Annotated in this window: 115 protein-coding genes and 2 pseudogenes (2 of these 117 running past the window's edge); 46 read left to right on the top strand and 71 right to left on the bottom strand. The window is 58.6% G+C overall.

All coding sequences use genetic code 11. The features are described from left to right. The 7 genes from ACR0ER_RS05165 to ACR0ER_RS05135 form a co-directional block, all read left to right on the top strand. Window positions 1-913, top strand: the 3' portion of a protein-coding gene (locus ACR0ER_RS05165) for a phosphoglycerate kinase (protein ID WP_480768024.1). Its footprint begins 278 nt before the window's first position; 913 of the gene's 1,191 nt are visible here — the last part of the coding sequence; the start codon falls outside the window, past its left edge; the stop codon is at window positions 911-913. A 66-nt stretch (window positions 914-979) separates the two neighbouring features. After that, window positions 980-1,324: a lysozyme inhibitor LprI family protein gene (locus tag ACR0ER_RS05160; protein WP_480768004.1), complete on the top strand. Its 345-nt coding sequence runs from the start codon at window positions 980-982 to the stop codon at window positions 1,322-1,324. A gap of 131 nt (window positions 1,325-1,455) precedes the next feature. Next, window positions 1,456-1,755 carry an FtsB family cell division protein gene (locus ACR0ER_RS05155; protein WP_170329203.1) on the top strand — a complete coding sequence of 100 codons (300 nt, stop codon included), beginning with the start codon at window positions 1,456-1,458 and terminating at the stop codon, window positions 1,753-1,755. 173 nt (window positions 1,756-1,928) lie between these two features. Next, entirely contained in the window at window positions 1,929-2,918 is a 990-nt protein-coding gene (gene pdhA, locus ACR0ER_RS05150; protein ID WP_170325277.1) for a pyruvate dehydrogenase (acetyl-transferring) E1 component subunit alpha, read from the top strand. 15 nt (window positions 2,919-2,933) lie between these two features. Further along, window positions 2,934-4,304, top strand: a complete 1,371-nt coding sequence (locus ACR0ER_RS05145) for a pyruvate dehydrogenase complex E1 component subunit beta (RefSeq protein ID WP_480768003.1) — start codon at window positions 2,934-2,936, stop codon at window positions 4,302-4,304. A gap of 3 nt (window positions 4,305-4,307) precedes the next feature. Further along, window positions 4,308-4,793, top strand: coding sequence for a hypothetical protein (locus ACR0ER_RS05140; protein ID WP_480768002.1), 486 nt, complete (start codon window positions 4,308-4,310; stop codon window positions 4,791-4,793). Between the two features lie 14 nt (window positions 4,794-4,807). Next, the gene (locus tag ACR0ER_RS05135; RefSeq protein ID WP_480768001.1) at window positions 4,808-6,112 is read left to right on the top strand and encodes a pyruvate dehydrogenase complex dihydrolipoamide acetyltransferase; all 1,305 of its coding nucleotides are present in this window, start codon (window positions 4,808-4,810) and stop codon (window positions 6,110-6,112) included. 65 nt (window positions 6,113-6,177) lie between these two features. Here the strand turns inward: ACR0ER_RS05135 and cysE are convergent, their stop codons facing one another. Continuing rightward, window positions 6,178-6,987, bottom strand: coding sequence for a serine O-acetyltransferase (gene cysE, locus ACR0ER_RS05130; protein WP_480768000.1), 810 nt, complete (start codon window positions 6,985-6,987; stop codon window positions 6,178-6,180). An 84-nt stretch (window positions 6,988-7,071) separates the two neighbouring features. Here cysE and ACR0ER_RS05125 point away from each other — a divergent pair, with 84 nt between their 5' ends. Then, on the top strand, window positions 7,072-7,410 hold the full coding sequence (locus ACR0ER_RS05125; protein WP_480767999.1) for a TraR/DksA family transcriptional regulator: 339 nt from the start codon (window positions 7,072-7,074) through the stop codon (window positions 7,408-7,410). Here the strand turns inward: ACR0ER_RS05125 and ACR0ER_RS05120 are convergent. From ACR0ER_RS05120 to ACR0ER_RS05035, 18 genes and pseudogenes are all read right to left on the bottom strand, one after another. Further along, complete coding sequence (locus ACR0ER_RS05120) at window positions 7,391-7,687, bottom strand: DUF7742 family protein (protein WP_480767998.1); 297 nt, start codon at window positions 7,685-7,687, stop codon at window positions 7,391-7,393. The two genes, ACR0ER_RS05125 and ACR0ER_RS05120, sit on opposite strands and share 20 nt — an antisense overlap. 8 nt (window positions 7,688-7,695) lie before the next feature. Next, window positions 7,696-11,667 carry a baseplate multidomain protein megatron gene (locus tag ACR0ER_RS05115; RefSeq protein ID WP_480767997.1) on the bottom strand — a complete coding sequence of 1,324 codons (3,972 nt, stop codon included), beginning with the start codon at window positions 11,665-11,667 and terminating at the stop codon, window positions 7,696-7,698. After that, window positions 11,668-12,114 (bottom strand): NlpC/P60 family protein, encoded by a 447-nt coding sequence (locus ACR0ER_RS05110; protein WP_480767996.1) that lies wholly within the window; start codon window positions 12,112-12,114, stop codon window positions 11,668-11,670. It lies immediately after the preceding gene. After that, window positions 12,111-12,998 carry a DUF2163 domain-containing protein gene (locus tag ACR0ER_RS05105; RefSeq protein WP_480767995.1) on the bottom strand — a complete coding sequence of 296 codons (888 nt, stop codon included), beginning with the start codon at window positions 12,996-12,998 and terminating at the stop codon, window positions 12,111-12,113. The genes ACR0ER_RS05110 and ACR0ER_RS05105 overlap by 4 nt, the downstream gene beginning before the upstream one ends. After that, window positions 12,998-13,630 carry a phage distal tail protein, Rcc01695 family gene (locus ACR0ER_RS05100; protein ID WP_480767994.1) on the bottom strand — a complete coding sequence of 211 codons (633 nt, stop codon included), beginning with the start codon at window positions 13,628-13,630 and terminating at the stop codon, window positions 12,998-13,000. Before ACR0ER_RS05100 ends, ACR0ER_RS05105 begins: the two co-directional genes overlap by 1 nt. 16 nt (window positions 13,631-13,646) lie before the next feature. Further along, window positions 13,647-14,309, bottom strand: coding sequence for a phage tail tape measure protein (locus tag ACR0ER_RS05095; protein ID WP_480767993.1), 663 nt, complete (start codon window positions 14,307-14,309; stop codon window positions 13,647-13,649). Then, the gene (locus ACR0ER_RS05090; protein WP_480767992.1) at window positions 14,296-14,505 is read right to left on the bottom strand and encodes a rcc01693 family protein; all 210 of its coding nucleotides are present in this window, start codon (window positions 14,503-14,505) and stop codon (window positions 14,296-14,298) included. The genes ACR0ER_RS05095 and ACR0ER_RS05090 overlap by 14 nt, the downstream gene beginning before the upstream one ends. Then, window positions 14,502-14,819 carry a gene transfer agent family protein gene (locus tag ACR0ER_RS05085; protein WP_480767991.1) on the bottom strand — a complete coding sequence of 106 codons (318 nt, stop codon included), beginning with the start codon at window positions 14,817-14,819 and terminating at the stop codon, window positions 14,502-14,504. The genes ACR0ER_RS05090 and ACR0ER_RS05085 overlap by 4 nt, the downstream gene beginning before the upstream one ends. A gap of 4 nt (window positions 14,820-14,823) precedes the next feature. Further along, on the bottom strand, window positions 14,824-15,237 hold the full coding sequence (locus tag ACR0ER_RS05080) for a phage major tail protein, TP901-1 family (protein ID WP_480767990.1): 414 nt from the start codon (window positions 15,235-15,237) through the stop codon (window positions 14,824-14,826). A gap of 20 nt (window positions 15,238-15,257) precedes the next feature. Further along, a pseudogene (locus tag ACR0ER_RS05075) lies at window positions 15,258-15,672 on the bottom strand (DUF3168 domain-containing protein). Then, window positions 15,669-16,007: a phage head closure protein gene (locus ACR0ER_RS05070; RefSeq protein WP_480767989.1), complete on the bottom strand. Its 339-nt coding sequence runs from the start codon at window positions 16,005-16,007 to the stop codon at window positions 15,669-15,671. The pseudogene ACR0ER_RS05075 and the gene ACR0ER_RS05070 overlap by 4 nt, the downstream one beginning before the upstream one ends. Continuing rightward, window positions 16,004-16,603 (bottom strand): annotated as a pseudogene (locus tag ACR0ER_RS05065) (head-tail connector protein). The gene ACR0ER_RS05070 and the pseudogene ACR0ER_RS05065 overlap by 4 nt, the downstream one beginning before the upstream one ends. Window positions 16,604-16,777: 174 nt before the next feature. Further along, window positions 16,778-17,956: a phage major capsid protein gene (locus ACR0ER_RS05060; RefSeq protein WP_480767988.1), complete on the bottom strand. Its 1,179-nt coding sequence runs from the start codon at window positions 17,954-17,956 to the stop codon at window positions 16,778-16,780. Window positions 17,957-17,991: 35 nt separating this feature from the next. After that, window positions 17,992-18,537, bottom strand: coding sequence for an HK97 family phage prohead protease (locus tag ACR0ER_RS05055; protein WP_480767987.1), 546 nt, complete (start codon window positions 18,535-18,537; stop codon window positions 17,992-17,994). A 26-nt stretch (window positions 18,538-18,563) separates the two neighbouring features. Next, on the bottom strand, window positions 18,564-18,782 hold the full coding sequence (locus tag ACR0ER_RS05050) for a GTA head formation protein, RCAP_rcc01685 family (RefSeq protein ID WP_480767986.1): 219 nt from the start codon (window positions 18,780-18,782) through the stop codon (window positions 18,564-18,566). Next, window positions 18,775-19,947: a phage portal protein gene (locus ACR0ER_RS05045; protein ID WP_480767985.1), complete on the bottom strand. Its 1,173-nt coding sequence runs from the start codon at window positions 19,945-19,947 to the stop codon at window positions 18,775-18,777. Before ACR0ER_RS05045 ends, ACR0ER_RS05050 begins: the two co-directional genes overlap by 8 nt. A gap of 172 nt (window positions 19,948-20,119) precedes the next feature. Beyond that, window positions 20,120-20,773: a hypothetical protein gene (locus tag ACR0ER_RS05040; RefSeq protein WP_480767984.1), complete on the bottom strand. Its 654-nt coding sequence runs from the start codon at window positions 20,771-20,773 to the stop codon at window positions 20,120-20,122. A gap of 100 nt (window positions 20,774-20,873) precedes the next feature. Next, window positions 20,874-22,244 (bottom strand): DNA-packaging protein, encoded by a 1,371-nt coding sequence (locus ACR0ER_RS05035; RefSeq protein ID WP_480768023.1) that lies wholly within the window; start codon window positions 22,242-22,244, stop codon window positions 20,874-20,876. Between the two features lie 995 nt (window positions 22,245-23,239). On the opposite strand from ACR0ER_RS05035, the gene ACR0ER_RS05030 reads away from it, so the two are divergent. Further along, window positions 23,240-24,496: a DEAD/DEAH box helicase gene (locus ACR0ER_RS05030; RefSeq protein WP_480767983.1), complete on the top strand. Its 1,257-nt coding sequence runs from the start codon at window positions 23,240-23,242 to the stop codon at window positions 24,494-24,496. A gap of 37 nt (window positions 24,497-24,533) precedes the next feature. Here the strand turns inward: ACR0ER_RS05030 and mltG are convergent, their stop codons facing one another. From mltG to fabD, 7 genes are all read right to left on the bottom strand, one after another. Beyond that, window positions 24,534-25,694 carry an endolytic transglycosylase MltG gene (mltG, locus tag ACR0ER_RS05025; protein WP_480767982.1) on the bottom strand — a complete coding sequence of 387 codons (1,161 nt, stop codon included), beginning with the start codon at window positions 25,692-25,694 and terminating at the stop codon, window positions 24,534-24,536. Then, on the bottom strand, window positions 25,695-26,960 hold the full coding sequence (gene fabF / locus ACR0ER_RS05020) for a beta-ketoacyl-ACP synthase II (RefSeq protein WP_480767981.1): 1,266 nt from the start codon (window positions 26,958-26,960) through the stop codon (window positions 25,695-25,697). A 205-nt stretch (window positions 26,961-27,165) separates the two neighbouring features. Next, entirely contained in the window at window positions 27,166-27,909 is a 744-nt protein-coding gene (locus ACR0ER_RS05015; protein ID WP_480767980.1) for a 1-(5-phosphoribosyl)-5-[(5-phosphoribosylamino)methylideneamino]imidazole-4-carboxamide isomerase, read from the bottom strand. Between the two features lie 120 nt (window positions 27,910-28,029). After that, on the bottom strand, window positions 28,030-28,569 hold the full coding sequence (locus ACR0ER_RS05010) for a GNAT family N-acetyltransferase (RefSeq protein ID WP_170329214.1): 540 nt from the start codon (window positions 28,567-28,569) through the stop codon (window positions 28,030-28,032). A 142-nt stretch (window positions 28,570-28,711) separates the two neighbouring features. Continuing rightward, on the bottom strand, window positions 28,712-28,945 hold the full coding sequence (locus ACR0ER_RS05005) for an acyl carrier protein (RefSeq protein ID WP_008756330.1): 234 nt from the start codon (window positions 28,943-28,945) through the stop codon (window positions 28,712-28,714). Window positions 28,946-29,154: 209 nt separating this feature from the next. Then, complete coding sequence (fabG, locus tag ACR0ER_RS05000; protein WP_480767979.1) at window positions 29,155-29,892, bottom strand: 3-oxoacyl-[acyl-carrier-protein] reductase; 738 nt, start codon at window positions 29,890-29,892, stop codon at window positions 29,155-29,157. Window positions 29,893-29,933: 41 nt separating this feature from the next. Further along, window positions 29,934-30,872 (bottom strand): ACP S-malonyltransferase, encoded by a 939-nt coding sequence (gene fabD / locus ACR0ER_RS04995; protein WP_480767978.1) that lies wholly within the window; start codon window positions 30,870-30,872, stop codon window positions 29,934-29,936. A 170-nt stretch (window positions 30,873-31,042) separates the two neighbouring features. On the opposite strand from fabD, the gene ACR0ER_RS04990 reads away from it, so the two are divergent. Further along, window positions 31,043-32,269 (top strand): cytochrome b/b6 domain-containing protein, encoded by a 1,227-nt coding sequence (locus tag ACR0ER_RS04990; protein WP_480767977.1) that lies wholly within the window; start codon window positions 31,043-31,045, stop codon window positions 32,267-32,269. Between the two features lie 54 nt (window positions 32,270-32,323). On the opposite strand, the gene ACR0ER_RS04985 is transcribed toward ACR0ER_RS04990, so the two are convergent. Further along, a complete protein-coding gene (locus ACR0ER_RS04985) occupies window positions 32,324-32,896 on the bottom strand; it encodes a YceI family protein (RefSeq protein ID WP_170329219.1) in 573 nt (190 codons plus the stop codon). 126 nt (window positions 32,897-33,022) lie between these two features. Next, complete coding sequence (locus tag ACR0ER_RS04980; RefSeq protein WP_480767976.1) at window positions 33,023-33,541, bottom strand: hypothetical protein; 519 nt, start codon at window positions 33,539-33,541, stop codon at window positions 33,023-33,025. A gap of 283 nt (window positions 33,542-33,824) precedes the next feature. On the opposite strand from ACR0ER_RS04980, the gene rpsF reads away from it, so the two are divergent. From rpsF to ACR0ER_RS04950, 6 genes are all read left to right on the top strand, one after another. After that, on the top strand, window positions 33,825-34,178 hold the full coding sequence (rpsF, locus tag ACR0ER_RS04975) for a 30S ribosomal protein S6 (RefSeq protein ID WP_170325294.1): 354 nt from the start codon (window positions 33,825-33,827) through the stop codon (window positions 34,176-34,178). 27 nt (window positions 34,179-34,205) lie between these two features. Then, window positions 34,206-34,433 (top strand): 30S ribosomal protein S18, encoded by a 228-nt coding sequence (gene rpsR / locus ACR0ER_RS04970; RefSeq protein WP_005608650.1) that lies wholly within the window; start codon window positions 34,206-34,208, stop codon window positions 34,431-34,433. 12 nt (window positions 34,434-34,445) lie between these two features. Then, window positions 34,446-35,066, top strand: a complete 621-nt coding sequence (gene rplI / locus ACR0ER_RS04965) for a 50S ribosomal protein L9 (RefSeq protein ID WP_480767975.1) — start codon at window positions 34,446-34,448, stop codon at window positions 35,064-35,066. A 153-nt stretch (window positions 35,067-35,219) separates the two neighbouring features. Beyond that, a complete protein-coding gene (locus ACR0ER_RS04960) occupies window positions 35,220-35,696 on the top strand; it encodes a transglycosylase SLT domain-containing protein (RefSeq protein ID WP_480767974.1) in 477 nt (158 codons plus the stop codon). Window positions 35,697-35,933: 237 nt separating this feature from the next. Next, window positions 35,934-36,635, top strand: a complete 702-nt coding sequence (locus tag ACR0ER_RS04955) for a helix-turn-helix transcriptional regulator (protein WP_170329223.1) — start codon at window positions 35,934-35,936, stop codon at window positions 36,633-36,635. 98 nt (window positions 36,636-36,733) lie between these two features. Next, window positions 36,734-37,582: an acyl-homoserine-lactone synthase gene (locus tag ACR0ER_RS04950; protein ID WP_480767973.1), complete on the top strand. Its 849-nt coding sequence runs from the start codon at window positions 36,734-36,736 to the stop codon at window positions 37,580-37,582. A gap of 97 nt (window positions 37,583-37,679) precedes the next feature. Here the strand turns inward: ACR0ER_RS04950 and tig are convergent, their stop codons facing one another. From tig to ACR0ER_RS04935, 3 genes are all read right to left on the bottom strand, one after another. Beyond that, window positions 37,680-39,011 (bottom strand): trigger factor, encoded by a 1,332-nt coding sequence (gene tig, locus ACR0ER_RS04945; protein ID WP_480767972.1) that lies wholly within the window; start codon window positions 39,009-39,011, stop codon window positions 37,680-37,682. A 182-nt stretch (window positions 39,012-39,193) separates the two neighbouring features. Then, complete coding sequence (locus tag ACR0ER_RS04940; RefSeq protein WP_480767971.1) at window positions 39,194-40,318, bottom strand: porin; 1,125 nt, start codon at window positions 40,316-40,318, stop codon at window positions 39,194-39,196. Window positions 40,319-40,621: 303 nt separating this feature from the next. Further along, window positions 40,622-42,166, bottom strand: a complete 1,545-nt coding sequence (locus tag ACR0ER_RS04935) for an NAD(P)H-hydrate dehydratase (protein ID WP_480768022.1) — start codon at window positions 42,164-42,166, stop codon at window positions 40,622-40,624. A gap of 169 nt (window positions 42,167-42,335) precedes the next feature. Between ACR0ER_RS04935 and ACR0ER_RS04930 the strand changes: the two genes are divergently transcribed. The 5 genes from ACR0ER_RS04930 to ACR0ER_RS04910 all read left to right on the top strand — a co-directional run bounded on the left by ACR0ER_RS04930 (window position 42,336) and on the right by ACR0ER_RS04910 (window position 46,825). Continuing rightward, window positions 42,336-42,674 carry a P-II family nitrogen regulator gene (locus tag ACR0ER_RS04930; protein WP_039529866.1) on the top strand — a complete coding sequence of 113 codons (339 nt, stop codon included), beginning with the start codon at window positions 42,336-42,338 and terminating at the stop codon, window positions 42,672-42,674. Window positions 42,675-42,704: 30 nt separating this feature from the next. Further along, window positions 42,705-44,111: a type I glutamate--ammonia ligase gene (glnA, locus tag ACR0ER_RS04925; protein WP_480767970.1), complete on the top strand. Its 1,407-nt coding sequence runs from the start codon at window positions 42,705-42,707 to the stop codon at window positions 44,109-44,111. Window positions 44,112-44,213: 102 nt separating this feature from the next. Next, on the top strand, window positions 44,214-44,858 hold the full coding sequence (locus tag ACR0ER_RS04920; protein ID WP_480767969.1) for an MSMEG_1061 family FMN-dependent PPOX-type flavoprotein: 645 nt from the start codon (window positions 44,214-44,216) through the stop codon (window positions 44,856-44,858). A 64-nt stretch (window positions 44,859-44,922) separates the two neighbouring features. Next, window positions 44,923-45,711: a lytic murein transglycosylase gene (locus tag ACR0ER_RS04915; protein WP_480767968.1), complete on the top strand. Its 789-nt coding sequence runs from the start codon at window positions 44,923-44,925 to the stop codon at window positions 45,709-45,711. A 199-nt stretch (window positions 45,712-45,910) separates the two neighbouring features. Next, the gene (locus ACR0ER_RS04910; RefSeq protein ID WP_480767967.1) at window positions 45,911-46,825 is read left to right on the top strand and encodes a hypothetical protein; all 915 of its coding nucleotides are present in this window, start codon (window positions 45,911-45,913) and stop codon (window positions 46,823-46,825) included. A 36-nt stretch (window positions 46,826-46,861) separates the two neighbouring features. On the opposite strand, the gene ACR0ER_RS04905 is transcribed toward ACR0ER_RS04910, so the two are convergent. After that, entirely contained in the window at window positions 46,862-47,602 is a 741-nt protein-coding gene (locus tag ACR0ER_RS04905) for a heme-dependent oxidative N-demethylase family protein (protein WP_480767966.1), read from the bottom strand. Between the two features lie 123 nt (window positions 47,603-47,725). On the opposite strand from ACR0ER_RS04905, the gene dddP reads away from it, so the two are divergent. Further along, on the top strand, window positions 47,726-49,069 hold the full coding sequence (gene dddP, locus ACR0ER_RS04900; protein WP_480767965.1) for a dimethylsulfonioproprionate lyase DddP: 1,344 nt from the start codon (window positions 47,726-47,728) through the stop codon (window positions 49,067-49,069). A 4-nt stretch (window positions 49,070-49,073) separates the two neighbouring features. Here dddP and ACR0ER_RS04895 read toward each other — a convergent pair whose 3' ends face one another. Then, window positions 49,074-49,262 (bottom strand): hypothetical protein, encoded by a 189-nt coding sequence (locus ACR0ER_RS04895; RefSeq protein ID WP_170329233.1) that lies wholly within the window; start codon window positions 49,260-49,262, stop codon window positions 49,074-49,076. 235 nt (window positions 49,263-49,497) lie between these two features. Here ACR0ER_RS04895 and ACR0ER_RS04890 point away from each other — a divergent pair, with 235 nt between their 5' ends. Genes ACR0ER_RS04890 through ACR0ER_RS04880 form a run of 3 tightly spaced genes read left to right on the top strand, consistent with a single transcriptional unit; the run spans window position 49,498 to window position 51,728 of the window. Further along, window positions 49,498-50,715: a bifunctional alpha/beta hydrolase/OsmC family protein gene (locus tag ACR0ER_RS04890; RefSeq protein ID WP_480767964.1), complete on the top strand. Its 1,218-nt coding sequence runs from the start codon at window positions 49,498-49,500 to the stop codon at window positions 50,713-50,715. A 50-nt stretch (window positions 50,716-50,765) separates the two neighbouring features. Next, on the top strand, window positions 50,766-51,575 hold the full coding sequence (locus ACR0ER_RS04885; RefSeq protein ID WP_480767963.1) for a glycosyl transferase: 810 nt from the start codon (window positions 50,766-50,768) through the stop codon (window positions 51,573-51,575). A gap of 18 nt (window positions 51,576-51,593) precedes the next feature. Next, window positions 51,594-51,728 (top strand): hypothetical protein, encoded by a 135-nt coding sequence (locus ACR0ER_RS04880; protein WP_480767962.1) that lies wholly within the window; start codon window positions 51,594-51,596, stop codon window positions 51,726-51,728. Between the two features lie 259 nt (window positions 51,729-51,987). On the opposite strand, the gene ACR0ER_RS04875 is transcribed toward ACR0ER_RS04880, so the two are convergent. The 3 genes from ACR0ER_RS04875 to ACR0ER_RS04865 all read right to left on the bottom strand — a co-directional run bounded on the left by ACR0ER_RS04875 (window position 51,988) and on the right by ACR0ER_RS04865 (window position 53,775). Beyond that, a complete protein-coding gene (locus ACR0ER_RS04875; protein WP_480767961.1) occupies window positions 51,988-52,548 on the bottom strand; it encodes a hypothetical protein in 561 nt (186 codons plus the stop codon). Window positions 52,549-52,688: 140 nt separating this feature from the next. Then, window positions 52,689-53,276, bottom strand: coding sequence for a biotin transporter BioY (locus ACR0ER_RS04870; protein ID WP_480767960.1), 588 nt, complete (start codon window positions 53,274-53,276; stop codon window positions 52,689-52,691). A gap of 76 nt (window positions 53,277-53,352) precedes the next feature. Then, complete coding sequence (locus tag ACR0ER_RS04865; protein WP_480767959.1) at window positions 53,353-53,775, bottom strand: DUF6314 family protein; 423 nt, start codon at window positions 53,773-53,775, stop codon at window positions 53,353-53,355. A 235-nt stretch (window positions 53,776-54,010) separates the two neighbouring features. Between ACR0ER_RS04865 and purB the strand changes: the two genes are divergently transcribed. The 4 genes from purB (at window position 54,011) to ACR0ER_RS04845 (ending at window position 58,412) form a co-directional block, all read left to right on the top strand. Beyond that, window positions 54,011-55,315, top strand: a complete 1,305-nt coding sequence (purB, locus tag ACR0ER_RS04860) for an adenylosuccinate lyase (RefSeq protein ID WP_480767958.1) — start codon at window positions 54,011-54,013, stop codon at window positions 55,313-55,315. 378 nt (window positions 55,316-55,693) lie between these two features. Beyond that, the gene (locus tag ACR0ER_RS04855; protein WP_480767957.1) at window positions 55,694-56,239 is read left to right on the top strand and encodes a tetratricopeptide repeat protein; all 546 of its coding nucleotides are present in this window, start codon (window positions 55,694-55,696) and stop codon (window positions 56,237-56,239) included. Window positions 56,240-56,307: 68 nt separating this feature from the next. After that, window positions 56,308-57,396, top strand: coding sequence for a flagellar motor switch protein FliG (locus ACR0ER_RS04850; RefSeq protein ID WP_480767956.1), 1,089 nt, complete (start codon window positions 56,308-56,310; stop codon window positions 57,394-57,396). 92 nt (window positions 57,397-57,488) lie between these two features. Continuing rightward, the gene (locus ACR0ER_RS04845) at window positions 57,489-58,412 is read left to right on the top strand and encodes a lysophospholipid acyltransferase family protein (protein WP_480767955.1); all 924 of its coding nucleotides are present in this window, start codon (window positions 57,489-57,491) and stop codon (window positions 58,410-58,412) included. On the opposite strand, the gene ACR0ER_RS04840 is transcribed toward ACR0ER_RS04845, so the two are convergent. Next, window positions 58,413-59,114, bottom strand: coding sequence for a DUF1223 domain-containing protein (locus ACR0ER_RS04840; protein ID WP_480767954.1), 702 nt, complete (start codon window positions 59,112-59,114; stop codon window positions 58,413-58,415). A 239-nt stretch (window positions 59,115-59,353) separates the two neighbouring features. On the opposite strand from ACR0ER_RS04840, the gene acnA reads away from it, so the two are divergent. After that, window positions 59,354-62,044 (top strand): aconitate hydratase AcnA, encoded by a 2,691-nt coding sequence (gene acnA, locus ACR0ER_RS04835; protein WP_480767953.1) that lies wholly within the window; start codon window positions 59,354-59,356, stop codon window positions 62,042-62,044. Between the two features lie 113 nt (window positions 62,045-62,157). Here the strand turns inward: acnA and ACR0ER_RS04830 are convergent, their stop codons facing one another. From ACR0ER_RS04830 to yajC, 10 genes are all read right to left on the bottom strand, one after another. Further along, the gene (locus tag ACR0ER_RS04830) at window positions 62,158-62,694 is read right to left on the bottom strand and encodes a DsbE family thiol:disulfide interchange protein (protein ID WP_170329245.1); all 537 of its coding nucleotides are present in this window, start codon (window positions 62,692-62,694) and stop codon (window positions 62,158-62,160) included. Beyond that, window positions 62,687-62,845, bottom strand: a complete 159-nt coding sequence (gene ccmD / locus ACR0ER_RS04825) for a heme exporter protein CcmD (RefSeq protein WP_480767952.1) — start codon at window positions 62,843-62,845, stop codon at window positions 62,687-62,689. The genes ACR0ER_RS04830 and ccmD overlap by 8 nt, the downstream gene beginning before the upstream one ends. After that, the gene (locus tag ACR0ER_RS04820) at window positions 62,842-63,615 is read right to left on the bottom strand and encodes a heme ABC transporter permease (RefSeq protein ID WP_170329247.1); all 774 of its coding nucleotides are present in this window, start codon (window positions 63,613-63,615) and stop codon (window positions 62,842-62,844) included. Before ACR0ER_RS04820 ends, ccmD begins: the two co-directional genes overlap by 4 nt. 61 nt (window positions 63,616-63,676) lie before the next feature. Then, window positions 63,677-64,333 (bottom strand): heme exporter protein CcmB, encoded by a 657-nt coding sequence (ccmB, locus tag ACR0ER_RS04815; protein WP_170382693.1) that lies wholly within the window; start codon window positions 64,331-64,333, stop codon window positions 63,677-63,679. Then, a complete protein-coding gene (gene ccmA, locus ACR0ER_RS04810; protein WP_480767951.1) occupies window positions 64,330-64,944 on the bottom strand; it encodes a heme ABC exporter ATP-binding protein CcmA in 615 nt (204 codons plus the stop codon). Before ccmA ends, ccmB begins: the two co-directional genes overlap by 4 nt. Before the next feature lie 66 nt (window positions 64,945-65,010). Next, on the bottom strand, window positions 65,011-65,364 hold the full coding sequence (locus ACR0ER_RS04805; protein WP_480767950.1) for an Mth938-like domain-containing protein: 354 nt from the start codon (window positions 65,362-65,364) through the stop codon (window positions 65,011-65,013). A gap of 9 nt (window positions 65,365-65,373) precedes the next feature. Further along, window positions 65,374-66,132: a sulfite exporter TauE/SafE family protein gene (locus ACR0ER_RS04800; protein ID WP_480767949.1), complete on the bottom strand. Its 759-nt coding sequence runs from the start codon at window positions 66,130-66,132 to the stop codon at window positions 65,374-65,376. Then, window positions 66,113-67,081 (bottom strand): protein translocase subunit SecF, encoded by a 969-nt coding sequence (secF, locus tag ACR0ER_RS04795; RefSeq protein ID WP_170329251.1) that lies wholly within the window; start codon window positions 67,079-67,081, stop codon window positions 66,113-66,115. The genes ACR0ER_RS04800 and secF overlap by 20 nt, the downstream gene beginning before the upstream one ends. Window position 67,082: 1 nt before the next feature. Further along, the gene (gene secD / locus ACR0ER_RS04790; RefSeq protein ID WP_480767948.1) at window positions 67,083-68,744 is read right to left on the bottom strand and encodes a protein translocase subunit SecD; all 1,662 of its coding nucleotides are present in this window, start codon (window positions 68,742-68,744) and stop codon (window positions 67,083-67,085) included. A 33-nt stretch (window positions 68,745-68,777) separates the two neighbouring features. After that, window positions 68,778-69,065: a preprotein translocase subunit YajC gene (yajC, locus tag ACR0ER_RS04785; RefSeq protein WP_170329253.1), complete on the bottom strand. Its 288-nt coding sequence runs from the start codon at window positions 69,063-69,065 to the stop codon at window positions 68,778-68,780. A gap of 222 nt (window positions 69,066-69,287) precedes the next feature. Between yajC and ACR0ER_RS04780 the strand changes: the two genes are divergently transcribed. Together ACR0ER_RS04780 and serS are read left to right on the top strand one after the other, a co-directional pair. Further along, window positions 69,288-70,949 carry a mechanosensitive ion channel family protein gene (locus ACR0ER_RS04780; RefSeq protein WP_480767947.1) on the top strand — a complete coding sequence of 554 codons (1,662 nt, stop codon included), beginning with the start codon at window positions 69,288-69,290 and terminating at the stop codon, window positions 70,947-70,949. Window positions 70,950-71,021: 72 nt separating this feature from the next. Continuing rightward, a complete protein-coding gene (serS, locus tag ACR0ER_RS04775; RefSeq protein ID WP_480767946.1) occupies window positions 71,022-72,314 on the top strand; it encodes a serine--tRNA ligase in 1,293 nt (430 codons plus the stop codon). 56 nt (window positions 72,315-72,370) lie between these two features. Here serS and ACR0ER_RS04770 read toward each other — a convergent pair whose 3' ends face one another. The 5 genes from ACR0ER_RS04770 to ACR0ER_RS04750 all read right to left on the bottom strand — a co-directional run bounded on the left by ACR0ER_RS04770 (window position 72,371) and on the right by ACR0ER_RS04750 (window position 77,862). Beyond that, window positions 72,371-73,072: a helix-hairpin-helix domain-containing protein gene (locus tag ACR0ER_RS04770; protein WP_480767945.1), complete on the bottom strand. Its 702-nt coding sequence runs from the start codon at window positions 73,070-73,072 to the stop codon at window positions 72,371-72,373. Window positions 73,073-73,164: 92 nt separating this feature from the next. After that, a complete protein-coding gene (locus ACR0ER_RS04765) occupies window positions 73,165-74,151 on the bottom strand; it encodes a fatty acid desaturase (RefSeq protein ID WP_480767944.1) in 987 nt (328 codons plus the stop codon). A 165-nt stretch (window positions 74,152-74,316) separates the two neighbouring features. Beyond that, on the bottom strand, window positions 74,317-75,780 hold the full coding sequence (der, locus tag ACR0ER_RS04760) for a ribosome biogenesis GTPase Der (RefSeq protein ID WP_480767943.1): 1,464 nt from the start codon (window positions 75,778-75,780) through the stop codon (window positions 74,317-74,319). A gap of 48 nt (window positions 75,781-75,828) precedes the next feature. Continuing rightward, window positions 75,829-77,151 (bottom strand): outer membrane protein assembly factor BamB family protein, encoded by a 1,323-nt coding sequence (locus ACR0ER_RS04755; RefSeq protein ID WP_480767942.1) that lies wholly within the window; start codon window positions 77,149-77,151, stop codon window positions 75,829-75,831. Window positions 77,152-77,190: 39 nt separating this feature from the next. Next, window positions 77,191-77,862 carry a hypothetical protein gene (locus tag ACR0ER_RS04750; protein ID WP_480767941.1) on the bottom strand — a complete coding sequence of 224 codons (672 nt, stop codon included), beginning with the start codon at window positions 77,860-77,862 and terminating at the stop codon, window positions 77,191-77,193. A gap of 224 nt (window positions 77,863-78,086) precedes the next feature. On the opposite strand from ACR0ER_RS04750, the gene ACR0ER_RS04745 reads away from it, so the two are divergent. Together ACR0ER_RS04745 and ACR0ER_RS04740 are read left to right on the top strand one after the other, a co-directional pair. Further along, window positions 78,087-79,319 (top strand): efflux RND transporter periplasmic adaptor subunit, encoded by a 1,233-nt coding sequence (locus ACR0ER_RS04745; protein WP_480767940.1) that lies wholly within the window; start codon window positions 78,087-78,089, stop codon window positions 79,317-79,319. Continuing rightward, window positions 79,316-83,101: an efflux RND transporter permease subunit gene (locus tag ACR0ER_RS04740; RefSeq protein WP_480767939.1), complete on the top strand. Its 3,786-nt coding sequence runs from the start codon at window positions 79,316-79,318 to the stop codon at window positions 83,099-83,101. The genes ACR0ER_RS04745 and ACR0ER_RS04740 overlap by 4 nt, the downstream gene beginning before the upstream one ends. 45 nt (window positions 83,102-83,146) lie before the next feature. On the opposite strand, the gene ACR0ER_RS04735 is transcribed toward ACR0ER_RS04740, so the two are convergent. The 4 genes from ACR0ER_RS04735 to ACR0ER_RS04720 form a co-directional block, all read right to left on the bottom strand. Beyond that, the gene (locus ACR0ER_RS04735) at window positions 83,147-83,470 is read right to left on the bottom strand and encodes a hypothetical protein (protein WP_480767938.1); all 324 of its coding nucleotides are present in this window, start codon (window positions 83,468-83,470) and stop codon (window positions 83,147-83,149) included. A gap of 144 nt (window positions 83,471-83,614) precedes the next feature. After that, window positions 83,615-84,019, bottom strand: coding sequence for a DUF2147 domain-containing protein (locus ACR0ER_RS04730; protein ID WP_480767937.1), 405 nt, complete (start codon window positions 84,017-84,019; stop codon window positions 83,615-83,617). 54 nt (window positions 84,020-84,073) lie between these two features. Continuing rightward, a complete protein-coding gene (locus ACR0ER_RS04725; protein ID WP_480768021.1) occupies window positions 84,074-85,879 on the bottom strand; it encodes an ABCB family ABC transporter ATP-binding protein/permease in 1,806 nt (601 codons plus the stop codon). A gap of 79 nt (window positions 85,880-85,958) precedes the next feature. Beyond that, the gene (locus tag ACR0ER_RS04720) at window positions 85,959-87,221 is read right to left on the bottom strand and encodes a LysM peptidoglycan-binding domain-containing protein (protein ID WP_480767936.1); all 1,263 of its coding nucleotides are present in this window, start codon (window positions 87,219-87,221) and stop codon (window positions 85,959-85,961) included. Between the two features lie 126 nt (window positions 87,222-87,347). Between ACR0ER_RS04720 and ACR0ER_RS04715 the strand changes: the two genes are divergently transcribed. Next, the gene (locus ACR0ER_RS04715; RefSeq protein WP_480767935.1) at window positions 87,348-87,899 is read left to right on the top strand and encodes an LOG family protein; all 552 of its coding nucleotides are present in this window, start codon (window positions 87,348-87,350) and stop codon (window positions 87,897-87,899) included. Between the two features lie 36 nt (window positions 87,900-87,935). Here ACR0ER_RS04715 and ACR0ER_RS04710 read toward each other — a convergent pair whose 3' ends face one another. The 3 genes from ACR0ER_RS04710 to ACR0ER_RS04700 all read right to left on the bottom strand — a co-directional run bounded on the left by ACR0ER_RS04710 (window position 87,936) and on the right by ACR0ER_RS04700 (window position 90,089). Further along, a complete protein-coding gene (locus ACR0ER_RS04710) occupies window positions 87,936-88,394 on the bottom strand; it encodes a host attachment family protein (RefSeq protein WP_480767934.1) in 459 nt (152 codons plus the stop codon). Between the two features lie 210 nt (window positions 88,395-88,604). Next, complete coding sequence (locus ACR0ER_RS04705; RefSeq protein WP_480767933.1) at window positions 88,605-89,486, bottom strand: metallophosphoesterase; 882 nt, start codon at window positions 89,484-89,486, stop codon at window positions 88,605-88,607. A 3-nt stretch (window positions 89,487-89,489) separates the two neighbouring features. Then, a complete protein-coding gene (locus ACR0ER_RS04700) occupies window positions 89,490-90,089 on the bottom strand; it encodes a superoxide dismutase (protein WP_170329270.1) in 600 nt (199 codons plus the stop codon). A gap of 100 nt (window positions 90,090-90,189) precedes the next feature. Between ACR0ER_RS04700 and ACR0ER_RS04695 the strand changes: the two genes are divergently transcribed. Further along, on the top strand, window positions 90,190-90,951 hold the full coding sequence (locus ACR0ER_RS04695) for an FkbM family methyltransferase (RefSeq protein ID WP_480767932.1): 762 nt from the start codon (window positions 90,190-90,192) through the stop codon (window positions 90,949-90,951). A gap of 91 nt (window positions 90,952-91,042) precedes the next feature. Next, window positions 91,043-91,285: a hypothetical protein gene (locus ACR0ER_RS04690; protein ID WP_480767931.1), complete on the top strand. Its 243-nt coding sequence runs from the start codon at window positions 91,043-91,045 to the stop codon at window positions 91,283-91,285. Window positions 91,286-91,497: 212 nt separating this feature from the next. On the opposite strand, the gene ACR0ER_RS04685 is transcribed toward ACR0ER_RS04690, so the two are convergent. The 4 genes from ACR0ER_RS04685 to ACR0ER_RS04670 form a co-directional block, all read right to left on the bottom strand. Further along, window positions 91,498-92,064, bottom strand: coding sequence for a sarcosine oxidase subunit gamma (locus ACR0ER_RS04685; RefSeq protein WP_480767930.1), 567 nt, complete (start codon window positions 92,062-92,064; stop codon window positions 91,498-91,500). Further along, window positions 92,057-95,086: a sarcosine oxidase subunit alpha family protein gene (locus tag ACR0ER_RS04680; RefSeq protein ID WP_480767929.1), complete on the bottom strand. Its 3,030-nt coding sequence runs from the start codon at window positions 95,084-95,086 to the stop codon at window positions 92,057-92,059. Before ACR0ER_RS04680 ends, ACR0ER_RS04685 begins: the two co-directional genes overlap by 8 nt. 67 nt (window positions 95,087-95,153) lie before the next feature. Continuing rightward, on the bottom strand, window positions 95,154-95,483 hold the full coding sequence (locus ACR0ER_RS04675; RefSeq protein WP_480767928.1) for a sarcosine oxidase subunit delta: 330 nt from the start codon (window positions 95,481-95,483) through the stop codon (window positions 95,154-95,156). A 77-nt stretch (window positions 95,484-95,560) separates the two neighbouring features. Then, entirely contained in the window at window positions 95,561-96,805 is a 1,245-nt protein-coding gene (locus tag ACR0ER_RS04670; RefSeq protein ID WP_480767927.1) for a sarcosine oxidase subunit beta family protein, read from the bottom strand. 195 nt (window positions 96,806-97,000) lie between these two features. Between ACR0ER_RS04670 and ccmI the strand changes: the two genes are divergently transcribed. From ccmI to ACR0ER_RS04655, 3 genes are read left to right on the top strand one after another with little or no spacing between them, the layout of a single operon-like run. Next, a complete protein-coding gene (gene ccmI / locus ACR0ER_RS04665) occupies window positions 97,001-98,227 on the top strand; it encodes a c-type cytochrome biogenesis protein CcmI (protein WP_480767926.1) in 1,227 nt (408 codons plus the stop codon). After that, window positions 98,224-98,688, top strand: coding sequence for a Holliday junction resolvase RuvX (ruvX, locus tag ACR0ER_RS04660; protein WP_170329277.1), 465 nt, complete (start codon window positions 98,224-98,226; stop codon window positions 98,686-98,688). Before ccmI ends, ruvX begins: the two co-directional genes overlap by 4 nt. A gap of 16 nt (window positions 98,689-98,704) precedes the next feature. After that, window positions 98,705-98,938: a DUF1289 domain-containing protein gene (locus tag ACR0ER_RS04655; protein ID WP_170329278.1), complete on the top strand. Its 234-nt coding sequence runs from the start codon at window positions 98,705-98,707 to the stop codon at window positions 98,936-98,938. A gap of 248 nt (window positions 98,939-99,186) precedes the next feature. On the opposite strand, the gene ACR0ER_RS04650 is transcribed toward ACR0ER_RS04655, so the two are convergent. Genes ACR0ER_RS04650 through dusA form a run of 4 tightly spaced genes read right to left on the bottom strand, consistent with a single transcriptional unit; the run spans window position 99,187 to window position 102,574 of the window. After that, complete coding sequence (locus ACR0ER_RS04650; protein WP_480767925.1) at window positions 99,187-99,915, bottom strand: SpoIIAA family protein; 729 nt, start codon at window positions 99,913-99,915, stop codon at window positions 99,187-99,189. Between the two features lie 36 nt (window positions 99,916-99,951). Next, entirely contained in the window at window positions 99,952-100,734 is a 783-nt protein-coding gene (locus tag ACR0ER_RS04645; protein ID WP_480767924.1) for a hypothetical protein, read from the bottom strand. Beyond that, a complete protein-coding gene (locus tag ACR0ER_RS04640; RefSeq protein WP_480767923.1) occupies window positions 100,731-101,555 on the bottom strand; it encodes a sulfite exporter TauE/SafE family protein in 825 nt (274 codons plus the stop codon). The genes ACR0ER_RS04645 and ACR0ER_RS04640 overlap by 4 nt, the downstream gene beginning before the upstream one ends. Window positions 101,556-101,578: 23 nt before the next feature. Next, window positions 101,579-102,574 (bottom strand): tRNA dihydrouridine(20/20a) synthase DusA, encoded by a 996-nt coding sequence (gene dusA / locus ACR0ER_RS04635; RefSeq protein WP_480767922.1) that lies wholly within the window; start codon window positions 102,572-102,574, stop codon window positions 101,579-101,581. Window positions 102,575-103,003: 429 nt separating this feature from the next. Between dusA and ACR0ER_RS04630 the strand changes: the two genes are divergently transcribed. The 6 genes from ACR0ER_RS04630 (at window position 103,004) to ACR0ER_RS04605 (ending at window position 109,248) form a co-directional block, all read left to right on the top strand. Next, the gene (locus ACR0ER_RS04630) at window positions 103,004-103,234 is read left to right on the top strand and encodes a phosphoribosyl-AMP cyclohydrolase (protein WP_480767921.1); all 231 of its coding nucleotides are present in this window, start codon (window positions 103,004-103,006) and stop codon (window positions 103,232-103,234) included. Further along, window positions 103,191-104,510: a glutamine synthetase family protein gene (locus ACR0ER_RS04625; RefSeq protein WP_480767920.1), complete on the top strand. Its 1,320-nt coding sequence runs from the start codon at window positions 103,191-103,193 to the stop codon at window positions 104,508-104,510. The genes ACR0ER_RS04630 and ACR0ER_RS04625 overlap by 44 nt, the downstream gene beginning before the upstream one ends. A 58-nt stretch (window positions 104,511-104,568) precedes the next feature. Further along, entirely contained in the window at window positions 104,569-105,249 is a 681-nt protein-coding gene (locus ACR0ER_RS04620; RefSeq protein ID WP_480767919.1) for a type 1 glutamine amidotransferase, read from the top strand. Further along, entirely contained in the window at window positions 105,249-106,607 is a 1,359-nt protein-coding gene (locus tag ACR0ER_RS04615; RefSeq protein WP_480767918.1) for a glutamine synthetase family protein, read from the top strand. The genes ACR0ER_RS04620 and ACR0ER_RS04615 overlap by 1 nt, the downstream gene beginning before the upstream one ends. An 8-nt stretch (window positions 106,608-106,615) precedes the next feature. Then, window positions 106,616-107,920, top strand: a complete 1,305-nt coding sequence (locus ACR0ER_RS04610; protein WP_480767917.1) for an NAD(P)/FAD-dependent oxidoreductase — start codon at window positions 106,616-106,618, stop codon at window positions 107,918-107,920. Window positions 107,921-108,033: 113 nt separating this feature from the next. Next, a complete protein-coding gene (locus ACR0ER_RS04605; RefSeq protein WP_480767916.1) occupies window positions 108,034-109,248 on the top strand; it encodes a DegT/DnrJ/EryC1/StrS family aminotransferase in 1,215 nt (404 codons plus the stop codon). 3 nt (window positions 109,249-109,251) lie between these two features. Here the strand turns inward: ACR0ER_RS04605 and ACR0ER_RS04600 are convergent, their stop codons facing one another. The 4 genes from ACR0ER_RS04600 to ACR0ER_RS04585 all read right to left on the bottom strand — a co-directional run. Then, on the bottom strand, window positions 109,252-110,013 hold the full coding sequence (locus ACR0ER_RS04600; RefSeq protein ID WP_480767915.1) for a trypsin-like serine peptidase: 762 nt from the start codon (window positions 110,011-110,013) through the stop codon (window positions 109,252-109,254). Window positions 110,014-110,023: 10 nt separating this feature from the next. After that, window positions 110,024-110,578, bottom strand: a complete 555-nt coding sequence (gene phaR / locus ACR0ER_RS04595; protein WP_480767914.1) for a polyhydroxyalkanoate synthesis repressor PhaR — start codon at window positions 110,576-110,578, stop codon at window positions 110,024-110,026. A 134-nt stretch (window positions 110,579-110,712) separates the two neighbouring features. Then, window positions 110,713-111,159 carry a phasin family protein gene (locus tag ACR0ER_RS04590; protein WP_170329304.1) on the bottom strand — a complete coding sequence of 149 codons (447 nt, stop codon included), beginning with the start codon at window positions 111,157-111,159 and terminating at the stop codon, window positions 110,713-110,715. Between the two features lie 130 nt (window positions 111,160-111,289). After that, window positions 111,290-111,399, bottom strand: partial view of a PHA/PHB synthase family protein gene (locus tag ACR0ER_RS04585; protein ID WP_480767913.1) — the end only. It continues 1,693 nt past the right edge of the window; 110 of the gene's 1,803 nt are visible here — the last part of the coding sequence; its start codon lies beyond the right edge, outside the window; it ends in the stop codon at window positions 111,290-111,292.

Raw genomic sequence — 111,399 nt, 5'->3', positions numbered from 1 at the left:
TTGCGTCGGTACCGAGGCCGAACTGGCCGCCGAGGCACTGCAACCGGGTCAGGTGTTGCTGCTTGAGAACACCCGCTTCCACGCGGCCGAAACCAAAAACGACGCTGATCTTGCCGCAGGCATGGCAAAACTGGGTGACGTTTACTGCAATGATGCGTTCTCTGCCGCCCACCGTGCACACAGTTCGACCGAGGCCATCGCCCGCCTGCTGCCAGCTTGTGCAGGCCGCCTGATGCAGGCCGAACTTGAGGCGCTGGAAGGTGCTCTGGGTGCACCCACGCGCCCGGTGACCGCCGTGGTGGGCGGTGCAAAGGTTTCGACCAAACTCGAGTTGCTGGGCAACCTGATCACCAAGGTGGACTATCTAGTGATCGGCGGCGGCATGGCGAACACTTTCCTCGTTGCCAAAGGTCTACACGTAGGCAAATCTCTGGCCGAGCGGATCATGAAAGACACCGCAGCCGAGATTCTCGCTAATGCCGAAGGCGCGGGCTGCACCATCGTTCTGCCCACCGACATCGTCGTTGCAGACAAATTCGAAGCGGACGCTCCACATCAGGTATTGCCCGCCGACCAATGCCCCGAGGACGGCATGATCCTGGACGCCGGACCCGAAAGCGTTGCCGCAATCACCGAGATCTTCGCCAAAAGCCAGACCCTGATCTGGAACGGCCCGCTGGGTGCGTTTGAGATCGAGCCTTTCGACGCAGCCACCAATGCCGCGGCGCTGAAAGCCGCCGCCATGACCCGCTCGGGCCAGTTGGTGTCGGTCGCCGGCGGTGGTGACACAGTCGCCGCACTGAACGCCTCGGGGGCGGCCAAGGACTTTTCGTACATCTCGACAGCCGGTGGCGCGTTCCTTGAGTGGATGGAAGGCAAAACCCTGCCCGGCGTTGCCGCGCTGGAAGGTTGAGCCGCGCGAATTGGGTGCTTGTTAAAACTCGTGGTAAACTCTCCCCTTTAAAGTGGAGAATTTGCCATGAGAGTTTTTGCCTGCCTGATCATTGCCCTGTTTCCCCTGCCCGCTATTGCCCAATCCAGCTGCGGCGGGCAGACCCAGTTGGATGCGAATTTCTGCGCCAAGGAGAAATGGGAAATCGCCGACCGTGAACTGAACCGGATCTGGAAAGAGGTCAAACCTCTGGCAGATGCGCGAGGAGACGGGCAAACCCTGCTGACCGAGCAGCGCGCCTGGTTGAAAGCCCGCGATGCCACTTGTGAGCCCGAATTGAAAAGCGACGGCAGTGCCGCGCCGATGTTCTACTGGGCCTGTATGGAAGAGCAGACCCTGACCCGCAATCAGGCGCTGAACGCATGGCGATGAAAACACTTCGCTAACAAATTTGGAAAATTGCGAATCAGGGGATTCACAACCCGAATCACCTGTGACATAGTGCGCTCAGATGCTCGAAAAGGGCACGTTATTGAGGCAGACTTCATACGGCGGTAAACAGAGTGTCCCGTTCCCATCGGCCCGGCTTGGGCTCAGTCGTTTTCTTCATGGTGGCGTTTATGCTGGGTGTGTATTTCACCTTTGCTGCCGTGCAGGGCGACTATGGCCTGTTCCGACGGGTTGAGATTGCGGCGGAACGGGACGCCCTGTCACGCGATCTGGACAAGCTCGAGGCTGAGATCGTCGAGATGGAAAACCTGACCCGCCGACTGTCGGATACCTATCTGGACCTCGATCTGCTGGATCAGCAGGCGCGCTCGGTTCTGGGTATGATCCGCTCGGACGAGATTGTCATTCGCTGATCCGGCCAAGTTTCTTCAAAAAATCTTACCGCACCAATACCTTGACCGTCGAAAAACGGCCTGTTTCCGCAGGATCGGACGCTGCGTCACATTTCCCCTCGCCAGAAAGCCGGAAATGCTTTATGAGATAGTTTAACGCTAAACTATCTGTCCGAAAGGGGGAGATCGCCACGATGGCTGCGCGAAAAACCACAAAGAAACCAAATGTTTCTGCGGAAGAGCTTAAAACCTATTACCGCGAAATGCTTCTGATCCGCCGATTCGAGGAAAAGGCGGGCCAGCTTTATGGCATGGGTCTGATCGGTGGGTTCTGCCACCTTTATATCGGACAGGAAGCCGTTGTTGTGGGCCTCGAGGCCGCAGCCAAGGAAGGCGACAAACGCATCACCTCATACCGTGACCACGGCCACATGCTCGCTTGCGGGATGGAGCCGGGCGGCGTGATGGCCGAATTGACCGGGCGCATCGGGGGCCTGTCCAAAGGTAAGGGCGGTTCGATGCACATGTTCTCGAAAGAGAAGCATTTCTACGGCGGCCACGGCATCGTCGGCGCGCAGGTTCCGCTGGGCGCGGGTCTGGCCTTTGCCGATAAGTACAAGGAAAACGGCGGCGTGACCTTCACTTATTTCGGTGACGGTGCGGCGAACCAGGGTCAGGTCTATGAAACCTTCAACATGGCCGCCCTCTGGGATCTGCCTGTGGTTTTCGTGATCGAGAACAACCAATACGCCATGGGCACTGCGCAGGCGCGCTCGACCTCGACCAAGGACATCTACCACCGTGGCGAAGCCTTCGGCATCCCCGGCGAGATCGTCAACGGCATGGACGTGCTGGCGGTTAAGGAAGCTGGCGAGAAAGCCGTCGCGCACTGCCGCGCGGGCAAAGGCCCCTACATCCTGGAAATCAAGACCTACCGCTATCGCGGCCACTCGATGTCCGACCCGGCCAAGTACCGCACCCGCGAAGAAGTTCAGAAAGTCCGCGAGCAAAGCGACCCGATCGAACATGTGCGCGAGCTGCTGCTGGCCGGCAAGCACGCAACCGAGGATGACCTGAAGGCGATCGACAAAGAGATCAAAGAGATCGTCAACCAAGCCGCCGAATTCTCGAAAGAAAGCCCCGAGCCTTCCGTCGAAGAGCTCTGGACCGACATTTACGCCTGAGAGGACGATTAAGACATGGCAACCGAAATTCTCATGCCCGCCCTTTCACCCACGATGGAAGAGGGCACGCTGGCCAAATGGCTGGTCAAGGAAGGCGACACTGTATCCTCGGGCGACATCCTGGCCGAGATCGAAACCGACAAGGCGACGATGGAGTTCGAAGCGGTCGATGAAGGCATCGTCGGCAAAATTCTGATCGCCGAGGGCACCGAAGGGGTCAAGGTCAACACCCCCATCGCGGTACTGGTCGAAGAAGGCGAAGACGCCTCTGCCCTGCCCGCGGCTGCCCCCGCAGCCGCAGTGGTGGCCGAGGCCGCCCCGGCGGCGGTTGAGGCCCCCGCTCCTGCCGCAGCCCCGGCCGCTCCGGTCGTAGACCTGTCGCCCGACTGGCCCGCAGACGCACCGATGGCACAGCAGACCGTCCGCGAAGCGTTGCGCGACGCTATGGCCGAAGAAATGCGCGGCGACGAAGACGTCTTCCTGATGGGCGAAGAAGTCGCCGAATATCAGGGCGCCTACAAAGTCTCCCAAGGCCTGCTGGACGAATTCGGTGGCAAGCGCGTGATCGACACCCCGATCACCGAACACGGTTTTGCCGGTATCGCGGTTGGATCGGCCTTTGGTGGACTGAAGCCAATTGTCGAGTTCATGACTTTCAACTTCGCCATGCAGGCGATCGACCAGATCATCAACTCGGCTGCCAAGACACTCTATATGTCCGGCGGTCAGATGGGTTGTCCGATCGTGTTCCGCGGCCCCAACGGCGCCGCTGCTCGCGTGGCCGCTCAGCACAGCCAAGACTACGCCGCATGGTACATGCAGGTGCCTGGTTTGAAAGTTGTAATGCCGTATTCGGCAGCCGATGCCAAAGGCCTGCTGAAATCAGCCATCCGCGACCCCAACCCGGTGGTCTTTCTGGAAAACGAAATCCTCTACGGCCGCTCGTTCGATGTGCCGCAAGTGGATGACCTGACCATCCCGCTGGGCAAGGCGCGCATCTGGCGCGAAGGTTCTGACGTCACCATCGTCAGCTTTGGGATCGGTATGCAGTTCGCTCTGGAAGCCGCCGACAAGCTAGCCGAGGAAGGCATCAGCGCCGAAGTGATCGACCTGCGCACCATCCGCCCGATGGACACCGGCGCGATCATCAACTCGGTGATGAAGACCAACCGTCTGGTGACCGTCGAAGAGGGCTGGCCGCAAGGCTCGGTCGGCAGCTACATCTCGTCCGTCGTGATGCAAGAGGCGTTCGACTACCTCGACGCCCCGGTCATCAACTGCACCGGCAAGGATGTTCCGATGCCCTACGCAGCGAACCTCGAAAAGCTGGCCCTGATCACTACCGATGAGGTGATCGCCGCCGTCAAGCAAGTGACCTATCGATAGGCAATGACCTCCGGGAGCGTACATAATCCTGCTGGCGTGGACTGGCTTTTCGAAAGCCTTGTCTCGGCACGCAAGGACAATAACCGCAACTTGCTTTATGTCTGTGCGGCGTTCCTGTTGGTTTCCTTTGTCAGCATTGCGTTTAACCTGGATGCCTTCGACCAGATTCAATTCGATCTGCTTTCAGTCGAAGGCAACCTGACAAGCGTTTGGCCCATCCGAACAATGTTGTGCGTCGCCTGCATCGTATCCTATGCCTCGGTCATTTACATCGTGCTCGAGCAGCAACGCCTGCAATTGGGTATGGAGTATCTGGCGGCCATTCAACACAGCGACGCAGCTGCACTTGGTCAGTTCACAGAATGGCTTGAAAAAAACCATCCGCGTGTTTCACAGGCGCGCTCGTTGGTCGTCGGGGTTTTTGTGACCTTCTGCGCGACCATTCTCCTAATCGATATCGCAACGCTGATCTACTCATTCTCGAAGTAAGAGGACATGAAAACATGCCCACCGAAATTCTGATGCCCGCCCTGTCACCGACCATGGAGGAAGGCACGCTCGCCAAATGGCTGGTCAAGGAAGGCGATACCGTCTCGTCCGGTGACCTTTTGGCCGAAATCGAAACCGACAAGGCCACGATGGAGTTCGAGGCCGTCGACGAAGGCACCATCGGCAAGATCCTGATCCCTGAAGGCACCGAAGGGGTCAAGGTCAACACTGCCATCGCGGTTCTGCTGGAAGATGGCGAAAGCGCCGATGATATCTCGACCGCGCCTGCCGCAGCCCCTGCGGCTGCCCCCGCAGCCGCCGCGGGCAACGAGGCCGCCGCGCCAGCGGCGTCCGAGGCGCCCGCCCCTGCACCGGCAGCTCCGGCCAAAGCTGATGGCGGTCGTATCTTTGCTTCGCCTCTGGCCCGAAGGATAGCCGCGCAGAAAGGCCTGGACCTGACGCAGATCACGGGCACTGGCCCGCATGGCCGCATCGTCAAAGCGGACGTGGAAAGCGCGTCGGCTGCTCCGGCTCCGGCTGCGGCGGCGCCAGCCCCGGCAGCAGCAGCACCCGCTGCTGCTCCGGCCGGTCCTTCGGCAGATGCCGTGGCTCGCATGTACGAAGGTCGCGAATACGAGGAAATCAAGCTCGACGGTATGCGCAAAACCATCGCCGCACGCCTCAGCGAAGCCAAGCAGACCATCCCGCATTTCTACCTGCGCCGCGACATCAAGCTGGACGCGCTGCTGAAATTCCGTGGCCAGTTGAACAAGCAGTTGGAAGGCCGGGGCGTCAAGCTCAGCGTCAACGATTTCATCATCAAGGCCGTCGCCAACGCGCTGCAACAAGTTCCCGCCTGCAACGCGGTTTGGGCCGGTGATCGGGTTCTGCAGCTGAAACCCTCGGACGTGGCGGTCGCCGTCGCGATTGAAGGTGGCCTGTTCACGCCGGTCCTGCAGGATGCTGACATGAAGTCACTGTCCGCGCTGTCGACCGAGATGAAAGACCTCGCCTCCCGCGCCCGCGAGCGCAAGCTGGCGCCGCATGAGTATCAGGGCGGTACATTTGCAATCTCGAACCTCGGCATGTTCGGCATCGACAATTTCGACGCCATCGTGAACCCGCCCCATGCCGGCATTCTGGCCGTGGGCTCCGGCGTCAAGAAACCGGTCGTGGGCGATGATGGAGAGCTGACCGTGGCCACCGTCATGTCGGTCACCATGTCTGTCGATCACCGTGTGATTGACGGCGCACTGGGCGCCGAGCTGCTGCAGGCCATCGTCGACAATCTGGAAAACCCGATGGTTATGCTGGCCTGATCCACCCCAAAAACAAAAAAGCCGCCTCAGACCCGAGACGGCTTTCTTCGTTTATAGGGTTCGACTTACTTGTCTTTGCCTAACATGTGATCCATCGAGATCGACGGCTGATCACACCCGGCCTCACCCACAATCTTGGCAGGGATACCGGCAACGGTCGTGCAGGCTGGAACCTCTTGCAGCACCACCGACCCTGCGGCGATGCGGCTGCAATGGCCAACCTCGATATTTCCCAGAACCTTAGCCCCGGCGCCGATGAGCACACCATCACCGATCGTGGGATGGCGCTGTTCTTCTTCCTTGCCGGTTCCGCCAAGGGTTACCGAATGCAGCATCGAGACGTTGTCGCCCACCACGGCCGTTTCACCGATCACGATGGAATGGGCATGGTCAATCATGATGCCCTTGCCGATACGCGCAGCGGGGTGAATATCGATCCCGAAAATCTCTGACGAACGCATCTGGAAGAAATACGCCAAATCATGGCGGCCTTTGCTCCACAGCCAATGTGCCACACGATAGGCCTGCATCGCCTGATACCCTTTGAAGTACAGGATCGGCTGCAACAGACGGTGGCACGCCGGGTCACGTTCATAGACAGCCATCAGGTCCGCGCGCGCTGCTTCGATCAGCGACGGGTCATCCGCATAGGCTTCGTCCACGATTTCACGCAACACCATCATCGACATCTCGTTCGAGCACAGCTTGGCCGACACTCGGTAAGACAGGGCGCGCTCAAGGCTGCGGTGGTGCAGGATACAGGCGTGCACCAGACCACCCATCAACGGCTCATTCTCGACGGCCGCCTGAGCTTCGGTGGTGATACGGGTCCAGACCGGGTCAACCGGTGTCACGTGACTGCGCTTTTCCAACATGGCTTTTGATCCTTTGCTGCGCCTAGAATGCCATTTAGTTGTAAAAACACCAAACGCAAACCCGTGATCTGCAGGGTAACGAAAATGAATGAAACCGAAATGGCAGGCTTTGCGGCAAGTATTCAGGCGCGATTGGCTGAGATAGCAGATCATTCAGCGTCGGAAAAAGATGCGCAGGCCATTGTCGAGTTGGACCAAAAAGCCGTTGGGCGTCTCAGCAGGATGGACGCGTTGCAGAATCAGGCCATGGCCAAGGCGCAGCAGGCCAATCGCGATACCGAGACACGGCGCTTGCGGGCCGCGCTGATCCGCATTCAGGACGGGGAATTCGGATATTGCGAGGATTGCGGCAACGAGATCCCCAAAGGTCGGCTGAACCTCGACCTCGCCGCCACCAAATGCGTCAGCTGTGCGTCCGGTTGATCTGAAACCGAACCAGATGACGCAGAACCATCTCAAAACACTGACAATATTGCGGGTCGTCAAACCCAGGCTCATCCGCCAGTTGCCTGTTGCGCGCCACCGCCATCAACGAGCCATTTCCGAACAATGGATGAAGCCGCCCGGTCTGGCCAACATGTTTGTCGGCCAGTTCCGCTTCGTGGATCATACGGGAGCAGAGGCGATTGCGGTCCACCGGCGACGCGGCCAGCAATGCCCGCGCCGCAGCACTTACATCTCCATGCAAGACAGGACGCATGTCGCGGCTTACCCAACTGTCAGGCTGGTGGGCAGGCCCGGCCCATAGCTGGCTGAGACCTGAGCCACCCTGACTTCATAGGCACCGCTTACCCCATCCGCCGCTTGTGCCGCGGTCGAATAGAACCAGTTCGGCTCGCTCACAACCTGTTCCCGGACCAACGTGCCGTTGACGCGAATTTGAACAAGGTAGGATTCGCTTTCCTCCGCCAGCGGCACGTTCAGACCAGCCCAATCATCCCCATCCAGCCGGGTGCGGCGTATCCATGTCACCTGGTCGCCTGTGCCATCTGAAACAGCCCTGAGATGCACGGGCGCGTAGGGGCGCAATCCGTTGCCGTCGAAGGCCTCAACAAGGTGGACGAAGGACGGATCGTCATAACCTCGTGTCGCCGGGCCGATGCGATAATGTTTGGACACTCGCCGCTCGGACCGCAGCAGGCTTGTTTGGTAAACCCGTTGATCCAGCAGGACGAACATTGACCCATCGGGCCAAACATCCGGCATCGCTGCGTCTGTCCCCAATTGGCCACGCAAACGCCCGGACAGGGTATAAATCCCGGTTTCCTGCAGCGTGGCGTCGGCGAACTGGAATACCTCCCAGTTTCCCGGTGTCCCGTCACCAATAGCCGCGAGGTTGGCACCGTTCAACAGCGCCTCACGCGGGCGGGATTCCAACAGCCCGTCGACCAAGTTTACCCGTAACGGCGCACCTTCGTCCCAGATACCGGCACTTGCCCGCCAGAGTGGCGTTTCAGTGAAACCGATAACTGCCTGCCCCGAAATAACCTCCTGCAGCGCATAGTCCTCGTCACTCGCCGCCGAATACACGGCAACGCTGCCGGGCCAGGGATTTGCCGAGGCGGCCAGATAGGGGGCATGTGGTGCTTCCGACCCGGTGATCAGCGGCAAATCCATGAACACGGGCAGGACAGGAACCGGCGCGATAAAGGGCTTCGCAGTCACCTCATCATCAGGCAAATCGGACGGAGCGTATACACCGGTTTCGATCCGCACCGCTTCGGCCAGTTGCAGATCTGCCTGTTCTAAGCGGTCGATACGGTACCGCGCACCCTGCCCGTCTTTGGCCAAAGTGACAACGTCCCCGGCACCGATTTGCAGCATCGACGGCGGCAGCGCAAACCGGGCCGTCTCGCGCGAGACGCGCGCTTCGCTTAACCAGCGTTCAGCGGTCTGGCGACCCTCGGCCCGTGTCATCGACAGAGGTACCTCATTCACCGACACCGAATGCGTCCGGGTATCCGGCAGGACGGCCTCTTCTGACACAAAATCATGGTCGGCATCCGACTGCACAAACCTCAACCGTACGCGGCCAGTCAACTCGGCCTCGGCCTCTCTCCGATACTCGACCCGACCTTCGATGTCAGAGCTTTCGGCCAGCAGATCGCTATCCAACTCAATCGCTCTGCGGCCATCACGCATCTGGAACAGCAAAACACCGTCGCGTTCAATTGCGTCAAAACCATAGCGCAGCATCAGCGGCTGCAACGCGGCGCGGGCAGTGGTCACATCCTCAATCGCGTATCCCCGCACAACGCCATGGAGGCGCGACACATCGATATGCGTTACCCCTGCCCCGTGGCAGATTTCCGTGACAACCGAGGCTAGAGTGCGCGACCCTGACCGCCCATTCAACCAATGGCCACGAGGGTAATTGACGCCATCGCTCCACTGGCTGCGCAGGTTTGGAAAAGTGGGAAACGGGCGTGCATCCCAGGCCCAGACATAGGCGTTTGCCATGTCCACCATCCGACCACCATACTCTTCCGATATCGGGTTTGTCTTCGGATCCGACCAATAGCCCAGCATCGCCTTTAGGTATTGCAGCTGCATGAAATCGTCACGCAGCCCGTTTGAGTACTTTGGCAGGCGGGATTCCGAGGATTTGGGATCCAGGAACTTGTTCGGCTGGTTAGTCCCTTTATCGATGGCCGCACAACCCAGTTCTGTGAACCAAATCGGCTTGGATCCGGGCACCCAATCTGTCGGGTTCGTCTGCCGAACACCCCCGATGCGCTCGTGATGCCGGTGCGACCACCAATTGCGCAAGTCTTTATACCGCCAAATCCACGGTTCATTGTGTTCACTGTCCGTAATTGGCGTGCGTATCTGGGCCTCAGCCTCTTCGGGGGAGGCATAGTACCAATCATATCCCTCGCCGCCTTCGATATTGCCGCGAAGATAGTCGAGATCATAGATCGCATCGACCCCGGCCTGAGCATCCAAGTGGTCCAAGCCGTCTCGCCAATCAGACAACGGCATATAGTTGTCGATACCGACGAAATCGATGTTTTTATCAGCCCAAAGCGGATCAAGATGGAAATACCGGTCCCCGGAACCATCATTGGGTTGATAGCCAAAGTATTCGCTCCAATCCGCCGCGTAACCGATCTTTGTGCCCGATCCTAAAATCTTACGCACCTCTGCGGCCAACGCTCGCAATTGCGATACGGCAGGGAAACCGGACGCCCCACGGATTTGTGTCAACCCGCGCATCTCTGACGAGATGCAGAAAGAGTCCACGCCACCGGCGGCTTTGCACAGGGCCGCGTAGTGCAGGATAAACCGTCGCAAGCTCCATTCCTGCGGGCCGGTATAGGACACATCGCCATTGCTGATGGCGAAATCACTGGCGCGGGCATTGCCAAAAAACGCATCCACCTGCGCATCCGCTGTTGCGGACTGATCCGGCGAGCCATTGCGCCCCGGAGCATCGCTTAATGTGATCCGACCGCGCCACGGCAAGTGCGGTTGAATTTTTGCGTCCGACCAAGGATCGGACAGCCCGTTGCCCTCTAACTGGTCCATCAGAATAAACGGATAGAACATCACCCGCTTGCGGATACTTTTCAGATGCCTAATCGCCTGCACCACCGACTGATCAGAAGGTGTTGCGCCATAAACAGGGCGACCTCCCTTGTGCCGAACGCGCTTGGCAGAGTCGCGGTCCACCCCAGCCACGCGCCAGGGCATGTTCTTACCTTCGATGTTCTTGTGCAGAACCTTCGGCTGGAGCTGGCAGGTTCCGCATCGCAGATCATCACCAAACCAAGACACAATCAATGAGGCCGCTTCGCAGGATTTCAGCTCTGTTCGCAGAGACCGGGTTGCAGTTACCAGATCCGGCTTCCCCGAGGATGAGTTGACATTCGCAGCCCAGCTCCTCCCCCTGCCTTTGGTATAGTTTATCTGCTCGCTAGCCAAAGCGTACTCACCGGTTCCAGGCATCAGCGCGACGCCACGGATCGTATTGGACAATGCGTCCGGAGTATCCGGCAAGCCCGATTGCTCCTGCCGCACAACTTCGAACGAAAACTGCGGTACGCGGTTTCCGAAAGACGCCAGTTGCAGATCCTCGATCACCACATAGGCTGTTCCTCGATACGCTGGGACATTGCCCGCACCCTCGATGGCCTCAATCAAAGGGTCAGGCAATTGGCGGTTGTCGCCGCGATAAAAACGCATGTTAAGACTTGCACGTTCAAGTTCTTCTCCGTCCGCCCAGATGCGGGGGATATCCGAAATCCGGCCAGAACCGACCGCGATGGCCAGAGAAATCGAGTAGCTATAGCTGTGCGTGGTGGTTGTAACCTCAGGCGCTTTGGGAGAGCCTTTACCCCCACCACCGCCACCGCCGGATTGCGTGGTCGTGCTTGTGCTTTTGGTTTCCAGAAAATCCGACGCCCAGATGACCTGACCACCCACGCGCATACGTCCGAAAACCGTGGCCACTGGGGCGCCTTCGCCAGTTTCCGTCAGGCGAAACCGGTTAAGACGCCCAGTTTCAACGACTTCGCTTCCGCCCCCCATGACCGATTGGCTCATCAGCCGCTGGTCGATGACCCGGCCCAGCGTTGCACCGATTGCGCGACCAATAACTGCCGTCGAAAGACCCGCAACGGTGCCACCTATCGCGCCGCCAATCGCGGCCCCTGCTGCGGACAGAACTATTGTTGCCATTCACTTGCCCTCCAGCGGGAATTCAAAACAGGCGACCACCCGGCGGTGCCAGGGGTCGCTTAGAGTGTTTTCGACAACGCCATACCCGGAATAGGCGTGAATGAACCGCGGTACGTCCCCAGTCGTACTGGCGATCCCGACATGCTTGGCAACTTGCCCATCCCGCATCCGGAACAGCAAAACATCACCCGCAGCCGCATCGCTGGGGTTCTTTTCGATCAGATGACGGCGGGCTGCGGCCCACATCCGTTCCTCTCCCTGAGGTTCGGACCAGTCCATGCTGTAGGTTGGAACCGCTTCTGGTTCATGCCCGAGCAGCGCACGCCACACACCTCGCAGCAAGCCCAGACAATCCGTGCCCGCCCCCTTGACCGAAGCCTGATGCACATACGGAGTCCCCAGCCAACTACGCGCCTCATCCACAATATCCTGTCTGCGCGCGCTCATCGTCTGCTTCCCCCCCTGTTCGGATTGCCTTGTTTGGGAGTGGCCATCATCCAGTCTTCGCCGGGAAGATCCGGAAAACCCTGAAAGTTCAGCAAATTATTAAATTTCCGGCGGCAAGTCGTCATGCGTTTGTCGCATCCAACCGTCAGCCTGACCCGGTCTCCAACTGCCAGACCTCCATTGATCCCAGACCACAGAGAAACACTGCGCCCGCCTGAGACCTGCTCGTCCAGCTTGATCGAATCCCAAAGCCCAACCGCCTGCCCAGACACTACATCCAGCCTGCCGCGTTTGAACCATCCCGTGTCCCAAGCGCCGGCACCTTTCAGCTGCAAGGTACTGCCACCCCTCATACTCACAACTTGGGCTTCAACACGGAAGCCCGAAGTGCCCAGGTTGAATTTGCAGTCACTATCGCCAAGAACTGCGGTACAGGGTTTCTGATAGATCCTACCTGTAGGCTGGTTCAGCAAATCCGTAAGACCGCGCAATTCGGCGTGAAACGCGCCACCCGCGCGGCGCATCTCTCCGATGGAGCCTCTGAATTGCAGCATGCGTTGCTCGGGTGCGGCCCAGTTGACCAGCCATGCAAGCACCTCCGCACCGTCAAACCGGCCAGCCTCAATATCCTCTTCCTTGACGGCTGCGTCGGACAAAGCGCCCATAGCCTCAGAGTTGTCTACGGACAACCCGGTGGCCTGTTCGATTGCAGCAGCCGTCAGTCCGGTGCTGGCCTTAAAGGTTACCCCGTCAAAGCTCAGTTCCATATCATGGTCGGTAAACCCATATTCCCGCCCGTCCGCGCGCCGGATCGCCCAACAGCGGCAGGTCGTTGTTAGCCCGCTTTGCAGGTGGACCTGCAACCCTTGCTTATCTCCATTCATCAGACGCGCACCTCAACCACTGGAACGTTGGGCACATCTCCGGCCTGAAAGCTGGCGACGCTGGTTTGAATCCTGTCGGTGTCGAAGCGGACCGGAACGTCGAATTCGAAACCTGCTGTGATTTCCACCTCCTCTGGCGGGGGAACCATAAAGCTGATTAGTCCGGTGTTCAGATTGACATCAAAGTCAACGCCTTCGCGCATTTGATCTTGCTCGACACCGACCTTGACCGTCCCAAGAACGGGTTTGACGATCGGACGAACGTAACTGAAACCACCAGAGCTGTAGGTCTTGACCAGTTGAAACTCGGTTGAAGTACCGTCGCCACGGGCAATGACCTGATCGTCCTGCGACACCTCTACGGTTGCCGCACCAGACTTGTAATCCGACCAGTCTTTCCAGCGAAAGCCGAACATCTGCCCTTGGCGCGCCTCGAAAAACGACACCAGTGTTTCGATTTCGTCCAGCGACCGCATGCCCAAACCGGCATCATACCGCCGCCGAGAATGCGCCCAGGGCGTGTTGCGTTCTTCGAACCCGTTGGCCAGCGTCACGATATCCGTGCGCCGTTCGGGGCCACCGACCGAGCCAAAACTCAGGCTGGCGGGAAATCTGACTTCGTGGAAATTCATGACCTGCTCCCTCGTGTTACCTGTTGCGATTGCCGCGACCCAAAGCGCGGTTCATCTGTGCAGCAATCTGGCCCTGACTGCGACGGAACCCCTGAACGTCGGGGGTTGTGATGTTCATCACCACGTTCACCGCGCGCCCACCGCCTGAGGTGCGCACGCCCAGCTTGCCATCCGGACCACGCGCCAGAGGCATGATCGCCTCGGGACCAGCCTCACCCATCAACCCGGTGCCGCCGCGCATCGGGAAGATGGTAGGGCCGTTGATCACGCCACCATTGGCGAAGGGCATCACCCGCCCCTGGGAAAAACTGCCGCCGTCAGCGAACGGCAATATGCCCTGCACCAGACCGCCGACCGTGTTGGCCAGCATTCCGCCAAAATGATCCGTCACCGGCCGGATCGCGGCCGAATAAGCCGTCCGGATCATCGAGTTCTTCAGAACGTCCAGCGCATCCGACAGGTTCATCCCGTCCAGCACCACACCGTCAAAGGCCTTGCGCAAACCGCCGGACATGCCGCGCTCCAACGTGGCGACATCCTTGCCGGTCTCTTCGAAGGCCGCGCTGATCCGTTTCATCTGGTTGTCGAAGGCCGCGGCCATCGACGCCGCATCCCCCAGCGAGTCGCCCAGCGCCTCGCCCCGTTCCTGCAGGTCGTCCAACCCGTCACGATCTGTCATCACGATCTCCTTGTTTCTTATCCGGGTAGGCCGCCAGCAAGGCATCCAGTCCCGCCCGGTTCATCGACGGCATCCCCGCGTCCTGCCCCAGCATCAGCCGCAGCTCGGCCGGGGTCAGACGCCAGAACTGTTCCGGCGTCAGGCGTAGGCCGATAAACCCGGCCCGCATCAGTGCAGGCCAGTCGAACCCGCTCACTGCTCCGGCACCATGAAGGCCCGCGCCAGCAGCTCGGCCGCTGCGCGCGCGCCCGCCATCGGACCGCCGTCGATCTCGGCGCGCAGCAGATCGGCACGGGCTACATCAGCCCCGCCGCCCCGCAGCCCCGCCACGATCAGCGCCAGCACATCGCCGCTGGAATACGCGCCGCCTTCGAACCGCTGCACCAGTTCCACCAGCGACCCGGTGCCCAGTTCTTGTTCCAATTCCGCCAAAGCGCCCAGCGTCAGCTTGAGCACCCGCCGCTTCCCATCGATGGTCAAAGCCACTTCGCCCGTCCACGGATTGGCCATCGGATTACAGCGCCGTAAAGGCCAGAGCACCGGCACTGGCCAGGCTCATCTCATAGGTCGCCTCGCCATTGTGCGAGCCCGCATACTCGATACCCGTCACCTGAAACGCGCCCTCGACGATGCCGAAGTCGGGAATGATCACCTGAAAATTCGGTGTCTCACCATCAAAAAACAGCTGGCGCGCACGTTCATCGGTGCCCGCGTCCTTGAACACGCCCGAGCCCGAAACCGCAGCGGATTTCACACCTGCCCCCGACAGCAGCTCGCGCCAGCCACCCTGGCTTTCAAGGCTGGTAACATCCACACTTTCCGCATTGAAACTGACCCGCGTGGCCCGCAGCCCCGCGATGGTCTCGAACAAGCCCGAGCCGTTCATATCCACTTTGACCAACAGGTCTTTTCCGTTCTGGGCAGCCAAATTCTCTCTCCGTTGATTGCTTAGTCGTCTTCCACGCGTGCGCGGAATCTCAGGTCGATCTGGCGGATTGCGCCGCCGGTTCCCGTACGCCGGGCTGAAGCACGCTCGAACCACAGCCCAACCAGTCGGCCCCGATCCAGCACCAGAGCCGCGCCATCCAACGCGTCACACACCGCGCCTGCCAGCGTCTTGGCCGCGCCGAAACCTGCGGACTCAGACACAACCGACACCGTGAACCGATGCGCCGCCCCGGCACCCGTCCGGTCCGAGGCATCGCGCACTTCTTCCGGACCCAGCGTCACGTAGGTCTGTGGCACCGAACCAGCAGGAACCGCGTCATAGATAGAGCCGCCGGATAGCGTGCTGACCTGAGCATCCCCTGTAAGCTGCTGAAAAGGACGCCGCCTGCAAAGCAGCTGAAACGCCGTAGCTCATGCCGCCACCTCTTCGTCTGCGAAACAGGTCAGGAATTTGCCGCGGGGGTCGCGTTCAGCGACCGCACGAATAACGAAACGCCGTGTGCCTTCCGCAAAACGCTGATCCGGCGAGGGCCGCATAGCCGATCCTTCCGGCGCGCCGCGAACCACGATGCGATATCCGACGCGTGAAACCGAAACGCCTGCGATCTGCCGCTCGGACCCGCTGCGCGCGGTAACCTCCGCCCAAACTGTCCCCAGCGCCTGCCAAGTCTCGGTGTAGCCGCCCGCGCCATCGGCGCTGCGCACCGGTGCCTCCAGCAACAGCTTTCGATTCAGTTGCGGCGCCTTCATTGCGCTACTCCTGCGCCGAAACGCACGGTACGGTAACGCTGAATCAGGCTGGTTACGCCAAAGGGCATACAACCTGCGCCCAGCGCTGTTTCATCACGATATTCGTAGTAATGCGCCGCCAGCAGTAGCACTGCCTGCCCCAGATCGGCGGGCAAACCGCCCCAATCGGAGGACATGCCGGCGGTGAAGGCGATCTTCACCGCGCCGCCCGTCGCGATCGCCGGCAGGCTCGAACCCACCGGGCGCAACCGGGCGCGCTGGCTGTCCTGTTCCAACCGGTACGCGCCCGCATCCACGACGTTTTCGCCTCCCGCCACATCCGTCACGGTCACCGCGTCAATCTACGCCACCGGAGCCACGGGAAGAACCTCGGCCGCCTGATCCCGCCAACTGCTCAGGCTCCACGAAAAACCGCGCTCAATCAGAACCTTGCCGGTGCGCGCTTCAATCGCCGCAATGGCGGCCCGTAAAAAGCCCATCAGCACTTCGTCCTGCACGCTGTCTTCGGTGAAACCCGTTCCCAGCCGCAGATGCGTCTTGAACTGATCCACCGGCAGCGCCGCATCCGCGATGGCGGTTTTTTCGATCAACATCATCCATTCACTCCGCAATCTCGACCCCCTCCGGGGGTCGTCACTTCAGGAATTGACGGGCGCGCACCGCCCCACGTTGCTCGGACGGAGGGGAGCAGCTAGACAACGCAGAGGATCTCACCCCGGCCCGCGCCCGTCGCCCCGGGGAACCGAAGCTCCCCGGAGATTCAACCCGCGTTAGGCGGTGCCGAATTTCACCAACTTGATCGCGGCAAAGTCGCTCACGTCGCCACCAACGCGCTTGGTTGCGTAGAACAGGACATGCGGCTTGGCGCTGAACGGGTCGCGCAGGACGCGCAGGTCGGGGCGTTCAGCGATGGTGTAACCAGCCTGGAAGTCACCGAATGCGATCGAGAAGCTGTCGGTACCTGCATCCGGCATATCCTCAGCGATCAGCACCGGATAGCCCATCAGACGCGCAGGCTCACCCGCGGCCAGTCCGTCCGACCACAGGAAGCGGCCATCGCTGTCCTTCAGTTTTCGGATCAGACCAGCAGTTTTTGAGTTCATCACGAAGGTGCCGTTAACGCGGTACTGGGCGCCCAACGCATAGACCACGTCGACAATCGCATCCGCCTCGACACCGCCGTCGATGCCGGTGGGCACGTAGCCGATATTGCCCAAGGCCCAGACATCATTGTCGACCGTGGTGTGATCCAGAATGCCTTTCGGCTTGTCGGCGCCATCGCCCGAGATGAACGCAGCTGCCTCGGCGCGGGCGAATTTGTCGGCGATGCGACCCGCCAGCCAGCCTTCGACGTCAAACGCGCTGTCATCCAGCAAACGCTGCGAGGCTTTAGGCAACGCGCTCAGTTCGTGCAGCGCAATCGAGATGCGGTCGATCGACGGAGTCGCGGTTTCGGTCGCAGCCGCAGTTTCATCGGCCCAACCTGCGCCTACATCAGTGTGGTCGATCAGCACGTCGAACGAATTCGCTTCTACGTTTACCACTGACGCGATCGAGCGGATCGAAGCGGTGGATTTCAGTACCGATTTGATGATCTCGGCGGTTTGTGGATCGACCAAATAACCACCATCGCTGTTGACGGCGCTGGACAGCGATTTCGACTCCATCTCAAGCCCGCGCAGGCCGTCATCTTCGCCCGAACGCACATAGGCGTCAAAAGCCTTCTGATGCGGTGCGCCGTCTTCGATCGAGGCCGCAAGGTGCGGACGCGCCGCGATGGTTGATTTACGATCCAGCATGGTCAGTCGCTCTTCTGTCTGTTGCAGTTTGGTATTAATTTCAGCCTTCAGACCCTTGAATTCATTCACGAAGCCAGCCATCGCCTGCTTCACCTCCTGAACCAGGGGCGCACCCTCTCCGTTCAAGGCCGGGGTTTCGGTCTTGCTCATCAGCACTTCCATTTCTTGGGTGGGTTTGAGGCGCGCTAGGGTCGCGCCAGCTCCTGCCGGGCGTCATTGAACACCTCGGCAATGCTGCGCAGGGTCTCGTCGGCTTCGGGGTCAAAACCCTTTGCCGCCACCCGCGCACTGGGCAGCATCGGGAAGGTCACCAGCGACACTTCCCACAGCTCCAGTTCGGTCAGGACCCGCTGGCCCTTGTCATTCTTCACGGCCCGCTTGGTGCGATAGCCAATCGACAGGCCATCCATCGCACCGGCACGGATCAGTTCCGCCGCCTCGCGGCCCTTTTGCGTGCTTTCCAGCAGGCGTCCTTTGACCCAAAGGCCCTTGTCGTCTTCGCGCACTTCGTCCCAGACCCCGATGGGTTGTGCCGGGTCGTGCTGCCACAGCATCTTGACCCGCTGACCCGCCTTTTCCAGCCCGGCCAGCGAACTACGATAGGCACCTTTCTGCACCACGTCGCTGCCCTGATCGGCCTGACCGAAAAAGCTGGCATAGCCTTCGATCACCGCATCCTCGGATACCGAAAGCCGGTCTCCGAACCGAGCAAACTTGCGTTCCAAGTCCATGAATATCTCCTCGTAAGCTTTTGATTTCACGGCGTGACCGCAAGGAACGATTGAAACACCTGCGCCAGGATCACCGCCGCGACGCCATAGACCGTCAGCCACAACCGTTTCTCCAGCCGCTCCATCATCTCTTCGATTTGATCCAACCTGCGGCACAGGTGTGCATGCTGGATCTCAGCCACCCTCTCATGCGCCGCCAGACGCAGGCCCGGCGCGCAGTCGAATGGCGGATACCCCTCAGCCATCCGCATCCTCCGCCAGCGCCGGAAGGCCCAGCAGAGACCGTTTCTCCGCATCGGTAAGAAACTCCGCCCGGCTGACCCGCGCCCACTGCGCATCCCGCTCAGCAGCCAGTGCGGGCACCTGATCCAGATCCGGTTTCAGCACCAGATCCTCGCCGGTATAGCCCGAGAGCCATTCCGACACCGCCGCCGCCACCCGCGTCACCAGAGGCAGCACGGTCAGGCGATAGAACGCCCGGTTAGCCTCCTGATAGTTCGAATAGGTCGCATCACCCTGGATCCCCAGCAACATCGGCGGGACCCCAAAGGCCAACGCGATCTCGCGGGCGGCGGCTTCCTTGGTCTTCTGAAACTCCATGTCCGATGGGGAAAAGCCCATCGGCTTCCAATCTAGCCCCCCTTCCAGAACCATCGGTCGACCGGCATTGCGTGCGCCGCGATAGTTCTGCTCTATCTCGTCCGATAGACGGCGGAACTGGTCCTCAGCCATCACGCTATGGCCGTCGCCACCCTTCCAGACCAGCGCCCCCGAGGGCCGCGCCGCATTGTCCAGCAGCGATTTCGACCACCGAGACGCGCTGTTATGCACATCAATCGCCATCGCCGCCGCCTGCATAGGCGAGAACCCGTAATGGTCGTCCTGCGGATGGAAGGACTTGATGTGGCAGATGGCATCGGCGGCAAAACGATGGGTCTTACCCCCGACTGTGTAGTCATACGCCTTGGGCCAGCCATCGGCCCCTGGCACCACGCTCATCCGGTCCGAGCGCAGGACATGCGGTTCTTCCGGAAACCCGCCTTCGGCCTGAACCGCCTCGATATAGGCGTTACCGGACAGCAGCAGCTGACCAAATACGGCCTCCATCAACTCAGCCCGGCCCTGAGCTGCGTTGGGACGGCGCATCAGCGTCAGAATGAGGTGCGCTTCATAACGTTGTTCACGGTCCTGCAGAACCAGAGGCAAAGCCGCTGCCGCCTCGGCAATCAGCTTGACCGAGCGGAACCCCACCGGATTTCCGGAAAACCCCGTCCGCGTCAGCGTCACCGTGTCCCGAGGGCTCCACGCCACACGCCCGCCCGTCTGCCAGGCTACCACCGGCCCCGCTGCGCTGGCCTTTGCTTCTGGTGCTTCCCCGGCCGCTCCACGACGCAAGAAATCGAATACCATGTCCAGATGCTCCTTTCTGTCGCCGCTGTTTCCGGCTTGTTGAAAGGAGTTATGACGGAAATGAGTTTATGCCTCGGGAATTGAGCGTACGGGGATTGGGCAACGGATCAACCCTGCGAGACTATGAGGCCATCCTAGGAGGGCGATGCCTGGTCGAAGACTCGGCCAGTCGCTATTGTGCGCTACTTGTTGTTACATCTCGCCCCGAGCAAGATTCTATCACCTCAAGCAATTGCTGGGCATTCTGTAGGTAGTCCAAAAAAATCGGCTCGATTCCACGGTCGAAGCGTATCGGATGCCCGGAATGAGAGAGACCGAAGCCAAACAATTGAACTTGTTCGTCTGAAAGCAGCGTTCCTACTCTAAGCGACGGAAAAGGTCGAGTGGGAAGCAGTTCATACGGAAACGTCGTCGAATGCTCGCATGAAACGACAAAAAGCCGAGTGCTAAATCTCCAATTTCGCCCATAGCGACAAATGACGACGCGTTTGTCTGTAATATAATAAATCAAATTGCCCAAAACAAACTGGCGTTGAGTTGCGAGATAGGCTGAGAACGAAAGCAAGGCTAGAGTCGCACTACCAAGTAGCCACATAGCTTCCGATCGACCGAAGCGGGCATCCGGATCAGTATTGATAAATGGAAACGTTGCCCAAAGAACTATAAGAGCGATCAAAACAAATATCTGCAATTTCCGTTCTTCGCCTACAGTCTGCAAAAGTTTCAAACCATAACCCGGGCGACCTGACCAAATCAGACGTTCTTTTGGGGTAAGGATTTCGTCTAATTCGAGGCTGCAAAGGGGTGTAACTGTAACGAGTGACATGTGCTTGGCCATACAACGCGTAAGACATTGAAACCAGATAAAAACGGCGTCAGAAACATCAACCCTTCTAATCCACTATGTTCCGTGGGAGGTCTGCGTTTCACAAAGCCCTTACCCTAGGCCGCCGATACGCCCCCGCAGGCCCCACAACCAACTCATGCAGCGCCCAGACCAGCGCGTCGACGCGGTCAGGTGAGCCCTGCCCTTCGAACCCCCGCGCGGTCATCTGGCACATCTGTTCCTCCAGCGCGTCCAGCCCGGCCACGTGAGACACGCGGCCCTGTTCGTACAACGCCGCTACAGGCTCAGCCCGCGCGACCTTGCCACGTGAGGCCCGCACAGCCCGGAACGGGACCAGAGGGTCCACCTGCCGCACGACCTCTTCCACCAGTTGCCCGCCCTGATTGACCTCAGCCACCAGCCTCTCGGCCCCGAATTCGTCCATGGCATCGATCGCTGCCTGCGCCCAACCTGCCGGACCGACGCCCTGCACCGTCCAGTCGGCCAGAACATAGGCGCGCCAGTCCTCGGGCGACCCCTGCAGCTGCGCGCCGACAACCACGATCCCGCAGGCATCCGCATCCGATCCCGCCGTCACCGCAGGATCCAGTGCCACCACGATACGGTCCAGTTCGGGCACCTTGTCGACCCGCGCCGCGTCCAGCATCGAGCCGGTCCACAACGCGCCCTCGGCATCCGATAGCAATACCCCGTCCAACTCCTGTCGTCCCAACCGGGTGCCCGCATAGCGCGCCCGTACCTCGGCCAGGAATGAGTCCGCCAGATTGGCCCGGTTCGCCTCGGTCGGCGCATGGGTCTGAACGGTCGAGGGTGACACCAGCAGCGCCTTCAGAACCCTCACATTCCGCGGAGTGGTCGTCACGCAGACCCGCGGCCGCTCACCCAGGCGCAACGCAAATTGCAGCATATCCCAAGTCTCTTCGGCCTTTTTCCACTTGGCCAATTCGTCCACCCAAGCGGCATCGAACTGAGGCCCCCTCAACCCCTCGGGATCATGCGCCGAGAACGCCTGCGCCTCGCCCCCGTTGGGCCAGATCAGCTTGCGTTCCGAAGCCTTCCACTGAGGTCGCCGGTCCGGTGGCGAACAGTGCAATATCCCGCTGTCGCCAAGAATCATCACATCGCGCACCTGATCGAAAGTCTCACCGACCAGCGCCACCCGACTGGCCTCTCCGCGATCCAACGGTTTCGACCCTTCGACCATCGACCGCACCCATTCGGCCCCCGCGCGCGTTTTACCGGCACCGCGCCCGCCCATGATCACCCAGGACCGCCAGTCGCCCTCAGGCGGCAATTGATGCGGCAGCGCCCAGAACTCGAACAGGAAAGGGAGGGCGCATAGCCCCCCCTCCCCGATCTCACTCAGAAACCTGTCCCGAACCGCAGCATCGGCGGAGGCGAGCCAACCTGCACCCGATTTCAAGTCGAGTGCGCTCAAGGTCGAGCGCATATCCCCCTTGGGCAATTCCGGCTTGTTTGTGATGTTGTTCGACAAAGCTTGTCTCCACTTTCTGACAACTTCGGATCAGCCCCTCTAACTGACCGAGTTGCTTGGCTGTTCCAGCCAGGTCTGCATCCTCCCCGGTTCCGATTTGCCTGCGCAGTTCTTCCGCTGCCTGGCGCAAACCGCGAATGGACGTCTCAAGCGACTGCAAAAGTTCTGCCGTCTGTGACATCCGCTCTTCCGGGGTAATCAAAGTCATGTTTGCCTGTGACCTCATGCGTGAGTTTTTCCGCACGAGAGAAACGAAAAACGGCCACCGGGTTCCCCCGGGGCCGTTGCCCACTTCTTCTAGCATGACACAACTTATACGAGAATAAGCGCACGAAGTCAATGATTTGCGCAACAGGGGCGCAACACCCAAAGAACGCACCGGGTTAAGAAAGCTTGAACGCCCCCACGCAAACCGTTTGGATTGCCAGCCCGTAAGGCCGCTGTTCTAGGTACGAAAACCGGGGGGCACGCCCTATTCATTGCGTTCCTTTGATGGGATTCGCGTATCGGGAAAGGCTGACGATGAGGCGGTGAGCCTCCCTTTCGAATGGAGAATGTGCGTGTCTTCGCCGTCTTAGTTAAATACTCCGCTGCAGGAACTTTTAACGCATTGAACACAATTGCGCTGGGATCAGGTAAAGTCGGGGATACGATCTTATCCTGTCTCGGCCCCATCGGTGCCCCACATCAAAGCTTGACAAATCTGCGCGCAGGCCGCATGTGCCGCAAACCAAGCGCTGACGCGTGAGCATCTGGCCGTAACGGCCCCCACAGCGCACGACACATCTCCTAGTTCCCCTTCACGCAGGGTTCTTGATGCGACGGCCGGACGTACAGGACTCGCCTGTATGCCCCGAGGCCTCGCAGAAACCCTGCCGGTTGCGCTGTTGGCGTGGCCTTTTGCTCTTGTCCGGTGCGGAAAACCGTTTCGGATCAAAAAGGAATGATACTTGTTCGACTTCGACATGCTGGGCCTTGCCCCGGCCCTGAATGACGCGCTGCAACGCGCGAACTTTACCCAACCCACGCCGATCCAGAACCAGGCGATCCCGCTGGCCCTGCAGGGCCACGACATCCTTGGTTTGGCCCAGACCGGCACCGGCAAAACGCTGGCGTTCGGCCTGCCGCTGATTGACCATCTTTTAGCGCAACCCGGCAAACCTGTCCCCAAATCGGTCAAGGCCCTAATCCTTGCGCCCACCCGCGAGTTGGTGAACCAGATCGCCGAAAGCCTGCGCAACCTGACCAAAAAGACGAAGCTGCGCGTGGCCACCGTGGTCGGCGGGCAATCCATCGGTAAACAGATCTCGTTCCTGTCGCGCGGCACCGACATTCTGGTCGCCACGCCCGGTCGCCTGATCGACCTGCTGGAACGTGGCGCCGTTGACCTCAGCACGGTCCGCCATCTGGTGCTGGACGAGGCCGACCAGATGCTGGACATGGGCTTTATCCACGCCCTGCGCAAAATCGAACCGGCATTGGGCACACCGCGCCAGACCATGCTGTTTTCGGCGACGATGCCGAAACTGATGGAAGAACTAAGCCAGTCCTATCTGACCAACCCTCAGAGGGTGCAGGTTTCGCCCCCGGGCAAGGCCGCAGACAAGATCACACAGTCGGTTCACTTCCTCGACCGGGCTGAAAAACCGCGGAAGCTGCGCCAAGTTCTGTCAGCAGACATGGATGCTCTGACGCTGGTCTTTGCCCGCACCAAGCACGGGGCTGAGAAACTGATGAAAGGCCTTGTGGCGGATGGGTTCAACGCCGCCTCGATCCATGGCAACAAAAGCCAAGGTCAGCGCGACCGCGCGATCAAGGCGTTCCGCGCCGGAGAGATCAACGTGCTGGTCGCCACCGACGTTGCCGCGCGCGGCATCGACATTCCGGGCGTAGCCTACGTGATCAACTACGACCTGCCCGAGGTGCCCGACAACTATGTCCATCGCATTGGTCGCACCGCCCGCGCCGGGCGCGAGGGCGAAGGCATCGCTTTTTGCGCACCGGATGAACTGGACCAGTTGCGCCAGATTCAAAAGCTGATGAAGATCGAAATTCCGGTCGCCAGCGGCACCATGCCCGAGTTCGCTGAACCCAAGAAACCGCGCAAGCGTGGCGGCTTCAGGGGCCGTAGACCGCACGGGGCAAATGAGGCGTCAAAACCCGCGCCGTCCAAACGTCGCCGTCCACACCGACGCCCTGCCGCATAACAAAGAAAAGGCCGCGTTTTTCAACGCGGCCTTTTTCTTAGTTGCTCGAGCTGTTTCGCTCGGCTTCGATCTCTCGCCATTTGGCAACGTTGCGGTTGTGCTCGTCCAGAGTTTCCGCAAAGGCGTGCCCGCCTGTACCATCCGCAACAAAGAAGACATAGTCAGTCTCTTCCGGCGCCACAGCAGCCTCGAGGCTTGCAAGCCCGGGATTAGCGATCGGTGTCGGCGGCAGACCATCGATTACGTAAGTATTCCATGGCGTTGCCCGGCGAAGCTCACTCCGCCGCAAGCCACGACCCAGCACGCCTTGGCCTTTGGTGACGCCGTAGATCACGGTCGGGTCCGTCTGCAGCTTCATGCCCTTTTCAAGCCGATTCACAAAGACGCTGGCCACTTGTCCCCGCTCATGAGGAACACCGGTTTCTTTCTCGATGATCGAGGCAAGGATCAACATCTCTTCGGGGCTGCTGATCGGCAAATCATCCTGCCGGTTTTCCCAGACCGCGTTGATCCGCAACTGTTGCTTCGCTTGCATGTCCTGCAGCAAAGCAGTCCGGTCATCGCCCGAAGCCAGCTCATAACTGTCGGGGGCCAGGAGACCCTCGGCCGGTATCTCGGACACCTCTCCGGTCAGCGCGTCGATACCCTTCAGCGCCTCAACCACCTGCCAGGAGGTCACACCCTCAGCAACCGAAACGCGATAGCGGGTGTCGGAATCCTGACGCTTTTCAGTGTATGTGGCAGGGGCTTCTTCTTCACCGGCCTCAAAGCTGGCGATTTCGACAAAGTCCAGCGTGGCCGGGTCCAGTTCGCGTACTCGGGTCTGAACCCGCGTGACGCCGATGCGATATTCGATCTCAGACCCGCAGGTGCTGGCGCCGCTGCTTGTGATCTCGTCGATGATCTGCTCCATCGACGCACCTTCACGCACCAGAAAGCTGCCTGCTTTCAGTTGCTGGGCCTTGTCGGTGTAGTCTGCACCCATCCGGAAAATCATGGCGCTGCTGATGGCGCCCTCATCCTCAAGCTGCTGGCTAACGCGAGTCATGTTGGATCCGCTTTTGACCTGCAGGCACATAGCGGTTTGCAGCGGGCCCTCGGACTTATATTGCGACTGCCCCCAAAGGATCAGACCGCCGATCAGAAACAGGCCGACCACCAGGATGGTCAGCGCGTTCGATGCCAAAGCCCGCCACATTTAGCTGACCTTTCCGAAGATCACGCTCGCGTTAGTGCCGCCAAAGCCGAACGAGTTCGACAGGGCCACGTTGATCTCACGCTCGCGTTTGGCGTTGGGTGCCAGATCAATCGGTGTTTCAACCGCCGGGTTGTCCAGATTTATCGTCGGCGGAGCAACCTGATCGCGGATCGCGAGGATCGAGAAGATCGCCTCAATCGCGCCAGCCGCACCCAGCAGGTGGCCGGTGGCCGATTTGGTTGAGGTCATGGTCGCGTTTGCTGCGTGGTCGCCCAGCAGACGTTCCACCGCACCCAGTTCGATCGTGTCCGCCATGGTCGAAGTGCCATGCGCGTTGATATAGTCCAGATCCTTCGGCTCCAGCCCGGCGCTGCGCAGCGCGGCTTTCATCGAACGCTCGGCTCCGTCTCCATCCTCGGACGGCGCGGTAATGTGATAGGCGTCACCCGACATGCCGTACCCCAGAACCTCGGCGTAAATCTTCGCGCCGCGCGCCTTGGCGTGCTCGTAGTCTTCCAGAACGACGATACCCGCGCCTTCGCCCATGACAAACCCGTCGCGGTCGACATCATAGGGGCGGCTCGCCTTTTTCGGATCGTCGGCATACTTGGTCGACAGCGCCTTGCACGCGTTAAAGCCCGCAATGCCGATTTCGCAGATACAGCCCTCACCTCCGCCCGCAACCATAACATCCGCGTCACCAGCGCGGATGATGCGGCTGGCGTCGCCAATCGCATGCGCACCGGTCGAACAAGCCGTCACGACAGAGTGGTTCGGCCCTTTAAACCCATGGCGGATCGACACCTGACCCGAGGCCAGGTTGATCAGTGCTCCGGGAATAAAGAAGGGCGACACGCGGCGCGGGCCCTTATCGCGGATCAAGTTGGCCGTGTTCGCGATGGACCCAAGCCCACCAATACCGGATCCGATCAGAACGCCTGTGCGCAGGCGCGCCTCTTCGTCCTCGGGCAACCAATCGGCGTCCTTGCAGGCCATCTCAGCTGCGGCAATCGAAAACAGAATAAAGTCTTCGATCTTCCGCTGCTCTTTCGGCGGCATCCAGTCGTCGGGGTTGAAGGTTCCGTTTGTCCCGTCTCCGCGCGGCACTTCGCAGGCATAGGTCGTGGTGACCCCGCTTGCCTCAGCGTCGAACTGAGTGATCGCACCCGCACCGGATTCTCCGTCCAGCAGCCGTGACCAAGTTTCCTCGACCCCGCTGGCCAAAGGAGTGACCAATCCCAGACCGGTTACAACGACTCTGCGCATGAAATGCCTCTTGCCTGCTTCCTGTTTGAGAACCGCTCATACCCCGGCCCGGGGGCCGGGGGCAAGAGCAACGGCATATTCCTTTCCGGCAGCATCCTGCCAAAACCGAAAAGAAACTCTGCTTGCAATCACAAGAACGGTTCAGAATTGAAAAAACCGCCTGTTGTCCAGAAGGGCAACAGACGGCTTATAGTTTGTCCGTCAGCTACTGGAACTGCGCGACCGGTTCATGTGCGGCTTGCGCCACTTCCAGCGCGTCGGCCAGATCAATCGACTTACGGAACAGCGCGCGGCCAACAATCGCGCCCGAAATATTCGGGATATAAGCCAAACGCGAAATATCATCCGAAGTCCGTACCACACCACTGGCGATGACCGGCGTACGGGACTTTTCTGCCAGACCGGAAATCAGGCCCAACTGTGCCTCGACATCTTCCATGTCGCTGTCGATATCCGTCACCAAAATGGCGGCAAACGGGGTATCGGCGAACGCCTCGATATAGGCTTCCGGGGTGAAAGCGCTTTGGCTGCGCCAACCTTCGGTCATCACCTGCCCTTGCCAGACATCCACAGCCAGAACGATCTGATCCGGATAAAGCCTAGCAAGTTCCTTGACTAGGATCGGATCCCAAGCAGCCAGCGTACCGATGACAATACGCCCTGCGCCCTTGTCGATCCAGTGCTCGACTTGCTCGCGGGTACGCATACCGCCAGCCAATTGCACCGACATCTCAGACGAGCGAATAATCTCTTCAACCAGTTCGACGTTTGTATCCCGTCCTTCGATCGCGTCGAAGTCGGTCAGTTGCATCCACCCCGCACCAGCGGCCGACCAACCACGCGCGGTTTCAACGGGGTCCACATGCCAAATCATTGCTTCATCCAGACGGCCTTTTTCCAGTGTCACACACCGGCCGTTCTGCAGTTCCATAGTGGGATAAATCCTCATGAGCACGCTCCTCCGCTCAATCGCATTGCAATTCACAGTATCATACAGACCGGAACAAACGCGAATATTACCAGTTTCGGCAAACTGAGGACATTTTGCGGCATCACACCCAAATTGAGACTACCTGCGTGCGGGTGGACCGTTCCGCCGCAGCAAAACGACCGGAGTACCGTTGTATTCGCATTCTCGCATCACGGAATAACCCAGCTTTTCGGCCAGTTTCTGCGAGACTGAATTCGCCGAATTTACCATTGCAACCAACGGCCCCGGCATGATGCGATCAAACCAGTCGTGGGCCGCCTGAGCGGCCTCAAATCCCAGCCCCTGCCCCTGAGCCTCTGGCACCAAAATCCATCCCGCTTCAGGGAAGCTGTCAAAATCTTCGCCCAGCGCTCGATTGCCATAGAAAAACCCGGCCTGACCGATCATTGCCCGATTCGATTGTTGCAGCACCGCCCATTGCCCAAATCCGGCCATCTGCCAATGCCCGGCGTTGCGCAGAAACGAGTCCCACGCCTCACCGCGCGATCGTGGCTTGCCACCGATATGTCGCACGATACAGGGGTTGCGCCATATCTCGGCGAACCGGTTGAAATCCTCGGGCCGCATGCCGCAAAGCATCAGGCGCGAAGTGTTTATCGTCGGGGTGGATCGCATCATGCCCTGCCCGCTTTGGATTATTGTGCCTCAAAGGCGATCGTTGCGAACGAAGCCTTATCCTGACAAGCCCGAAATCCACAACGCACAAAAAAACGGCGCCTCCGTTGCCCGGAAGCGCCGTTTTTTAAGGATTTCGAAGCGATCAGGATGCTTCGGAGATGAATTTGACGGCGTCGCCAAAAGTCTGGATGGTTTCGGCTGCGTCATCCGGGATTTCGATGCCGAACTCTTCTTCGAAGGCCATAACCAGTTCAACGGTGTCCAGGCTGTCTGCGCCCAGATCGTCGATGAACGAAGCGTTCTCGGCTACTTTGTCTTCTTCAACACCCAGGTGCTCAACAACAATCTTTTTAACGCGATCTGCGACGTCGCTCATGTCTATTCCTCATTCCATTTCAGGGCGTAAAGCCCGGTTCAGCCCTTGCCCGCTCAGGCTGGCTTTGATTTGCCCGGTTCGGGCGGTTTGGGTCCCCGAATTACCGGGAAAGTAGAAGGCCGACCGTTTGGTCGACCCCTGCATACATGCGCCGCCTATAGCACAGACAACGCCCGAGGCAAACGCTTTCGCGCCCGCCTCGCCTGCGATCACAACATGGCCATGCCGCCGTTCACATGCAAGGTCGTTCCTGTGACATAACCCGCTTCGGGGCTGGCAAGGTACAGAACTGCCGCAGCAATTTCCGACGGCTCGCCCATGCGACCGGCTGGAACCTGCGTCAAGATACCGGATTTCTGATCGTCAGTCAGCTTGTCGGTCATCGCAGTGGTGATGAACCCCGGAGCCACCGCGTTAGCAGTGATTCCGCGGCTTGCAACCTCGTAGGCCAGCGACTTGGTCATACCAACCATACCCGCCTTGGACGCGGCATAGTTGACCTGACCGGGGTTACCGGTCGCGCCTACCACCGAAGAGATGTTGATGATCCGGCCCCAGCGCGCCTTCATCATGCCGCGCAGAACGCCTTTGCACAGCTTGGCAGTGGCGGTCAGGTTTACGTCGATCACGCTCTGCCATTCATCATCCGACATACGCATGAACAGGTTGTCCCGCGTGATGCCCGCGTTGTTGACCAGAATGTCGACCGATCCCATCGCATCCGCCGCCTGCTTCGGCAGCGCCGCAACGGCTTCGGGATCACTCAGGTTGCAGGGAAGAACATGGGCGCGCTCGCCCAGCTCATCCGCCAGCGCCTGCAGAGGCTCGACCCGCGTACCAGACAGCCCGACAGTGGCCCCCGCTGCGTGCAGAGCGCGCGCGATATCGCCCCCGATACCACCCGAAGCGCCGGTGATCAGCGCATTCTTACCTGTCAAATCAAACATTCGGTTTCCCTCTTGGTGCGTCCTAACAGGACGTTTTCAACTTATGATTCGGCCTGAGTGACCTTTTGCACGTCTTCCGGCGTGCCAACGGCCTTGCCTGCGATGTCACGGTTGATCTTGCGGATCATACCCGACAGCGCCTTGCCTGCGCCGATCTCCCATGTTTCGGTCACGCCCTGCGCTGCCATGTACTGAACACTTTCACGCCAGCGGACCGATCCGGTGACCTGCTCAACCAGCAGCTGACGGATCAGATCCGGGTCGGTAACCGCTTCGGCGCGGACATTAGCCACCAGTGGCACGGCAGGTGCCTTGATTTCAACGGCGGCCAGCGCTTCGGCCATCACATCAGCCGCGGGCTGCATCAGCGCACAATGGAACGGAGCACTCACCGGCAGCATCACCGCGCGCTTGGCGCCCTTTTCCTTGGCGATTTCAGCCGCGCGTTCAACGGCGGCCTTGGCGCCCGAAACCACAACCTGCGTCGGGTCATTGTCATTTGCGGCCTGGCAAACCTCACCTTGCGCAGCCTCTTCGGCCACAGCGCGGACAGCATCCAGATCAAGGCCGAGAATTGCAGCCATTGCGCCGTCGCCCACCGGCACGGCGCTTTGCATCGCCTGACCGCGGGTGCGCAGCAGACGAGCCGTATCTGCAACCGACAAAGCACCAGCAGCGGCCAAAGCCGAATATTCGCCCAGCGAGTGACCAGCGACGAAGGCAGCATCTGTCACCGAAACGCCCTCGGCCTCCAGTGCGCGCATCGCAGCGATCGAGGTTGCCATCAGAGCCGGCTGCGCATTCTGCGTTAGAGTCAGGTCCGCGATTTCACCTTCCCAGATCAGGTTGCTCAGCTTTTCGCCCAGCGCCTCGTCGACCTCATCGAATACAGCCTGAGAAGCCGGGTAAGCCTCGGCCAGAGCCTTGCCCATCCCGATGGTTTGGGCACCCTGCCCCGGAAAAACGAATGCGCGTGTCATTGCGACCTCTTGGATGACGTTAGGTTGCGGGCGGGTGTAAACCGAGTGCGGACGCGGCACAAGCATTGCCTGACCTCTGCACTGTGGCACTTTTGATGTGCGCATCCCGCTATTGAGTCCTGATCCCATGGCTTTAGGTTGAGCCCAGTCATATCACCCCGGAGCAACCAATGCCCTCGACCAACACATTTTCCAGCTACGGCAGCGTGACAAAGACGTTCCACTGGCTGACCGCCCTGCTGATATTCACGGCGCTGCCGCTGGGATGGATCGCCAATGATCTGGCCCACGCGATCTATGACCCCTCGATCCCGACCACCGAGGACGATATCGCCCGGGCGACCCGCCTGTTCTCGTTGCACAAGACCGTAGGTATCACTGTTTTCTTTGTCGCCCTTGCTCGCATCCTGTGGGCGGTGACGCAGACCAAGCCGGGGTTACTGAACGCCGAGAACAAACCCGAAGCCTTCGCCGCCGAAACCGTTCACTGGATGCTCTATGCCTCGCTGGTTCTGGTGCCGCTGAGCGGTTGGCTGCATCACGCTGCCTCGGAAGGGTTCGCGCCGATCCTGTGGCCCTTTGGGCAAAACCTGCCCTTCGTACCCAAGTCGCCCTTTCTTTCCGAGGTCACGTCCGGCTTGCACTGGCTGTTCATCTGGGTTCTGGCTGGGTCGCTGGTCCTGCACATCGCCGGAGCCCTCAAGCACCACGTCGTCGACAAGGACAGCACCCTGCGCCGCATGTTGCCCGGTCAATCGGACGCGCCCGAGCCTCCTGCTCAGCATCATTCACTGATCCCTGCTGCCGCGGCAATGGCGGTCTGGGTTGCTGTTCTGGTCGGAGGTTGGTCCATCGGCATCTTCTCAGACCACTCCGCCGCGGCGACCGACACCGCCGAACTGACGGAGGTGCAGTCGGACTGGCAGGTGCAGGAAGGTGACTTGTCCATCACAATCACCCAGTTGGGCAGCCCGGTGACCGGCCAATTCGCAGACTGGACCGCCGCAATCGCCTTTGAAGACCCGGCAGAGCCGGGGCTGGCTGGAACGGTAGGCGTGACGATTGCTATCGCATCACTAAGTCTGGGCACCGTAACGGATCAAGCCATGGCCACCGATTTCTTTGACAGCGCCCAGTTCCCAACCGCCCAGTTCAAAGCCGACATCTTCAAGACAGACACCGGGTATGAAGCGCGAGGCCCACTGACTATCCGCGACAAATCGGTGGACGTCGTGCTGCCGTTTACCCTCGACCTGCAGGAGAAAACCGCCACGATGACCGGTGACCTGGAACTGAACCGTTTGGATTTCAGCGTTGGCACCTCTCAGCCGACCGAGGAATCATTAGGATATGGGGTCGTTGTCTCAGTCAATTTGACGGCCGAGCGACAGAGCTAAAAAAACCGCCGGGGCAACACCCCGGCGGCTTCATTTCAAAGGATCGAATCTGACTTATTCAGCTTTCTGCGCCTCGACCGAAATCCGGACTTCGACTTCGTCACTGACGAATGGTGCGAATTGGCCCAGATTGAATTCGCTGCGTACCAGCGTGGTTGTCGCATCGAAACCCGCCCAGGGCTTGTTCGCCATCGGGTGGTCAGCAACTTGATTGAGCTTGGCGTCCAGAACCACTGATTTAGTCACACCGTTCATGGTCAGATCGCCGGTGATGTTGGCGGTGCCCTCGCCGGTGACCTCGATACCGGTCGAAGTAAACGTGATCATGTCGCCTTCGGCCACACCAAAGAAATCCTCGGTCATGAAGTGATCTTCGCGCGGCTTCCAGCCGGTGAACATCTCGATGACGGGCATCGAAACGGAAACGCTGGATGCGGCGGGGTCTTCCTGATCGAACATGATTTCGCCTTCAAAGCCCGAGAACATGCCGGTTGTGGTTGAGAAACCAAGGTGGTTATAGCTGAAGACCACCTGGCTGTGGCTGGGGTCCAGAGTGTATTTCTCGGCGCTTGCAAACGCCGAGGTCGCCGAAACGGCCAGTGCAGCAGCAAGAAGGGTGGATTTCATAACAATCTCCGCAATTTTGTGGATGCAAACCATTTGGGTTGCTCGGTAACGAAAATGTGCTGCCCAAGGGCAGCACACAAGTCATATTCTCTCACAGTTTCTGTTCCTAGATGAACAGAATAAAAATCAAGCGAAGATTGTTACACTTCCGCTCAATTGGCCTTTGAGCGCCCGGCTGACATCCGCCGATTGCAGCGGCAGTTTCATCAGAAGGCTCCCATCGACGTCGAACAGCTCGACCTGATCGTCCGCAAAGCGCGCGCCACCCAGTGTGTCATAGCTGCGACGAAGAACAGTTTGCGGCCGTCCGTTTTCATTCTTTTGCAGCACCCGAACCTCGCGGCGGATTGGATCGAAATAGGCATCAGGGCGGGCATCGAGGGTCTGGATCGTTAGCAGGCTGACGCCAACCAACAGGAACAACAGCGACGCGGCCAGCTTGATTGGCCAGACCTCGGCAGCCAGCGCGGAACCAGGCATCAACCACATAGAAAACGCCATTACGACCAGAAAAGCGCCCACGAGGCGGGCAAGAACCATTCGAACCTTCCAGTTCGGCGAGAAAGCAATCAGAACGGGTACAGATTTCTCATAGATCGCGGCGTTTGGGGCCTGTTCAACTGAATTCGTATTGATCGCACTCATATCTATCACCCTGTTCTTCAGGTTAGTCTTGGGTCCCGTCTTTCCGGATAACCCTTGGTATGGAAAATAACTTCAAGCCGAAAAGCGTCAGGAATTAGGCGGCGCAATGGAATTAGCACGACTTCACAAAGGCATGTGCGGCGGGGCTTGCCCCTCACGCTCAAACGTGTATATCGGGCCATCCTTCGCTAATCACATGAATCGCGCAGCCTCTCGTGGCAGGGTCGCGAAGGACCAGATGGCCCCGCCTATGAAATGCGCCTTGATAGAAACAGGAGTGCACATGCCACTGTATGAGCATGTAATGATCGCGCGTCAGGACCTGTCCAACGCGCAGGCAGAAAGCCTCGTCGAACATTTCGGCACCGTTCTGGCTGACAACGGCGGCAACGTCGTCGAAAGCGAGTACTGGGGCGTCAAGACGATGGCCTACAAGATCAACAAAAACCGCAAAGGCCACTATGCCTTCCTGAAGACAGACGCCCCTGCTGGCGCCGTTCAGGAAATGGAGCGCCTGATGCGCCTGCACGAAGACGTCATGCGCGTTCTGACCATCAAGGTCGACGAGCATGCCGAGGGCCCCTCGGTCCAGATGCAGAAGCGCGATGAGCGCGAAGGCCGCCGCGAGCGCCGCTGATCAACGCCTGACGAAAGGACATAAACCATGGCCGCAAAACCATTTTTCCGCCGCCGCAAGGTCTGCCCGTTCTCGGGTGAGAACGCGCCGAAAATCGACTATAAAGACACCCGTCTGCTGCAGCGCTACATCTCTGAGCGCGGCAAGATCGTACCCTCGCGCATCACCGCCGTTTCGGCGAAAAAGCAGCGTGAACTGGCCCGTGCTATCAAACGCGCCCGCTTCCTCGCCCTGCTGCCCTACGCCGTGAAGTAAGGAGAGACTGACATGCAAGTTATCCTGCTGGAACGCGTTGCGAAACTGGGTCAGATGGGCGACGTCGTTGACGTCAAGCCCGGCTACGCCCGCAACTTCCTGCTGCCCCAAGGCAAAGCCCTGAGTGCATCGGACGCCAACATCGCGTCGTTCGAAGCCCAGAAAGCGCAGCTTGAGGCCCGCAACCTGGAAACCAAGAAAGAAGCTGAAGCACTGGCTGAAAAGCTGGACGGTCAGCAGTTCATCGTGATTCGCTCGGCATCGGATGCCGGTGCTCTGTACGGCTCGGTCACCCCGCGTGACGCCGCAGACGCTGCAACCGAAGCTGGTTTCACTGTCGACAAGAAACAGATCGCCCTGATCGCTCCGATCAAGGAACTGGGTCTGCACTCGCTGGAAGTCAAGCTGCACCCCGAGGTCGAAGTTGAGATCAAGATGAACGTCGCCCGTTCGGAAGAAGAAGCCGAACTGCAGGCGTCGGGCAAATCGATCCAGGAACTGGCCGCGGAAGAAGAAGCCGCTGCTGAATTCGAGATCGCCGAACTGTTCGACGACATCGGTTCCGCCGCTTCCGACGACGAAGACCTGGTTGCTGAAGAAGCTCCGGCTGAAGAAGACGAAGCCAAAGCCTGAAACGGCTGAAATAATAATTGGAAGGGCTGCGCGTTTTGCGCGGCCTTTTTTTATGCACACGCCCATCGGGCAAAATTCAGCCAGATGAAATACCTACTCTTGCGCAGCACGTCCCGTTTCATATCATCGTGCCCTAAATTTCGGAGTACACGGATGACATCTTTCTTGCACCGCAGCGTCTTAGCCATTTTGCTGATTGCCCCTTTCGCCGCCTGTGGCGGGCCAGACACGCCGACGCAGGACACGTTCGATCCCCCGCTCTACCCCAACGAAACGCCCGAGCTGCGCGCATCAATCAACCACTGGGCGGACCACTACGAGGTACCGCGCGAGTTGGTGCACAAGCTGGCGATCCGGGAAAGCACGCATCGGCCCTGGGCCGTGAACCGCCCCTACTACGGCTTGCTGCAGATCCTGCCGGCGACAGCGCGCTCAATGGGCTATTCTGGAAATGCACAGGGTTTGCTGGATGCGGATACCAATCTTGAATATGCCGGCAAGTACCTGCGCGGTGCGTGGTTGCTTTCGGACGGCGATCAGAAACGGGCGATTTTTCTGTATGCCAAGGGGTATTACCCAGAGGCTAAAGCGAGAGGTATGTTGGTTGAAACAGGACTTGTGCCCCAGTGACCCTCCGCGCAACTTCAGTTAAAAATATGGACATCCGACGCGAAATAGCGTCAAAATGGATCGTAGTTCGCCCTTTTGGGGCGGATTCGTAATATTCTGTTGCGCGAAGCACGCATTATGTTTGTTCGATATGAACTATTCCCTTGCGCCCGACGCGCCAATTGACGCAACGTATACTGGAGTAAAGACGGACTTGGCACTTTAGGGGATGAGGAGTGCCGAACAAAGGTTGGACAGGTGAAACTCATAGACTTGGCTGCGCTCGACCATCAAGAGAAGTCGACCGCTGACATTATTAACTCGGTCTGCGAGGAACTTGGCTTTGACTATGCGTCTTATGCCACCATGAATCCTGTGAAAGGTGACGTCCAAGGGTATGCAAATTACCCGGACGAGTGGAAGATTCACTACGGCAGCCACGGTTACCACCACTTCGATCCGACGATCTATCAGTCCGTTCTTAGCATCGCACCGGTCGATTGGAGCCGCTTTAATCACGATGAGAAATTCAACGCTGTTTTCCGCGACGCCCATGACTTTGGGATAACCCCACGAGGTTTGACGGTGCCCGTTCGCGGCCCCTACGGAGAATGCGGGATCCTCAGCGTGACGCGCGACTGCTCGGACCATGAGTGGGAAAACCTGAAGAAACGTGTGATGGGCGATCTGCAGATGGCAGCCGTTCAGGCGCATGACACAGTCATGCAATCCGGCGTCCTTGCCAAAGCCCTGTACCTTCCAGCCCTCTCCACGCGAGAAAAAGAAATCCTTCAGTGGGTGGCCGAAGGTAAGTCCCAACAGGATATCGGTGACATTCTGTCCATTTCTCATCGGACCGTAGAAGTTCACATGCGTTCGGGTCGCGAAAAACTGGGCGCATTAACCACCCCGCAGGCCATTGGCAGAGCCATTGGTTTAGGCCTAATTGCCCCTGGCTAGGCAAAAAAAATCAAAAAAATACGGGAAATCCCCAATAGTTTCTGGTCACAAGTTGGTTAACTGTTGAATCACGGTAACCAGACTGTAGGGGGATGGAAATGATCATCGTCATTGATGGTATCAACCAACACAAATTCAAAGACGTCTTGGACGAAATGTTCAAATTGCGGGCCCGCGTATTCGGGGACCGCTTGGGCTGGGAGGTCAACATCGTAGACGGTCGCGAGCGCGACATGTTCGATGACCTAAATCCTGCACACGTGGTCAGCATCAACGACGAGGGGGACGTTGTTGGATGTATGCGCCTGTTGCAGACCACAGGACCACACATGTTGGCGGACGTGTTCCATTCGATTCTGGACGGAGAACCGCCTCTGCGCAGCTCACAGGTTTGGGAAGCGACACGGTTCTGTGTCGACACCAAGAAACTTGGTCGCGGGCGTGGCAAAAACTCAGTTTCTTATGTCACCAGCGAAGTCATGATCGGCTCGTTCGAATACGCAAAGACCGCTGGTGTACTTGACTCAATCGCTGTGATCGATCCGGTTATGAACCGCGTACTCCAGCGTTCGGGTAACGCACCTTATGACTATCTCGGCAACGCCAAACCTATGGGTAAGGTGGTCGCGATGGCCGCGATGATGGATTGCTCAGATGAACGTATTTCGGGGATCCGTGACTATGCGGGCATCGAACATGATGTCTTTCTGACCGAGGAACAAGCGCTGGAGCTGTTTGCTCACAGCAAAACCCTACCCCCGGCGAATGTCGATCATCAGCCGCTGACCGAGCTTGAAAAGTACTTTGTCGAACAGATGCATTCGGCGAGAACGCAAGAAGAAGTCAACGCTATTCTGAAATTGATCGAGGCGCTATCGGACCGCTTCACGCCAGAGCAGAAGACAGCTCTGCTAAGTACCCCCCGTGCTTTTGCTCATGAGGCCTGACCCCCTCACCTCATAGTACAAAAGCCACCCACCGGAGCCGTCTGATAAACAGACGGCTCCGCTTTTTTTTGCCCACTTGAGGATGGGCGGAAGTGGATTACTCCTCTTCCAGTGCCTCAACGGCTTTCTGCAGGTCGTCTTTGCTGACTTCTTTGTCGGCAACCTGAGCCAGTTCGACAATGTAATCGATGACCTTGTCTTCGAAGATCGGCGCACGCAGCTGCTGTTGCATCTGAGCGTTCTGCTGCACGAACTCAAAGAACTGACGCTCTTGACCCGGGTACTGACGCGCCTGGTTCATGATCGCCTGGGTCATCTCGGCATCAGAGACTTCAACCTCGGCTTTCTGGCCCAGCTCGGCCAGCAACAGGCCCAGACGCACGCGGCGTTCAGCCAGCTTGTTGTGCTCGTCGGTGGGTTCGATCTCGGCGTGGTCGTGACCTTCCACTTCCGGGTTCTCCTCGTGCCAAAGCTGGTGTGCAATCTGCTTGGCTTCGGCTTTAACCAGCGACGGCGGCAGATCGAACGAAGTTTTCTCGTCCAACACGTCCAACAGACCACGCTTCATTACTGCGCGGGAGGCACCGGCATATTCGGCTTCCAGACGCTCGGCGATCTGGGCCTTAAGGCCAGCCAGATCCTCGGCACCAAATTTAGTTGCCAGCTCATCGTTGATCTCTGCAGCGACGGGCTCTTTCACCTCTTTCACGGTGCAAGTGAAGACGGCGTCTTTACCGGCCAGATGCTCTGCGCCGTATTCCTCGGGGAACTTGACGTTGACGTCTTTTTCTTCCTCGGCTTTCACGCCAACCAGCTGCTCTTCGAAGCCGGGGATGAAGCTGTTGGAGCCCAGTACCAGCGGGTAGTCTTCGGCGGAACCGCCTTCGAACTCTTCACCATCCACTTTACCGACGAAGTCGATCACAACCTGATCGCCATCTTTCGCTTTGGAACCCTTGCGGCGAGCTTTAAAGTCCTGCGCCGTTTCGGCCAGGTTGTTCAGCGCCTCTTCAACGGCCGCGTCATCCGCTTTGACAACCAGCTTTTCCAGCTCGATCGATTTCAGATCAACTTCTGGAATTGCAGGCAGCGCCTCGTAGGACATCTCGACGTGGACGTCGTCACCTTCTTTCCAGTCTTCGTTGGTCATCTTGACCTGCGGCTGCAACGCAGGACGGTCACCGCTGTCTTCGAAGTGCTGGTTCATGGCGCCATCGATGCTTTCCTGCATCGCTTCGCCCAGCAGGCGTTGGCCAAACTGCTTTTTCAGCAGTGCCATCGGCACCTTGCCTTTGCGGAAGCCCTTCATCTCGACTTCGGGCTGCGCTTCGGTCAGTTTTTCATTGACCTTATCGTCCAGCTCGGCTGCGGTCACAACGATGTTGTAGCCGCGTTTCAGACCTTCGTTCAGCGTCTCGGTAACCTGCATTATGGTAGTCCCCATAGGATTCGGGGCGCGCAAAACGGCGCGCCGGGCAAATTTGACGCCTTCTATTTGCCCAGCAGCCCACGCGCAAGGGGGCAAAGCTCGGATTGGTCTTGTTTTGCCGCTGATTTGAACAAAAAACGCCCCGGAAAGAACCGGGGCGCTTATTCATCAGGTGGGCCGGATCAGAACTTCCAGAGAGCGCCCAAAACCCACGCTTCGTTTTTGTCGAAATTGACCGTGTCGTCGAAATCATGGTTGCGGTATTTCAGGTAGGCATCGGTGTTGATGCTGTCGATCCGCTGAACCACCGCAATACCCCAGGATTTGGTGCTGGACCCTTGGTTTTCAAAATCCGAGCCGTCAAAGTAATCGATACCGACGCCGGTTTTACCCCAGGACACCCAGTCGCCTTCATAGGCCAGCTTGGTGTACCAGTAATCCGGATCGCTGGCCCCTGTGGACGTGTCGTCACGCGTACCCAAGGCAGCTGTAAAACTGAAACCGCTGGGCAGCAGAACCGAAGCGGACCCGATCGTGTCCTTACGCTCGCCCGAGGTATCGTCGAAATCGCGCACTGCATATGCAACGCTTGCCGCGAACTCTACCCCATTGGCGAATGTGTTGCCGTAGTTGAGAGCGATATCGTAGTAGTCATCGTCGTCGCTGCTGGACAGGATGTTCTGACCATAGGCAATGGCAGCCGAGAACCCGTTGAAATCGGGGGTGTCATAGCGGATGCGCCCGCGACGTGCGCCGTCAAAGTTGCTGGACGAGTCGCCCACGGTGATATCGCTCAGGACGCCATCAGCCCCTCGATAAAAGAAAGCACCGTTTTCATCGTTGGTGAAAGAGTACAGAGCTGTTCCAACATAAGACAGATCTACCTCGGCGGCCCCGTCCGAGGCCATGCTACCCTGACCGGCCGAGAATTTACCGTATCCACCCTTCAGCGAGAAATCGACATGCCGGATGTCTTCACGGCTCCAACCGCTGGTATTGGTGCCATCCTGGTTGGCCGTTCCGGTGCTCGGCAGACCCAGCCCGGTTTCAAAACGGAACATGAACTCGTTGCTTCCATAAGGCTGCATCAGCCGCAGGCCGACGCGGCTGTTGGACAGGTCGTTGTCCAGCAAACGGGTCTCTGTTTCTTCGCCGTCGTCAACCGACACGACCACCGGATCGAGTTGGCCGTACAGCAGCACATATCCACCACTGTTGTTTTCGTATTTCAATTCAGCCGCGGCAGGAATTGCCGTTGTCGCAGCCAGCACGGCAGCTATTGAGGACAGTTTTAGTTTCTGCGTCATTTCATTCACCTTGAAAATTCCGGCTCCCGATGTCCTTCATCGCGCAGTTTTTACTTACGTACCAGCGGCCAGCAGCGATACTTTTACAGTATTGCACGCCTGCCACTCAGATCGCGAAATCCGGATTTAATTCCCATTACATTCAAAATGTTAACTGCGACAACGCCGCAGCCGGAGACCCTCTCCAAGAGAATTTTGACGTTCGACCATGCGTCTGGCAAACACTCGCTTTGACCATGCCGCAACCCCATCGGCCAATTGCCGCCGAAGGCAGGGTGCATCGGCTAAATATCGCTCACGAAATCAAATATTCAGTTCTTTAAAAACCTTAGGCAGCTGCTCGGGCAGGTCTTCCGCGATCAACCCCGGACCAAATGTATGCGCGCATTCCACATGCAGCCAGGCCGCCGTTTCCGCCGCCTGCTTCGGATCGAACCCGCGCGCCAGTAGACCGGTGCTAAACCCCGCCAGCACATCGCCCGATCCGGCAGTTGCGAGCCAAGGGGCCGCGCGTTCGTAAAAGGCCGCGCTGATTGAACAACGCCCATTCGGCGCGGCGATCACAGTGTCCGGCCCTTTGAACAGCACCACGCAGCCTGCCCGTTTTGCGGCCTCACGGGTCGCATCCACCTTGGAATAGGCCGGGCCTTTGGTTGGTGTTTCCGCCAGCTTCTCGGCGATATCCGGGAACAGTCGCGAGAACTCTCCGCCATGAGGCGTCAAAACACAGCTTTCGTGGAGTTGAGAGAATAAAGCTGCCGGATCATCCGCAAACGCTGTCAGCGCATCGGCGTCCAGAACCGTCGCACGTTTGGCCTTTAAGGCAGCCGGCACCAACTCCTGCGCACGCTCTATGCCCAACCCTGGACCGAGACACAGAGCATTCAACCGCTCATCCTTCAGCACGTCGGTCAGGCCTTCTGCCCCCTCAACCCGCTGCAACATGATCGCGGTCACCTGCGCCGCAACCTCCATCTGAGCCGCCGGAGGCACCGCCAAAGTCACCAACCCCGCCCCTATGCGCAAAGCCCCGCGCGCCGCCAGCCTCGCGGCCCCGGTTTTGGCCGGCCCGCCGGAAAAGACCAGGGCGTGGCCGTGTGAATACTTGTGAGTCTGAGGTAGTTTTCGGAATCGTTTTGGCCCGCCCTCAACCAAACCTAAGATCGCGCCATCTGCCTTCTCATTCCAAACTTCGTTTATTCCAATTGACTTCACGACCAGCCGACCCGATTGATTTGGTCCGCGGTCTAAATAATGACCCCGCTTAGCCCGGTGAAACGCAACTGTCAGGTCAGCGACCGCGAACACACCAAGCGACTTGCCACTATCTGAACAAAGCCCAGACGGAGCATCGATGGCGACAACTTTGATCCCCTTTGCTTCAATTAGGTCATCAAACGACTGCAAAACTTGCGCAAGCTCTCCTTCAATACGGCGGGCCAGCCCGGTTCCAAAAACGGCGTCAATGAATAGGTCCGGTTCTACAGTTTTTGAAAGCGAACCTTTGGTTCGAAGATCGCCGACTGCACCCAACTCGCACCAGCGCTCATAGTTCGTATGCGCATCGACCGGCAGCTTCTCGGGGTCGCAATACAGAAGAACTTCCACCTCCCAGCCCTGCTCGCGCAACAGCCGCGCGACAACAAATCCGTCGCCGCCATTGTTCCCCGGCCCGCACAAAACCACTGCCCGACCAGAGTATTTTACCAGTTCCGGCCACTCTTCAAAAATCGCCTCGACAACGCCCCGCCCGGCCCGTTCCATCAACTCCAGTCCGGTCACCTCACCAGACTCAATCGCGGCCTGTTCGATGGCCCGCATTTGCGCGGCTGTCAGTAATTCAATCATCATCAATCCCTCGGCGATTCAATTCTGATTACTTTTTGTGCAAGTTGACCAAAATTTCACCCACCGCTTAATTTCTCACCACAAGGGCGCGGCCATTTTCGCAATCAGATTGCCGACTGATCATAGACGTGATCAGTGCCAACCTGACAAGTGTTATAGGGAGCCCGGGATGAAGAAGATCGAAGCGATCATCAAACCGTTCAAACTGGACGAAGTGAAAGAGGCGCTGCAGGACGTGGGTGTCCAGGGTCTCAGCGTGATCGAGGTCAAGGGTTTTGGCCGCCAGAAGGGTCACACCGAACTCTATCGCGGTGCGGAATACGTGGTCGACTTTCTGCCCAAGGTAAAGGTCGAGGTCGTACTGGACGACGATCAGGTCGACTCCGCCATCGAGGCAATCGTCTCGGCCGCCAAGACCGACAAGATTGGCGACGGCAAAATCTTTGTCTCGCCTGTTGAGCAAGCCATTCGCATCCGAACCGGTGAAACCGGCTCGGAAGCGCTGTAATCGAACACTCCAAGTAGAGGAATAGAGAGTATGAGCAAGGACGCAGTTCTTAAGCTGATCCAGGACGAAGGCGCTGATTACGTCGACATCCGCTTTACCGACCCACGCGGCAAGCTGCAGCATGTGACCATCATGGCCGATCAAGTTGACGAGGACTTCCTGGAAGAAGGCTTCATGTTCGACGGTTCGTCCATCGCGGGCTGGAAGTCGATCGAAGCATCGGACATGAAACTGATGCCCGACACCGAAAGCGCATATGTCGATCCGTTCTACGCGGAAAAAACCATTTGCATCCACTGCTCGATCGTTGAGCCCGACACCGGCGAAGCATACGAACGTGACCCGCGCGGCACCGCTCAGAAAGCTGAAGCGTACCTGAAATCCTCGGGTATCGGCGACGTTGCCTACATGGGCCCCGAAGCTGAATTCTTCCTGTTTGACGACGTCCGTTTCTCGAACAGCATCAACAAGGTATCCTACGAAGTTGATGCAACCGACGCGTCGTGGAACACCGACACCGAGTACGAGATGGGCAACATGGGCCACCGTCCGGGCGTTAAGGGCGGCTACTTCCCTGTGAACCCCGTTGACGAAGCGCAAGATCTGCGTTCGGAAATGCTGTCGACCATGAAGCGTCTGGGCATGAAAGTTGACAAGCACCACCACGAGGTTGCGTCCTGTCAGCACGAGCTGGGCCTGATCTTCGACAGCCTGACCAAACAGGCCGATGAGCTGCAGAAGTACAAGTACGTCATCCACAACGTCGCACACGCCTACGGTAAATCGGCCACGTTCATGCCGAAACCGATCGCAGGTGACAACGGCACCGGTATGCACGTGAACATGTCGATCTGGAAAGATGGCAAGCCTCTGTTCGCTGGCGACAAATACGCCGATCTTTCGGACGAAGCGCTGTACTTCATCGGTGGTATCCTGAAACACGCCAAGACCCTGAACGCCTTCACCAACCCGTCGACCAACAGCTACAAGCGTCTGATCCCGGGCTTCGAAGCACCTGTACTGCGCGCCTATTCGGCCCGCAACCGTTCGGGTTGTGTCCGTATTCCGTGGACCGAAAGCCCGAAAGCCAAGCGCGTCGAGGCTCGCTTCCCCGATCCGGCCGCAAACCCCTACCTGGCGTTTGCCGCTCTGCTGATGGCCGGTCTGGACGGCATCAAGAACAAGATCGATCCGGGCGAAGCCATGGACAAGAACCTGTACGATCTGCCTGCCGAAGAACTGGCCGATATCCCGACCGTCTGCGGCTCGCTCCGTGAAGCCCTGGAAGCTCTGGCATCCGATCACGACTTCCTGCTGCAGGGCGACGTGTTCACCAAAGACCAGATCGATGGCTACATCGCACTGAAGATGGAAGAGGTAGAAACCTACGAGCACACCCCGCACCCGGTAGAATACGGCATGTACTACAGCTGCTAATCCGGATTTGGGTTTACATCTGCAAGGGCGTCCAATCGGGCGCCCTTGTTTCGTTTGCCTTGTTCTTTCAAACTTGCGGTTACCCCGGTCAGGAGAGAACACATGTCAAACGATGATCCTTTCTCGCAATATTCGGACTTTGTGACTTCGACTGAGGAGTTAGAGGGCATCACCGGTGCCCCCCTGCCCCAGATCATCGCCAAGGAACTGACTGGGCTGGACCGGATGTGCCGAGACTTCATCGCGGCCTCGCCGTTTTGCCTGATTGCATCCGCGAATCCGGGAGGGCATTTGGATGTTTCCCCACGGGGTGACCCAGCATGTTTTGTTCAGGTGATTTCGGATACGCTGATGGCAATTCCTGACCGCCCCGGCAACAAGCGGGTGGACACGTTTCATAATGTTCTTCTAGACCCGCGCGTCAGCCTGATCTTCTTCGTCCCCGGCAAAATGGAAACACTGCGCATTCGCGGCACTGCCCGAATCTGCGCCGATTCTGAGTTGTTGAACGGAATGGTGGTGAATGACCACGCGCCCAAGCTGGCTCTGCTGATCCATGTAGAAACCGTGTTTGCCCATTGCCCCAAATGCGTCATCCGTTCGAACCTGTGGCAGCCGGAAAAATGGCCGGACTCGTCGAACCTGCCGAATATGAACGCGATGATGGTCAAGCACGCCAAAATCGACAAAACTCCTGACGAATGGTTTGAAACCCTAAAAAGCACCGGCGAGTTGGACTTGTATTAAACCCTTTGAGTATTGCGAATTGCCGCTTACGCTTAGTCTCAGCTTTCTTGACCGGATTTCACTGATGCTTCGATTAACTTTGATTTTTGCCCTGTCACTACCGACGCTTGCCACGGCCGCCCCCTGCGGTAACACCAGCAGCGGCTTTGAGGCCTGGAAACAAGATTTCGCGAAACAGGCCAAGCGCGCAGGTGTAAAAAAGAAGGGTCTGCAGGCTCTGGCACAAACCCAATATGCGACGCGCACCATTGCCGCAGACCGCAATCAGAAAAGCTTTAAATACTCGCTGGACAAATTCATGCGGGTTCGCGGCGCCGATACCATCGTAGCACAAGGGCGCAAACGAAAAGCGCGCAACCCGCAATTTTACGCCGCGCTGGAACGCCAATACGGTGTCCCCAGCGGTGTGCTGATTGCCATCCATGGAATGGAAACCGGATTTGGGAATTTCATGGGCGACAGTCAGGTTGTTTCCGCAATCACGACACTGGCGTATGATTGTCGCCGATCCGAGTTCTTCATCCCCCATGCCATAGGCGCGCTGAAACTGGTCGATCAAGGCAGCATTACGACCGGCACCAAAGGCGCGAAGCACGGCGAATTGGGGCACACTCAGTTCCTTCCCGGCAATGCGTTGGTCTATGGCGTAGATGCCACCGGCGACGGTCGGGTGGATTTCTACAATATGACCGACGCGCTTGCCTCAACTGCCAATTTCCTGCGTCAAAAAGGGTGGAAACCGGGGCGCGGCTATCAACCGGGCCAACCCAATTTCAGGGTGATTCAGGAATGGAATGCGGCCACGGTCTATCAGCAATCCATCGCGATCATGGCCGCCCGAATCGACGGTTAATACGCGCCACTTTTCAACGATTACCCACCTCAAAACGGCCACATTGTTGCCACAGACGTTTATCGGCCCCTAAAATGCCTAGGTTTCCAAAGAGTAATCAATCCTTCCGATTTTAGATTTTTTTCCATTTTCGCCCCAATCTGCCCCAACTCCGTTGTTAACCTGATTCCCAACACAGGGTACGACAAAGGAAAAAGTGGTGACTGCGAAGCACAACTATCACGGCGGCCTTCAATTCGACGGTGACACCGGCGGCGCGCTTGAACGCTTTGGCAGCATCGTGGCTACGACCCTGGAAGATTACGGACACTTGGTTGAGCGTAAAAGCATACTGGGTGAAACTGATGCCAGCATAGTATCCAGCCAGTATCTGGTTCGCCTTACCCTCGACACTCAAGTTGTCGGCGTTGATGACCGGTTCGAACGGCTTGATCGCGCGGCAGGGCTGAAAACGGCACGCAGACCGATCGTGACTCTACCGAAGAACAGGTTGACGATCACCGTTTCACCGGTGTCTCCCCTATTGGATGACAGCGAGATTTCTGAACTCATGCTGGTGGTCATTCTATACCGGATGGTCGATATCTGCGCGACGCAACGTGTCGAGTGGCTTTCACCCAATACCGTTCTGACCGTGGAACAATTCATGAGCGCGTTTGACACGTTGGCTCCCTCCAAATCACGAAACAGAAAACAAATTTTCGAGGCAGTGACAGGCCCGTTCGCAGGGCTGAACGTATCTGGCGAAGAAGTTCTGGATAAGCCGCAAAAAGAGGCGCTGGCACAAGCAGCCCGGCCAATCCAGCTGTCTGATGAACAGTTGCTTAGCATCGCTTTTCGGACGGAAACCATCGAGCAGTCTAATGATGGGAACAAGGACACGCCCCCCCTCGACCACGAAAAGCCCAGTGACATCCTTCGACTGACAAGTTGGGGATTGACCGGGGCTGTGGCCAGTGTGTCGGTACCCATCGCGGCCTCTGTGGCCGCAGTAAACCTGATCAAGGGCGAAGACTTTCGCCTGAACACTCAGGTTTTGGCTTACACTTTGGCAATCTCCGCTCTCAGCACAAGCGGTGCATTCGCTGGTGTAGCCAATGCGTTGGGCATGTAGAAAATAAACTAAATACCCTCCATGGAGGCCCCGCCGTCAGGCGGGGTTTTCCATTTTTTGCAGGTACGGAGCCTCCAGAACATAGGTATGGATCGAAAAGACCACCGCTCGTGTTTGCGGCAGGCGCAACAGTGTTTGGCGTTCGCTGCGCAAAAACCGTTCAGCCCCCAGCGTGCTAACCTCGCGTCGGTCATTGGCGCTGCGAGGTTGGTGCAGTTCGGCGTCCTCGTACCACAATGCGTTGAATCGCCAGAGTGGCCGCCCCGGCTGTATCCCGTCGAACAAGCGTTGCACCCGGCGGGCGATATTGGCGTCATAACCGGACACCGGGATGTGGATGTCTATCAAAGGTCGCATGAACTTTTCCGACAGGCACCAACTGGCGGGAAAACACAGAATGGCACCGGTCAGGACGTGTTCGTCCCCGTGTTTTTGCAGGATGCAGAAGTCTTCCTGCACAAGGCGGCACAGCGTATCCAGCGGGCGTGTGCGATCGATTTCAACGACCTGCCCGTCCGGCCGGGTGACCTGATCGGAACCGTCCGGATAGACGTGCTTCAGGACAAGATCCAAAAGTTCCTGCGCTGCAGGTTCAGCCTCGGGGTCCATTGCCAGAACGTCCGATCGCTGCTCCTGTAAAAGCGCCTCGCGCCGCTGCATCTGACCGGCAAACGCATCATCGCAATGCAGCCAGTCATCCATGCTTGCCGGTTGGATTCCCGGTAAAGGGCGTGGGGTTAGCGGGTCATAAGGGATTGAGGTCTGTAGGATCGTCATGACATCGACCTACCATCTGTGCCTCGGGTTGTCGGTCAAAAAGCGACGGGCATACGGTCGCAAATCTCCAAGACGTCGCAGAGATGTTTCCTCATGCTCAATAATCAGGCAGGGAGGCCCACCATGAACCAGCATTACCGCGACAGCCGCAAGATCGACCCGAGCAAGGGTGCAACCTTGGGTGATGGCACGCCAAACGATCTTGATCGGATCGAGATCGGCCCGACGCAACTGGCTTTTGCGGAATGGGAGGCTGCCGGCCTTGCCCTGCCCGATCTGGCGCGGATGCGGGAATTCCGGTGGAAACGTCTGACCAAAGCGATCGTTGACCGGGGTTATGGCGGGCTTTTGATGTTTGATCCGCTCAACATCCGTTACGCCACCGACAGCACCAACATGCAGCTGTGGAATACCCATAACCCGTTCCGCGCCGTGTTGCTGTGCGCCGATGGATACATGGTAATCTGGGACTATAAGAACTCACCCTTCCTGTCGAAATTCAACCCGCTGGTGCGCGAACAGAGATCCGGTGCCGATCTGTTTTATTTCGACCGTGGCGACAAGGTGGACGTGGCGGCGGATGTGTTCTCGAACGAGGTACGTCAGCTGATCGAAGAACATGGTGGCGGCAACAAACGTCTGGCCGTTGACAAGATCATGCTGCACGGGCTGCGCGCGTTGGAGGCGCAGGGATTCGAGATCATGGAGGGTGAAGAGGTCACCGAGAAGACCCGCGCTATCAAGGGTCCGGATGAGATTCTGGCCATGCGCTGCGCCAGCCATGCCTGCGAAACCGCCGTGGCCAAGATGGAGAAATTTGCACGCGCCAATGTGGGCGATGGCAAAACCTCGGAAGATGACATTTGGGCCATTCTACACGCCGAGAACATCCGGCGCGGCGGTGAATGGATCGAGACTCGCCTGCTGGCCTCGGGTCAGCGCACCAACCCGTGGTTTCAGGAATGCGGGCCACGGATTACGCAGCAAAACGAGATCATCGCCTTCGATACTGATCTGATCGGGTCGTATGGCATCTGCATCGACATCTCGCGCACGTGGTGGATCGGGGATCAGAAGCCCCGCCCTGACATGGTCTATGCCATGCAGCACGCGCATGAGCACATCGTGACCAATATGGAGATGCTGAAACCCGGCGTGATGATCCCCGAACTGACCGCCAATTCACATAAGCTGGACGACAAGTTTCAGGCGCAGAAATACGGCTGCCTGATGCATGGCGTTGGGCTTTGTGATGAATGGCCCCTGGTCGCCTATCCGGACAAGGCGGTTGCGGGCTCTTACGACTATCCGCTTGAGCCCGGAATGGTTCTGTGTGTCGAAGCCGCCGTCGGAGAAGTTGGCGGCGACTTCTCGATCAAGCTCGAAGATCAGGTTCTGATCACCGAGGACGGGTATGAGAACCTGACCACTTATCCATTTGACCCGCAGTTGATGGGACAGGTTTAAGGCCTCAATCCGGCCAGGTCGAACGCCGGACGTTGCCGTGCCAATCCTCGGACGGGATGACGGTTTCAGCTGTGGTCGATGCCGCTGGCCAGGTCTGACCCAGCGTGAATCCCAGCACTCCGGTCAGGGCGATGACGATCAGAAGATCGGGGCGGAAAACAACGCCACGCGGGGCGGATGCGGTATGGGACATGTGAGCCTCCTTGGCTTGCTGTGTTTGATAGCTGCAAGATGGGGGCATTCCTGAAATTATTAAAACGAATATTTAACAACCATCGCATCACAAATTTTGAACTGTATGGAAATCCGTCTGCCTTACCCGCAAGCGTACACTTTTCTCACCTTCCCGTGACGCTTCTTACAATGGGGTTGAGGCACCAGCCGCAAGCACACAGTATTGGATCCATCCCGACACGTAAGGATCTGCCATGCCCACCGAACGCATTACCTTTGCCGGTCACGACGGCAACCAGTTGGCTGCACGCTTTGATCTGCCGGACGGGCCGGTGCTGGCGACCGCGTTGTTTGCGCATTGCTTTACCTGCTCCAAGGACATCCCTGCCGCCCGTCGCATCTCCGCCCGTCTGGCCGCGATGGGCATCGCTGTTTTACGCTTTGATTTCACCGGGCTGGGTCATTCGGGCGGAGAGTTCGCCAACACTACCTTCACCTCGAATGTCAAGGACTTGATCGCCGCGGCGCACTATCTCGCAGGCCGCAACATGGCGCCGTCTTTGCTGATCGGACATTCCCTAGGCGGGGCTGCTGTATTGCGTGCCCGGGCTGGCATCCCCAGCGTCAAGGCGGTGGTCACGCTGGGCGCGCCCGCCGATCCCGGCCATGTCGCCCACCATTTCGAGGGTGCCCTACCCCAGATCGAACAGGACGGATCAGCCGAGGTAATGCTGGGTGGTCGCCCCTTCCGTATCGGCAAGGCCTTTGTCGATGACATTTCAGAAGCCGCGCTAACCCCGGCGATTACTGACCTGAAAGCGGCGCTGCTAATCCTGCACGCACCGCGTGATGAAACTGTCAGCATCGACAATGCCAGCACAATCTTTTTGGCCGCCAAACACCCCAAGAGCTTTGTCACGTTGGACGACGCCGATCACCTTATCACCCGCGCCTCGGACGCCGAATACGCCGCTGACGTGATTGCGGCCTGGGTGACGCGTTACATCCCTCTTCGCCCGCCCGCACCGCCCCCTGGCGCGCCCGAGGGCGTTGTGCGTGTGACCGAAGTTGACCCCTCGGGGTTCTTGCAGGACATCCAGTCTGGCCCCCGGCATCATGCTGTGGCAGATGAGCCTGAATCCTATGGGGGTTCCGACAAAGGCATGTCGCCTTACGGGTTTGTGTCCTCGGGCCTTGGGGCCTGCACCTCGATGACGATCCGCATGTATGCGCGACGCAAGCGGTGGCCGTTGACGGGTATCACCGTCGATGTCTGCCACAACAAGGTACACGCACAAGATGCCGGACTGGCCGGAGACGGCAAGATCGACGAGTTCCGCCGCAAGATCCGCCTGGAAGGTCCGCTGGATCAGGAGCAACGGGCCCGGTTGCTTGAAATAGCGGACAAATGCCCCGTTCACAGAACGCTGGAAGGTTCATCAGTGATTTCGACCATACTGATCGACCCTTGATCTGAATACCCGTCACAGAATTGTTGTGCGTGGTTGGTAGCCATGCGGGTATGGACAAACAGATCGTTTGCATAAACTGGGGCACGCGCTATGGCGCTCCCTATATCAACCGCCTGTATAGGATGGTATGCGCCAACACGACACCGCCGTTCAGGTTTGTGGCATTCACTGACAGTCTTGAAGGCATAGATCCCGGCGTCGAATGTTTCGACCTACCTGAGATGCCCGGGTTCATGCCTGCCCGTACGATTGGCCAATGGCCCAAATCAAGGTTGTGGGCTTCGGAACTCGCCGATTTGAAAGGGCCGTTCCTTTTTCTAGACCTGGATGTTGCCATTACCGGATCATTGGATTCGTTTTTTGAGTTCGGCAGCCCGGACGATGTCATTCTTGCGCGCAACGCGGCGAAACCACTAAGCAAGCTGGGACAAACATCGATCTACCGTATGCCAGTCGGCGCTCTTGCTCCTCTTCAAGAGATTTTTGCGATGGACCCGCAGGGTGTCGCTGACAAGTATCGGTTCGAACAGCATTTCGTCACTAAAAACGCGCCGGAAGGAGTGAAATTCTGGCCTTCGGACTGGGTCCGTCATTTCCGGATCGAATGCATACCCAAGTTTCCGCTGAACTACTTTCTGGATACGCGACCACCCAAAAACACGCGCGTTGTTATCTTTGCTGGGGCACTCAACCCACCGGACGCAATCAAAGGGCAGTATAACGCTCGAGTCCCACACCTGCCGCCGGACCAGCACATCAGGCGTGCACTGAAATCAAAAAACAAACTCCGATCTGTTCGCCAGTTCTTTAGGCCCGCAAACTGGGTAGAGCAAATCTGGGATATGGCAGAGCGCGGCTAGAACACGCCCTTACCTTCAATGTCACGAAACTGGTCGGTCCGGTTTGGAACGGGAACCCTTGGAGTCATCGACGCCGAGGTGCCGGGCGATGAATGGGCGGTCTGGCCGTCGGTGGACGCGCCACGGGCGGCCGTGGCCGAGCTGGCGGCTTAGCTACCGGCGGCTTTGGCCTTGCCGGAGGTTTACCAGCGGGCGGCCTGGGACGATTGGGCCGGTCTATGTCAATATCCACATCAACATCTCGCCGGTAGTAGTCGTTCCACAGCATCGAGTCGTAGAACGGGTCATAACCATACCCGTAGCCGACCCCGACTGATACGCCATCACAAGCCGACAGAGTGAAACTTGCCGCGCCGAGCCCCAAGGCAAGGAGCGCACGTTTGATGCTTTTGGTAATCATCTGCACCTCTCCTTACTGCAAAGCCCGGAACGACGCGAAAACGGCGTTCAGGTCATCCACATAGGCCAGATCGGCTCCGTTACGCAGGATCGCAACGACGACGGCCACGCGCCCATTCGGCAGGTCGATCACCGTAGCAGTGAAATTGATGCCACGTCCGTCGCGGGTACCGGTGCCTCGGATGACCCGTGCGGGCAAACCGCCGATACGAGTGTCGGAGGTACCGGAGATTGAAGGATCTTCAACGAGGAATTTGTCGATATCTTCGAGATACCGAAGCCCGCCCTCAATCGATGCGACACCTGCGGGCGAGACAAACCCCATCCAGACGTTGTCATCCGTCACAGGCCGTATAGCCATGACACGCGCAACAGCGCGCAGGTCCCCCAGCTCGGTGTCCTCAATCTCGCGCGGGCCACCCGTGCGTACGGCCCAGAAGTCGGGCACGGCAAAACTGAAAAGCGAACGCCCTGCATCGGAATATGTAATTGGGGTGTCCGCCAAAGATGGTGCCACAGCCCCAAGCCACAGGGCGGCGCAGGCAGCCAAGGCTGAACCAGATAGAATACGCATTTTTTAATAACCTGATGATTTCTTTGACATCAGATTGCCCCTGACCAACACAACTTGTCCAGCATCTCGTAATCAGGGCAACAAAAAACCCGCGCCGGGATCGCTCCGGGCGCGGGTTTGTTCACGAGAACTCTCAGAAATCAGGTGCGAGCGTCGCCAACCAGTTTCCACAGGCTCGGGATCAGCAGCGCAGCCAGCGCCAGTTTGATCGCATCGCCCAGCAGGAACGGTGTCAGACCCCATTCCAGGATCGGCTTGTCCCAACCATACAGCTGACCCAGCCACAGCAGGCCGGGCACGTAGATAAGCACGTTAGCCAGCACCAGCGCCAGAGCCATTTTGCCAACCGAACGATCCCAGCCACGCGCCGCCAGTGCGCCCAGAAGAACAGTCGCCATCAGGTAGCCAACCAGGTAACCACCTGTGCCGCCCATCATGTAGGTCAGACCGAATTTCTCGGCCGACGAGCCGGCAAAAACGTCAAAACCCAGCGCACCAACCAGCAGATAGCCCAGCATGGTCACCAGACCTAGACGTGCACCATAGGCAGTGCCGATAGTCAGAACGGCAAAGGTACCCATCGTGATCGGAACGGGCCACATCGGAATTTTGATCTTCGCGGCAATTGTAAGCGCCACGATACCCAGCGCCACCAGTGCCACCTGTTTGACACGCAGAGCGGTCCCCTCGTGCGGGCCGAAAGCTTCGGCCAGAACATTTGCAGTCATTTTCGTTTCTCCACGTTCGGATGGAAATTCAGACACATGAATGCCAATTTCACATCGATACTTCAAGATGATTGCGCTATCGAGGGCGGTACTCGGTTTTCATTTCATAGGCCTTGCGGGGCCCGGACACCGTCCAGTGCACGGACCAGTTCGGCCAGCCTGTGAATTCATAAACCGCATCATAGCTGTCTGGCGGACAATCATGGTGATCCCTAGACTGGGAATGCCCCAGCTTCAATGCGTGAAAATACCGTTCATCGTCGAAATGAACCGCAACCCGGTCCCCAGCATTCCGCCATAGATAACGCCGCGTGCCCTTCATCTCGGCCTGCCCCGGAATGCGCAGCGTGACCTCTTCGTCATAGATCAGACCATCCTCGGCGGGCCGAAGAATTGCCTCGCCTTCCGCCTTTACATCCTGCCCCGCCCGCGCGTCGTGAATGGTGCGGCGCAGACACCAGCGGCCTTCGAAATCAGACAGATTGCCCGGAACAGTCATGCGGCCATAGCCCCGTTGCTGATACCGCCATTGCGGAGAACGCAGCTGTTCAGAGTGATGCCACAAGAACAACTGAGCAGGCTAACGTTTGGGTTGTTAGTCAAAACACCCGGACAGAGGGTCAAAATCAGGGCAAACCGTCTCATCTGCACACTCGCACCTTGTTCCTGTGGCGGGTCGGGTTTAAACCCCGCGGCATCGCCTCCTGCCAAATCACAATAAGGTGCAGCTGCCAATGATTCCACGTTATTCCCGCCCCGAGATGGTCGCCATCTGGTCGCCCGAGACCAAGTTCCGCATCTGGTACGAGATCGAAGCCCATGCCTGCGACGCCATGGCCGATCTGGGCGTGATCCCACGTGAAAATGCCGAGGCCGTGTGGAAAGCCAAGGACGTTAAATTCGACGTCGCCCGCATCGATGAGATCGAGGCCGTCACCAAACACGACGTCATCGCCTTCCTGACGCACTTGGCCGAGCATGTGGGCAGTGAAGAGGCCCGTTTTGTTCATCAGGGCATGACGTCTTCGGATGTGCTGGACACCTGCCTCAACGTGCAGCTGACCCGCGCCGCCGACCTGCTGATCGCCGATCTGGAGGGTCTGCTTGCTGCCCTCAAGCGTCGCGCGATTGAACACAAGAACACCATCCGCATCGGCCGCAGCCACGGCATCCACGCCGAGCCCACCACCATGGGCCTGACCTTTGCCCGTTTCTACGCAGAGATGGACCGCAACCTGTCCCGGATGCGTGATGCACGTGCCGAGATTGCCACCGGTGCGATCAGCGGTGCAGTCGGCACCTTCGCCAACATCGATCCGCGCGTCGAGGAACATGTCTGCGATCAACTGGGTCTGGTGCCCGAGCCGATCAGCACGCAGGTCATCCCCCGCGACCGCCACGCGGCCTTCTTTGCGACGCTGGGCGTCATCGCCAGCAGCATCGAAAACATCGCCATCGAAATCCGCCACATGCAGCGGACCGAGGTGTTGGAAGGGGCCGAGTTCTTCTCGATGGGTCAAAAAGGCTCGTCGGCGATGCCGCACAAGAAAAACCCGGTACTGACCGAGAACCTGACTGGTCTGGCGCGCATGGTGCGCGCGGCTGTGATCCCGGCGATGGAGAACGTGGCGCTCTGGCACGAGCGTGATATTTCGCACTCCTCGGTCGAACGCATGATCGGGCCGGACGCCACGATCACGCTGGACTTCGCACTGGCGCGACTGACAGGCGTGATTGATAAAATGCTGATCTTCCCCGAGAACATGATCGAGAATATGAACAAGTTCCCCGGTCTGGTGATGAGTCAGCGGGTTCTCTTGGCGCTGACCCAAGCAGGGGTCAGCCGCGAAGATGCCTATGCCATGGTTCAGCGCAATGCGCTGAAGGTTTGGGAACACCGCACCGATTTCAAAGAGGAACTGCTGGCCGACCCCGATGTCACTGCCGCGCTGAGCCCTGAAGAAATCGAAGAGAAATTCGACCTCGGCTATCACACGAAGCATGTCGACACGATCTTCGCCCGCGTCTTCGGCGAATAAATCCTGACCGATCAAATGATTCAATAAGGCCCGGGACACGAAACGCGATCCGGGCCTTGTTCTTTTGCCAAAATGGGCAAAATCGGCTATGGTCGCGAGTATTTCCGAACGGGAGAAACAGCATGATCCGCACTGTTATCTGCGCATTAGCCCTTACGTGCTCAGCATCCGTGGCTCTGGCTTGCAACGGGCATTCCAAACAAACCCAGTCCTGCGCACCGGGTACTTATTGGGATACCGAGAGCCAAACCTGCGCAAAAATCGTCAACAGCTGAGAAATTCTTTCCTACCTGTGAATAAAAGCGAGCAGCCGATTGTTAGCTTTTTATCAGATCGCGCTATGCTTGATCAGAGCAGCCCAAAGAACGGAGTAGGAAAATGCGCCTCGTATTAGTTTCAGCTATTGCCCTTCAGGCCTTTGCTTTTGCACCGGCCCTTTATGCGGCCGGTGGTGGAGGTGCTACCACCCCGCCGAAACCGACGAATACAACTAAGAAATGCCTGTTCGGTCGTGTCTACGACAAGGACGCGGGGCGTTGTGTCAAACCGAACAAGACAAACTTCTCCCAAGATGAACTGTACGACGCCGTGCGCGAACTGGCCTATGATGGGCAGTTCGAAAGTGCGCAGAACATCCTGCGCATCATGGATCAGGAAGATGATCGCGTTCTGACTTATTGGGGCTTTACCTACCGCAAGATGGGCGAGCTTGAACTGGCCAACCTCTTCTACACCAACGCTATCAAAGCGAACCCCGATAACATCCTTGCCCGCAGCTATATGGGTCAGGGTTTTGTGACCGAAGGCAAAACCGATCTGGCCATTGAACAGTGGCGCGAGATCAAAGCACGTGGCGGTGAAGGCACCTGGGCCGAGGCGTCGCTGCGTGAGGCGATCCGAACCGGGCTGACCTATAACTACTAAGCTTCAGTCTTTCTTTACCCGACTCTTCGTACTCTGCCTTTGGAACACACCTTAGGCACCGCAGGCAGATGCAGGACACAAATACATTGGTACAGGTGGCACCGGGCGCGGCTCCGGTGTCCGAACAGAAAGACGATGCACCCCGTGTCGTTCCCCGCGCCCTCAGCAACCGACAGAAGGCCGCCGTCGTTGTGCGGTTATTGCTGAACGAAGGCGCTGACATCCCGCTGGAAGAACTTCCCGATGATCTGCAGGAGAAATTGACCCACCAATTGGGCGAAATGGGGCTTGTCGATCGCGTTACGTTGGATGCCGTGGCGCAGGAATTTGCCGAGGCGCTAGACAGCGTCGGTCTGTCCTTCCCGCATGGTTTGGCGGGTGCTCTGGACGCGGTGGATGGCAAGATTGGATCGGCGACGGCAGCCCGGCTGCGCAAGGTCGCCGGAGTGCGTCAGATCGGTGACCCGTGGCAGCGCTTGCGCGAAATCCCAACCGCGGACTTGGCCTCGATGGTGCAAGCGGAAAGCACCGAGATTGCCGCCGTGATGCTTTCAAAGCTAGAGACCGCAAAGGCCGCACAGCTATTGGGCCACCTGCCCGGCCCTGTCGCTCGCAGAATTACCTATGCGATCTCGAAAACTGCAAATGTTACCCCCGAAGCGGTTGAACGCATCGGCTGGTCGCTGGCTGCACAACTGGATCAGAAACCCTCTCAGGCCTTTGTCGATGGTCCGGGCACCCGGGTTGGTGCGATTTTAAACCAGTCCACGGCCTCCACCCGCGATGGTCTGTTGACCGCCTTGGACGAAGAGGATTCGGATTTCGCAAGCGTCGTGCGGCGTTCGATCTTTATTTTTGCGCATATTCCGACCCGAGTACTGCCGCGCGAAGTTCCCACGATTCTGCGCAGCGTGGACCAGGCCGATCTGCTCACCGCATTGGCGGGCGTGGTTGCGGAAGGCGACAAAACCGCGGCTGATTTCCTATTGTCCAACATGTCTACACGCATGGCGGACAACCTGCGTGAAGAGATTGCAGAACGCGGTAAGGTCAAACAATCAGATGCTGAAGACGCGATGACTCAGATCGTGAGTGCTATCCGTACTCTTGCGAGTGAAGGCGCGATAACGCTCATCGAAGAAGAAAGTGAAGACTAGGTGAGCAGCCCAAGCCTTTGGAACGCTTGTGATCAGAGAACGTGCCTTGTATGTCTGACCCGGCAAATTACAACAGCCGGTGAGACCAGATTATGCCCGTCGAAAAGTCGGAACTAAGCCGCGGGGCGCTTCGAAAGTACTATGTCACCGGCCTGTTTCTGAAGGGCGTGATCGGTGCAATGCGCCTGCTGCCTTATGGGCGACGTATCGCAACGATGGGGGTCATCGTACGTAGCCTTGCCCCACTGGTCGGGTATACCGAACGCGTGCGCAGAAACCTGAAACTGACCTGCCCCGAATTGTCCGACGCAGAGGTGAAGCGCATCTGTCGTGATGTTCCAGACAATGCTGGGCGCGCGATCATGGAGCATTTTTCTCCCGAAGATTTCACTGCACGTCAGAGCAAGGCCAAGATTTCCGGTCCGGGCGTCGCGGCCTTTGACAAAGCCGTAGCCGAGGGGCGACCGGTGATGATGATCACCGCCCATTTCGGCCATTATCTGGCAGCCCGAATTGCCTTGCAGACACGCAGTGGCCAGCCCATCGGGTGCCTGTATCGCCGCATGGCGAACCCGTATTTCAACGACGCCTATGTCGAGGCATTCTACAAAACCGGCGCACCCATGTTCGAGCAGGGCCGCCGTGGCATGGTTGAGATGGTGCGTTCACTCAAGAAGGGCGGCATCATCGCCATTGTTTCGGACCTTCATGCCCATGGCGGGGAAGAGTTGACCTTCTTCGGCAAACCGGCCGTCACATCGGTTCTGAACGCGGAACTGGCGATGAAGTACAAAGCCGAGTTGATCCCTTGTTATGCCATTCGTCAACCGAACGGCCTGGACTTTGAGATCGTACTACATGATCCGGTTCCGCATACTGACCCAAAGACCATGACCCAGTTCACCAATGATGATCTTGAGACCGTGGTTCGACAGCATATGGGGCAATGGTTCTGGATTCACCGGCGTTGGAAGGCCTGGAAAAGACTGGGCGTGCAACCCGAAGACATGCCCTGATCACTTGACCTTGGTTGCTGCAACGATTGGGCCGTGCCCGGCCCGCTGCACCAGAACAACCGCGGGAAGATCCGAGGTCAATTCGGCTGAAAACCGTTGCGGTGCAACCCCATCCCACTGTCCGGCCACCTGCCAGGACTCCACTACGTTCGCATAGTCCAACTCATGCCCCGCCAGTTCACCGCGGCGGATCGACGCGTGGCGCATCGGTGAATATTGCACCACCCGCACGTCAAAGGTCTCATCCTCTGGCAGCTCGACTGGGGTCACATCTACGGTCACATCATTCCCGGATCGTGTCGCCACAACTTCAGCCTCGGGTGCGGCTGACAGATGCGCGTCGATCAAACGCTCCAATTCGCGCGACTGGGCCCCGACCACATCATGCTGACCATTTATGACCATCTGCGGCGTGTAGATCATCGACCGACCGCCCTGACGCGCATAGGCGCGCTGACGTTGGGTGTGATTTGGGTCGGCATATTCATCCTCCCACCCGATATAGTCCCAATAATCCACATGCAGAGCCAGCCCGATTACATCATCGCGTTTGGCAAGATCATGCATCATTCGGTCGGCAGGTGGACAGGACGAACAGCCCTGCGACGTAAACAACTCGACGACCACTGGATCGCTTTCGGCCGCAAGCGGAGCCGCTAGAACAAGAGAAAGTGCGGTAGTTGCGATGGCGGATCTGAGCATATTTGACCTCGGGCTGATAACTTTTCTGTCTGGGACCGATAAGATGCCTGAATTGTTTAAACCCTTTGGAGATCACCCTCCAATCAAGGTTTCTTGAAACCAACCGGCTATCCGATGAAGTGCACGGCAGCAAGACAAGACCGTCTTTGTACGTCTTGGTCCTTGAACCACAGTAAAACGTGATAAACATAGGTGTTAGCGAACCCCGTTATCCAAGTCATTTGAGAGGGAGCCAACTCATGCCCATTAAAGTCGGACAGGACACCGCCAAAACACGCCGCAGCCTGAACGTGAATGGCAAATCCATTTCCTATTACTCGATTCCCGCCGCGCAAGAGGCTGGTCTGGGCGATTTTTCGAAACTCCCCGCCGCATTGAAAGTCGTTTTGGAAAACATGCTGCGGTTCGAGGATGAAGGCTTTTCCGTCTCGATCGATGACATCAAGGCCTTTGGCGAATGGGGCGCCAATGGCGGTAAAAACCCTCGCGAGATTGCTTATCGCCCTGCCCGCGTGTTGATGCAGGATTTCACCGGCGTTCCTGCCGTGGTCGATCTGGCCGCAATGCGGGACGGGATCAAAGGGTTGGGTGGTGACGCGCAAAAGATCAACCCGCTGAACCCGGTTGATCTGGTCATCGACCACTCGGTCATGATTGACGAGTTTGGCAACCCGCGCGCGTTCCAGATGAACGTGGATCGCGAATATGAGCGCAATATGGAACGCTACCAGTTCCTGAAATGGGGCCAGTCGGCCTTCAACAACTTTCGTGTTGTGCCCCCCGGCACCGGTATTTGTCACCAAGTGAACCTGGAATATCTGGCCCAGACCGTCTGGACCGACACCGATCAGAATGGGGAAGAGGTCGCCTATCCCGACACGCTGGTCGGCACCGACAGCCATACCACCATGGTCAACGGCATGGCCGTTCTGGGCTGGGGCGTCGGCGGGATTGAGGCCGAGGCGGCGATGCTGGGGCAGCCGATCTCAATGCTGATCCCCGAGGTCGTGGGATTTGAGCTGACTGGTGCGATGGTTGAAGGCACCACTGGCACGGACCTTGTTTTGAAAGTCGTGGAAATGCTGCGTGAAAAGGGCGTGGTTGGGAAATTCGTCGAATTCTACGGCGAGGGTCTGGATCGCCTGCCGCTGGCCGACCGCGCGACCATTGCCAACATGGCCCCCGAATACGGCGCGACCTGTGGCTTCTTCCCCATCGACGGCGAGACCCTGCGCTACATGCGCAATACCGGCCGTGACGAGGACCGATTGGCGCTAGTCGAGGCCTATGCCAAGGAAAACGGTTTCTGGCGGGATGAGGACTATGCGCCAATCTACACCGACACCCTGTCGCTGGATATGGGCACCATCGTTCCCGCGATCTCGGGTCCGAAACGTCCTCAGGATTATGTGGCGCTGACCGATGCCAAGGCCGCTTTCCTGAACGAGATGGAGAAGACATTTAAACGCCCGATGGGCAAAGAGGTCTTGGTCAAAGGTGAAAACTACGCGATGGAGTCAGGCAAGGTCGTGATCGCCTCAATCACCTCCTGCACCAATACGTCCAACCCCTACGTGATGATCGGCGCCGGTCTGGTGGCAAAAAAGGCGCATGAGCTGGGCCTGAACCGTCAGCCCTGGGTGAAGACCTCGCTGGCTCCCGGATCGCAGGTCGTGTCGGAATATCTCGAGGCCGCTGGTCTGCAAGAACATCTGGACGCCATCGGATTTAATCTTGTCGGTTATGGCTGCACCACTTGTATCGGTAACTCGGGTCCAATCCAGAGAGAGATTAGTGAAGCAATCGCCGAGGGCGATCTGGTCGCCACCTCGGTCCTGTCGGGCAACCGCAACTTCGAGGGTCGGATTTCCCCGGATGTACGTGCCAACTATCTGGCTTCGCCGCCGTTGGTGGTCGTCTACGCCCTGGCGGGCACCATGGATATCGACCTGACCACAGAACCGATTGGGAAGGACAAGGGCGGCAATGATGTCTTCATGAAAGACATCTGGCCAACCCAAAGCGAAATCGCCGAGCTGGTGCAGCAGACTGTCACCCGCGATGCGTTCCAGTCGAAATATGCCGATGTTTTCAAGGGAGACGAAAAATGGCGCGAGGTCGAGGTTCCACAGCAAGAAACCTATGACTGGCCACCCACTTCGACTTACATCCAGAATCCACCTTATTTCCAAGGGATGGGGCCTGAGCCGGGCACGATCTCGAATATCGAAGGCGCCAAGGTTCTGGCCATTCTGGGCGACATGGTCACCACCGACCACATCTCACCGGCCGGCTCCTTTGCAACCACCACGCCTGCAGGCAAGTACCTGATGGACCGTCAGGTGCAACCGCGCGAGTTCAACTCTTACGGCTCGCGCCGGGGCAACCACGAGGTCATGATGCGTGGCACTTTCGCCAATATCCGCATCAGGAACGAGATGCTGGACGGCGTTGAGGGCGGCTACACCAAGGGACCGGACGGCCAGCAGACCTCGATCTATGACGCGTCGATGGCCTATCAGGCGCAGGGTACGCCGCTGGTGGTCTTTGGCGGTGAGCAGTACGGCGCGGGATCATCCCGCGACTGGGCGGCCAAGGGCACCGCGTTGCTGGGTATCAAGGCCGTCATCGCCGAGAGCTTTGAGCGCATCCACCGCTCAAACCTTGTTGGCATGGGCGTGATCCCGTTCGAATTTACCGGCAACGATAACCGAAAGTCGCTGAGTTTGACAGGGGACGAAACCGTCTCGATCCATGGGTTGGACGCGGTTGAACCGCTGCAAGAGGTGCCCTGCACCATCACTTATGCCGACGGTGCCGAGACAACTATCCCTCTCAAATGTCGCATCGATACTGCACCCGAGATCGAATACATTGAGAACGGTGGCGTGCTGCAATACGTGCTGAGAAACTTGGCGAAAGCAGGCTGAAACACCAAAGCCCCGGACAACGTACCGGGGCTTTTTTATTTTTTGTCAATCGGTGTAGCCCATCAATAATAGAGCGCGTGCCGCAGGCACGCCCCGCTTGGCAAAGACTAACTTTACTGACTGGCTTTCTCCAGCGCGGGTCGGATGGTGCTTTCGATCACGCGTTGGGTAATCGGCCCGGCAAACCGCAGGAGGATCGTGCCTTCGCCGTCGATCACATAGGTCTCGGGCACACCATACAGGCCCCAGTCCAGCGCCATCCGTCCCTGTTCATCCCGTCCGATGGACTTGTAAGGGTCGCCCAGATCAGTCAGGAACGATTCGGCGTTGTCCAGTTTGTCTTTATAGTTAATGCCGTAGACCGGGATACCTTCCTTGGCCAAAGCTTCAAGGTTCGGGTGTTCAGCACGACAGGGCGCGCACCAGCTGGCCCAGTAGTTGACCAGCTTGACTTCGCCGTCGCGCAGTGTCTCATCGTCGAACATCGTCTTGCCCGGAAACTCGGTCAGAACAACCGGCGGCGCGGGCTGGCCCTGGCGGGCCGACGGCAGCGTGTCGTCCGAGCCATCTTGCAATTGCACCAAGGCCGCGACTGCAAACGCGCCGAAGATCAGCGGTGGCGCCAGCATCAGGGGCGAGATCTTAGCCATTGCGTGTCATCCTTTGTTCGACCTTCTCCATCTCAGTTCGAACCTTGCGCCCGCGTGCGATGCTGAACACGATCAGCAACACCAGCAGACCAATCGAGGCCGCATAGGACCACAGAACCGTATCGGCATATTTTCCAAGATCAGGGATCATCCGTTTACCCTTTCCCGCGCCAGCAGCGCCTTGATCCGCCGCGCCCGGATTTCCGTGCCAGTGCGATACAGGACCAGCGCAATGAACAGCAGCACGAACCCGATGATGCACAGCAATAACGGGTAGAAGTAGATGTTGCTGACCTTTTCTTCGGTATCCGCCCCGGTTACGGCCGCCGCGCGCATCACCGACGCGCCCTGATGCAAGCCCTGGTTCCAGAAGTTCACCGCATAACGGCTGAGCAGCGCGAAGACCGAGCCCACCAGACACAGGACCGAGGTCAGATCCGCCGCCGTATCTGGATCTTCAATCGCTTCCCACAGTGCAACATAGCCCAGATAGAACAGGAACAGGATCAGGAACGAGGTCAGGCGCGGATCCCAGGCCCACCACGTGCCCCACATCGGCTGCCCCCAAATCGCTCCGGTCGCCAGCGCGATCAGCGTCATCACGATGCCAATGGGGGCCGCCGCACGGGCAGCCAGCGCACTGACATGGTGACGCCGCACCAGCCAGACCAGCGAAGTTGCCAGCATCATCAGCCAGCAATTGATTGCCATCAGCGCCGCAGGCACATGCAGGTATATGATCTTGACGGTCGAGCCCTGCTTGTAATCGTCCGGCGTGAAAAAGAACCCCCAGACCAGTCCGACCACAATGCACGCAAGCGAGGTTACCCAGAAAAACGGCATCACCCGTTCACTGGTGGCAAGGAACTTGCGCGGGTTGGCGTATTCCCAGAGGGCGTTGGCTTTGGCTGCGATAGACATGGGCCTTATCTAGTCCGAGTCGGGTGCGTTCTCAATTGACATCGGTCAAAGTTTGAACGCGTCACCGAAGGTTGATGCGCAGAACCGCTGCGCTGGCAAAGGGCAGCAGTGCGATGGTGGCCGCTGTGATCCCCGCCAGCATCAGCAGCGGCGTTTGTGTCTCCATCCCCGTGGCGCCACGGCGCGCGACCTCGGCACCGAAGATCAGGGTCGGCACATATAGCGGCAGTACCAGCAGCGACAGCAGCAGCCCGCCACGTTTCAGGCCCACGGTCAGGGCCGCGCCGAAGGTGCCGATGACGCTCATGGCCGGGGTACCGATCAGCAGTGAAATCACCAGCCAGAAGAACCCCGGGACCGGCAGGTTCAGCAGCACGCCCAGAAACGGCGCAGCCAGAACCAGCGGCAGACCGGTGGTCAACCAATGCGCCAGCGCCTTGATCGAGACCACCGATTCCAGCGGCAATGGCGCGGTGGCCAGCAGATCGAGCGAGCCGTCCTCCCAATCCAGCGCCAACAGGCGGTCCAGCGACAGAAGGCACGCAAGCAGCGCGCCTAGCCACAGAACACCCGGTGCGATGGTCGACAACAGCGACGATTGCGGCCCCACCGAAAACGGCACCAGAACAGTGACGATCAGAAAAAACGCCAGACCAAGGCCAAAGCCCCCTCCGGCTCGGAAGGCCAGTTTCAGGTCACGCAGCAACAGGGCGATCACAGGAAGCCTCCGTCGAAATCGTCGATGGGTTTTGGTTTCGCCTTGTTGGGACCGACATCCAGAACCTCGCCATCTAGGCCAAGGTCGATATGGGTGGCAATCAGGGCCGAGCCGCCCTGCCCCAGATGGGCACGTACGGCGTCGGCGAACATCTGCACGGCGTTTTTGTCCAACGATACGGTGGGTTCGTCCAGCATCCAGATCGGCCGCCCGGTTACCAGCATCCGTGCCAAACCCAGACGTCGCTTTTGCCCCGCCGACAGGTTGCCCGCGTGACGATCCGACAACTCGTTCAGCGCAAAGGCGTTCAATGCGGTTTGGATGCCATTTGTGCCAAAAACCGACGCCCAGAAGGTCAGGTTTTCCACGACGGTTAAAGTCGGCTTTAACCCATCGGAATGTGAGGCATAGGCGATCTGATCCTCGGCTCCGTCAATCTGCCCGGTTAGGGGCGGCTGCAATCCCGCCAACGTACGCAGCAGCGTCGTCTTACCGATGCCGTTCGGCCCGCGCAGGATCAGCGCCTTGCCGGGGTGCAGCGCAAAGCTCAGCCCTTCAAGGACGGGAACGCCACCGCGGGCGATGGCCAGATCGGTCACAGTCAGTATCATGAGTTCCGCTTATCTGATTGCTGGCAGAGGCAAAAGGCGAGATTTGCCGCAGGCCCTGTGCCCGCCTCAGACCGGCAATAGCGCCAGTGCAACGCGGCGGCCTTCGGACAGCAACACATTGTAAGTGCGGCAAGCGGCCGGAGAATTCATGATCTCAACCCCAATTCCCGCATCCTCAAGCGCCGTGCGCAGGTCAGATGGGATATGGGTCAGAGCCTCTCCGGTGCCGATGAACAGAACGTCCACCGTTTCGGACAGCGCCAACAGCGATGCGTCATCGGGGTAACCGCCCCAGCCTACGGTGCCAGTGGGACCTGTCAAAACAGCCTCATGGTAAACCTGCCCGCCGATGCGGAAAAAGCCGGGGCCATAGCCATCGACTGGAACTGCGTTGTTGTAGGTGATCTCATTCAGGCGCATGGGCACCTTCTAGCCCCAAAGCGGCAGGCCCGACAAGGCTGCAACCGCAATCGCCAGATAGGCAGCGGCGCGGTAAAGCCGTTCGTATTCGGGCCGGAACAACCAGCCCCCCAGCCAGTTGCCCAGTAGGTTCGGCACCGACAACACCAATCCCAACGCTACAGCGGGCCAGGTGATCCGCCCCATGCCGGTCAGAAAACCGAGGATCAGGAAATCGAAGACAAACAGGAACAGCAGGATCGTCGCCCGGATCACCTCAACCGGCAAAGGCCGCGACATGTAGAACAGGATCACCGCCGGGCCGGGCAAGCCTGCCACGCCACCCAGAAACCCGGCAGCGCCACCGATCCCGGCGACCATCGTGCGCCCCACGCGCCCGTGATACCGCAGCCCGAGAATCAGCACAGCCAGCATGAAGATCGCCAACAGACTAACTGCATACCGGAACACCTCTGGCTCGACCCGCGTCAGCAGCCATAGTCCCACTGGCAATAACAATGCGCATCCGGTCGCCAGTCGGGCCAGATCACCCCGGTCCACAACACGCCAGGCCCGCCGCAGGTTCGGCAACGGCCCGAAGATGTCCATGATGGTCAGACCAATAATGGCTCCGAATGGGCCAAGAAATGGCGTGGCGATAGGGAGGAAGATCAGCGCAGTTCCAAACCCTGAAAACCCGCGCACGATGCCGCCAAGAAAGGCGGCAAAAAGGATAACGGCCAGCCCTGTTGGGGACTGGCCGAATATCTCAGGCGTCGATGTTGGCAAACTGATTGCCCGCCGTATTGGACGGCTTGGACCAGTCTCGCTTGACCCCCAACCACAGCAGGATGGTCGAGGCCACGAAGACCGACGAATAGGTTCCCACGATCACCCCCCAGATCATCGCAAAGACAAAGCCGCGGATCACGTCGCCGCCCAGCACATACAGCGAGATCAGTGCCAGCAATGTGGTCACCGAGGTCATCACAGTCCGGCTGAGCGTTTCGTTGATCGAGATGTTCAGAACCTCCTTCAAGTCCTTCTTCTTGTATTTCCGTAAGTTCTCACGCACCCGGTCGAACACAACCACGGTATCGTTCAGCGAGTAACCCACGATGGTAAGAAGCGCCGCGATGATCGCCAGATCGAACCGGATCTGCAGTTCCGAGAAGATACCGATGGTCAGGATCACATCATGCACCAATGCGGCCACGGCCCCCAGCGCAAACTGCCATTCAAAGCGTAGCCAGATGTAGACCAGAACCGCGCCGATGGCGAGCATCACCGCGATTACAGCAGTCTGGATCAACTCACCCGAGACCTTGGGACCAACGGATTCGACCGAGACAAATTCGATATCTGGCACGGAAACCTTCAACGCATCTTCCACCGCGGTGACAGTGGCGGCGGAAACCGCCTCGGCATCAGCCTGCGCCTGAATGCGGATCATGGCGACGTTTTCGTCCTCGCCAAAGGTCGGATCGAAAATCTCGGTGATGGTCACATCGCCCAGTTCCAGCGGAGCAATAGCGTCACGATAGGCGCCGATGTCGATCTCTTGCGTGGACTGAGTCCGGATCGTGGTCCCGCCGCGGAAATCGATGCCAAAGTTCAGCCCCTGCAGCATGAAGGACGTGAACGCCACAACCATCATCAGGGCCGAGATGCCCAGCCAGACCTTCCAGCGGCTGAAAAAATCGAACGAGGTGTTCTGGGGTACGAGTTTCAGTCTCATGTCAAACCTCGATCGTTTTCGGACGGCGGCGTTCGAACCACATCACGACAAACAGGCGCGTGACGAAGATCGCAGTGAAGGCCGAGGTCAGGATACCAAGACCCAGCGTGATCGCGAAACCACGCACCGGGCCGCTGCCCATAGCAAACAGGATCACGGCGGTGATGAAGGTGGTCACGTTGGCGTCGACAATAGCCGACAGCGCCTTTTCATAACCCAGTTCGATCGCACGTGCCGGGCCTCGGGCGGATTTCAGTTCTTCGCGGATACGTTCAAAGATTAGCACGTTGGCGTCGACCGCCATACCCACAGTCAGAACGATGCCCGCAATACCCGGCAGGGTCAGCGTGGCCCCAATCAGCGACAGCAGGCCAAAGATCAGCCCGACGTTGATGATCAGCGCGATATTGGCAAAAATCCCGAACAAACCATAGCTGAGCGCCATGAAGCTCAGCACCGCGACAAAGGCCACGATGGTTGCGGTTTTACCTGCGTCGATGCTGTCCTGACCCAGCTCGGGGCCGATAGTGCGTTCTTCCAAGAATTCCAACCCGGCGGGCAGAGCACCGGCGCGCAGAAGGACGGCCAGATTGGTGCTTTCTTCGACAGTGAAGTTGCCGGTGATGATACCCGACCCGCCCGGAATATGGCTTTGGATCACGGGGGCCGAGATCACCTCGTCATCCAGCACAATAGCAAAGGGTGCGCCGATATTGTCTCGGGTGTAGTCACCGAACTTGCGTGCACCAGACGTGTTGAACCGGAAACTTACCGCAGGTCGGCCGTTTTGATCGAATGAAGGCTGCGCGTCTACCAGTTCTTCACCGGTCACAACCGGAGCGGATTCGATTATGTAATAGACACCATCCTCATCAATGGAAGGGACGACCTCCTGACCGATACCCGGCACCGCATCCGGGTCGCTGCCGCGCCCAACCACGGGGTTAAACGTCAATTGCGCCGTGGTTCCAATGATATCTTTAAGCTCACCCGCGCTGCCGATACCCGGCACTTGAATAAGGATACGGTCCGCGCCCTGCCGCTGAATGGTGGGTTCACGGGTGCCGACCTCGTCGATCCGGCGGCGGATGATTTCCAGCGCCTGGCGCACGGTGCGGTCATCCGAGGCCAGCTTCTCGGCCTCTGAAAGCTGCACGACGATGGTATCGCCCTCGGCGCGGGCTTCGATATCAGTGGCGCCAACGCCGGTCAGCGTCTGCACCTGGCGGGCCAGACCGCGTACTACCTCCAGCGCGCGAGGCATACCCTCGGGCTGGCTGATGCGAACGCGAATCTCATCCGGGGCCGATTCCTGTTTACGGATCGTGCCCACGGTTGCGCGTTCATCCCGCAAGGCGTCGCGGATCTCGGGCCACATCGCCTCCATCCGGGATTCGTACACATCTTCGACCTTCACTTCGGCCAGCAGATGCGCCCCACCACGCAGGTCGAGGCCAAGATTGACCAGCGACGACGGCAGCCAGTTGGGCCACTGCGCCGCCTGCGCCTGCATTTCGGGGGTGTCGATGCCAAGCTCAATCGCAGTCTTGGCATCGTTAGATTGCTCAACGCGCGTGTAAAACGCATTCGGCAGGGCCATGAGCAAGCCGGTCACACAAACCAGCCAGATCAGAACCCGCTTCCAGGTATCAATTTGCAGCATTACCCTGCCTTTTCAAGGGATTGTCGCGCGAAGTTACTTCGCCGGTTCGGTCTTGTTCAGAACCTGAGCGATGGTTGACTTGACCACACGAACCTTGACGTTCTCGGCGATCTCGACCTCGATCTCGTTATCGCCTTCCTTGACCTTCGACACCTTGCCAATCAGACCACCCTGAGTGACCACCTGATCGCCCCGGCGCACGGCCTCGACCATAGCCTGATGTTCCTTCATCTTTTTCTGCTGCGGACGGATCAGCAGGAAATACATGATCGCGAAGATCAGGATCAGCGGGAGAAACTGGGCGATTGCGCCACCTTCCATGGGATATTCCTTTTGGTTTGGGCTTGCGGAAGGGCTCCGCAAATTTGGCGAGAACCTATTCTTTGAAATGCCTGTTTGCAAGGACAGGTGGCGCAAGAAGTTATTCTTTGGAAAACCCGTTTTAACGCGCAACGCAACAATTTGTCCGAGAATTCTCTCACCAACATAGTTCCCTCTAGGAACATCGCCCTTCTCGGATATAGTTGAGCAACGGGAGGGCGAATGACTCAACTAATACAAACCGTTGGCATGCTTACACGTATGCTGATCGCGACCTTGGTGATCGTTCTTTCACCTGTTGTTACTTCGGCTCAGGAAACTCCATCCGTCGACACAACTGATGAAGAACAGTCCGAAACGTTCAAAGCGCCGGTTATTGTCGACGGCGACTCATTGTTTTTCTTAAGGGGTTCCAGCGCCCTGCCTGCTTCTGAACGCGCTGAAACGGTTCAGGAAGCGATCATCGAGGTGGCGGAGTCTTCTGACAGTCTGGACGTTACCATCACATACGAGGATATTGACCTCGGCACGCGCATTCTGGTCGATGGGGTTTGGGTATCGGTCGTGACAGTCGCCGACGCCGAACTTGAACAGATCGAGCTGGATGTTCTCAGCTTTCTTCATGGTCAGGCCATTGAAGAAGCGATCATTGCTTACCGGTCCAACCGAACCGAACAGGCGCGGGTCTCAGGCGCCATCGAGGCAGCGGCATGGACACTTGGCTTTGTCGCGTTCGTCGTCGTCATCCTATGGCTGCACCGAAGAATCAGACGGCGCACTCTAAAATTCGTCAAACGCCACTTGAGGGATGTAGAAACCGCCACCGCCAAAAGCGTACAGGCCGAGGCGATTGCCGCGCTGGTTCGGTATGGCCTGAACTTTGCCCTGTTGGTGATCTTCTTTCTGGGCTTCTATTACTACCTGTCCTTCGTCCTTCTGGCATTCGCAGAAACCCGCTATTTCGCACACCTTCTGCTGACCTACCTGACGGAACCAGTCCTGCTGATTTTCAAGGGCATCCTCAGCTATATCCCTAATCTCATCATGCTGGTCCTGATCGCGTGGGTCACCATGTACATCATCAGGGGCATGCGGGTGTTTTTTGATGCGGTCGAGGCGGGCTCGTTCGATATGGGCGACTTCGAAAAACACTGGGTCAATCCAACGTTCAACATCGCGCGCGTGGTTGTCATCCTGATCGCACTGGTCTTTGCAGTGCCCTACATTCCCGGCTCGGATTCTGCAGCGTTTCAGGGACTGACCATTCTGGTTGGCGCCATGCTCTCGCTTGGCGCGAACTCGGTCGTATCGAACATGTTAGCCGGTCTGTTCGTGATCTATCGCCGCTCAACCTCAATCGGGGACCGTATTCAGATCGGGGATCACATTGGTGACGTGGTTCAGATCAAACTGATGGAAACGCACCTGAAATCCATCAAGAACGAACTGATTTCGATTCCGAATGCCCAGCTTATGAACTCGGATGTGGTTAATTTCTCGAAGAAAACGGATGGCAGCGGGCTGCTGCTGCACACCACCGTTGGCATCGGCTATGAGGAACCTCCGGAAAAGGTCGAAGCCATGCTGATCGAGGCCGCTCATCGAACCAAAGGGATCAAGAACAAGCCGGAACCCTTTGTTCTGTGGACCGCCTTGGCGGACTACGCGATCAACTATCAGATCAACGGGTACACCACGCGGGGCAGTATCATCCCGAAAATTCGGTCGGACCTGCATCGCAACATCGTGGCCGTCTTCAATGAGAACGGCGTGCAGATCATGACGCCCTCTTACATGGCCGATCCGCCTGAGCCAAAAATCCCGGTCGAAGAATGGGATGGTCATCTGGCGCATGAAACACACGAGGACGCTGATAAAGCGTAACCGGTGCTACACCCTGCCTTTCAGATGGTGCATAAGCGCTTTCAGTGATTCACGCATTTAAGGATCTGAACCATGCACGACATCCGCGCCATTCGCGAAAACCCAGCCGCCTTCGACGCCGCCCTTGCGCGCCGCGGGGACGCGCCGGTGTCGTCAGATGTGCTGAGGCTGGACGAAAGCCGCCGGGCCAAAATTCTTGCCGCCGAGACGGCGCAAGCCGAACAGAACAAAGCCAGCAAAGAAGTAGGCGCCGCCAAAGCACGCGGCGATGAAGCCGAGTTCGAACGCCTGCGCGCGCTGGTCGCAGAGAAAAAGGCCGAGGTCGCGCGCATGCAGACCGAGGCCAAGGATCTGGACGCTCTGCTGGCAGATCAGTTGATCCGCATCGCCAACTTGCCCGCCGAGGATGTTCCCGCAGGTACAGATGAAAAAGACAATGTCGAGGTCAACCGCTGGGGCACCCCGCGCGAACTGGACTTCGCACCCAAAGAGCATTTCGAGATCGAAGCCGTTCAAAACGGCATGGATTTTGAAACCGCCGCCAAGCTCTCGGGCTCGCGTTTTGTACTGCTATCCGGTGGCGTCGCGCGTATTCACCGCGCGCTGGCGCAGTTCATGCTGGACACGCATATCAACGAGAACGAACTGACCGAGGTCAACGGCCCGGTTCTGGTCCTGTCAGAGATGATGCAGGGCACCGGCCAGTTGCCGAAATTCGGCGAAGACAGCTATCAGACCCGCGAAGGCTGGTGGCTGATCCCGACATCCGAGGTTTCGCTGACCAATATCGTCAACGACACGATGATCGAAGAAAGCTATCTGCCCCGCCGTTACACTGCGCATTCGCTCTGCTTCCGCTCCGAGGCTGGCAGCGCGGGCAAAGACACTCGCGGGATGCTGCGCCAGCACCAGTTCGAAAAGGTCGAGATGGTATCTGTCACGCATCCGGACAAATCGGACGACGAACAGAAGCGTATGTTGCGCTGTGCCGAAGGCATTCTGGAAAAGCTGGGTATCCCCTATCGCACTGTGATCCTATGCACCGGCGATATGGGCTTTGGCGCACGCCGGACTTACGACATTGAGGCGTGGTTGCCCGGTCAGGACACCTATCGCGAGATCAGCTCGGTTTCGACCTGTGGCGACTTCCAGGCGCGTCGCATGAACGCGCGGTTCCGGCCCGAAGTTGGCGGAAAGCCGGAATACGTTCACACTCTGAACGGGTCGGGTCTGGCCGTCGGGCGTTGCCTGATTGCCGTGCTGGAAAATGGCCAGAACGCCGACGGCACCGTCACACTGCCCGAGGTGCTCGCTCCCTATCTGGGCGGCAAGCTGAACCTGCGTTTGGACGGCACGCTGGCCTAAAAAAAAACCGGCGCCGCAAACGGCACCGGTTCGACAATCCAAAAGGCGGAGAAGGCTTACTTCTTCGCCTTTTTCTTATCCTTTTTCTTATCCTTCTTCTTGTCCTTGCTTTTGTCTTTCTTCTTGTCGTCCTTCTTGGACTTTTTGTCCTTTTTGGACTTGGCTTTCACCTTGTCCTTGGCCTTCGAGAACACGGCCTCCATCTCTTGCAACTTTTTGGCTGCCTTTTCAGCTTTAGCTTTTGCCTTGGCCTTCTTGCGGGCTTTCGCTTCGGCGGCCTCGGCAGCAGCTTTCTCTGCGGCGGCCTTACGTGCAGCTTCTTCTGCAGCTTTGCGCGCGGCCTCTTCTGCGCGTTTTTCAGCGGCTGCGGCTGCGACAGTTTTGCGCGGCGCAGCACGGCGCGTGGCCGGTTTGCGCGCTGGAGAGCGGGTAGTTGTTTTCGCAGCGGCTTGCTTTGCCGTCGCGGGTTTTCTGGCGGTAGTTTTGGCAGCCGCAGGTTTTCTGGCTGCAGTTTTGGCAGCAGCTGGTTTGGTCGCTGCTGGCTTTCTGGCCGGAGTTTTGGCGGCAGCTGGTTTGGCAGCGATCGCTTCTTTCGCAGCAGCAATCAGAAGCGGGGCCCGCGCCGTCCCAATTCGGGGCACTTTAGTAAGGTCAGCGGGGCTGGCCTTGGCTATGGCTTCGGCGGTCGTGAAACCATTGGCGCTGAGCGCTTGCGCCATCGCCTCACCCACACCCTTAACTGCTGTCACTGCGGTCATTCTTTGTCCTTTCTTTCTCCCTGTGTGCAACCCTATATACACTGTATATACACATCAGCAAGCCAATGAACGGCCGAAGCCGCCTCAAGCTGTTAACTGCTGTGCGCCAGCGTACCGGTTGTGTCCTTTTTCGGAAATGGCACAAGGCGTTTGGCATCCTCGTCCCACAGTTTCAGGTTCAGTGCCGCAACGGCCTCGGGGAATTTGATCCGGCGCGGCGTGTATTCGGGCGGCAGGTTATAATGACACGCCCGCAACCGATAAGACGGAATGCGAGCGTTGAAATGATGAATGTCGTGCAGAGTAATGCAGGCCACCGCGTTGTCGAACCACCATCCGAAATCCAATGCTGACGAACCCTGCAACGCCGCCAATTGCGGATCCAGGTCGGGGCGGCGGTCCCAATAGGTGTCCTCGAAGTTGTGTTGTAGATAAACTAGGAACACGCCCAGCATCCCGCCCAACAGAGAGAACACCAGCCAGACCAGAATGCCCGTCGTACCGGCGATCAGGTAAAGCAGGCCCAGGAACACTACAATGGACAGGTTGTGCAGCACCACACCTTTGACGCCGAACCGAACCGTGTTTTTTGGCCAGCGATAGCGGATAAAATAAGTAAACAAAGCACCAACCGGAACCAGGATGAACGGGTTGCGGTAAAGCCGATAGAACAAACGGGTTTTCCAATCTGAGGCGTTCCACTCCCGCAGGGTCATCGTGTGGATCTCACCGGTTTCACGGTGTTCCAAGTTCCCGATGCCCGCATGGTGCAGGTTGTGGTTTTGCTTCATCACCTCAAACGGGGCGAAGGTGAACGGTGAGAGACCATGCCCGGCCCATTCATTCTGCTCGCGCGTTTCAAACAGAGAGTGGTGGCCGCAGTCGTGTTGCAGCACGTAAAGGCGCACGGCGGAAAAGGCGAAAACGATCCCCGCAGGGATCATTATATACCAGCGGTCAACGTAGATAATCGCCAGTGTCAGCGATGCGAAATAAACGGCAAACGTTCCAAAATAGCTCAGCGCAGCAAGGCGATTGTCCTGAACCGCAAATTGCCGCGTGTATTCCCGCAAATTCATTCAGCCTGTCCCCACGATTGGCCAAGTTAATATCACATCGAAACTATCTGTATCTTCCTCGTATTCAAGCAGCGCATACAAAAAACGCATGCGCACAGGCGAATGCTAGCCTGCGGCAACCGGGCTGTCACGCCCTTCTGCTAAAAATGCTGAAAATTGGCGCGGTTACGCGCGACCTTTGAGATGCTTGGCCAACGCGCCCGCGTTTTTCTTACGCCGCCCCTTATAGGGGTTCTTGTCGCCCTGCCCTCGCAATGTCAGGCGGATTGGCGTTCCTGGCATGTCGAAATCTTCGCGCAATCCGTTAACCAGATAGCGCGTATAGCTGTCCGGCATCTTGTCGGGATGCGAGCACATGACCACAAACCCCGGCGGACGGGTCTTGGCCTGTGTCATATAACGCAGCTTGATCCGACGGCCCTGCGGGGCTGGCGGCGGGTGCTGTTCCAGCATCGCGGTCAGCCAGCGGTTCAACGCCGCAGTGGGGACGCGGCGGTTCCAAACGTCATGGGCTCGCAGGATAGCCGCACGCAGACGCTCCAGCCCACGACCGGTTTTGGCAGACACGGTAATCAGAGGCGCACCACGCAGTTGCGGCAGCAGACGCTCGAACGACTCTTTCAGATCGCGCAGCTTTTCCTGCTTGTCCTCTTCAATGTCCCATTTGTTCACCGCGACGACAACGGCACGGCCTTCGCGTTCGGCCAGATCGGCAATACGCAGGTCCTGCTGCTCGAACGGAATCGCGGCATCCAGCAGAACCACCACGACCTCGGCGAATTTCACCGCGCGCAAACCATCAGAGACTGAAAGCTTTTCCAGCTTTTCCTGCACCTTAGCTTTCTTGCGCATCCCAGCGGTGTCGAAAATCCGCATCGGCGTGCTGTCGCCACCCGGATCAGCCCAGTCGATCCGCAGGCTGATGGCATCACGAGTGATTCCGGCCTCAGGGCCGGTCAGCAAGCGATCTTCACCAATGATCTTATTGATCAGAGTGGATTTTCCGGCATTTGGACGCCCAACGACAGCCACCTGCAACGGCTTGGCTGCAGTAATCAGAGGGGTTTCGCCCTCGCCATCCTCATCCAGTTCGATATCGGTTTCAGGTGCGTTTTCCTCGGCCTTTTCCTCCGCAGCGTCCGCCAGAGGCATCAGCTGCGTATAGAGGTCGGTCATCCCCTCGCCGTGCTCGCCCGACAGACGTACGGGTTCGCCAAGACCCAGGTTATAGGCCTCAAGCACACCGGCATCCGCTGCGTTGCCTTCGGCTTTGTTGGCCGCGAGGATCACGTGTTTCGACCGTTTCCGCAGAATCTCGGCGAACATCTCATCGGTCGGGGTCAGGCCAACACGCGCGTCGATCATGAAAAGGCAAACGTCAGCCATGTCCACCGCGCGCTCGGTCAGACGGCGCATCCGGCCCTGCAGGCTGTCATCGGTGGCATCCTCAAGACCTGCCGTGTCGATCACGGTAAAACGCAGATCGCCCAGACGCCCTTCGCCTTCGCGCAGGTCACGCGTTACGCCGGGCTGGTCGTCGACCAGAGCCAGACGTTTGCCCACAAGGCGGTTGAACAGTGTGGATTTGCCCACATTCGGGCGCCCCACGATGGCGAGGGTCAGCGACATGATACTCAACTTTCAAGACTCAGACGCGCCCTTTAACGCATCTTGTCGTCAACGGAAAGCGTGTAGATCACCTTTGGACGATACGACGTACAGCGTCTGCCCCGCCACGACGGGGGCCGTTGTGGCACCTCCGGGCACCTCGATCCTGTTTAGCAACGTACCGTCCACGGGGTTGAAGAGCCGCAGGTAACCGTCATTCGATGCAACGACAATACGCCCGCCAGCTAGGATCGGACCGTAATGGGCAACGATCGGGCCGCGGCGTCTTGGCTTGTCCTTGACGAAACCCGGCAGGTCTTGCGCCCAGACAATCGATCCATCGGCACGGTCCAACCGGACCAGTTGACTGCGGTCGCTGATCAGAAACAGGCTGTTGCCCGCAGGCCAGACTGTATCAACCGCACCTTCGTTCGCAGTCCAGATCCGCTCACCCGAACCAGAGTCAAACGCCACAGTTCGCCCCGAGTGGTTGCCGATATAAATCGCGTCGCCAACAACCATGGGTCCGCCGGTCACGTCTACGATTTGCGCTGCAGCACGCCCACGGCGTCCACCCGCGACCGACGCGTTCCAGCGCCTGATTCCGCCCTTGCGGAAAGTCGCGGCAATGTCACCCGAACCAAAGGCGAAAACCGAAAAATCAGACGCGATAACCGGAGCCGGAGCGCCAAGTACGTTCCCCACACTGGGAGTACCCTGAATTTGCCAGGCGATACGGCCATCCTTGGTGTTCACGGCCCAACCGGTTTCATCACCCGCGACCAGATACAGAATGCCGTCATTGACCAGAGGCGCGCCGCTACCAGTGGCGTTCAGGCGTTTTTGCCATTTGATCCCACCTGACTTGGCATCCAGCGCCGTTAGACGGCCAAAGCCCGACGAAACATAGAGAACACCATTGGCATAGGCCAACCCTCCCCCAGTCGCGTCCGAGTCACCGTCACTGGGCGGGATAAGGTTCGTACTCCAAGCCAGCTGCCCCTGCGGCGTAACCGCGGAAACGGTTGCACCGGCATCAAGCGTAAAGATCAGACCACCAGCCACAACGGGTTCGGCGGTAATGCGCCGCTTCCGCGAATCTCCGTCACCGATAGAGGTGGACCAGATGCGCTGTGGCGTTGTACGCAGCGCGGCATTGGTGGTGCGATAGGCTGGCGTCCCGGCGCTCTGAGACCAGTTGGCGTTCGCCTTCTGTGCTGGCAAGCTAATGGGTTTCGAGCCACGGGTTTCAATGGCTTCGTTGTTGGCGGTCGGACGGATATCCTCGCGGGGACCAGGCAGGATAACTTCGGGCTCTTCACAGGCGGCAAGCGCTGTCAGCGATAGCGCCGCAACCGACAATCCTACGCGGGAGAAAAGACTTGTCACCATACTACTCCGAACTCGCCTGTCATTTTATCCGCCGCCGGGTCAGCCCTGCCGGGCCACCAGCGGTTCTGGTTCGCCGCCAAGCGCGACAATCAATTGTGCAGCGCGCTGCTGAAGATCCACACCAATCTCTGCGTCCTGACGCATCGCTTGAAGCCGCTCGATCGCTGCGTCGGTGTTGCCCTCGGAAATGTCGATCAGAGCCAGCTGTTCTTCGGCCAACAACCGCAGGGGTGCGCCCGGTGCAGCCAGTGCTTCGAATTGCTGACGGCGGTCGGCGACCGGCAGGGTGTCGCTTTGCAGCAGCAGCGCCTTGAAGGCGGCAATGGCGCGATAAATCTCCGGCAGCTCGCCCTGCACTGCAACGGCGTTCAGGCTGTTCACGGCGTCATCCCGGGATCCGGCCTCAATCTGCGACGAGGACAGCAGCATGTTCAGAACGGCATCGCCACCGGGCGTGGCCGCGTCGATGCTTGCCAAGCTGGCCGCGCGTTCAGCCGAGTCATTTTGTGTCAGCGCGCTCAGAATCTCATCGCCCAGTTTTTCCGCAGCGCTGGTGGTACGAGCCTTGCGGATCTCATTGAAGGCGGCACCGCCTACGATCAGGATCACGGCCAGAACGCCTACCCACCCCCAACGGCGCAGCAGCAGGAACAGACGGTCGCGGCGGACCTCTTCGGTCACCTCATCAATGAAACTGTCGGTGTCGCTCATCCCTGCTCCCCGGGCTGTAACCTGTTGTATGGCGCCATGTCATACCCCGCCGTCTTTGCCAAGCCAAGGGCCGGATTTCGCGCATTTTCACCGCGACACGCTGTCCTTGCGTAAAAAAGTGATCCGAACTATCCAGTTTAGTGTAGAAATGATATGTGTCTGACCCCATTTTCAGACATACACGCCGAAGGACAATCGGCGAGGAATTCTAGGAGAGTCTCTTTATGCGTTTGATTTCATTCGCGAATGCGCTTTTGGTGATTGCTGCACTGTTCTTTCTGGTCTTTGAACGGGACGCGCTATTTGCTTTCGCCGGGCGCGGCGACTCTGAAGAGGACTCGGCGGCAAATACGGAAACCACAGATGGCTCGACGTCAGATCAGAAAGCCATCGGCGTGGTTGCCCTTAGGTCAACCGCAAGGGAAATCGACAGTGCCGTGTTGTTGCGCGGGCAAACCAAGGCCAATCGTCAGGTCGAGGTTTTGGCCGAGACCACCTCGACCGTGGTTTCGGAACCCAAGCGCAAGGGCACATTTGTCGAAGCAGGCGACCTGCTGTGCGAACTGGACCCCGGCACCCGCCCCGCCAGCCTGGCCGAGGCCGAAGCTGCGCGACTTGAAGCAGAAAGCCGTATCCCCGAGGCCGAAGCCCGCCTGGAAGAAGCTCATGCATTGGTTGCCGAGGCGCAGATCAACCTGACGGCCGCGCAGAAACTGTCGGAAACCGGGTTCGGATCGGAAACGCGCCGGATTTCCAGCGAGGCCGCAATGCGCTCGGCTGAAGCCGGTGTGAAAACCGCCGAAGCGGGTCTGGAAGCCACCCGCGCGGGGATTGAGGCTTCCATTGCCGAAGTGAAGGCCGCCCAGCGCGAGATTGATCGCCAGACAATTGAAGCGCCGTTCAAAGGGCTTCTGGAAAGCGATACCGCGGAACTAGGCAGCCTGATGCAGCCCGGCTCGCTATGTGCCACTGTCATTCAACTGGATCCGATCAAGCTGGTCGGTTTCGTTCCAGAGGTCGATGTGAACAAAGTCATTGTTGGCTCAGAAGCTTCAGCGCGGCTTGTTACAGGCCTTGAGGTCGCCGGCCGCGTCACGTTCCTGAGCCGATCAGCTGATGAGACGACACGTACCTTTGAAGTCGAGATCACTGTTCCGAACCAAGATCTGACCATTCGCGACGGTCAAACCGCCGATATTCGCATCGCAGCAGAGGGCGCAAAGGCACACCTGTTGCCGCAATCAGCCCTGACGCTAAACAACGAAGGTCAGGTTGGCGTCCGCACTGTTGGCGCTGGTAACATCGTCGGTTTCATGCCGATCCGATTGTTGCGCGACACAGCCGAAGGCGTCTGGATCGACGGGCTACCGGAAACTGCGGATGTCATCGTTGTGGGGCAGGAATATGTGACTCAGGGCGTCATGGTCAAGCCCACATATCGGGAAGCTGCGCAATGACGGGATTGGTAGGATGGGCCGCCGACAGGGCCCGAATGGTGTTGGCCTTCATCGCGATCTCGCTAATTGCCGGTGGGTTTGCTTATGTCGGCCTGCCAAAAGAAGGTGAGCCAGATATTGAAATCCCGGCTCTCTTCGTTTCGGTTCAATTCCCGGGCATTTCCGCCGAAGACTCCGAGAATCTGCTGATCAAGCCGATGGAAACCGAACTGGCGGATCTGGACGGCCTAAAGGAAATGACCGCCACTGCCGCCGAAGGCTATGCTGGCATCGCGCTAGAGTTTGAGTTCGGCTGGGACAAGACCGCGATCATGGCGGATGTGCGCGACGCAATGAACACCGCTCAGGCCGATTTCCCTGAAGGGGCCGAGCAGTATTCTCTGTACGAAATCAATTTTTCTGAATTCCCTATTGTCATTGTCAACCTGACCGGTGCCGTGCCCGAACGAACAATGGCCCGCATCGCCAAGGATTTGCAGGACGATCTGGAAGCGCTGGATTCAGTACTTGAGGCTGGGATCGCCGGTAACCGCGACGAATTGCTTGAGGTCATCATCGATCCTCTGCGGCTTGAGGCCTACAATGTATCGGCCGATGAATTGATCAACGTTGTACAAAACAATAACCAGTTGATCGCAGCCGGTGAGATTGAAACCGCACAGGGTGCATTCTCGGTCAAAATCCCGTCTTCATTCAAAACCGCCGAGGATGTCTACAGCCTGCCGGTTAAGGTTAACGGCGACCGCGTCGTGACCATGGGTGAGCTGGCGCAGATCAACTATACTTTCGAAGATCGCGAAGGAACCGCCCGGTTCGACAACGAATCCACAGTGGCCTTGCAGGTGGTCAAACGCAAAGGCTTCAACCTGATCGACACGGTGGCGCAGGTGAAGGAAACCCTCGCCGCCGCTCAGGAAAAATGGCCTGCCGAGCTGCGGGCGGCCGTCGATGTCGGTACTTCAAACGACCAGAGCCGCATTGTCGATTCGATGGTGCGCCAGCTTGAGGGGTCGGTCCTGACCGCCATTGCGCTGGTGATGATCGTGGTTCTGGCGGCGCTGGGGACGCGTGCGGCGCTGCTGGTGGGCTTTGCCATCCCGACCTCATTCCTTCTAAGCTTTGCGTTTCTGGCGATCATGGGGGTCAGCATCTCGAACATGGTGATGTTCGGGTTGATTCTGGCAGTGGGGATGCTGGTTGATGGTGCAATCGTCGTGGTGGAATACGCCGACAAGCGCATCAAAGAGGGCATCGGTCCGATGCACGCCTATGTCGAGGCAGCGCAGCGGATGTTCTGGCCCATCGTCTCGTCCACCGCGACAACGTTGTGCGCCTTCCTCCCGATGCTGTTCTGGCCCGGTGTGCCGGGCGAGTTCATGAAGATGCTGCCGATCACGCTTATCTTCGTACTGTCTTCGTCACTGATCGTGGCCCTGGTCTACCTGCCCGTCGTGGGTGGCGTTTCGGGTCGCCTCAGCCGAACCTTCGATCACACCTCAAACTGGTTGCGGAGCGTGGCCCCGTGGTGGGTGCGTGCCGTGCTGGTACCGCCGTCACTGTACATGATCTTTCTGGGCGCGATGCAGCTGATCAACCCGACATATCTGACTTCGGGTGGGGGCTTTTGGTCGGTCGCCCTGGGGGCTGCGCTGTTCGTTTTCGGCGGCTTTGCCGGATCGGTGACCCTGAGCGCAGCCAAGATCGAACGCCACCGCGAAGAACGTGTCCATACCGCGCGCGAGCACACTCCATTCGGCTACGTGGTCAAGTTCCTGGTTGGCAATCCGATTATGCCTGTCGTTTCGATCGCTGTCGTTGCCCTGTGTGTCATGAGTGTCATGACATATTTCATGAACAACAACCGTGGCGTCGAATTCTTCGTCGAAACCGAACCGGAGCAGGCCACGGCCTATGTCCGGGCACGGGGCAACCTGTCGCTACAGGAAAAAGACGCGATGGTTCTGGCCGCCGAAGAGGTGATCAGCGCGCATCCAGCTGTTACCAACGTGTTTGCCTTTGCTGGTGAAGGAGGGCTGAACCAAAACAACGGAGGCGCCGAGGCGCCAGCCGACACTGTGGGTCGGGTGCAATTCGAAATTACCCCTTGGGAAGATCGACCGAACGTTTCTGAGCCCATTTTCTTTGGCCTGTTTGAACGGCAGATCATCGATCCCGAGTATGATGGTGACTTCGTTCTGGATGAATTGAACGCAGAACTTGCCAAGCTCCCCGGTTTCATCGTGGAAATCTTGCCATTGGAACAGGGGCCGGCTTCGGCCAAGCCTGTACATTTGCGTATCAAGGGTGACGGCTGGGAAGAATTGACCCTCGCCGCCGAATCCGCGCGGGCTGTGTTCGACGAGACGCCGGGTCTGATCAAGATCGAAGACACCATGCCCCTGCCCGGCATCGACTGGCAGATCGACGTGGATGTCGCCAAAGCAGGCCGCTTTGGGGCTGACGTTGCGACCGTGGGTGCTATGGTCCAATTGGTCACGCGCGGTATTCTTTTGGGTGAGATGCGACCGGACAACACCGATGAAGAGGTCGAAATCCGCGTCCGTCTGCCCGAGGAAGACAGGGTGCTGTCAACGCTGGACTCGTTGAAAGTGCGTACCCCCGACGGCCTCGTACCTTTGTCCAACTTCGTCACTCGCCAGCCGGTGGCCAAACTGGCCGAGATCAACCGTATCGACCAACAGCGGTATTACGACGTGAAGGCGGATGTCGAACCGAGCCTGTCCAAGGTCGTTGTCGATGGTACAGACGGAACTGAACAACGTCTAGCCGTTGTGCGCGCTCTAGAAGAAGACGCCGAACCCAGCGGGGCAACTGTCACCAGCCCGGACGGCAGGGCTTACGAATTGTTCCAACTGACCGGGTCTGACAGCATCGATGACCTGCGCACTGCTATCGACAGCGGCGACGCGCGGTTTGCGTTGGTCAATCCAAATGAGCGAATTGCAGTGCTAACCGAATGGTTGGATACCGGGCCGTTTTCGAACGCAATCAGCTGGGAATGGACCGGTGATCAGGAAGATCAGGAGGAATCTGGGGCCTTCCTGATGAACGCGTTCATGGGCGCACTGGGGCTGATGTTTGTGATCCTGCTGGCGCAGTTCAACTCGCTGTATAACTCGGTGCTGGTTCTCCTGGCGGTCGTGCTGTCGACCACCGGGGTTTTGATCGGAATGATCGTCATGCAGCAGCCCTTCTCGATCATCATGACCGGGACGGGCATCGTGGCGCTGGCGGGAATTGTGGTGAACAACAACATCGTTCTGATCGACACCTACCAGGAATACAGCCGCTACATGCCCCGGATCGAAGCGATCGTTCGCACCGCCGAAGCGCGTATTCGCCCGGTTCTGCTGACCACCCTGACGACAATGGCCGGTCTGACACCGATGATGTTTGGGCTTTCGCTGGACTTCATCAATGGCGGCTACTCGATCAACAGCCCGACAGCTCTGTGGTGGAAGCAACTGGCCACGGCTGTTGTGTTCGGGCTGGGTATTGCGACGGTCCTGACACTGATCGTGACACCTTCGCTCCTGGCTCTGCGTGTGTGGGTCTCAACCTACGCAGTGTGGCTGGGCAAGGTTCTGGCGCGCGCCACTGCAGGCCGTTCCAGCCAGATTGCGCAGGACATGGCAATCGGAAAGGCGGCACGTCAGGCGCAGGCGACCGAGGTTGTCTGGGACGACGAAACGGAAGCTGCATCCACGGATACGAAAGAGCCGAAACATCCGCCGGGGGCACCGCTGAAAGCCGCTGAATAAAGAATGGCGAGCCCGAAGGCTCGCCATTTTCAGCTTAAAGCCGACTTAGTCGGTGAAAACGTACTCGCCCAGATCGCATAGATCCAAGCCAAATTCTTCGGCAGAGGATCCATCAGAAAATCCGCCACGAATATCATAAACACAGGTGTCCAAACCGTCAGCAATCAAAACATCCGCCTCATATCCCGGTGCAATATAATCACCGCCGAGCAAGTTCGATTCCCAATTGTCCGACGCGCTTGGGGAGACATTAAATTCGACCAGATCTACGCTGCTTTCATTGGCCAGCAGAAATACAAGATCCTCGGCAGATGCGGTCGACGCGAAAAGCGACGCCAGAACGAGCGGCGCAGCAAAAAATTTCTTCATTTGGTGTTTCCCTGATGTGTTTTCCAACACGAAACGGTTGGTGCCACTTGTGATAGCCGGAAGATGCCGTTGGGCAAACGAAAATCGTCCACGATCAGGCTGGTCACTGACGGAATTCACAATCCGGCAACCGCTTCCTTACTTTTACTTGGACAAACGGGCCCAGGTCTGGTGCCCGCATATCGCGTGGTCACAGCCACGTACGGACAGGCTATCGCCGCTCAGCGTCATCTGTGGCGCGACGTCCACATTGACCATGGGTATCCAAAAATCCCCGCCGCCGTATTTGCCACCCCCTTCACTGGCCACATCCCAGAACAGCTTTTTGCCGATATTCGGGGTCTGCACCTCTTTTCCTGACGCATCATAGGCCGACTGAATCTCGCCGCAGAACTTGTCTCCGCAGGCCGAAATCTTGATATGAGAGATCAGATTTTTCCGGTCTGGTTCGGTTTTCCAGACGCCGATGATGGGGTCAGCGGCCGCAAAGGCTGGCGTCAACACGGCGAGCGCGGCTGCAATAGTTGCAAGTCGAACGAGTTTTCGCATCACGCCACCTCCTCCTATACCCTGCTATCATAGCACATTCCCGCGCAACGTATGTCAGGCGGCCTGCGCGTCCGATTGTTGGCGGCTCCACAACTGCGCATAGCGGCCTTCGCGTTGCAGAAGCTCGTCATGGGTGCCCTGCTCAAGGATTTCTCCCTGTTCCAGCACGACGATGCGGTCGGCCTCGGCAATGGTGCTGAGCCGGTGCGCGATGGTCAGCACGGTGCGCCCTTCCCCGGCCCGGGCCAGCGCGTCCTTGATGTCCTGCTCGGTATCGGTATCCAGCGCCGAGGTCGCCTCGTCCAGCAACAGGATCGGCGGGTTCTTGAGCAGCGTGCGGGCGATTCCGACCCGCTGCTTTTCACCGCCGGACAGTTTCAGCCCCCGCTCACCTACCTTGGTGTCATAGCCTTCGGGCAACGTAACGATGAAGTCGTGAATCTGGGCGGCTTTGGCGGCGGCCTCGACATCCTCCTGCGAGGCGCCGTCGCGGCCATAGGCGATGTTATAGCGGATGGTGTCGTTGAACAGCACCGTGTCCTGCGGCACCACTCCGATGGCTGAATGCAGGCTGGTCTGCGACACGTCGCGCACGTCCTGCCCGTCGATTTTCAGCGCGCCACCGGTCACGTCATAGAACCGGAACAACAGCCGCCCGATGGTGGATTTGCCCGAACCCGTCGCCCCGACAATCGCCACGGTCTGACCCGCCGGCACGGTCAGCGACACGCCTTTCAGGATTTCCCGATCCGCGTCATAGCCGAAATGGACATTCTCCAGCGTGACCTCTCCGCCATTGACGACAAGGTCCGGCGCATCGGGTTTGTCGGTGACCTCGGCGGGTTGCTCCAGCAGATCGAACATCTGCCCCATATCGACCAGTGACTGGCGGATTTCCCGGTACACCGTACCCAGAAAGTTCAGCGGCACGGTGATCTGGATCATGTAAGCGTTGACCATGACGAAATCGCCCACCGTCAGCGAACCGTTCTGAACCCCAAGGGCGGCCAGAACCATCACACCGATCAGCCCGCAAGTGATCAGAAAAGACTGACCGAAATTCAGAAAGGCCAGCGAGTATGCCGTTTTCAACGCCGCCCCGGCATAGGCCTTCATCGACACGTCATAGCGTTCAGCTTCACGCTGTTCGGCATTGAAATATTTGACGGTTTCAAAATTCAGCAGACTGTCGATGGCACGCTGATTGGCCTCGGTGTCCTGATCGTTCATCTCGCGCCGCAGCTTCACGCGCCATTCGGTGACGGCGAAGGTGAACCAAATATAGAACCCGATGGTCACCGCCACGACGACCAGATACCAGACATCGAACAACCACATCAGGATGATCGCGACCAGCAGCAGTTCCAGGATCAGCGGGCCGATCGAGAACAGCAGAAACCGCAGCAGAAACTCAACCCCTTTCACGCCGCGCTCGATGATCCGGCTGAGGCCCCCGGTGCGGCGGGTTACGTGGTAGCGCATCGAGAGTTGGTGGATGTGCTGAAACGTCTCAAGCGCCAACGCCCGCAAGGCGCGCTGCCCGACCGGTGCAAAGGCCGCATCCCGCAACTGCTGAAACCCCACGGTCATCATCCGCGCCACGCCATAGGCAACGGTCAGCCCCACGGCCCCCAGTGCCAGCGGTGGCACACCCTCATTAGCCAGAGCGTCAACCGCGCCCTTGTACAGGATCGGCGTATAGACAGCGATCAGTTTGGCCAGCACCAACATCCCAAGTGCCAGAACCACGCGGCGTTTGACCCAGGGCTCATCCTCGGGCCAGAGATACGGCGCAACCTTTCGGATCGTGCGCCAGCCAGACTGGCGTTCGTCGGTTTTGGGCATGTCGTCGGAATGCATCGGGGCTGTTCGTCTCATCACGTACCTGATCTGCGGTCAGAGATAGCCCCTGCCCCGGAAAGGGCCAGAGGCAAAAGGTTTATTCGGGGATCGTAAAAATCTGACCCGGATAAATCAGGTCTGGATCGCGGATCGAATCCTTGTTGGCTTCGAACAGCCGTACATAGAGAACACCATCACCGAACCTTTCGCGCGAAATAGCCCAAAGCGTGTCGCCCTCCTGCACGGTCACCGAGCGGATCGGCGGCGTGCCAGCATCTGGTTCTGGTTCCTCCGAAGCTTCGACGGCGCGCAAAACCTCAATCGGTTCGCGTTTAAAGGGCGTTTCAAGTCGGCTGGCGACGGTCCCGTCTGCCCCAACCTCATCCACACGCAGGGTGTAGACGCCGGGTTCAACCCCATCCAGCTCGCTTCGCCATTTGCCGTCATCCCCTGGGGTCAAGTCATCCACCAGCCGGTTGTCCAGATACAAACGAACCACCGACCCGTCTGGCACCCTACCAGTCAATTCGACCTCACCCGTATCGGAATAGCCGATCGTGTCCAGCGCCACCTGTTCCGGCTCCTGCTGTTGCACTGTTGGTGCCTGGACCAGTTCAACCCCGTCTTCGCCTGATCGAAGGACGGCAACCCCTTGGGACTGCGTCTCCTCCCCCTCATCCTCAGGAGCTACTTGTGCTGTCTGCTCCTCCTCAGGCTCTGCCTCGGGCGTAGATGCATCGGTAGCCTCAGGCGTTTTGCCCTTCTCGGGATCGGCCTCGGCGACTTCCGTTTCTTCTGGGACTGCCTCAGCCGTTTGAGTGGGCGGCACATCTTCTTCCACGGGCTCCGGTTCGGGTAGTGGCGCAATGACATAGTCGTCCGAACGCACCGGCTGATCGCTCTGTGTTTCCAGCGTCAGGCCCTGCGCGGTGTCGGAAAACGGGATCAACACAAACTCGGCAAACTGCCCGCTGGGATCGACCGTAAAGCTATGGACTGGCTCACCGTCCAGCAACACGTTTAACTCGGTGCCGGGTTCGGCCGTACCGGACAATACCGCATTGCCGTCCGGCTCGACAAAAATCTGGTCCAGAGAGGGTGAGACCTGTGAAGCGGCCTCTTCCGTGATTTCTTCCTTAGCTACGGATGTCTCAGCCTCGGGTTCCTGTTCAACAGGTTCACCCAGAGTGCTTTCTTCCGTGGTTAGAACTGCAACCTCTTCTTGCGGCGCCAACTCTTCGGGCGCGTCGTCACGCATACCGGACAGCAAGAGCCCGCCCGCTCCGATCACAACCACGATACCGGCGATCGCCCCCCAAACGACACCACCAGAGCTTCCGATTCCCGACTCGGCGTTCATTTTTTTCCTTTCACTCCGCAGTGCAAGTGCCTTGACTAAAACACCTTCTGACTGACGGTTGAGCCAATCTACCAATACCGCTATCAGGGGTCAAAACCCCTGGCACAACCCCGGAGAGCGTTCTTGATGACTCAGAAATCTGTTTGTGTGTATTGCGGGTCACGTAACGGCGCAAATTCCGCCTATTCCGAAGCCGCCAAAACCTTCGGCACCCTGCTGGCGCAGGAAGGCTGGCGGCTGGTTTACGGGGCCGGAGACGTTGGCCTGATGGGTGAGGTCGCCCGCGCGGCACAAGCGGCCGGAGGCGACACGTTCGGCGTGATTCCGGTTCACCTGCTGCGGCGTGAGGTTGGCAAGACCGATCTAACCCGTTTCGTGATCACTGAAACGATGCACGAGCGGAAAAAGGTCATGATCATGAATGCGGATGCTGTCGTGGTTCTACCCGGCGGTCCCGGGTCGTTGGACGAGCTGTTCGAGGCCCTGACATGGCGTCAGTTGGGCCTGCACGAAAAGCCCATTCTGGTGATGAATGTAGATGGTTACTGGGATGCGCTTCACGATCTGTTGCAACAAGTCATCGGACAGGAATTTGCTGACGGGTCGCTGGCGGATTTCATCACTTGGGTCAATGACCCGGCAGAGGCAATGTCCACCCTGCGCGGTTTCCTGACCTGACAAGCGGAAGGGCGGCCCAAGACCGCCCGTCCAAAGCTACACCGCCTGCGCCGCAGGGTTCAGACGACTGGTCAACAGCTTTTCAACCTTGTGAATAGGATGGTTGGTCAGGGTCTTGTCGACCTCGGCCACCACCTTGGCCAGAACTTCGCTGTGCAGGCGTCGGCGCAGCAAACCCAGCACGTGCGGGCTGGCGACCAGAACCAGACGGTTGAACGCGCCCTTCAATCCCTTGCGGTTCAGCAGGTTGGCAACGTCTCGCACAAACAGGGACTTCGCATGGGTTTTCCAGTTCGGCTCCTCAACCGCCGATTTCTGGTTCGGTCCGCCATCGAAACGCCGCCCTGCCCGGTCAGACGGGCCAGCGAACGCGTCCTGTTCCTCAACCGAGACAACGACCAGATTGGGGTCTTCGGCATCGGTGATGTTCTCGACAAACAACGCCTTTTCCCCATCGGCAATGACAACCCAAGTTCCCTGCTCAAGTGCGACCATATTGCTCTCTCCTGTAATGGCCGGAACGGCCATCCCTCTACTATCAGGCAATACTCCACCCTGACGCGGCCAGAGTATTCCGGTGCGTTGCCTGATTTGTTTCAAATGGTTAGCGGTTCTCTCCCTCCGCCTCACCTTAGGTAAGCATTTCGGGGCGGGGTGCAATCCCGTCTCAGTATGAAACTTTCTTCATCGGCGGCTTTTCTCCTGTCAGGCAGACAGCTCGATAACCGTGATTTCTGGTGTTACGCCAAAGCGCACCGGCAGGATCGAACACCCGATCCCACCTGAGACAACCAGATCACGCCCACCTTCGCGCACATGCCCATAAGCGTAGCGATTGCCAAACCGTGACGGCACAATCGGAGACCAGCCGAACAGCCGCACTTGACCGCCATGCGTATGTCCGGACAGGGTCAGCGCTACGCGCTCTGGGACCTTGGGAAAAATGTCGGGCTCATGTGCCATCATCACTACCGGCGCGTCATCAGTGATCTGAGACAGCGTTCCCGGTAAATCGTCCAACCCGCCGAACCGCCCACCCCCTTGGACAATGGCCAATTGATCCTCCAGACCGGCCAACCAAATGCCGGGGCCGTCCAATTTTATAGCCTCGTTCGAAAGCACAGGGATGCCGTTCTGTCGCAAAGCATCAGCATAGAGGTTCGGACCCCCTCCCCGCTTCTGCGCTGACAAATCGTCCCACCAGTCGTGGTTACCCAATACCGCATAGACGCCGTATTCGGCTTGCAAGTTCGCCAACACTGGCGCAAGTTTGGTGATTTCAACGGGCTGCGAAACCATCTTGTGCCCAGCGGCAAAGTCCCCCAACAACAAGATCAAGTCTGGAGACAGAGCATTTGTGCGCTGCACCACCCGCCGAATGCGCCCCAGCCCGACATGAGGCTCACCGACATGCATGTCGGCCAAAACCGCGATCCGTAGCGGCTTTGCTGTCCAATCAGCGCGCCTGATCCGCCACTTCCGCACGCGCAATCGCAGGGCCGGTTCGATAAAAAATCCCCACGCGGCAACAAAAAGGCCTGCCAGCGTGGTCGCCAGCAGGCCCTTGATAAACCCTCGTCGAGTCAAGTGTTACATCCGCGATGCAACGTTTTCCCAGTTCACCAGATTGTCGAGGAAGTTCGACAGGTAAGCCGGGCGCTTGTTGCGGAAATCGATGTAGTACGAGTGTTCCCACACGTCACAACCCAGCAGCGCGGTCTGGCCGAAGCACAGCGGGTTCACACCGTTCTCGGTCTTGGTCACGGCCAGCGAACCGTCCGCGTTCTTGACCAGCCACGCCCAGCCCGAGCCGAACTGACCGGCACCAGCAGCGCTGAACTGCGATTTGAATTCGTCAACCGAGCCGAAGCTTTCGGTCAGAGCCTTTTCCAGCTCACCGGGCATGGCGTTATCGCCGGGGCCCATCATTTCCCAGAACTGGTTGTGATTCCACAGCTGGCTGATGTTGTTGAAGATGCCGTTCTGCGCCACAGCGCTTGCGTCATAGGTGCCAACGATGATCTCTTCCAGCGACTTGCCGTCCCACTCGGTTCCGGCGATCAGCTTGTTGCCGTTGTCGACATATGCCTTGTGGTGCAGGTCGTGGTGATATTCCAATGTTTCCGCGGACATACCCTTGGCTGCCAGCGCATCATGTGCATAAGGAAGATCAGGAAGTTCAAAAGCCATCTCGGCCCCCTGTTAAATATAAGTTGCGGTTCCCAAGGGTTAAATGCTTTGGCAAGCGCCTCAGGTCAAGGGCAGAGATAACAAAACCCGGAGGCCCGCGATGCTGACTCAGGCGCGCAAGATGTTCTACCGCGCCCGCGGATACTATGCGGGAAACCTGAACGGAGAGCCGTTTCGACTTGATCCCTATCATTCGAAATTCTGGCGCAAAGCCTCCGCCGGTGCGTGGGAACCCGAAACCTTCGCCGTGCTCGACAAATACCTCACTCTGGACAGCGACTATCTGGATATCGGCGCCTGGATCGGTCCTACAGTGCTATATGGAGCCCGCCGCGCCCGTCGCGTGTGGTGTTTCGAACCCGACCCCACCGCCTTCCGGTATCTGGCTTGGAATCTGGACCTGAACGATATCCACAATGTCTCAGCCTTTGGCGTTGCGTTGTCGGACCAGTTCGGCGTGGCCCGCATGGCTTCGGTTCGCGGAGAGCCAGGAGACTCCACCAGTTCCCTGCTGCATGACGGCACGCACGGCAGCGACGCGTTAACCATCGCTTGGGATCAGTTTGAAGCAGTCAACGACTTGTCCAGTGTTTCGCTGGTGAAAATGGATATCGAAGGGGCAGAGTATTTTGTTTTGCCGACCCTCATAGATTGGTTGAAACGAAAGCGCCCCAGCTTGTACCTGTCGCTGCACTCGCCCCTATTGCCCGAGCAGGACAGGCTAAAACGAACAGCCGTGTTGCTGGGGTTGCTGGACTTCTACCCTAACATCAAGGACGAAAAATCCCGTTCTCTAGATGTCGCGCAGCTACTGGAACCAGATGCTCTTGGGCAGTACCAAACGGTATTGCTGCACAATTAAACAACTGCTGTCGCTTGTGTCGCAAATCGTGTTTTTCGCCTTGAATACTCACGTTCAGGTTGTTTTTGTACGAACATCACACAAGAAAAAAATGGAACAGATGAAATACCTTACTATCGCTGTATTAACCCTGCTTAGCGCACATTCTGCCGCAGCGGAATCAGTCACCTATGTCTGCAATATGACCAAGCAAGACGATGGCGGCTGGATTGCGCCTGAGTATTCATTTCGGATAGACGAAGCGGCAGGAACCGCGATGTCTGACACGCAATACCAAGATTGGATGCCTGTTCGTTTCAAAAAGAAGCGGGGCAATCAGTTTCGGATGTCCTAGGACATCACCGAAAAGGCCTTTGTGGGCGGAAGCCAGCGGGTTCGGTATCAGGCAAACCTAAACACTTCCCAAAACACGGTCAAAGTTCGGATGACTTTCGTACACACTGACTTCGCTAACGAACCATACGGTGTAGGAACCTGTGTGCCTCAATGACGTAAGAAGCCCCGATTTTCAAACCGGGGCCTCCATTAACCTGTTGTTCAACGCAACTAGTAGACCCCGACCTCACTGCCGGGCTGCGCCGCAACCTTCAACAGTTTGAACGCATAGTCCGCAGCTGAACGGAAGCAGACGACGCGGAAGGTTTCGGCATCGTCCATCCAGAACGCGCCCGCAACCTGCGCCAGACGCGAGCGGCGGATCTGGCCCGGCTGGAACGCTTCGGTCGACAAGTCAACCGGTGCCAGCTTGCCCATCACCTCACGCGCGCTTGCGCCCGAGATACGGAACACGGCACGCGCGTCCGAAACGTTGACGGCCAGTGCATGCGTACCGCTGAGCGCGTTGTTCATCGCGGCCAGCTTGGCCTCGACCTCGGCGTAAGGCACCAACAGCAGCAGTTCGTCAGTGGACATCCAGCAGACGCCGGTATCACCGTTGACCAGTGCTTCGCGCTGACCGGGCATTTTCTGCCCAGTGGCGTCCTTAACGGCCTTGGCCAACACCTTGTCGGACAGGTCGCCGCGCAGGGTGATCATTCCCTGCAGGCCGCATTCCTCGACCTTTGCGATGCCGTCATAGCTGGCGTGGTTCAGTGCGCTGATAGGTTCAGACATTCTGCTTCTCCCCGTCTTTATCGAAGAAGATCGGGTCCACGATCTTGGCTTTGTAGATTTTACCGTCGGTGCCTGGGAAGTCGACGATCTCGCCCATGCGATCGGGACCGTGCTTGATCAGGCCCATGGCGATGCCTTTGCCCAGGTTGGCCGAATAGTAGGTCGAGGTCACCCGCCCGATCATGTTGCGCTGACCGTTGGCGTTGACGCCCTCGCCTACTGCGTAAGCGCCGTCGGGAATGACGGAACCATCCACAGTCTCGAGACCCACCAGTTTCCAGCGTTCCGGATCGGCCATATGGGTACGCGTATGGGCGCGATTGCCGAGGTAGTCCTCTTTCTTTTTCGAGAGCGCCCAATGCAGCCCCAGATCCTGCGGGATCACGGTGCCGTCGGTCTCGTCCCCGATCATGATAAAGCCCTTTTCGGCCCGAAGGATGTGCAGACATTCGGTGCCGTATGGCATCACGCCGAATTCTTTGCCTGCTTCCATCAGAGCGTTCCAGAAGGCCTGACCCTGAGACGCGGGAACCGCGATTTCATAGGACAGCTCACCCGAGAACGAGATGCGGTAGGCCCGCGCATCGAACTCACCGATCTTGCCGTCGCGCCATTCCATAAAGGGCAGCGCATCTTTCGACAGATCCATGCCGCCACCGGCCTGCGTGTTCAGCTTCTCCAGCACCTTGCGGGCGTTGGGGCCAACCACGGCGACCTGCGCGTATTGCTCGGTCACGTTGGCAACGTAGACTTTCCAGTCCCACCACTCGGTCTGCAGCCACTCTTCCATATGAGCATGGATGCGTTCGGCTCCGCCTGTGGTTGTGTGGCACAGCCAGGTGTCCTCGTCGATACGTGCAACAACACCGTCATCGATCAGGAAGCCGTTTTCCGAGCACATCAGGCCATAGCGGCATTTACCGACCTTCAGCGTGGACATCATGTTGGTGTACAGCATGTCCAGGAACTTGCCTGCATCCGGGCCTTTGACGATCAGCTTGCCCAGCGTCGAGGCATCCAGCAGGCCGAGGTTTTCGCGGGTATTTTTCACCTCGCGGTTCACAGCGTCATGCACGGATTCACCGGGACGGACATAAGCATAGGTCCGGCGCCAGTGGCCGACCGGCTCCCAATCGGCGCCGTTTTCGTCATGCCAGTCATGCATCGGCGTGCGGCGGATCGGCTGGAACACCTCACCACGGGCTTCGCCACCGATCGATGCCAGCGAGATGGGCGTGTAAGGCGGACGGAAAGTAGTCGTACCAACCTTGGGAATCTCCGCATCCAATGCATCAGCAAGTATTGCCAAACCGTTGATATTACTTAACTTACCCTGATCGGTCGCCATACCCAGCGTGGTGTAACGCTTGGTGTGCTCGACGCTTTCATAGCCTTCCCGCGCAGCCAATTGAACGTCGGACACTTTGACGTCGTTTTGGAAATCCAACCAAGACTTCATGCGCAGCCCGATTTCGGCATTCGAGGGCATCAGCCAGACCGGCTCCATCGCCGCCTCAGCCGTGGTTTCCCCATTCGGAGCATCAGCCGTCTTGGGTTTGAAGCCCGCGCCATTGGCGGCAGCTTCGCCAGCGGTCTGTGCGTCTGACAGTACATCGCCCAGAGCCAACGGACCATTGGCCGAACCAGCGGCAACCACAAAGCCTTCGCCATTTGCGCCCAACGGCGGACGTTCGGGATCGGGGCGGAAATGGGCGTTTGCCTCATCCCAGATCAGCTTGCCGCCGCAATGCGACCACATGTGCACGACCGGAGACCAGCCGCCTGACATGGCAACCGCGTCGCACTCAACTTCTTCGCGAGCGCCACCGATGCCTTCTTGATTGCACAGCGCAACTTTCTTGACGCGCTTGCCGCCCTTAACTTTGGCAATCGCTTTGCCAGGGTCGACCTGAATACCAAGCTGGCGCGCCTCTTCGGCCAGAGGACCAGCTGCAGTACGCGCATCGACGATACGCAGAACGTCCACACCCGCCTGTTTCAAGATGATCGCAGTGCGGTAGGCGTCGTCGTTGTTTGTGGCGACGATCACACGCTCGCCGGGGGTCACGCCCCAGTTCACCACGTAATCACGCATAGCTGCGGCCAGCATTACGCCGGGCACATCGTTGCCCGCAAAAGACAGCGGACGCTCGATTGCGCCGGTGGCGGTCACGACCTGTTTCGCGCGAATGCGCCACAGACGATGGCGCGGCCCTTGCACGCCCGGAGTGTGGTCGGTCAGACGCTCATACCCCAGAACGTAACCGTGGTCATAGACGCCCGCACCCATGCAGCGATTGCGCAGGGTAACGTTGTCCATTGTTTCGAGTTCGGAAACCAATTGTTCCACGAACTTATCCACAGGCTCACCATCGACGGTGCCGCCGTCAACCGGAGCGCGACCGCCCCAATGCGCGGTCTGCTCAATCAGCATGACCTTGGCACCGGACTGCGCGGCAGCTTTCGCGGCTTGCAGACCAGCCACACCGCCACCGATCACCAGTACGTCGGTGAAGTGGTAGAAGTGTTCATAGGTGTCGGCGTCGCGGCTGTCCTTGTCGGGCGCTTTGCCCAGACCGGCAGACTGGCGGATGAACGGCTCGTAGACGTGTTTCCAGAACGGTTTCGGATGGATGAACGTCTTGTAGTAGAACCCGGCCGGCAGGAAACGCGCAAACGCAGTATTCACCGCGCCGATGTCAAACTCGAGGTTCGGCCAGTGGTTCTGCGAAATCGCGGTGAGGCCGTTGAACAGCTCGGTCGTAGTGGTGCGCTGGTTCGGTTCGAACCGGTTGCCCTGCCCCAGACCGACCAGAGCGTTCGGCTCTTCAGCGCCGCTGGCGACGACACCGCGCGGACGGTGGTATTTGAACGACCGGCCCACCATCATCTGATCATTGGCCAACAGGGCCGAGGCGAGCGTGTCGCCCTCGTAGCCCTGCATCGAGGTGCCGTTGAAGGTAAAGGTGACCTGTTTCGACCGGTTAATCAGCCGGCCCTGTTTTGCGAGACGGGTGCTCATTTTGCGGACCTTTCGCAGGTGGAGACGTCAGAGCCTCCGGCGGGAGTATTTTTGAAAAGATGAAGCATTAGGAGAACTCTCTCCAAGTCCATCCCGGACGTTTGGCGGTGATGGCGTCCTTGATCTCTTGTGGCGGTTCGGTGGTCTGGGCCGAGTACGTGCCGAACACTTCCAGCGTGCTCGTGCAGCGGGCGGCATGGAACCACTTGCCGCAGCCATTCACATGGCGCCAGCGTTCAAAGTGAACACCTTTGGGGTTCTCACGCATGAACAGATAGTCGTGGAAATCGTCATCCGACGAGCCCGGTCCGAAACGCTTCAGATGCGCCTCGCCACCAGCGGCCAGTTCGGTTTCTTCGGCATCGACGCCGCAATATGGGCAATTCAGGATCAGCATATGGTCATCCTTTTTGGCGGTCGGTCGGCACGTGGGCCGACCTGAATTCTGTTAGCTGGTCACCTCGGGCAAAGCCCTTAGTGAGCCACCCCGGCGGCGACGCTTTCGTCGATGAAGCGGCCCTCTTTGAAGCGGTCCAGCGTGAAGGCTTCGGTCAGCGGCGAATGGCCGGTTGCCATCAGCTGTGCCATACCCCAACCGGACCCCGGGATCGCCTTGAAGCCACCGGTACCCCAGCCGCAGTTGATGAAGCAGTTGCCCAGAGGTGTCGTCGACAGGATGGGCGAGCGGTCGCCGGTCATGTCCACGATGCCGCCCCACTGACGCAGCATCTTCAGGCGCGAGATCATCGGGAAAGTCTCGACCAGCGCGCGCACCGTTTCCTCGATATGGTGGAACGAGCCGCGCTGGGTGAAGTTGTTGTAGGCGTCGGTACCGCCGCCGATGACCATCTCACCCTTGTCGGACTGCGACATGTAGCCGTGCACGGTGTTGGCCATTACGACCACGTCCATGCAAGGTTTGATCGGCTCGGACACCAGCGCCTGCAGCGCAATGGCCTCAAGCGGCAGACGGAAGCCCGCCATCTCGGCCAGCTGACCCGAATGGCCCGCGACCACGATGCCCAGCTTGTCACAGTCGATGGCACCTTTGGTGGTGTCCACGCCGACAACGCGACCGCTGTCCGAGCGCACGCCGGTTACTTCGCACTGCTGGATGATGTCCATACCCATCGCGGAACAGGCACGCGCATAGCCCCAGGCCACGGCGTCGTGACGGGCCGTGCCGCCGCGTTCCTGCCACAGCGCCCCCAGAACCGGATAGCGCGGGCCGTCGATGTTGATGATCGGCACCAGCTGCTTCACGCGCTCTGGGCCAATCCACTCGGTCTTCACGCCTTGCAGGGCGTTGGCGTGCGCCGTGCGCTGATAGCCGCGAATTTCGTGCTGAGTCTGGGCCAGCATCATGACGCCGCGCGGGCTGAACATGACGTTGTAGTTCAGATCCTGGCTCAGATCCTCATACAAGCCGCGCGCCTTTTCGTACAGCGCCGCCGAAGGGTCCTGCAGGTAGTTCGACCGGATGATGGTCGTGTTCCGGCCGGTGTTACCACCGCCCAGCCAGCCTTTTTCGATGACGGCGACGTTCTGGATGCCGTAGTTCTTGCCAAGGTAATAGGCGGTCGCCAGACCATGTCCGCCAGCGCCAATGATGATGACGTCATAGCGTTTCTTGGGTTCGGGCGAGCGCCACGCGCGCTCCCACCCGGTGTGATAGCGCAGGGCCTCCCGCGCCACAGCAAAGGCTGAGTAGTGTTTCATGAGCGAATCCATCCGGTTCGGTGATTGGCGCAGGTATGCCGTGTGCGGACAGTTTAGCCCTGCCACACAACGCCACAATATCGAACTATTGCGACATCCGCCCGATTATTGCGACATGACGTCCACGCGCGGCCATTTGCCCCTTTTTTCACCCCGCCGAGAGGTCTAAGTCAGGGCAGCCATATCGGAGTAGCCATGTCGTTCCTGGTCGTCACAATCCTAACCGCGGCGCTGACGGCGCTGATCCTGGGTCTTTCTTTGCTGCGCGGGCGCCAAACACGCGAACCTGCCGCTGCCTATGACCTGCGCGTCTACCGCGAGCAGTTGGCCGGCGTCGATAAGGATTTGGCGCGGGGTGTAATCGGCGAAGCTGACGCCGACCGGGTTCGCACGGAAATCTCACGTCGCATTCTGGCCGCCGACGCTCAGATGCAGGCGGGGACGAAACAGGCTGGGGCGCCGACGTGGGCCACCCTTGCCGCCTTTGCTGTTATAGCTGCTGTCGTAGTTGGAGGCGGTGCCGAAATGTACCGCCAGATGGGGGCCGCCGGGCTTCCGGATCAACCTCTGTCGAAGCGCAAGGAGCAGGCAGAGGCCCTGCGCGCTGAACGTCCCAGCCAGGCCGAGGCCGAAGCCGCCGCGCAACTCTCCGAGCTGCCGCAGCTGGATGAGAGTTATGCCAACCTTTTGGCGCAATTGCGCGACACTGTTGCAGCGCGCCCCAATGATCTACAGGGCCATATACTGCTGGCGCAGCACGAGGCCAACGCGGGCAATTTCCCGGCTGCATACAAGGCCCAACAACGCGTAATCGAATTGTCTGGCGATGCAGCCCCGGCCGACGCCTATTCACATCTGGCCGAGATGCTGATCCTGTCTGCAGGCGGCTATGTCTCGCCCGAGGCGGAAGACGCGCTGAAACAAGCCTTGCAGCGCGACCCGCGCCACGGTCCGGCACAATACTATCTGGGTCAGATGATGGTTCAGATCGGGCGCCCCGATGTCGGTTACCGCATCTGGATCGATGCCCTGCGCGATGCTCCGGCGGGGGCACCGTGGGCTGATGCCATTCTCGCGCAGCTGGACGAGCTGGCCTTCCGTGCGGGCGTCTTCAACGCTCCGGACATTCCCGCCCCCTCTGCTACCGGCCCCAGTCAGGATGACGTCGCCGCCGCCGCCGCGCTGACCCCGGAAGAGCGGCAAGAGATGATCAAGGGCATGGTCAACCAACTGTCTGAACGTCTTGCCAGCGAAGGCGGCTCTCCCGAGGAATGGGCCCGCCTGATTGCAGCCCTTGGCGTTCTGGGCGAGGGTCAACGCGCAATCGATATCAAAAACGAGGCGATGGAAGTCTTTGCAGGTAATGCCGAGGCTATTGAACTGATCGACGCCGCCGCATTGCAGGCCGGGATCGCCCAATGATCCACGACGCGTTTGAAGAGTTTGCAGCCGCGTTGCCGCCGATGACCGCGCTGATGGGGCTGGATTTGGGGGAAAAGACCATTGGTGTGGCCGTCTCGGACCGAATGCGCGGCGTGGCCAGCCCACTGGAAACCGTTCGGCGCAAGAAATTCACGCTGGATTCCGCCCGCCTGCTTGAGATCATCGCCGACCGCGAGATTGGCGGCATTATCCTAGGCCTACCGAAAAACATGGACGGAACCGAAGGGCCCCGCTGTCAATCGACCCGCGCCTTTGCCCGCAACCTGTCCCGTCTGACCGAGGTTTCGATTGGCTTCTGGGACGAGCGACTCAGCACCGTTGCGGCCGAAAAGGCGCTTTTAGAGGCGGATACGACACGAAAACGTCGCGGAGAGGTTATCGATCACGTCGCTGCAGGCTATATTCTGCAAGGAGCGCTGGACAGGCTGCGCTTTCTGTAACGGACGGAGTACGCCGATGACAAACATGGTTTGGAAAAGGAACGAGGTCGAAAGCCCGTGCGTCCAGATCTGTGTCGTGCATCCGACGGAACGCATCTGTACCGGCTGCTATCGCACGATTGACGAGATCACACGCTGGTCCAAAATGGACAGCACCGAACGTGCCGGGATCATGGACGAATTGCCCTCGCGCAAGCCGCGTCTGGCCAAGCGCCGCGGTGGTCGTTCCGCGCGTGTGAACAACACATAACCTGTTTCTGGATAATCAGTTTGGACTGAACCTGCGCCGCTGCAGGCTGGTGTGAACTTCGAGGGGGTCAAGTTCGGACTCGTGTGGTGAGTGAGTGGCAGTCCACAGCGGCGCGCTTCAGAATATGTATTCTCCCGCAGTGGTACGACAGAAGAATAAGACCCGTGTAAATTCCTTGACCCAGCAATCAAGAAAAACCAGAATTTTACATTTTATTACGTTGCGTCAACTTTGAAGGCTTACAGTTTTTAACCAGCTGCAAGCCACGCCTTGGCATTTTCGAAGTCCTCTGAAGGAAAGAACTGGGTGCGCGTTCCCAGTATATGACTGGCCGCTTTTTGCGCGATATGCTGCCAGGTTTTGTCCCCCACGATGGCCGCACGGTTCAGCAACCCGGCGTGTTTGCGCACCAACTGGAAATGCGAGGCCAACGCCGTAAGCCCCTGCCAGCCATCAAATTCGCGCAGATCGACCAACAGTCGAAACCCGCTTTTGCCTACCAGAAGATTGTCCAGCTCCACCTCGGCCCGCGCATATTCCTCGGGGTCTAGTTTGCCCAGCAGGCTGACCTGAACGCAGGGACTGCCCAGATCGATTACATGGATGGCGCCCAGAGATTCACGCATCCAGCGCCGCGCAGCCTCCAGTTCGGAGAGTTCGAAAACCTGCACCGGACATGGCAGAATCGGAGAGGCCAGACGGATACCGGTCTGCACCCAGCCCTGATCCGCAACCACGGCAATCCGGTCGAACCCGCGCCAATGGCTGAGGCCCAGCTTGGTGTCTGCCCATGCCGCACCCAGATCGTAGCCCTTGAACTCTGGCTGAACGACCGCAAGCAGGCGCACCGTGTCATGCTCGGTCAGTGCGACCTCGATCGCCGGGACCAGAACTTCGCTGTAGTCCTTGCTGGTCACCTCGCCTGACAGTTCGACTTCGAGCAGCGCACCGTCGGAATTCCTGTGGACAGTAATCATCAGACAAAACCTCCAAACCTTAATAAGGACAGGACGTTAGGCGGTTTCGATCCATTCGGCTACTCCCCCAGCGCATTCGGGGCGGAAATAGGCGATCATCCGTCCATCCGGCCCGGCAGAGGCATTGGCGCCCCAAGGCGCGACCCCATGCAGGCAGTGGCGATGCAGTAGATAAGCCTCGCCCGGTTTGGCGGGCAGTTCGATGCGCGGGCAAGTGTCGAACACCTCGCGTCGGGCGGCCTGATAAATATCCGTCACGTCGACCTGATGCAGGGCATCGCGAGGATGACCCTCCATCGCGCGTTCGAACGCGGCGCGCAGGATTTTGTGGCTACCTTCCCATAGCACCATCGGGGCGGCATCCGCGCTGGCCTCGGTCAACGGAATACCCAGTATCCAGGCATGAGGTTCATCCACCCGCCGCCGCCTATCCGGCCCCGTCGGTCGCAACCCGTCCACATGCGCCGCATCCCGTTTCAACCGATACCGCACAGCACTGTCGCCTTCGCCCCGTCGTGGCTGCGGATAACCGGGGTAGATGACCGAGACCTGCCCCTTGTGCAGCGGTAGCTCTCCGTATTGTTGGGTGGCGAAATCCATGGCCTGCCCAGACAGCGCACCTGACTGCCCGACCCGCCCTTGCGGGTCATTGTCCAAAGCGTCCACTCCGATGAACCACGTGCCTTCGCAGTCCAGCCAGTCTGCATGCACCGGGTCTGCGACCGACGCCCGTGCCGCGGGCAAGGCGTGCCCCACCCAATCTGCCAGCAGCGGATCATATGGGAACCTGATCCAGCCTATGTTGTGAAAATTGCTCACAGCCCCAGTGCTTTACGCAGCATGTTTAACGCGACCAATGTCAGGAACACCGCAAAGACGCGCTTGAGCGGTTTAGGATCCATGGCGTGCGCCAGCTTCACGCCCCAAGGCGCGGTGATCATTGTCATAGCAACGACGATGGCAAAGGCGACCAGATTGACTGCCCCGATCGTGAGCGGTGGGCGGTGTTCCGGCGCTATGTCCAGAAACAGAAAGCCCAGAACAGACGGAACAGCAATGATCACACCAAACCCGGCTGCCGTAGCTACGGCGCGGTGAATGGGTGTGTTGAACAGACTCATCAGCGGCACACCGAAACTGCCGCCTCCGATCCCCATAAGCACCGAAAGAAACCCCACGGATGGAGACAGAACCGCGCGGCGGATGCCCTTCGGCATGGCATCGCCCAGCCGCCATTCGGACTTGCCCAGCCCAAGATATGCTCCGATGACCATCCCCAGCAGACCGAACAGCGCCTGCAACGCCTCGGTTTTCAGCGCTGAGGCCGCCAGCACGCCCACAATTGCGCCCACGGCGATCCCCGGCCCCCAGCCACGCAGGATATCCCAATCCACGGCGCCCTTCTTGTTATGCGCCAGCACCGATCGCATCGAGGTCACGATGATTGTTGCCAAAGAGGTTGCCAGACACAACTGCATCAGTTGCGGACCGCCATATCCGAGCGTCTGAAACGCATAAAAAAACGCGGGCACCAATACGATGCCCCCACCAACGCCCAGCAATCCTGCCAGCACACCGGCCAGCGCCCCGATCACAAGCAAAAGGCCCAGCATCTGGGCCAGCAACATCGTCTCGGGCATCTTCCCCCCTTACCGATCTTCTTTCAGACCTCGACCAGATGCGCCACGCGCTCCAGCGCCTGCAGCATCACCTCGGGGCCCGCGCCCTCATGCACTGCGCCTTCGGACAGGGCCCTCCTCCAAGCCCGCGCACCGGGACGCCCGGCGAACAGGCCCAGCATATGGCGGGTGATCTGGTGCAATCGCCCCCCTTGGGCAAGGTGACGTTCGACATAGGGCACCATTTTGTGAACAACTTCAATCGGGTCCGTCGCCTGCCCTGTTCCGTAGATCAGCGGATCAGCCTCGGCCAGAATATCGGTCGGCTGGTGATAAGCCGCACGGCCGATCATGACGCCGTCCAACCCAGCGTCGAGATGCGCGCGCGCCTGATCCAACGACGCAATGCCACCGTTGATCGAGATATGCATTTCCGGAAACGCAGCCTTCATTCGGTGCACCAGATCATAGTCCAGAGGCGGAATATCCCGGTTCTCTTTCGGGCTGAGACCCTGCAGCCAGGCCTTGCGCGCATGGATTGTCACCCGCTCACACCCCGCAGCGCGGATCTGCTCCAGAAACGCAGGCAGTACCTCCTCTGGGTCTTGTTCATCAACGCCAATGCGGCACTTCACCGTCACTTCGGCACCAACCGCCTCACGCATGGCCGCAACACATTCGGCAACTCGGCCAGGGTCTTTCATCAGCACCGCCCCGAACGTGCCGGATTGCACTCGATCCGAGGGGCAACCGCAATTCAGGTTGATCTCATCATAGCCCGCATCTGCCCCGAACCCCGCCGCCTGCGCCAGCTCTTCCGGATCAGAACCGCCAAGCTGCAGTGCAATAGGGTGCTCTTGCGGGCTATAGTCCAACAGATGCATCGCCCCACCCCGCACCAACGCCGGCGCAGTCACCATTTCGGTGTAAAGCAACGTCTGCCCGCTCAGGAGCCGGTGCACGTAGCGACAGTGCCGATCGGTCCAATCCATCATCGGTGCCACGCTTAAACGCGCCGCTTTTTGTGCGTTATTTTTCAAATCGTTAACTCCATGCGCTTCCAAAATCCGTGTAGCACGATTTCCTTGGGTTTCGTGGTTTTTCCGGGGGTTTTCGATTCGAGCGTGCTACGGTGTAGCACATCCAGAGAACACAAACAGCAGCCCGAATGCTGCTGGTTACTGAGCCGCCGCCACCTTTCCCTTCTTTCCCCTGCACAGCGGAAATCGGCTATCAAACCCTGAATGTTCTTGGGTGTTCGAACCGACTTCCCCATCACCGAAACCAAGATGGGATGAATTCCATGACCAAACTCAACGACAGCACACAGCGCCATGTCGCGATCACTACCGCTCAGAATGCCCGCCAACTTACGACAACTCAGAACGCTCTCGAAAGCCGGGACCTCGTAGTTGCGGAATATCCCCTTCCACAAAGCGAAGAGACGGTCAGAAGGCTTCTAGGAACTTGTGACCGGCGAGGCCCACTATTTCAGCCGCGCGCGCCAAACGCTTTGGCACAAAGGGGCGAATTCGGGATTGCCCCCCTTTGACGCTAAACACCGAAAGCTCAACTCACAAAAAAATTTGATCAAATTTGATGACAAAGCGCCCGGTCTCAATTACATCTCGAACATCCCAAGTGATGGAGCCCCAGATGGACCTGAGCGTTCTGCACAGTTTTCGTGTCGCTGCTTGTGACCTTAACGGCCAGATGCGTGGCAAGCGTGTGCCGCCCTCTTATGCTGACAAGCTGGCCAAAGGAACGGTGCGGATGCCCTTTTCCGCTCTGAACGTGGACCTGTGGGGCGCAGATATTGACGGCAGCCCTCTGGTCTTCGAATCCGGTGATGCGGATGGAATGCTGCTGCCGACAGAGCGTGGGCCGGTGCCGATGCCGTGGTTGGCGGCGGACACGGCGCTGGTTCCGATGTGCCTGTACGATGACGCGGGTGCGCCCTTTGCAGGCGACCCACGACACGCTCTCGCCAAAGTGCTGGAGCGGTACGCCCAGCGCGGCTGGTCCGTCATCGCGGCGACCGAGCTGGAATTCACCCTGCTTGATGCGTCGGGCGCGCAACCGCAGCCTCCGATCAACCCGGTGACCGGGCGCAGGTTGGCGGATGAATCGGTCCTGTCCATGGCCGAAATGGACGCGTTCGACGCCTTCTTTACCGAGCTTTATGACGGCTGCGCTGCGATGGGCATTCCCGCACAGACGGCAATCTCGGAAAGCGGCATCGGCCAGTTCGAGATCAACCTGAACCATCAGGGCGCAATGCGCTGCGCTGATGATACGTGGCTTTTCAAAACGTTGACGCGCGGTCTTGCCCGCAAACATGGGTTTACAGCCACCTTCATGTCCAAGCCTTATGCCGGTGATGCCGGCAACGGGATGCATGTGCACTTCTCGGTCGTGGACGATCAGGGCCGAAACGTATTCGACAACGGCGGGCCTGAAGGCACCGATCTGCTGCGTTGGGCCGTCGCCGGATGTCTGGCCGCGATGCCGGGCTGCACGCTGGTCTTTGCGCCGCACGGCAATTCCTACACGCGGCTCGTGCCCGGCGCGCACGCCCCAACCGGCGCAAGCTGGGCCTATGAAAACCGGACCGCTGCCCTGCGCATTCCCGGAGGTGCGTCCGCCGCGCGCCGGATCGAACACCGCGTTGCGGGAGGTGACATCAACCCCTATCTGATGCTGGCGGCCGTACTAGGCGCGGCGATGAACGGGGTCGAGGACGAGACCGAACCGCCCGTCCCGATCTCGGGCAACGCTTACGAAATCGACGGCCTGCCTCAACTGGCAGCCGACTGGGCGTCGGCGATTGCCGCCTTTGAAACCGACCCACTGGTCGCGCGCATCTTTCCCGCCGATCTGATCCGCTTTTTCGCGATGACCAAGCGGCAGGAAATCCGGCGCTTTGATGAGCGTCCGCCCGAGGAACACTGGCTCAGCTATCTCGAAGCGGTGTGACCCCCTTGCCCGCTTGAATTCGGTGGGCTAAAATAAATTTGATCAAATTTGGTGACCCATGAAAATCGGCATCTTGGTAACTGGCCACCCGCCTGACGAATTGCGCGAACAATTTGGCGCATATGACGCGATGTTTAGAACTCTGCTGGATGGAAACGGCTTTGAGTTCGAAAGCTATGCGGTCGTCGACAATCAGTTCCCCGACAGCGCGGATAAGGCCGATGGTTGGGTCATCACCGGCTCGCGCCACGGGGCATATGAAGACCACGCGTGGATTCCACCGCTGGAAGACCTTATCCGCGAAATCTGGACGAACGGCCAACCCTTGATCGGCGTCTGTTTCGGCCACCAGATCATCGCGCAGGCTCTTGGCGGCAAAGTCGAAAAGTTCTCGGGCGGCTGGGCCGTCGGGCGGACAGACTATGACTTTGACGACCAGACAGTGACTCTGAACGCTTGGCATCAGGATCAGGTTGTCGAATTGCCCGAAGGGGCCAAGGTGACCGGCTCGAATGCTTTCTGCCGCAACGCCATGGTCGCCTATGGCGACACGATCTGGACTGTTCAGGCACATCCGGAATACGGTGACGGCTTTATCAAGGGCTTGATGGAAACCCGCGGCAAAGGCGTTGTGCCTGATGACCTGATGCAAGCGGCCGCCAATCGCCTGCCCGCCAAGGATGACAATCCAAAGATCGCGCAGCACATGGCAGAATTTCTGAAGAAAGAGAGGGCCTGATGGCCGACTGGAAAGATCAGCTGCCACAGGCAGCCCGGACCTATATCGAAGGCCAGCGACTGGATGAGGTCGAGTGCATCATCTCGGACCTGCCCGGAATTGCCCGAGGCAAGGCGGTGCCTGCGTCGAAATTTGCCAAGCAGTCCTATTTCCACCTGCCCGACAGCATCTTTTACCAGACCATCACTGGTGACTGGGGCGAGGCCGCAGGTGAAGACGGGTTCATCGAACGGGACATGATCCTCAAACCGGATTTCACAACCGCCTCTGCCGCGCCATGGACCGGCGACTGGACGCTGCAGGTGATCCACGACGCATATGACCGGGACGACAACCCGATCCCGTTCAGCCCCCGCAACGTGTTGAAACGTGTGGTGCAACTGTATCACGACAAGGGTTGGAAGCCGGTCGTTGCGCCCGAGATGGAGTTCTTTCTGGTCGCCCCAAACGTGGACCCGGCCCAAGGGATCAAGCCAATGATGGGCCGCTCGGGTCGTCCGGCAGCCGCACGTCAGGCCTATTCGATGACGGCGGTGGATGAATTCGGCCCGGTGATCGACGACATCTATGATTTCGCAGAACACCAGGGGTTTGAAATCGACGGCATCACGCAGGAAGGCGGCGCGGGCCAGTTAGAGATCAACCTGCGCCACGGCAACCCGGTCAAGCTGGCCGACGAAGTGTTCTATTTCAAACGCCTGATCCGCGAAGCCGCCCTGCGCCACAACTGCTTTGCCACATTCATGGCAAAGCCGATCGAGGATGAGCCCGGCTCGGCCATGCACATCCATCACTCAATCATCGATATCGAGACGGGCCAGAACATTTTCTCAGGCCCGCAAGGCGGTGAGACAGACGCGTTCTATCACTTCATCGCCGGGCTGCAAAACCACCTGCCCGCCGGACTGGCGGTGATGGCACCCTATGTGAACTCCTACCGCCGCTACGTGAAAGATCACGCCGCCCCGATCAATCTGGAATGGGCACGCGACAACCGCACCACCGGTATTCGTGTGCCTCTGTCCGGTCCTGAGGCTCGAAGGGTCGAAAACCGCATCGCCGGGATGGACTGCAATCCTTATCTGGGCATCGCTCTGTCGTTGGCCTGCGGTTATCTGGGTCTGATCCAGCAGGAACGCCCGCGCCGTCAGTTCTATGGCGACGCCTATGAAGGCGACGGCGATATCCCTCAGGTCATGGGCAACGCGCTGGACCTGTTCGACGAAGCCACCGCGCTGCACGAAGTCCTCGGCCCCGAATTTGCCCGCGTCTATGGCATCGTTAAACGCGCAGAGTACGAAGAGTTCCTGCAAGTCATCTCTCCATGGGAGCGTGAACATCTGCTGATGAACGTCTGATACGCGCGATGAACCTGCTCTATGCCAATGACCTCAAGGCCGAGTATCCGGCCAGTTGGTACGCTGCAATGGCCAATTCTCTGGATCGATTTCCCGCACTTTCTGGGGATGGAAAAGCTGACGTTTGCGTGGTCGGAGGCGGCTATACCGGCTTGTCCGCCGCACTACACCTGGCCGAGGCCGGGTTCGATGTTGTGCTGCTTGAGGCGCACCGCGTTGGGTTCGGCGCGTCGGGCCGCAATGGCGGTCAGCTGGGCAGCGCGCAACGGATGGATCAGGAAGACCTTGAGCGATTGGTTGGTGATGACGACGCGGCGAAGCTCTGGGATTTGGCCGAGGATGCCAAGGATCTGGTCAAATCGCTGATCGCCAAGCATCAGATCGATTGCGACCTGAAACCCGGTGTGGCGGTCTTGGGTCTCAGTTCTGGCGAACAGCAAGAGTTGCACGATCACGCGGCGCATCTGTCTAACCGATACGGCTATGACCAGATGGAGTTACTGGACGAAGGCGCAGGCCACGCGCTGTGTCCTTCGCCGGCCTATCGCGGCGGCTATTTGGACATGGGTGCCGCGCATCTGCATCCACTGAACTTCGCACTGGGGCTGGCACAGGCAGCGGCGAAAGCCGGTGTTCGCATCTTTGAAAGCACCGAGGTTACGGGCGTTGACGAAACTCGTCCCGCCATCGTGCGCACTGCACAAGGGAACGTAACCGCAGACCATGTGATACTGGCCTGTAATGGGTACCTCGGCGACTTGAATGGCAAAGTCGCCTCACGCGTCATGCCGATCAACAACTTCATCGCGGCGACCGAGCCGTTGGGGGCAGACGCTGCCCGCGTTCTGACCCGCGATGTTGCGGTCGCCGACACCAAGTTTGTGGTGAACTATTTCCGTCTCAGCGCCGATAACCGACTGCTGTTCGGCGGCGGCGAGAGCTATGGCTATCGCTTCCCAGAAGATATTGCCGCCAAGGTCCGCAAACCGATGACCGAGATTTTCCCGCATCTGCGTGACGTGAAGATCGACTACGCCTGGGGCGGCACTCTGGCCATCACCATGCGTCGGATGCCCTATCTGGCGCGGGTTACGCCGAATATCCTGTCAGCCTCGGGCTATTCCGGCCACGGGGTTGGCACCGCGACCCATGCCGGGCAACTGATGGCACTGGCCATTCAGGGTCAGGCCGAAGGGTTCGACACCATGGCCCGCGTTCCTGCCCAACCCTTCCCCGGCGGCACAGCCCTGCGCAGCCCTCTGCTGGTGTTGGCAATGACGTGGTTTGCCCTGCGGGATCGCCTCGGGTTCTGACCTAAAGAATTTGCGACAGATTGGTGAAATTTCGCCCACAAGGCGATTGAGGGGTTTTATTGCCTCATGTTTAGCTTTATCTTTCCCAAAGATAGAATTCGGGAAAACCAAATATGACGCTTCCTCCAAACGTTCATGCCGCCGAACCCATCCCAGCAGCCGCCCGCGAAGCCATCGACGCCCTGATGCAGTCGGGGGACCTGTTCCGCTATACCGCACCGCAGGATGCACCAGTCTCTTTGCTTGAGGCTGAATTCGCCGCCTTGCTGGGTACGAAATACGCGCTGGCGGTTTCTTCTTGCTCGGCCGCATTGTTCCTTTCGCTGAAAGCGTTGGGCCTGCCGCGGGACGCGCGGGTGCTGATCCCCGGCTTTACCTTCGCCGCCGTGCCGTCGTCGATCGTGCACGCCGATTGCATTCCGGTGCTGTGCGAAGTGGCCGAGAACTATCGCATCGACATGGAGGATTTCGCTGCCAAGCTGGATAACGTGCAGGCGGTGATCATCAGCCATATGCGCGGCCACACGTCCGACATGGACGCGATCATGGCCCTGTGCAACCAACGCAATATTCCAGTGATTGAGGACGCGGCCCATTCGCTGGGCACCACGTGGCACGGTCAGAACATCGGCACCATCGGAAAGGTCGGCTGCTTCTCGTTCCAGTCTTACAAGATGATCAACGCTGGCGAAGGTGGCATCCTGATCACCGATGACGCCGATCTGGTGGCCCGCGCCGTGATTATGTCTGGCGCCTATGAGCATAACTGGAAAAAGCACAAAGGTCCGCATGGCGACAACTCGCCCGAGTTGGAGCAGGCCTTTGCCCGCTGGCAGAACCAACTGCCGCTTTATAACCTGCGCATGAGCAATCTGAGCGCCGCCGTGATCCGCCCGCAAATCCCGGAACTGGCGCGCCGTGTGGGTGACGGGCTGGCGAACCACGACTATGTGGCGGAACGTCTGAACACTTCGGATTACATCGACGTCCCCGCCCCACTGACACCGGAACGTCGCGCGCCGGATTCGATCCAGTTCAATCTGATCGGAATGGATGAGGCCGAGATCCGCGCCTTTGCCGCCGCCTCCGAAGCGCGCGGTGTGAAGGTTCAGGTTTTCGGTCTGAGCGAAGACAACGCCCGAGCCTTCTGGAACTGGCAATTCCTGCCCGAGAAGTTCGAACTGCCGCAGACGCGCGACATGCTGATGAAGGCCTGTGACGTCCGCCTGCCCGTTCGCCTCACGCGCGAAGAGCTGGACGTGATCGCCGATATCCTGCTGGCCTCGGTCGGCGAAGTAACCGGTCCGGTCCCGGTCTACGGCACCTGACTGTTAATGAGGGCCGAGGTCGAATAGATCAGTTGATAAAAACAACGCCGTGACCCCCTCGGGGGTTGCAGCGACGCGCGAAAGGATCGCAGCCACCTGCAGACCGTCGGGCGTTTCCACCAACAGCGGCGCGCCGGAATCCCCCATCATCACAGGGCAAACCGCCGTCAGAACCCCGCCCTGATGCCGTTGCGGAGGACAGGCTTCGGTTTGGCTGAGTACATGTGGCCGCACTCCGGGATACCCTGCAACAAAAGCCAAAGCATCATCGGCACTTGCAAGCGGCAGATATCCGACCTGCTGACCGATCAGTTCGCTGAGTTCCAGAACTGCCCAATCCAGATCAGTACGATTGTCAAACGCCCCGTCTTTGCCCTGGTCGGGATGCAGGCGATACCCTTTTACGTCTGACAATGCGACAGCCTCCCCTCTCTGATACCCGGCGGCAAACCGAATGCTTGAGGGCGGAATCCACCGTCGGCGTGGGGCATTGTACAGACAATGGGCGGCAGTCAGGACCAGCCGATCTGATACCAGAACGCCAGTGCAATGGGACCTCTGATCCCGACTGGCAAAGTTGATCCGCCCGATGGCGCGCCAAGGTGGCTGGCCTGCATCCAGAATCTCGCGATTGCGGACAGCCTCACATCCGGCACCGGATTGGCTGCCCAGCCTGCAGACCGGAGACCAGTTTTCCGAATAAACGCCCTGCGACAGCGAAGGCTGCGTCCAAAGTAATGCGACACTCAGGACCAGCCAGCGCATCGTTGCGCGGTCAGTTGAGCTTGGAGAGCTTTTGCTGCAACTCGGCAAGTTGCTTTTTGATTTCGTCCAGATCTTCTTTAGATTCCGGGTTTTCTTCGTCATCCTTGCCCAGCCCGGACCAGTTGCCGGACAGACCACCCGTCATCGCCTTCAAAAACGCCTGTTGCTGCGCCTGCATCGCCTCAAACCCCGGCATCTGCGACATCGGGTTCATGGCGTTCATGTTTTCCATCATCTTGCTTTGGCTTTCGCGCAGCATCTCAAACGAGCTTTGCAGGAATTGCGGCATCATCCCACCGCCCGGAATCATGTAGCTGCGCACCAGGTCGTTCAGAACATTCACCGGCAGAACGTTCTCGCCCCGGCTTTCATGTTCAGCAATGATTTGAAGCAGGTACTGCCGGGTCAGATCGTCACCGCTTTTCAGATCGATGATCTGAACTTCTCGACCGTCGCGGATAAACGCCGCAATATCTTCCAGTGTGACATAGTCGCTTGTCTCGGTGTTATACAGCCGACGGCTTGCATAGCGTTTGATCAACAGCGGTTTTTCTTGTTCTGGCACCGTTTGCCCTCCCCAAGGATGATGCGTTGCAGCAGAGATTATGCGACTGCAGAACAAAAAGAAAGGGCAGGTCAAAAGACCTGCCCTGCGCGATTGCACCCGTTGGGAGGATTGAGTGCGCCTCGCGGCATTCCTTACTTGGCAGTTGCAGCTTTCTTGGCAGCAGCTGTCACGTCGTTGGTTGCTTTCTTGACGGCAGCGGTTGCATCTTCAGCAGCTTCTTTGCCTGCAGCCATCAGCAGCTCGACGGTTTCTGTCTGCAGTTTTTTCGCGATTTCTGCGAAAGCAGCCATGTTTTCAGCAGCAACTTCAGCCGAAGCGCTTGCGAAATCGGTGGCGGCTTTTGCGTAATCGGCCGGCTCGGCTTTTGCTTTCGACATCTCGGTCAGCTTGGCCAGGGTGTCCTTGGTCCATTTGTTCGAGATTTCAGCCGACTTTTCAGCGGCTTCCAGAGCAACGCCTGACAGCTTTTCGTTCAGCGAAGCGGTCGATTTGAAGGCACCTTCCAGAGCGGTGGTGTCAACGGGGAATGCGCCCATCATTTCTTTCAGGGTCGCGGTAAAGTCTTGAGTCTTTGCCATTGTCCTAATCCTTTTTGCCGAACCGGGCCCACCCCGGCTTTCATCAGCTTGAGGACAATATGAATGCTGCGCCGCAGCATTTCAACTTTTTTTTGCTGCGGCGCAGTATTTTTTAAGTTTCAAAATGAAATCAGCCGTTTGGATGGGCCACAACATAGGTGCCGGGCGCCGGAGCTAACCGAGGGTGATCCGAATCACCGGTGTCACGCGCAGGAACCTGCTTGCCCGAGCGTTTCTTCA

Source organism: Ruegeria sp. CH8 (assembly GCF_056536985.1).
Note: the sequence above shows the minus strand (reverse complement) of the source record. Positions and strands in the feature narration are given on the sequence as shown.

Bases quoted from the DNA above. Each gene is read 5' to 3' on its own strand.
- glnA (WP_480767970.1), top strand. From the start codon at position 42,705: ATGAGCAAGGACGCAGTTCTTAAGCTGATCCAGGACGAAGGCGCTGAT.
- ACR0ER_RS05140 (WP_480768002.1), top strand. From the start codon at position 4,308: ATGACCTCCGGGAGCGTACATAATCCTGCTGGCGTGGACTGGCTTTTC.
- secD (WP_480767948.1), bottom strand. From the start codon at position 68,744: ATGCTGCAAATTGATACCTGGAAGCGGGTTCTGATCTGGCTGGTTTGT.
- ACR0ER_RS04855 (WP_480767957.1), top strand. From the start codon at position 55,694: ATGCGCCTCGTATTAGTTTCAGCTATTGCCCTTCAGGCCTTTGCTTTT.
- ACR0ER_RS05115 (WP_480767997.1), bottom strand. From the start codon at position 11,667: ATGGCAACAATAGTTCTGTCCGCAGCAGGGGCCGCGATTGGCGGCGCG.
- ACR0ER_RS05135 (WP_480768001.1), top strand. From the start codon at position 4,808: ATGCCCACCGAAATTCTGATGCCCGCCCTGTCACCGACCATGGAGGAA.
- ACR0ER_RS04715 (WP_480767935.1), top strand. From the start codon at position 87,348: ATGACTCAGAAATCTGTTTGTGTGTATTGCGGGTCACGTAACGGCGCA.
- ACR0ER_RS04685 (WP_480767930.1), bottom strand. From the start codon at position 92,064: ATGTCTGAACCTATCAGCGCACTGAACCACGCCAGCTATGACGGCATC.
- ACR0ER_RS04735 (WP_480767938.1), bottom strand. From the start codon at position 83,470: ATGAAGAAATTTTTTGCTGCGCCGCTCGTTCTGGCGTCGCTTTTCGCG.
- ACR0ER_RS04950 (WP_480767973.1), top strand. From the start codon at position 36,734: ATGATCATCGTCATTGATGGTATCAACCAACACAAATTCAAAGACGTC.
- pdhA (WP_170325277.1), top strand. From the start codon at position 1,929: ATGGCTGCGCGAAAAACCACAAAGAAACCAAATGTTTCTGCGGAAGAG.
- cysE (WP_480768000.1), bottom strand. From the start codon at position 6,987: ATGTTGGAAAAGCGCAGTCACGTGACACCGGTTGACCCGGTCTGGACC.
- ACR0ER_RS04845 (WP_480767955.1), top strand. From the start codon at position 57,489: ATGCCCGTCGAAAAGTCGGAACTAAGCCGCGGGGCGCTTCGAAAGTAC.
- ACR0ER_RS04615 (WP_480767918.1), top strand. From the start codon at position 105,249: ATGGCCGACTGGAAAGATCAGCTGCCACAGGCAGCCCGGACCTATATC.
- ACR0ER_RS05145 (WP_480768003.1), top strand. From the start codon at position 2,934: ATGGCAACCGAAATTCTCATGCCCGCCCTTTCACCCACGATGGAAGAG.
- ACR0ER_RS04620 (WP_480767919.1), top strand. From the start codon at position 104,569: ATGAAAATCGGCATCTTGGTAACTGGCCACCCGCCTGACGAATTGCGC.
- ACR0ER_RS05095 (WP_480767993.1), bottom strand. From the start codon at position 14,309: ATGACAGATCGTGACGGGTTGGACGACCTGCAGGAACGGGGCGAGGCG.
- ACR0ER_RS04690 (WP_480767931.1), top strand. From the start codon at position 91,043: ATGGAACAGATGAAATACCTTACTATCGCTGTATTAACCCTGCTTAGC.
- ACR0ER_RS04770 (WP_480767945.1), bottom strand. From the start codon at position 73,072: ATGACCGCAGTGACAGCAGTTAAGGGTGTGGGTGAGGCGATGGCGCAA.
- ACR0ER_RS04765 (WP_480767944.1), bottom strand. From the start codon at position 74,151: ATGAATTTGCGGGAATACACGCGGCAATTTGCGGTTCAGGACAATCGC.
- ACR0ER_RS05060 (WP_480767988.1), bottom strand. From the start codon at position 17,956: ATGAGCAAGACCGAAACCCCGGCCTTGAACGGAGAGGGTGCGCCCCTG.
- ruvX (WP_170329277.1), top strand. From the start codon at position 98,224: ATGATCCACGACGCGTTTGAAGAGTTTGCAGCCGCGTTGCCGCCGATG.
- ACR0ER_RS04915 (WP_480767968.1), top strand. From the start codon at position 44,923: ATGCTTCGATTAACTTTGATTTTTGCCCTGTCACTACCGACGCTTGCC.
- ACR0ER_RS04885 (WP_480767963.1), top strand. From the start codon at position 50,766: ATGGACAAACAGATCGTTTGCATAAACTGGGGCACGCGCTATGGCGCT.
- ACR0ER_RS04740 (WP_480767939.1), top strand. From the start codon at position 79,316: ATGACGGGATTGGTAGGATGGGCCGCCGACAGGGCCCGAATGGTGTTG.
- ACR0ER_RS04980 (WP_480767976.1), bottom strand. From the start codon at position 33,541: ATGAGTGCGATCAATACGAATTCAGTTGAACAGGCCCCAAACGCCGCG.
- ACR0ER_RS04890 (WP_480767964.1), top strand. From the start codon at position 49,498: ATGCCCACCGAACGCATTACCTTTGCCGGTCACGACGGCAACCAGTTG.
- ACR0ER_RS04830 (WP_170329245.1), bottom strand. From the start codon at position 62,694: ATGGCTAAGATCTCGCCCCTGATGCTGGCGCCACCGCTGATCTTCGGC.
- secF (WP_170329251.1), bottom strand. From the start codon at position 67,081: ATGAGACTGAAACTCGTACCCCAGAACACCTCGTTCGATTTTTTCAGC.
- yajC (WP_170329253.1), bottom strand. From the start codon at position 69,065: ATGGAAGGTGGCGCAATCGCCCAGTTTCTCCCGCTGATCCTGATCTTC.
- ACR0ER_RS04940 (WP_480767971.1), bottom strand. From the start codon at position 40,318: ATGACGCAGAAACTAAAACTGTCCTCAATAGCTGCCGTGCTGGCTGCG.
- ACR0ER_RS05005 (WP_008756330.1), bottom strand. From the start codon at position 28,945: ATGAGCGACGTCGCAGATCGCGTTAAAAAGATTGTTGTTGAGCACCTG.
- ACR0ER_RS04720 (WP_480767936.1), bottom strand. From the start codon at position 87,221: ATGAACGCCGAGTCGGGAATCGGAAGCTCTGGTGGTGTCGTTTGGGGG.
- ACR0ER_RS04985 (WP_170329219.1), bottom strand. From the start codon at position 32,896: ATGAAATCCACCCTTCTTGCTGCTGCACTGGCCGTTTCGGCGACCTCG.
- ACR0ER_RS04745 (WP_480767940.1), top strand. From the start codon at position 78,087: ATGCGTTTGATTTCATTCGCGAATGCGCTTTTGGTGATTGCTGCACTG.
- purB (WP_480767958.1), top strand. From the start codon at position 54,011: ATGATTCCACGTTATTCCCGCCCCGAGATGGTCGCCATCTGGTCGCCC.
- fabG (WP_480767979.1), bottom strand. From the start codon at position 29,892: ATGTTTGATTTGACAGGTAAGAATGCGCTGATCACCGGCGCTTCGGGT.
- ACR0ER_RS05100 (WP_480767994.1), bottom strand. From the start codon at position 13,630: ATGAATTTCCACGAAGTCAGATTTCCCGCCAGCCTGAGTTTTGGCTCG.
- serS (WP_480767946.1), top strand. From the start codon at position 71,022: ATGCACGACATCCGCGCCATTCGCGAAAACCCAGCCGCCTTCGACGCC.
- ACR0ER_RS04820 (WP_170329247.1), bottom strand. From the start codon at position 63,615: ATGTCTATCGCAGCCAAAGCCAACGCCCTCTGGGAATACGCCAACCCG.
- ACR0ER_RS04905 (WP_480767966.1), bottom strand. From the start codon at position 47,602: ATGACGATCCTACAGACCTCAATCCCTTATGACCCGCTAACCCCACGC.
- ACR0ER_RS04920 (WP_480767969.1), top strand. From the start codon at position 44,214: ATGTCAAACGATGATCCTTTCTCGCAATATTCGGACTTTGTGACTTCG.
- ACR0ER_RS04625 (WP_480767920.1), top strand. From the start codon at position 103,191: ATGGACCTGAGCGTTCTGCACAGTTTTCGTGTCGCTGCTTGTGACCTT.
- ACR0ER_RS05105 (WP_480767995.1), bottom strand. From the start codon at position 12,998: ATGAATGGAGATAAGCAAGGGTTGCAGGTCCACCTGCAAAGCGGGCTA.
- acnA (WP_480767953.1), top strand. From the start codon at position 59,354: ATGCCCATTAAAGTCGGACAGGACACCGCCAAAACACGCCGCAGCCTG.
- ACR0ER_RS04850 (WP_480767956.1), top strand. From the start codon at position 56,308: ATGCAGGACACAAATACATTGGTACAGGTGGCACCGGGCGCGGCTCCG.
- ACR0ER_RS05160 (WP_480768004.1), top strand. From the start codon at position 980: ATGAGAGTTTTTGCCTGCCTGATCATTGCCCTGTTTCCCCTGCCCGCT.
- ACR0ER_RS05125 (WP_480767999.1), top strand. From the start codon at position 7,072: ATGAATGAAACCGAAATGGCAGGCTTTGCGGCAAGTATTCAGGCGCGA.
- ACR0ER_RS04750 (WP_480767941.1), bottom strand. From the start codon at position 77,862: ATGAGCGACACCGACAGTTTCATTGATGAGGTGACCGAAGAGGTCCGC.
- ACR0ER_RS05045 (WP_480767985.1), bottom strand. From the start codon at position 19,947: ATGGTATTCGATTTCTTGCGTCGTGGAGCGGCCGGGGAAGCACCAGAA.
- ACR0ER_RS04895 (WP_170329233.1), bottom strand. From the start codon at position 49,262: ATGTCCCATACCGCATCCGCCCCGCGTGGCGTTGTTTTCCGCCCCGAT.
- rplI (WP_480767975.1), top strand. From the start codon at position 34,446: ATGCAAGTTATCCTGCTGGAACGCGTTGCGAAACTGGGTCAGATGGGC.
- ACR0ER_RS04930 (WP_039529866.1), top strand. From the start codon at position 42,336: ATGAAGAAGATCGAAGCGATCATCAAACCGTTCAAACTGGACGAAGTG.
- ACR0ER_RS04730 (WP_480767937.1), bottom strand. From the start codon at position 84,019: ATGCGAAAACTCGTTCGACTTGCAACTATTGCAGCCGCGCTCGCCGTG.
- ACR0ER_RS04650 (WP_480767925.1), bottom strand. From the start codon at position 99,915: ATGATTACTGTCCACAGGAATTCCGACGGTGCGCTGCTCGAAGTCGAA.
- rpsR (WP_005608650.1), top strand. From the start codon at position 34,206: ATGGCCGCAAAACCATTTTTCCGCCGCCGCAAGGTCTGCCCGTTCTCG.
- ACR0ER_RS04875 (WP_480767961.1), bottom strand. From the start codon at position 52,548: ATGCGTATTCTATCTGGTTCAGCCTTGGCTGCCTGCGCCGCCCTGTGG.
- ACR0ER_RS04805 (WP_480767950.1), bottom strand. From the start codon at position 65,364: ATGCGCCTGAATGAGATCACCTACAACAACGCAGTTCCAGTCGATGGC.
- tig (WP_480767972.1), bottom strand. From the start codon at position 39,011: ATGCAGGTTACCGAGACGCTGAACGAAGGTCTGAAACGCGGCTACAAC.
- fabD (WP_480767978.1), bottom strand. From the start codon at position 30,872: ATGACACGCGCATTCGTTTTTCCGGGGCAGGGTGCCCAAACCATCGGG.
- ACR0ER_RS05015 (WP_480767980.1), bottom strand. From the start codon at position 27,909: ATGAGGATTTATCCCACTATGGAACTGCAGAACGGCCGGTGTGTGACA.
- ACR0ER_RS04840 (WP_480767954.1), bottom strand. From the start codon at position 59,114: ATGCTCAGATCCGCCATCGCAACTACCGCACTTTCTCTTGTTCTAGCG.
- fabF (WP_480767981.1), bottom strand. From the start codon at position 26,960: ATGCGCAGAGTCGTTGTAACCGGTCTGGGATTGGTCACTCCTTTGGCC.
- ACR0ER_RS05010 (WP_170329214.1), bottom strand. From the start codon at position 28,569: ATGATGCGATCCACCCCGACGATAAACACTTCGCGCCTGATGCTTTGC.
- ACR0ER_RS04675 (WP_480767928.1), bottom strand. From the start codon at position 95,483: ATGCTGATCCTGAATTGCCCATATTGCGGCGTCGATGCCGAAGAAACC.
- ACR0ER_RS04865 (WP_480767959.1), bottom strand. From the start codon at position 53,775: ATGACTGTTCCGGGCAATCTGTCTGATTTCGAAGGCCGCTGGTGTCTG.
- ACR0ER_RS04870 (WP_480767960.1), bottom strand. From the start codon at position 53,276: ATGACTGCAAATGTTCTGGCCGAAGCTTTCGGCCCGCACGAGGGGACC.
- dddP (WP_480767965.1), top strand. From the start codon at position 47,726: ATGAACCAGCATTACCGCGACAGCCGCAAGATCGACCCGAGCAAGGGT.
- ACR0ER_RS05085 (WP_480767991.1), bottom strand. From the start codon at position 14,819: ATGGCCAATCCGTGGACGGGCGAAGTGGCTTTGACCATCGATGGGAAG.
- ACR0ER_RS04700 (WP_170329270.1), bottom strand. From the start codon at position 90,089: ATGGCTTTTGAACTTCCTGATCTTCCTTATGCACATGATGCGCTGGCA.
- ACR0ER_RS04605 (WP_480767916.1), top strand. From the start codon at position 108,034: ATGACGCTTCCTCCAAACGTTCATGCCGCCGAACCCATCCCAGCAGCC.
- rpsF (WP_170325294.1), top strand. From the start codon at position 33,825: ATGCCACTGTATGAGCATGTAATGATCGCGCGTCAGGACCTGTCCAAC.
- ACR0ER_RS05035 (WP_480768023.1), bottom strand. From the start codon at position 22,244: ATGCGCTCGACCTTGAGCGCACTCGACTTGAAATCGGGTGCAGGTTGG.
- ACR0ER_RS04590 (WP_170329304.1), bottom strand. From the start codon at position 111,159: ATGGCAAAGACTCAAGACTTTACCGCGACCCTGAAAGAAATGATGGGC.
- ccmI (WP_480767926.1), top strand. From the start codon at position 97,001: ATGTCGTTCCTGGTCGTCACAATCCTAACCGCGGCGCTGACGGCGCTG.
- ACR0ER_RS04695 (WP_480767932.1), top strand. From the start codon at position 90,190: ATGCTGACTCAGGCGCGCAAGATGTTCTACCGCGCCCGCGGATACTAT.
- ACR0ER_RS04935 (WP_480768022.1), bottom strand. From the start codon at position 42,166: ATGATTGAATTACTGACAGCCGCGCAAATGCGGGCCATCGAACAGGCC.
- ACR0ER_RS04680 (WP_480767929.1), bottom strand. From the start codon at position 95,086: ATGAGCACCCGTCTCGCAAAACAGGGCCGGCTGATTAACCGGTCGAAA.
- der (WP_480767943.1), bottom strand. From the start codon at position 75,780: ATGTCGCTGACCCTCGCCATCGTGGGGCGCCCGAATGTGGGCAAATCC.
- ACR0ER_RS04670 (WP_480767927.1), bottom strand. From the start codon at position 96,805: ATGAAACACTACTCAGCCTTTGCTGTGGCGCGGGAGGCCCTGCGCTAT.
- ACR0ER_RS05110 (WP_480767996.1), bottom strand. From the start codon at position 12,114: ATGAGCGCGCGCAGACAGGATATTGTGGATGAGGCGCGTAGTTGGCTG.
- ACR0ER_RS05040 (WP_480767984.1), bottom strand. From the start codon at position 20,773: ATGTCACTCGTTACAGTTACACCCCTTTGCAGCCTCGAATTAGACGAA.
- ccmD (WP_480767952.1), bottom strand. From the start codon at position 62,845: ATGATCCCTGATCTTGGAAAATATGCCGATACGGTTCTGTGGTCCTAT.
- ACR0ER_RS04960 (WP_480767974.1), top strand. From the start codon at position 35,220: ATGACATCTTTCTTGCACCGCAGCGTCTTAGCCATTTTGCTGATTGCC.
- ACR0ER_RS04780 (WP_480767947.1), top strand. From the start codon at position 69,288: ATGACTCAACTAATACAAACCGTTGGCATGCTTACACGTATGCTGATC.
- ccmA (WP_480767951.1), bottom strand. From the start codon at position 64,944: ATGATACTGACTGTGACCGATCTGGCCATCGCCCGCGGTGGCGTTCCC.
- mltG (WP_480767982.1), bottom strand. From the start codon at position 25,694: ATGTGGCGGGCTTTGGCATCGAACGCGCTGACCATCCTGGTGGTCGGC.
- ACR0ER_RS04600 (WP_480767915.1), bottom strand. From the start codon at position 110,013: ATGCGCTGGCTGGTCCTGAGTGTCGCATTACTTTGGACGCAGCCTTCG.
- ACR0ER_RS05055 (WP_480767987.1), bottom strand. From the start codon at position 18,537: ATGGACTTGGAACGCAAGTTTGCTCGGTTCGGAGACCGGCTTTCGGTA.
- ACR0ER_RS04755 (WP_480767942.1), bottom strand. From the start codon at position 77,151: ATGGTGACAAGTCTTTTCTCCCGCGTAGGATTGTCGGTTGCGGCGCTA.
- ACR0ER_RS05120 (WP_480767998.1), bottom strand. From the start codon at position 7,687: ATGCGTCCTGTCTTGCATGGAGATGTAAGTGCTGCGGCGCGGGCATTG.
- ACR0ER_RS05070 (WP_480767989.1), bottom strand. From the start codon at position 16,007: ATGAAGGCGCCGCAACTGAATCGAAAGCTGTTGCTGGAGGCACCGGTG.
- ACR0ER_RS04710 (WP_480767934.1), bottom strand. From the start codon at position 88,394: ATGGTCGCACTTGAGCAGGGAACTTGGGTTGTCATTGCCGATGGGGAA.
- ACR0ER_RS05050 (WP_480767986.1), bottom strand. From the start codon at position 18,782: ATGGCTGAGGGGTATCCGCCATTCGACTGCGCGCCGGGCCTGCGTCTG.
- ACR0ER_RS04880 (WP_480767962.1), top strand. From the start codon at position 51,594: ATGTCACGAAACTGGTCGGTCCGGTTTGGAACGGGAACCCTTGGAGTC.
- ACR0ER_RS04610 (WP_480767917.1), top strand. From the start codon at position 106,616: ATGAACCTGCTCTATGCCAATGACCTCAAGGCCGAGTATCCGGCCAGT.
- ACR0ER_RS04655 (WP_170329278.1), top strand. From the start codon at position 98,705: ATGACAAACATGGTTTGGAAAAGGAACGAGGTCGAAAGCCCGTGCGTC.
- ACR0ER_RS04725 (WP_480768021.1), bottom strand. From the start codon at position 85,879: ATGCATTCCGACGACATGCCCAAAACCGACGAACGCCAGTCTGGCTGG.
- ACR0ER_RS04640 (WP_480767923.1), bottom strand. From the start codon at position 101,555: ATGCCCGAGACGATGTTGCTGGCCCAGATGCTGGGCCTTTTGCTTGTG.
- ACR0ER_RS04990 (WP_480767977.1), top strand. From the start codon at position 31,043: ATGCCCTCGACCAACACATTTTCCAGCTACGGCAGCGTGACAAAGACG.